Source organism: Pseudomonas sp. S35 (assembly GCF_009866765.1).
Taxonomy (GTDB): Bacteria; Pseudomonadota; Gammaproteobacteria; order Pseudomonadales; family Pseudomonadaceae; genus Aquipseudomonas.
The window spans coordinates 2,579,314-2,694,656 of the sequence record NZ_CP019431.1 but is presented as its reverse complement, the minus strand read 5'-3'; the positions used below and the strand labels follow the sequence as shown (position 1 = coordinate 2,694,656).

Here is a 115,343-nt window from a genome sequence, read left to right as displayed (position 1 = left end):
GGTTGATCTCCTGATACGGCCTGCCACTGGCGGTCGGATCGTTTTTTTCGGGGGCATCGTCATAGGTCGCCATGCCGTTGAGGGTGATCGAACGCGCGCCCTCAATGGTCAAGCGTCCGCTGGCGTCGATCGCCACGTCATTGCCTGCCAACCGGGGGGCGTTCAGTTCCAAAGTGCCGCGATTGCGTGCGTCATTGCCGACAGCCGCGCCGGTACCGTGGCGCAGGTCGATGCGCACGCCATCGGCGAGGGTCAACTGGCCGCTGCCGGAGCCCAGCACCACCATTGCGCGGTTCGGCGAGTCGATGATCTTGCCGTAGCTGTCCACCCGCAGCTTGCTGCCGTGGGCGTCGAGCACTGCGGTGCTGTCCAGGGTCAGGCCGTTTTTGCCGGCCAGGTTGATGCTGCCCACGCGTTCGCCGCTGGCGTCCACCAGGCCGGTCACGCGCAGGCTGCCGTTGTCCACCGACACGCTGACAGTGCTGGCCTTGAGCCCGTCGCCGATGGTCAGGTCGCCCTGCTTGAGCTGGAAGCTGCGCGCGCCGAACACTTCGCCTTGGTTCAAGCGCTGGTTGAGGTCGGCAAACTGCTGGTCCAGGGAGCCGCTGCTGCCCAAGCGCTGCGCCTGGATCTCCACGGTACCGGCCGGCTGCGGCAACGAGGTGCCGCCCGCATTGTAGTCACCACTGCTGCTGCCGAGGATCTTGCCTTGCAGGTCAACGATCCCGCCCGCTGCATCCGTCGCCACCGCACGCAACTTGCCGGCCTGGTTGTGCTTGGCGGACAGGTCGATGGTCGAGCCCGCCGCTTGCAGGATATTGCCACTGCGGCTGTCGAGCAGCACATCGCCGCCCCAACCGTATTGGGTCACATCGTTGAAGGTGATCCCACGACCGGCTACATCGATCAGCGCGTCGTCGGTCAACACCACGTCGCCCCGGGCATTGAGGCTGACGTTGCCGCTGGGCAACACCACCGCACTGGCCACACGGAGGCTGTCGCCTTGCAGGGACAGCTTAGCGCCCTGGCCGCTGGCGCTGCCACGGGGGCCTGCCGAAGCGCCGATATCGATCGCGCCGCCGGCCTTGATCGTGTTCACAGAGCCGGCCTCACCGGTCATCAGCGGGGTGCGAATGGTCAGGTTGCCGCCGCTGTACTGGAAGCCGCTGACCGGGTCATAGGCGCCCTGGCGCTGGTACACCGACAGGCTGCCCTTGTGGTTGGCGGTGATGCGCTCGCTGGCATTGAGGTTGACGTTGGCAAAGCCCAGGGCCAGGCGGTCGAAGCTTTTTACATTGCTCGGCTGGCCGAATTCGCCATAACCAAACTCGATGCGTTCGGCATTGATATCGAGGCGCCCGCTGCCGGTGCCTGCGCCGCCCGTCACCACCGCGCCGGGGGCGTTGGTCGCGCCCAGCCAGATCAGGTTGGCGGTGTGAATGCTCGCCACATCGCTGGCACCACCGGCGCCGTACATGGCCGGGGTGGACAGCATCAGGTTGCTCAGCAGCGACTTGCCGGTCAGCGGGTCATAGGTGTCGAGGCTGGCGCTGCCATAGAAGTTAAACCCGTCACGCGCCGACAACTGCAGGGTCTCCAGGGCCGGTGCGCCTAGTTGCGTATCGCCGCGCAGCAGGCGGTCGAGCAGCGCCTGGTTCAGGGTCAGGCCGGCGGGCAAGCGGTTGGCGGCGGCTGCGGCGGCGAGGGCATCGACGCTGCCCAGGTTGATGGTGCTCACGCCCAGGTTGAGGTGACGGGTGCCATAGCGCACCTGGTCGCCGAGTTGGAAGTTGCTGTCGGTCAGGGCCACGATGCTGCCATCGGCATACAAGCCGGTCTGGCCGGTGCAGGCGCTGCTGCAGGCGCCAATGTTGATACCACCGCTGATCACGCCAGCGGGCTGGATGGCACCGACCACGTTGAGCAACCCGTTGGACACCGCGAGCATATTGGCAACCTGGTAGATAAAACCGTCGCGCGCATCGTAGCTGGCGGTGCCCTGCCCCAAGGTATTGATCCAAGCGCCCTGCTCGACCACGATTGCGCCGGTGTTGCTCACCAGGAACACTTCGGGTGCGGCCAGCGTGGCGCCTGCACGCAGGGTCACACTGCTGTTGGCGGCATTCACACCCGATGCCAGGCCGATGAAGTTACCCGACTGGCCATACTCCACCGCTGTCAAGCCACCCACCATCAGCCTTGAGGCACCGATGGCATTGAGGGTGTCGGCTTTAAGGGTGATGCCGGAAAAGCCGGCGGTCGCCGAGGCGTCAGCGGCGACCACTTCGATACCCAGGTGGCTTGAATCCAACACCGCGACCGTACCGCCATACCCGCCTGTCGCGGCATCAAAACGGCCGATACCTTCGAACGAGAATGCATCGGCGCCCTGGCCGGGGCGCAGTGCCAGTTTCAGGGTCTTGGCGTCGACTTCCAGCAGTGGGCGCGGCACGCCCAACCTGGCCGCGTCGGCTTTGGCGAACTGGGCGTAACTGGTTTCGTTGTATTGGGAATAACGGCGCAGGGTGTCCGCCGAGGTCAGGATCAACTGGCTGGCGATGCTGTTGCGGATCCCGGTGTGGGCAATCGACAGCTGCCCGGCCGTCGACCACGAGCCATTGCGCATCAAGGTGGTCGCGGCGTCGCTGCCGAGCCCGGCCAAGCCATTGATCTCCACGCGAAAGGCGCCGGGCATCAAGGCATACGTCGACGGCATCAAGGTGTAGGTGCCCGCCGGCAACCCCGGCACACCCGCGCCAATGGTCACCTGTTGACCAACCAGCGGCGCCACGGCACCGCCCTCGGCGGCCACTGGCGCCGCGCCAGGTTGCACGCCGGGTACGATGGCGTAGATCGGGTTGGTGGACAGCCCCGGCAGCACAAACCCGCCGCTGGCGCCAAATTGCACCAGCGGGTTGTAACGCGCATCCGTGGAACCGCCGCGCCCGGAAACAAAACCGGCGCCGAGCAACTCGCCACCGCCCGACAGGTCCAGGATGGCATCGGGCTGCACCGCAACCGACTGGCCACCCAGAATGACGCCGACGCTCAAGTCGCTGTTGGCATTGGCCAGTCCGCCCTGGCCAAGGAAGGTCACGGTCTTGCCGTTGTAGGTGTAGACCTGCCCGTCCAGCGTGCCGCCATACGGCAACACCAGCCCCCTGCCACTCACCGACGTGACGCTACCCGGCAGCAATTGCACCAGGCTGCTGCCCATGCTGCCGATATCGATCAGGCCCAGGGGCGCGCGCACCACGCCGCCTTGCTTGACGGTGGCAGCGCCCAATTGCAGGCGCCCGAATGCCGAATACGGCAGGGGCGCATCCGTGCTGCCGACGCGGCCAATCGTCAATGTGCGCAACGAATCAAAGTCCAGGCCCAGATTCAGCGTCGTTGATTCGCCAAGGTAGCCAGCGATCACTCGGGCACTGACGTCCGAGCTCGGGTACACCTGCGCCGCCCGCAGGGTCATGTCGCCCTGGGTCAGTAACTGGGTGCTGACCCCGGTGATGATGTCGTTTGCGGAGGCACCGACCAGAAAGCGCAGATCGCCCTGGCTGGTCAGGTTGACCTGATCGAAGCCACGGCGCTCAAGGCTCGCCAGGCTATTGTCGGCGCTGTACAGGCTGCTGCGATTACCGAATATCACGTTGCCGCGCACTTCCACCAGGTTGCCGTCGGCATTGAACTGCGCCTCGGTTGCGCGCTGGGACGGCGCCGGCAGCACCGGCACCGGGCGCACGTACAAATCCTTGCCGGTCTCGGGCGGCGCGAGGTAGCCCGCCAGCAACAGGTGCGGCGCCTTCAGGTTGATACGGGCGTTGGCCGGGGCGTTTTCGCTGAGCCCATAGCCACGGCTGTAAAGGCGCAGGCTCTGGCCCATGTCCAGGTTCACATCGCCGTCAAAGCTCAGCAGGCCATTGCTCAACAGCGCGAGGTTATCGAAGCCGCCGGCAGTGACTTGGTCCACACCCAGTCGACCATGCCCGTACTCCAGGCTGTCGCCCGACGCGGTCGGCTGATGCACCTGGCTCACGACCACGTCACGGACCTTGAGCACCCGGTCCGTAACGCCCGCCCTCTGATAATAGGGGCTCTCCAGCACCAGGTTGAGGCTACCGCCCGCCGCGCCAACGCCACCGGCCCTGGCGACCAGGCTGCCGTCCAGGTACAGGCCATTGTTTGAGGCCAGGCTGATGCTGCCGCCGTTGCTGGCGACCGTCACTGCGCCCTGCCCTGGCACATTCAACAAGGCCTGGGTGCCGGACGCATCCAGGCGCGCACCGTCGCGCACCACCACGAACAGGTCGCTGGCCGTCGTCAGGCCGGTGTTCAGGTCCAGGGTGCCGCCAATGTTGATCGTACCGCCGTTGCGCACCACGCCGTAGGTGCGCCCGCGGTAGTCCACCGCCGTGGCCGCCCGCGCCGCCACGTCGATCAATGCCTGTTCGCCAATCCAGATCGAGCGGTCATGGCCGATGGCATTGACCGCCTCCGACGCGCCAGTGGTCACGCCGCCCAAGGTGACGCTGCCGCCCCAGGCATTGAGCGCACCGTCCAGGGTCAATTGACCGATGCTGTGCAGTTGAATGGCCTGGCCGGGGTCGACGTTGATTACCGCGCCGTGGCCCACCGTCAGGGCCGTGGTCGCCAGGTCCGCAGCACTGGCGTAGACCGTGCCGGCGGTGAGGCTCAAGCCGGCGCCACGGCGCTGGGTCAGCACGCCCTTGGTCGCGTCCTCCTGATACAGCGGCGGCGTCCATTGCTCCAGGGCCGTGGCGGGGTCGCTGCCCGTCGGCAGCGTGGACGCTTGCGCGCCCACGCGATAGGTCGGCAGGCTGACATCGACCTGGGTGCCATCGGTGACGATCAGCCCTTCGTTGCCGGTGATGTCGTAGGCCGAGAAGCCCTTGTTGAAAAAGTCGCCGCCCAGTTGCAGGGTGTCGCTGTCCACCGCACCCGCACTGTTGCCGATCTGCACCTTGCGTGCCTGCAAGGCCAGGGTGCCGCCGCCGTTCACGCCGTAGCCGCGCACCGCGCCGTCCAGGCTCAGCGCACCGAGGGCGCCCAGCGTCACACTGCCGCCCTTGCCGCCGGAGAGTTTGCCGTCTACCCCAAGGGTCGCGCCGGAGGACACATCTACCCCGCTGCCGGCCGCCAGGTTGACGTTGTTCGAACTGCGCAACGACACCTTGCCGCCGTTGACATACGCAACGCCAGTGCTGTTGGCCGAGTCGAGCAGCAGGTTGTTCCAGCGACCACGGGCATCGAGCTTGACGCCGGCGGCGACATTCACGCTCGAACCACCGGCCAGGGTCGTGTCCTCGACCGCCCCGGCCTTGAGCGGGTTGACCTGGCTGAGAATGTTGCCGGCATTGATGCTGCCACCCTGGGCCGTGAGGTTGGCATTGATATCAACCCTCGGCCCGAACAGGGTGATGTCGCCGCCGTCGGCCACGCCGAGCGCGCCATTGACGGTCACCTGCTGCCGGGCCGCGACCTTGATCGCACCCAGCGGGTTGCCACTGAGCTGCCCGCTGTCGAGCAGGATCTTGCCCTGGCGGTCCTGGGGCAACGCGGTAGCGAGGTCCAGGCCATCGGCGATTTTTTCCAGGTTGCCGTCGAGCGACACCTCGTCGGCGTTCGCCCCCAAGGCATAGCGCAACGTGCCGGTGGTCTTGTTATAGACCGGCGTGTACTGGCCAATGATCAACTGCGCGAGCTGGGCCATCGCCTTCTGGGACTGCTGGTAACCGTCGAGGTTGATGTTCGGTGCCTGGGTCTGGCGATCACCCTGGAACACCGCGCTGATCATCTGGCCTTCCAGCACCGCGCTGGCGGTGCTGACCACCAGCTTGCCGGCGTCACGCCCCACGGTATAACCGGCCTCTTTACGGCCCTGTGGAGCGATCAACGGGTTGTAGTAATACTCGGTCTGGCCCCAGCGGACGCTGGTGTCTTCATAGCCCTTGTAGATCCCTGAATAAAGAATGTCGCCCGCAGCCTTGGACAACTCGTACAACCGCCGATCCGGGCCCTTGAGCCAGGTTTGCCGGATATAGCCGCCTTGCACATCCACGGTGCCGCCCGACAGGTTGATCTGTGCACCCTGCTGGGTCACCACGTCCTTGCCGGTAAAGGTCACGGTGCCACCCTGGGCCATCCATTCACCCACCGAATGGCCCTGGGTGCCGAGATAGCCGCCGACTTCCAGCAGGCCACCGGCGGTGTACCAGCGATCGGTGGCGTAGCCGTTGGTACCGGCGGGCACAAACACCAGGTCGCGCAAATCCACCCACACGTCATTGTTGATCAGTTGCCCATTGTCGCGGTTGACCGGCGCATCCCGCTGCTCGTTGCCCTGCACATTGATCTTGATGTTGTTGGCTTCCATCGACACCTTGACGCCCACGGCGCCCGATACATCGATCATCGCACCATCGCGCACCAGGCTGCGCTGGCCGGCGCTGACCGCCACCTGGCCGCCGGTGGCGAGGGTGATCGAGCCTTTCTGGAAGTCCACGGTGGCGCCACTGACGATCTCGATGCGTGACTGGTCCGTGCGGTCGGCCACGGCGCTGAGGTGGTTGAACTGCCCCGTGACCAGGTTGGCGGGCGTGCCGTCGAGCTTGATCAGGCCGTTGTCTTTCTGGCTGTTGAGCGCGGTGCTGCCGCTGGCGTCCAACAGGATCGCGGTGGTGCTGCCCTCGCCCAGGGTGATGCTGCCCGTGGTGTCGCTGGCCGAATTGAGCAAGTGAATGGAGCCGCGGGTGTCCACCGAGGTGCTGGCCAAGGCCACGCCGTTTTGCTGCACCTGGTGCCCGGTCAGGGTGACGTCGCCGGTGGAGGCCATGATCAAGCCATTGTTGATCACCGTTCCCGCCGTGCTGCCGGCTATCAGGCTGGTGGCGACTTCATTGCCACGGGTGGTGGACCGCTCGTTGCCCGCCGTGCCCACCCCTTTGCGGATGTAAAAACTGTCGCCGGCCGCCAGGGTGGTCTGGCCCTTGGCGGTGATAAGGGTGCCGGCGTTTTCCACTTCGCTGCCGAGCAGCAAGGCATAGCCGCCCGCGTCGGTGGAGGTGGCGGCGGTGTGGGTCTGGATCAACGCGCCGCGCTGTACCTCGACCTTGCCCGCCGCGTTGGTGAAGGTCGGTTGCGTGCCATTGGTGTCGACATAGAGGCCGCGTTGGGTGAACTGTTCATCGGTAAGGGTTGCGGCGGCCGCCACCAGGTTGCGCACATTGACCTGGCTGGTGCCGCTGAAGACCACGCCATTGCGGTTCATGATCATCACCGTGCCGGCGCCCTGGATCTGGCCCTGGATCTGGCTGGGGCGTGCCTCAGGGTCATTGACGCGGTTGAGCACCGCCCAGGTCGACTGCTGCTGGAAATCCACCGTGGTGTTGCGCCCGACGTTGAAAGTCTCCCAATTGAGGATCGCCTTGTCGGCGGTCTGCTCGATACTCACCGTGGTCTTGCCACCCGCCTGGGTCTGGGTCGGCGCCTTGGCGTTGGTCCAGCCCTGGGTCAGGCTGTTGTCCACCTGCAGGCCGCCCTTGCCGAGGCCATCGGGAACCGTCGAGACCTGACCAAACGCCGCCTGCCGCCCGGCCGCCTGCGCCGCCTGTTGCGCCGCAATGGCCGCGACCGTGGTGTTCAGCGTGCTGATGGAGCGCGCCAACTGCTGGTTGACCCGCGCCTGCTGGTTCAACGTCGGCACCGACGGCACCTGCCCCGCATTGATCCGGGCCGCCGTCGTCGCCTGGCTTGCCCCTTTGGCCGCGAACCAGGCCGGGCTGAACGCCGTCGCCGCATGGGCATTGCCCGCCATCACCAACAAGGCAATGACCTGGGCCAGGGGCTTGAGGCGCAACACCGTCTGGGCGTGCGAGCCGTGGGCATTCAGCTTGAGCGTGGGTGTGCAGCGGACCATCGGGAATCTTCCTTCTTTGTAATCGCCAGGAGCAGGACAGGCTCACGTATGAGAGTTAGGCGGTTGGCGAGGGGCGGGACTGAACTTCTGTCATGCAAAGTTCATAAAGGACTGCTAACGCAAAAAAAATCAGCAACGGCACAGGCCGTTGCTGATCGGGGTTTCGGGTCGTTGAAAGCCTGGGTTACAGCGGACGACCGATGGCGTTGCAGACGCTGGTGTTACCGATGCCTTGAGCGCTGGAAGCGGTGGCGAAGGTGTCACGCACGGCTTTTTTCCAGTTGGCTGGCAGCGGAACGAAGCGGTTGTTGTTGATGGCGGTATCGTTGTTGATCAGGTTGCCGTAGTGGCGGTTGAAGAACGCACGGACCTGGGTGGTCTGGGTGGCGTCGGCGTAGCACTGGCTGAAGATCACGTTAGTGAAGCCCAGGATCGGGTAGCCGCTGGCCGGGTAAGCGAAAGTCGCCGGGCCGGTGGCGGTGGCAGCAAATACCGGTACCCAGTTGTCCTGGTTGGTCGCGTCGATGAACGTACCGTCCTCACGGGCTTCGGTAGGCGCCGGGATCAGGCCGATGGCGGTGGAAACGTTGGCAGGCGCAGGCGAAACACCGGCAACCTTGGCCACTTTGGTGGCGTCATCCAGACCGGCCAGGGTGGTCGCCGCGTAATCTGGGCTCATGTAAGTGATACGACCTTCGGCAGCGTTAAGCGCGGTCATCACGCCTTGGCTGGTGACAGCAGGCACAGCACCGGCAGGCAGCGTACCGGCGCTGACGCCCTGGACAAAACCGTAGCTGTCTTTGAAGGTCGTGGTGATGGCGAACGTTTTGGTTTCAGCGCACTTGGCATTGAGGAAGCGAGTAAACAACTCGGTGGTACCGCTCGACTCGTCACGGTAAACCACGGTGATCGGGCCAGTACGACCAGAACCGGTGATCTGATCCCAAGTGGTCAAGCGACCGGAGAACACACCGCACAGTTGGTTTACGCTCAGGTCAACTGCATTGGTGCCAGCCTTGTTGAACGGAATGGCAACCGAAGTGGCCACCGATGGCGCCTGGATCAACTTGCCCCAGGTCGGTTGCTTGTTGGTTTTGTAAGCCAGCAGCTCGGCAGCCGACAGCTTGGAATCGCTACCCGCCCAGTGCACGTTCTTATTGGTCACGCCAGCCACGAGCTTGGAGTAGTCGTTGTTCAGGAACGCTGACTTGCCGTTGCCGCTGCCCACGCCGATGTAGGCGGCAAAGCCCGTGGTGAGGACGCCGGAGGTTTGATACAGCGGCTGTGGCAGAGTCGCGCCGCCGCCGTTTACGTCAGCGAATGCAGCCTGTGCCGAGCACAGTGCAGCGAGGGTCATGGATACCGCGAGAACGTTGCGCTTAAACATGAAGAATCTCCTTTCGTCGTGTTTGTACGTTTGGGGTAGATGGCTCTTGCATGACGCCATGGCTTCGGTCCCAAGCCGTGATGCGGGGGTGGCCGGGGGTGAAAACCATGGAGAGAAAGTCGCAGTTTCCGATGACAGATGTAGGAAAAAACCTCGGGAGGAAGCACTTGATTTTAAAAAGATTCTCGGGTGTTTCGGTCATGATTCTGAGCGGTTTGGCCGCAGGTGACAGCGAGGTTTCAGCGTGGCTTTCCTCAAGGCGGCACGGGCTGTGACAAGGGGCCTGGATGTGACGGAATAAGGAACCCGAGGTTGGGGGCTGGCGATATCGGCCCGCGCCAAAATCAACTGAACAGACAAGCCCCGTTTGCTAAGGTTATGTTTTCACCAAAGTCCCCTCCCACATTTTTTACAGCATGTCGTCAGGTGACGAGTTGGTTGATCTCGATGATCGGCAACAGCACCGCCATCACAATCACCAGCACCACGGCGCCCATCACCACGATCATCAGCGGTTCGAGCAACGCGGTCATGCCCATGGCGCGCCGTTCGATATCCCGCGACAGGGTCTGCGCTGCACGCTCCAGCATCGGCGGCAAGGCGCCGGTTTTTTCGCCGCTGGCGATCAGGTGGATCAGCACCGGCGGAAAGACTTTCTCCACAGCCAGCGCCGGCGCCAGGTTGACCCCTTCGCGCACCTTGGCGGTGGCATCGTTGACGCACTGGCTCAAACGCTCATTGGACAGGGTCTGTCGCGCCGCTTCCAGTGCGCGCAACAACGGCACACCGGCACCGCCGAGAATCGCCAGGGTTGAGGCAAACCGCGCCGTGTTCAAGCCCAGCACAAAGCGCCCGATCAGCGGCAGGCGCAGCACGCGGCTGTGCCAATTCAAACGCGCCACGGGGTTGCGCAGGTACAGGCGCCAGCTCCAGAAACCACCGACGATCCCGGCGAAACACAGCCAGCCCCAGGCGCGGATAAAGTCGCTGGCATTGAGCATTGCCAGGGTCAGTCCCGGCAGGTCCTGGCGCGCCTGGGAAAACGCGCTGACCACCTGCGGCACCACATAGCTGAGCAAGAAAATCACAATGCCGATGGACACCAGCCCCACCACACCGGGGTAGATGAACGCCGTGAGGATCTTGCCGCGCAGGTTGTTGCGTTCCTCGATGTAGTCGGCCAGGCGCTCCATCACTTGGGCCAGGTCACCGGACTCCTCCCCCGCCGCGATCAGTGCGCGGTAGATCGACGGAAAGTCCCGTGGCCGTGCCGCCAACGCATCCGCCAGGCGCATGCCGCCGCGCACATCGCCACGCACGGCCGCCAGCGTTTGGGCGATGTGCTTTTTCTCCGCCTGTTCCACCGTGGCACTCAGCGCCGCCTCCAAGGGCAGGCTGGCGCCAAGCAGGCTCGCCAGTTGCCGCGTGGCCCAGGCCAAGTCGTTGTCCGACAGCTTGGGCGTGAACAGACTGCCGCCGGCGACCGCTGGCTGACCGCCTTCGATCTGCACCAGCAAGGCCGTCAAACCGCGCCCGCGCAAGTTGGCGAACGCCGCGCTCTGACTGTCGGCCTCCACATGCCCGACTTCGACTTTGCCGCTGGCATCGGCGGCTTCGTAGCGGTAGCGATTCATCAGGCGTCCCGTGTCACGCGCAGGATTTCTTCAGCGCCAGTGGCACCGCTGCGCACCCAGCGTTCGCCGTCCTCACGCATGCTCAACATCCCGGCCCGGCGCGCAGCCAGGCGCAGCTCCTGCTCGCCCGCGCCCTGGTGGATCAGGCTGCGCACCTCGTCGTCGACGCAGAACAATTCATGAATACCGGTTCGCCCGCTGTAGCCGATCTGGTTGCACTGTGAGCATCCCACCGGCCGCCAGGTGCCCGGCGCGGCCGGGTCTTCCTGTTTGCAATGGGGACACAGGCGCCGTACCAACCGCTGGGCCAACACCCCCAGCATTGACGACGCCAACAGGAACGGTTCGACCCCCATATCGATCAAGCGATTGACCGCCGACACCGCATCGTTGGTGTGCAAGGTGGCGAGCACCAAGTGCCCGGTGAGCGAAGCCTGCACGGCGATCTGTGCGGTCTCCAGGTCGCGGATTTCCCCGATCATGATGATGTCCGGGTCCTGGCGCAGAATCGCCCGCAACGCCAGGCCGAAGGTCATGTCGATCTTGGCATTGACCTGGATCTGGCTGATGCCCGGCAAGTCGTACTCCACCGGGTCTTCCACAGTGAGGATATTACTGGTGCTCGCATCCAGCCGCGCCAACGCCGCGTAGAGACTGGTGGTCTTGCCGCTGCCGGTCGGCCCGGTGACCAGCACGATGCCGTGGGGTTGGCGGATCAACGTATCGAGGCGCGCCAGCAACTGCGGCTCCATGCCCAGGGTTTCCAGTTGCAAACGCCCGGCCTGCTTGTCGAGCAGGCGCATCACCACGCGCTCGCCATGCCCGGTGGGCACCGTCGACACGCGAATATCAATCGGCCGCCCGGCCACCCGCAACGCAATGCGTCCGTCTTGGGGCAGGCGTTTTTCAGCGATATCGAGCTGCGCCATGATCTTGATCCGCGACACCAGCGCGCCGTGCAGGGCTTTGCGCGGCGACACCACATCGCGCAGCGTGCCGTCGACGCGGTAGCGCACCACGGAGTGGGTTTCGTAGGGTTCGATGTGGATATCACTGGCCTCATCGCGGGCGGCCTGGGTGAGCAAGGCGTTGATCATGCGTATCACCGGCGCGCCGTCCTGGGTGTCGAGCAAGTCGGTGATTTCGGGCATGTCCTGCATCAGACGGTCCAGGTCGACCTCGTTCTCGGCAGCACCGACCACAGCAGCGGCACTGCCCGTGTCGGCATAGGCACTGGCGAGCAGGCCGTCGAGTTCGTCGTCGCGTACCTGTTCAATGGGCGACTCGCCGAACTGGCGGCGGACTTCGCTGATGGACCAGCCGGGGGTTGAGGGGCAGACGGTGAGCAACATGCCGTCGGCGCCGGGACGCAGGAGAATGCGCTGGGATTTGGCCCAGGCGTAGGGCAGCAGGCTCATACCCCTCTCCCACAGAAATACATCGTCCACATGTGGGAGGGGGCTTGCCCCCGATAGCGGTGGGTCAGTGTGTACATCGGTGGCTGACACACCCTCATCGGGGCATAGCTATCTACACAACTCTTAAAGGCTGACACATCACTCTGTGGTGAGCGGGCTTGCCCCGCGCTGGGCTGCGCAGCAGCCCCAATAAGGTCACCGCAGAGTGCCAGAATCAGTCGAGGTGAACGTTTTAGGGGCCGCTTCGCAGCCCAGCGCGGGGCAAGCCCGCTCACCACAGAAGCCTGATTGCCATAGATTCCGTATTCACTGGAAGTTGTGTAGATACCCATGCTCATCGGGGGCAGGCCCCCTCCCACATTCAGATCTTCATTTGGATTCATGGCCGTGTACCTACCGGCACCGCCCGAATCACCGCCCTCGGCCCCGGCTGCTGCCCCCCCGGAATCGCCTTCTCCACCGAAGGCAGTTGCGGCGCCTGCACGTCCGGCATCGCCCAACTGTGCTCCGGCTGCAACCCACCTTGAGCCCGGCGCATATAGTCATAGCGATTCAACGTAATCGCCCGCCCCGCCCCACTGTCGCGAATGATGTAGGGCCGCAAGAACACCATCAGGTTGGTCTTGTTCACACTGCGTTTCTCATTGCGGAACAACGCTCCCAACCCCGGAATACTCGACAGCCACGGCACGGCGTCATTGCTCTGGCTGTAGCCGTCCTGCAGCAAACCGCCAAGCACCATGATCTGCCCGTCATCCAGCAAAATGCTGGTATCGATCGCGCGTTTGTTGGTCACCGTGCCCGCCTCCACCGACGCCCGTGAGTCCACGCTGCTGACTTCCTGGTAGATATCCAGCTTCACCGTCCCGCCCTCGGAAATCTGCGGCCGCACGTTCAACTTGAGCCCCACTTCTTCACGCTGCACCGTCTGGAACGGGTTGTTGCTGGTGCCACCCCCGCCGGTGACATAGCTGCCGGTGACAAACGGAATGGTCTGCCCGACGAAAATACTCGCCGCTTCGTTGTCCAGGGTCAGCAGGTTCGGCGTGGACAGCACGTTGGTACCGCCCTTGCTCTTGAGCGCGCGGGCCAGCACCTTGAGGTCGAGCACCTTGCCGATCCCCGGGATATCCACGGTGCCGTTGACCAGGCCGATGTTCAAGCCCTTGGGCAGTACATCAATGCTGGTCTTGCCGGTAGTCACGAGGCCGCTGCCACCGAGGTTGACCCCACCGAACGCACCGTTGCCCGCCAGGTTGCCAGCCTGCCATTGCACGCCAAACTCCGTGGCGTCGTCTTCATTCACTTCCACGATCAGGCTTTCGATCACCACCTGGGCGCGCCGCTGATCGAGCATGTCGATCACTTCACGCAGGTTGCGGTACAGCGGGTCCGGCGCGGAAATCAGCAGGGTGTTGGTGGTGGCGTCGGCCTGGATGGTCACGCCGCCGGCGCTGAACGCGGTGTCCTGGTCCTTGGCCTTGCCACCGGTAGATTGTGGGTCCTGGCCATAGCCCGATTGCACACCACTGCCCGTGGGCGTGCCGCTGCTGTTCTGCGCGTTGCTGGCCTGCGCGGTGTTCTGGCCATTGCCGCCCATGGCGCTGAGCTTGCTGCGCGCCTCATCGCTGACGCCCGAGTCGCTCTCGCCCGTCAACAAACCGCGCAGCGACTGGGCCAGCTTGCCCGCCTGGGCGTTGCGCAGGTACACCACGTGCATGTTGCTGGGGTTGCTCTGGGCGTTGTCGAGCTTGTAGATCAGGTTGCGCGCCAGCTCGGTGCGTTCAGGGCTGCCGGAGCGAATGATGATCGAGTTGGAACGCGGGTCGCCGATCACATTGATCTTCTGGGTCTGGTCGGCGCCCTGGGTGTCCAGCAGTTCGGCGACCATCGCGGCGATGTCGACCGCGATGCCGTTCTGGATCTGCACCACGTCGGTGTCAATGGCGCTGGAGGTGTCGATACCACTGATGATCTGGGCAACCCGCGCCAGGTTCTCCGCATAGTCGGTGATGACGATGCTGTTGTTGCCGGGGTAGGCGTTGATCGGGTTGTTCGGCGACACGATGGGGCGCAGCACCGGGATCAGGTTCACCGCGTTTTCGTATTGCAGGCGAAAGGTGCGGGTCTGCATGCCACTGCTGCCAGCGCTGTAGATCGGCCCGCCGAGCAACTTGGCATCGGCCTCCGGCACCACTTGGGCCACGCCACCCACATCCACCACGCTAAAGCCCTGCATGCGCAACGCGGCCAGCAGCATGTCGTAGGCCTGATGCGCGGGCACCTGGCCTTCGCTGACCAGGGTCAGGTTGCCCTTCACACGCGGGTCCACCAGAAATTGCTGGCCTGTGGCGCGCGACAGTGCGCGCACCACCGCCTGGATATCGGCGTCGACAAAGTTGAGCTGCACCGGCTGGTCGCCCAGCGGGTTGCGCGCCTTGATGGTCGCCGGGGCTTGGCCACGGACGCTGCTGGTCACCCGGTGCTGTACAGCCGGCTTGGAGAGCGGCTCGCGCTGGCGGTCCAGCACAGACTCACCGCTGCGGCGAGTGTCGGCCAATGGCTGGCCGAGTTCACTGTCCACCAGCAACGGCTTGGGCGCCTCCTGGGTGCTGCACGCACTGAGCGCCAGCAACAGCAGTGGCGCGGCCATACGAAAAGGGGGGACTGACCACTTCATGAAGCTTCCTTAGCGCCAAGCGCCTGATCCATGCGAACGGTCCCGGACACAGTGCCGGCCGAGGTGTCGACGGCGTCCGGGGCACGTTGCAAACGCGCCTCGGACACCTCCAGAGAAAACGAACGGGGATTGCCCAGCAACCAGCCCACCACCGCGTCCGCCGGAGCCTTGTCGAAGGTCAGGCGCCAACCGCCAGAGTCCAGCGCCTGCACTTGGTAATGCCCTTGCAGACCGGCGCTGTCCAAGGCCTGGCGCAGCGCGGCTTCGTCGGCCAGCCGAGGCGCTGCGACGTCCTGCAACAGCACCTGCAAGGCGGCGGCCTGGGCGCGCAGCTTGGGGGTTTCGGTTTGCCAATAGTCGATCTTCTTGAGCGCGGGCTGGACCAGTATCAGCCAGGTCAACAGGCTCGCCAGCACTAGGCCGACACCGACCAGCATGCGTTTTTCGCGCAGGGCCAGGCCGTTCCAGAACACCTGGGTCTGGTCGCGTACGCGGTGCCATTTATTCATCACTGGCTCCCGCTGTTTCGGCAACCGGCGCCGGGGCAATGCTCCAGCCGTGGTCGTCCCGTGTGGCGGCAAACCCGGCCTGGGCCAACACGGCCTGCCAGTCGCCCTCGGCGGCCGGGCTGCGGCTGTCGGCCAGCAACGCCACGTGCAAGCGTCCTTGTTCGAAGGTCAGGGTGTCGACGCTGCCCACCATGAACGGCAGGTTGCTGCCCGCCAGTTGCAGCAGGCTGGGAAAGCGCTGACCAGGATCGGCGGTGGCGCCGGTCTGGCGTGCCGTCAGTTGCTGGCGAGCCTGCTGCAACGGGTTGAGCACCACCGGCAGTTCAGGAAATGCCTGGCGTACCTGCTGGCTCATCAACGCCTTGAGCCGCAGGCCTTCATCCGCCTGGCGGGCGGCATACAGGTTGAGGCCGACCGTCCAGACACTCGCAGCCAGCGCGACACAGGCCAGCGCCCTGCCCCAGCCACCCTTGGACGCTTGGCGCAAACGCGCGTGCAAGCCCCAACTGGGCACGGCACCGGCCCAACGCTGCGCCGCGTCCACCAGCGGCACATCGAGGGCCTGCAACCCCAGCGGGTGCACCGCCGCTTGTTGCAGGCTGTCGCGCGTCAACCAATAGCCTGCGTCCAGTGCCGCAGCGCCCACGGGCAAGGCATAGGGCGCCGCATACACACCGCGCAGCTGGAGTTGCGTCTGTGCCAGGAGCTGCCCGAGGCGTTCCAGCCCGGCCTTGGGTACCCAGCCCACTTGCACGCGGCCATCGCTTTCACGCGGACCGTGAGCCACCTGCATCTGTTCCACCGGGCCGAGGATCAACGCCTGCGCCGCGCAGGCCACGGCGGCGGCGGTTTTGGCGGCCGGTAATGGCGGCAGGTCCAGGCTGGTCAGCAGGCTGTCGCGCGGGTGCAGGAAACAGTCCACCGCGTGGCGGTTCTTGCCCAGCTGGGCCAGGTTTGCATGACCGTCGGACACCACCGCACCACGCTCCAGCCAGGCAAACGCCACCTGGCTGTCCAGGCTCAGCTCGGCCAGCGGCGGCAAGGCAATGCGCAAGCGCTTCATACGCCCACCCGCGACCAGATCACTTGCGGCCGGCGGCTTTCCGGGCGGTGCAGCAGCGCATCCAGCGTCACCCGGCGCTGGTCCTGCCGCGCCTGGCCTTGCAGGCGAAACCACTCGCTGGTGATGCCCACTTGCACCGTATCCACCGCGACCTGTGGCAAGTGCAGACGGTTGACGAAATCCCCTCGGTTGATAAACCAGTGCCCGCCGTCACGCTCGGCCACCAGCGCCTGAGCCTGGGACAGGCTCAACTGTGGCACCACGGCGCTGAGCACTTCGGCGCGGGCGGTGTTGCCGTTGACCCAGGTGATGTCGGGCAGCACGCTGATGTACGTTTGCAGGCGCTGCAACAACTCGGGGTCGAGGCCTTCGATACCGCTCAAGTCCTCAAGGCTGCGCAGCATCGGGTATTTGGCGGGCGTGTCGAGTTGCTCGTAGGACGCGATCACGCGCTGGCTGATCCGCCGGCTTACCGCCGGGTCGACGCCGATCAGGCCGCACAGACGTTCAAAGCTCTGCACTTGCTCGGCATCCACCCGCTGGCGATTGACCAGATTACGCAGGTTGAACTTGCCCTGTTCGTCTTCAACCCGGCCCTCAAACGCACCGCCCTGGGCGCGTGCCCACGGCTGGTCGAGACGCGTCAGCACGTCTTTCTGGCGCGCCTCCCACAGCATCTGCCGGCTGCGTTCCAGGCCACCCTGCAACAGCCACTGGCCTTGCACACGCATCTGCTCGGCCTCCAGGCTGCGGGTGAACACGGTCTGGCGCGTCAGCATGGCACCGGCGATCACGGCCACCACGGCGGCGATCAGCAATGCGCTGATAATCGCCATGCCGCGCTGCTTCGCCGCTGGGGGCGAATACCGTTTCATGGCGCGCCTTACAACTGCCAGGAGCCGATATCGGCATTCACGCCATCGCCGTCGGGCTGGCCATCGGCGCCGAGGGAGAACACATCGACTTCACCGTTGGCGCCCGGGTTGAGGTAGTGATAAGCGTGACCCCACGGGTCGTTGGGCAGGCGGTCGAGGTAGGCGCGCCAGGTAGTGTTCTTGGCATCCGCCGGGCGCTCCACCAGCACTTTCAGGCCCTGGTTCATGTTCGGGTAGGTGCCATGATCGAGGCGGTAGAGTTTCAGCGCCTGCATCAAGCCGCCGATGTCCTGCCTGGCCGCCGTGGCCCGCGCCTGGTCCGGCCGGTCGAGCACCTTGGGCACCACCATCGCGGCCAGGATCCCGAGGATGACCACCACCACCATAATCTCGATCAGGGTGAAGCCACGCTGGCCGCGAGGGCCTGGCAATGGGGACGTTAGGCGCGCGATATCCATCTCGACATTCCTTGGGTGAGTGCATTTCGTGGCGCAGTGTTGCAAGAACACATGTCAGTCGTATTGAAAATCCTCGGGAGGTTCGGTCGCCAATCGGTCAACTCGCGGCGCTAGTCTGCGGGCCTGTTTCCGGGCTTTGAGAGCGCCATGTACGGCCATCGCAACGAGCAAGGTTTTACCCTGATTGAAGTGCTGGTGGCGCTGGCGATCATCGCCGTGGCGATGGCCGCCGCCGTGCGCGTGGCCGGGTTGATGACCCAGAGCAATGGGCTGCTGCGAGACAAGTCGATGGCGTTGCTGGCGGCACAAAGTCGCCTGGCACAGGTGCGCCTGGAGGGGCGTCTGCGCAGCGGCAAGCAGACCTTCGAGTGTGACCAGGGCCGCTTGAAGCTGCGGTGCGAGCAAACCGTCAGCGCCGATGGCCCGCTGTTTCAGGTCTCGGTGCAGGTGCTGGACGCCAGCCGCGACGCGCCGCCCCTGGCGCGCCTGGCCACCCAGGTCATGGCCGAGTGAGCCGCTGCAATGCGGGTGCATCCGGCAGCTTGTCGAGGTTGACCCGCAGCTTTTCGCCGCCGCGCTCGATCTCCACGCCGTCGCCTTCGATGGCCGTCAACCGCACGCCGGGGCTGAGGCGCTCACCCAATAGAAAGCTGCGCGGCGGGCCATCGTTGAGGCTGAGGATCGCCACCGCACCGCGCGCGCCGGCAAGCACGCCAGTGACCTTGACCTGCAACGCCGTCGGTGCATTGGAAAACCATTGCAGCGCCGGGTTATCGCTGCGCGCCGCCAGTGCCTGCGGGGTGGCCTGGGGCGTGTGGGATTCGGCCCAGGTGAGCAGCAGCGGCGTCCACACCAGCACGCCGGCCACGGCGGCCAGCAGTGCGCCGATCTGCACGCCGTGGGCCGCTGAGAAACGCAGGGAAAAAGCCATGGGAAGGACCTCCTGTTTGTCCGGTCCTTCAGCCTACAGCTCAATTCGCACGTTTTTATTTCAGTGTGCTGTGTTTGGAACCGAGCCATGAAACAACAAGGCTTCACCCTGATTGAGCTGATGGTGGTACTGGTGATCATCGGCATCGCCAGTGCCGCCATCAGCCTGAGCATCAAGCCCGACCCGTTGCACCTGCTGCGCAAGGACGCCGAGCGCCTGAGCCAACTGCTGCAAGTGGCCCAGGCCGAAGCCCGCGCCGACGGCCGCCCGATTACCTGGCGCGCCGATGCCAAGGGGTTTCGCTTCAACCGTCGCAGTGATGACGGGATGGGCATGGGGGTGTTCAAGGGCGACGCCCAATTGCGCCCACGCCTATGGGAGAGCACGCCGATGCACATCAACCTCGAACCCCGGCAAACCCTGGTACTCGATGCCGAGTGGATCAACCCACCCGTGCGCGTGGTGCTGTCCGACGGGCAACACAGCCTCAGCCTGCAACGGGACGCCGCCGGTTTGATGCGCGTGGTGAGCCCGCCATGAACCCATCGCAGAAGGGCTTCACCCTGATCGAAGTGATGGTCGCGATCATGCTGATGGCGGTGGTCAGCCTGATCGCCTGGCGCGGCCTCGACAGCGTAACCCGCGCCGATCATCACCTGCAGGCGAGCACGGAACAGACTGAGGCCATGTTGCGAGTGCTGAACCAGCTGCAACGGGATATCAGCCTCAGGGCCAGTGTGGAACTGACTGCGCCGAAAGACGACGCCGATGGGTTGGCGGGCGTTTCCGTTCGCAGCTCCGACAGTAAAGGGTTTCAGTTGGACGTGATCCGCAGCGCCCCCGTCGCGGGCGATGGGTTGCAGCGGGTGCGCTGGTGGCTCAAGGGCGACAGCCTGTACCGCGCAGCCGCGCCGGCACGTAATCGGTTTCCGTTGCCGGCGGCCAAGGATGGGGTGGTGGTGTTGACCGGGGTCAGCGATTTGCAGGTGCGGGTGTGGGAGGCAGACAAGGGCTGGCGGCAGTTGAGTGGGAATCGACAGGCGGATCCGCTGGGGTTGGAGATCCGGTTGGTCAGGCAGACGGCGCAGGGCGTGGAGCGGTATCGGCAGGTGCTGGGGCCTTTGCGGGCGGGGCGTGACTGAGAGCAAGAGCCGATGCAGACTGACATCTAGCGGGAGTATCAGTTTTTTTGTGTTCGGGCTGGTTAGGGCCTGCCGTCAGGCAGGCCGTTGTTTTACCAGCTCGGTCTGGTAAATCGGTCTCCGTAAAGAATCGCAAACTGATTCATTGCCACTTTCCAATCATGCGCCGGGTGCCCCCAGTTAGCCGTGATATTTCGTAGTCCCAGCCAGATCAGCTTCGTTGCCGCATCGTCGGTCGGGAAGTGCCCACGGGTTTTAATAATCTTTCGTAGCTGAGCGTTGATGCTTTCGATGGCATTGGTCGTATAGACCACTTTTCGGATACCCGCCGGGAATACAAAAAACGGTATAACCCGATCCCAGGCGCGACGCCATGCAGCAACTACAGTCGGATACTGCTTACCCCAAGGCCCCGCTTCAAAGGCGTTGAGCTCTTGCTCGGCCACGTCGGCATTGATCGCCTGGTAGATCGGCTTGAGGGCTTTGGCCAATGCCCGACGTTTATCCCAAGCGGCATAGTCCAAGCTGTTGCGGATCAGATGCACGATGCAGGTTTGCAGCGTCGTGGCAGGAAAAACCGCTCCCAAAGCCTCCGGTATCCCTTTAAGGCCATCCGTGACGGCGATTAGAACATCTTCTACCCCACGCGTTTTGAGGTCGTTGAAGACCTTCATCCAAAACTTGGCGCCCTCGGTGCTCTCAATCCAGATCCCCAGAATGTCACGTGTGCCATCGGGTAATACGCCCAGCGCCAGATAAATGGCCTTGTTGCGCACTAACCCCTCGTCCCGGATTTTGACCCGTAGCGCATCAAAGAAGATGACCGGGTACATAGGCTCCAGGGGGCGCTGCTGCCAAGAGCCGACTTCTTCCATTACGGCATCGGTGACTGAGCTGATGAAGTCATGGGACACGTCAGTTCCATACTGCTCAGACAGAAAAGCGCGGATCTCACGCACCGTCATACCCCGGGCGTACATGGCAATTATCTTGTCGTCGAAGCCTGTAAAACGGCGTTCGTGCTTGGGAATCAGGATCGGGGCGAAGCTACCATCGCGGTCTCTGGGGATATCCAGGCGAAGCGGCCCATCGTCGGTAAGAACCGTTTTGCCACTCTTGCCATTGCGCTGATTGGTCGACTCCTCAGGGCGCTCCGCGCCCTGAGGATAACCAAGGTGGTGACCCAGCTCGGCACCTAGCGCGCGCTCGATCAGAGCCTTCTTGAACGCCATGGACGCGTCTTGAATGGCTTCGGCGCTCATCGGGCCTTTAACAAACTGCTCGATCAGCTCTTGGGGAATCGAGGGTAACTCCCTCGCTGCTGCATGGGCGGGCTTCTTTTTGGTCGGCATAGATGCACCTCTAGCTACATGTTATGCCCGAACACAAAATTTCTGACAGTCTCCATCTAGCTGATATTTGCCATAAATTCAGCATCCACTGGAGAAGAGACCTGGCCTAACTCAACAAAACGACGCCCCCAGGCAACTCCGTACACTTGGCCCCATACGCATCCCGAATCAACAGCGCCACACCGGCCAACTGCTGCAGACTAAACCGCGCCTGTACCCGCCGCCGTCCCAGTTCTTTATTGAGCAGCACCAGCATCCCCGGCCGATAGCGGTTGATCTCATCCACCACCGTCGCCAGCGTGGCGTTATCGAACACCAGCACCTGTTCACGCCAGGCCACGACCGCCTGCGTATCCACCGTGGTCACGGCACCGACCCCGGCAGCGCCATAGCTCAGTTGCCGGCCACTGCCCAAGCTCACACTGTTGCCGCCAACGTCCACCGACAGCGACCCTTCGATACAGGTGACACACACCCTGTGATCGGTATGCCGCACATTGAAGCGCGCCTGCGCCGCACTCACCCAACCCTCCCCGGCCCAGACCTTGAGCGGCTGCGCAATATGGGCGACGACCTCAACCTCACCTTCGAGCAATTCTATCCCCTGGCCCACGCGGCTGATGCGCGTCTGCGTGTTGAGCTCCAGGCTCACGCCGTCACTCAGCAGCACTTGGCGCTGTTCGCCCACCTCGGTGCGATAGTCCGCCGTCAGCCCGGAAAAACCGCCCGGCACACCGACGCGCACCATTACCACCGCCGCCGATGCGGCAATCGCAGCACCAAGAAATGCACGACGCCCCAACTGGCGCGGCGCAGATGTTTGCTCAAGCGCGGGTGCCAATTGCTGCCACATTTCCTTGGCCTGCTCAAACGCCTGGGCATGCTCCGGGCTCTGGGCGCACCAGGCTTTGAGGGCCTTGGCATCGGCCACGGTGGCGCGGCCCGAGATCAACAAGACCAGCCAGTCGCGGGCTTCGTCGTGCAAGGGGCTGGCGGCGTTTTGCCGGGCGATGCAGAGGCTAAAAATGTTCAAGCGCACACATACTCACGGATTTTTCAGGGACTCAACACTAAGACGGTTTTCCGGCCCCGGGACCGAACCGCTGGATCACTTTTCTTTCCAGGCGCTTGGCGCAGTGGCCCAGGGCGGCCTTGATTTCCTTCTCGACCATGCGCGTGGAAATGCCGAAACGCTGGGAAATTTCCAGGTGCGGCGCTTCTTCCAGGCGCGCGGCGATAAGGATCTTGCGCCGACGTGAAGGCAGTTCGTACAGCGCCTTGACCAGAGATTGGATTTCTTTCTGGCCGCCCACCACCCGTGATGGGTCTTGGGCTTCGTCGGCGCTTTGCAGCAACGCCTCCACTTCGCTGCCGGTGAGCAAGCGGGCGTCGGCCTGGCGGCGGTCGGCGGCGATGTTCAAGGCCATGCGGTACAGGTAGGCATTGGGCTGCGCCAGGTTCGGCGGGACTTCCATGCGGTCCACGCGCAAGTAGGTTTCGTGCAGGACATCGTTGGCCAGGTCCTCAGAGCCCAGGCGCTTGCGCAAACGCACCTTGAAGTCTTCGTAGGAAGCCAGGAACAAGCTGACCATCGTACTGTGCCCGGTACTTTTCATCCGCCCGCGGCTCCCTTTTTGGCTGTGCATTCCATGCGTGTTCCTGTTGTGTCAGGCATCAAAAGTAAAGTCACCGGCTGACGCAGGGAACTCGGTGCAGGGCGTTCCACCCGTGCAGTTCCCAGGCCGCGTACCAGTGCTTCATCGCGTTGTTCGTCGCCGGTGGAGCTGACCAGCCGACTGTGCTCGATCACCCCTTCGCGGTTGACCCACACCTGCACCAGCGCACGAAAGCTGCCGGGGCGCGTGAGAGCCGACCGGCACAGGCTGGTTTCGATGGCCTGTTGCAAGGCCGTGGCGTAGCTGTTGTTGATGCGCGCCGCACTGCGGGCCGCAGCACCCCGGGCCGGGGGCGGTTGGCTGACCTCGGGCAACTGCAAGGTAAACGCATCGCTGCGTGCGTAACGTGCCATCAGGCCACTCCCTGTCAGCAACATCGCCAGAGCCTCCTGCGCCGTGAAGCGCCCGCGCACCCCGATGGAGCGCCGGCCCCGCGTCAGTTCGCGGTCCACCAGCACGGCCATTCCCGTGGCCCGGCTGAAGGCTTGCAGGGCATGTTCCAAGTCTTGCGCCGGCAGGTTCAACAGCAACAACGATCCCTCTGCCTGCGCGGCGCGCCCGCCGACCAGCAGCAACAGCAAGACCAGGGCGCATACGGCGCGCCTCCAGGCCCCCTGTTCACCCCCTGCTCTGCATCGCTGCACGGCCGACGCGCCCTAGAAAACCGTCATCCTGAGGCCCGTTTATGAATCTGATGTTACGGTGATAGCAAAAAAAACATCACGGTGACGAGAAGCCCGCTGCACTAGACTCTCAAGCCTTACCGGCCCACTCCCTCGGGCCTGCCAGGAGGCCATGATGAAGCTGCTCCCAACCCTCGCCAGCCTGTTGCTGTGCACCGCTCTGCCCGTGCTCGCCCACGCCGACAATACACCCGGCGGCTGCACCGAGGTCACGGTGGATGGGTACAAGGCGCCTGACTACGGTTGCCTCGGCCAACACATGGGCAATGACACGAACGCTGCCAAGGCGGCGAAGAAAAACCGTGAGGCGCAGACTCTTTCTATCGAGAAGCGACCGCCGAACGCAGTGGGTTTGTCCACCCCGGCCGCCACCAGCGTGCGCATGGGCAATACCTTTGGGACGTCGGTCAAGCCGCAACGGCCGTGAGCCCGGTCCAGGCACACCGCTGAAGCAAAAAATGTGGGAGGGGGCTTGCTCCCGATGGCGGTGTTCCAGTCAAAACCTCTTTGACTGATCTACCGCTCTCGGGAACAGGCCCCCTCCCACATTTGATTATTCGGTGGGTTGGGGTTTTCAGGCCGCGTGGCTTTCCTTTTTCAAGCTGTCCATATCGATCACGAAACGGTACTTCACATCGCCCTTGAGCATCCGCTCATACGCCGCGTTGATGCCCTGGATATCGATCACTTCCACATCCGAGACAATCCCGTGCCTGGCACAGAAGTCCAGCATGTCCTGGGTCTCCTGAATGCCGCCGATCAACGAACCGGCCAGGCTGCGGCGCTTGAAGATCAGGCCGAATACCGCTGGCGAGGGGTGCGGGCTGTCCGGAGCGCCGACCAGGGTCATCGTGCCGTCGCGCTTGAGCAGGTTGAGGAACATGTCCAGGTTGTGCGGTGCGGCGACGGTGTTGAGGATGAAGTCCAGGCTGTTGGCGACCTTGGCCATTTCGTCGGGGTTCTTCGATACCACCACATGGTCAGCGCCCAGGCGCAGGCCGTCTTCGCGTTTGTTGGGTGAGGTGGTGAACAGCGTGACTTCGGCGCCCATCGCGTGGGCGATCTTCACGGCCATATGGCCCAGGCCACCGAGGCCGACCACGCCGACTTTCTTGCCGGGGCCGACTTTCCAGTGATGCAGCGGCGAATAGGTGGTGATGCCCGCGCACAGCAACGGCGCCACAGCGGCCAGGTTGGCATCGTCGTGGGAGATGCGCAGCACGAACTTTTCCTTGACCACGATGCTGTCCGAGTAGCCGCCGAAGGTGTTTTCGCCGCCGAACACCGGGCCGTTGTAGGTGCCGGTAAAACCGTTCTCGCAATACTGTTCCTCACCCTCGGCGCAGGAAGGGCAGTGCTGGCAGCTGTCGACCATGCAGCCGACACCGGCCAGGTCGCCGACCTTGAATTTTTTCACGTTGGCGCCCACCGCCGTCACGCGGCCGACGATTTCATGGCCGGGTACCGACGGGTACAGGGTGTTGTTCCACTCGTTACGCGCGGTGTGCAGGTCGGAGTGGCACACGCCGCAATACAGGATGTCGATCTGTACATCGTCCGCCCCTGGCGCACGGCGCTCGAAGGTAAAGGGCTTGAGCGCATCCTTGGAGTCCCGAGCGGCGTAGCTGTAGGTCTTGGCCATTTCGTTCACCTGTGTGATCAGACTGTGGAGGTCAGTGGACCAGCATAGACGCTGAACCGTTCAACCGAGCACACCCGTACAAGCCCTTCGTCAGGTTTACGGCAATAGTGAGGCAGCGTCTTCTCGCCCCCCTCAACCAGGAGTTTTCCATGAGCACATTCGTTGCCAAAGACGGTACCCAGATCTATTTCAAGGACTGGGGCAGCGGTAAGCCCGTGCTGTTCAGTCACGGCTGGCCGCTGGATGCCGACATGTGGGAATACCAGATGGAATACCTGAGCAGCCGTGGCTACCGCACCATCGCGTTCGACCGCCGTGGTTTTGGCCGTTCTGATCAACCGTGGACCGGCAACGACTACAACACCTTCGCCGACGATATCGCCCAGTTGATCGAACACCTGGACCTTCAGGACGTGACACTGGTGGGCTTCTCCATGGGCGGCGGTGACGTGGCACGCTACATCGCCCGGCATGGCAGCGCCCGGGTTGCCGGGCTGGTGTTGCTGGGTGCGGTGACGCCGATCTTCGGCCAGAAGCCGGATTACCAACAGGGTGTGCCGCTGGACGTATTCACCGGCATCAAGGCCGGCCTGCTCAAGGACCGTGCGCAGTTCATCGCGGACTTCAACACCCCGTTCTTCGGCCTCAACAAGGGCCAGACCGTCTCCGAAGGCACGCTGACCCAGACCCTGCAAATCGCCATGCTGGCGTCCCTCAAGTCGACCGTGGACTGCGTCACCGCCTTCTCAGAAACCGACTGGCGCCCGGACATGGCCAAGATCGACGTGCCGACCCTGGTGATCCACGGTGATGGCGACCAGATCGTGCCGTTCGAAACCACCGGTAAAGTGGCGGCCGAGATGATCAAGGGCGCTGAGTTGAAGGTGTACAAGGATGCGCCCCACGGGTTCGCCGTGACCCACGCCCAGGCGTTGAACGAAGACTTGCTGGCGTTCCTCAATCGCTGAAACCGCTCTCCTTATTTGGCCGGGGTTACCCGGCCTTTTTTTATTCAGGCAAAACGCTGGCCGAGCACAAAGCGCCCCGGCCCGGCAATCAGCACGCTGGTGAAGATGATCAGCAACAACCAGCCGAACTGCCCTTCAAACACTGTCCACTGCGGATGCACCACCACCATCGCGATCAACAGCACCGCCAGGATCGGCAGGCACGCCAGGCGCACCAGCACCCCGGCAAGGATCAGCAGCGGGCACAGCACTTCGGCAAAAATCGCCAGCAGCAGCGTGACATGGGCGCCGAGGTGAAACGGGTCTTCGATCATCTGCAGTTGTTCGCTGTAGTTGAGCACCTTGGGCAAACCATGCACCCACAGCAGGAACAACGCCCCGCTGGCCCGCAGAAACAACAGCCCCAGATCCTGATGTCTTGATTCGTTCATATGCGCTCCCCGTTGGTTGACACGTTATCGACGTCGATTGTGTCCACGCAGCGGCGCGCAAGATTGCAAGCCTGTGCTGTTGTTCATAATCGCCGCCGGGGCGATAGTGGTCGCCCTGGCGCTGGAACTGGGCATGTTCCTGCTGAACCGCCGGCCGCTCGATGCGGTCCCAACCCATACGCTCATCGCTACAGGTAACTTCAAATGACGCTCCCTAACGACATGACCCTGATCGAAATCACCCGCCCCGGTGGCCCAGAGGTGCTGCAACCGCGCCAGGCGCCCGTGCCTGTGGCCGGTCCTGGCGAGATCCTGATCCGCGTGCACGCCGCAGGGGTCAACCGCCCGGACGCCCTGCAACGCGCCGGCAAGTACCCGATGAAACCCGGCATGAGCCCGATTCCAGGGCTGGAAGTGGCCGGGGAAGTCGTGGCGCTGGGTGACGGCGTGAGCGCATACGGCCTGGGCGACAAGGTCTGCGCACTGACCAACGGCGGCGGCTACGCGCAGTTTTGCGCAGTGCCCGCCAGCCAAGCCTTACCAATCCCGCAAGGCATGGACTGGATTCAGGCCGCCGCCGTGCCGGAAACCTTCTTCACCGTGTGGGCCAACCTGTTCGGCCTCGGTGATGCACACACCGGCCAGCGCGTGCTGATCCATGGCGGCACCAGCGGCATCGGCACCACCGCACTGATGCTGTGCCGCGAGTTCGGCATCCAGGCCTTCGCCACCGCAGGCAGTGCCGACAAATGCGCGGCCATTGCGACGCTGGGCGCCGAGCCGATCAATTACCGCGAGCAGGAATTTGCCGAGGTCATCGCCCAACAGACTGATGGCCAGGGTGTGGATGTGATCCTCGACATCATGGGTGGCTCGTACCTGAACAACAACCTCAAGGCCCTGGCCATGGACGGGCACCTGGTGATGCTGGGCTTTCTCGGCGGCGCCAAGGCCAATGACGTTGACCTGCTAAGCATCCTCGCCAAACGCGCGGTGATCACCGGCTCGTTGCTGCGCGCACGGACCCGCGAAGAAAAAGCCGCGATTGCCGAACAGTTGCGTGAATACATCTGGCCGGTACTGGCCGCCGGGCGCTGCCTGCCGATCATCGACCAGGTGTTTGACTACACCAACGCCGCCAAGGCCCATGCACGGATGGAAGGTGGGGACCATATTGGCAAGATTGTGTTGCGGGTCGCGTAACCGGCAGGCACTCGATATCAACTGTGGGAGGGGTAGTCGATATACCCTTCCTCACCGCCACCATACATCCCCGCCTCGCGCAGCGGATTCAACGGCCAGCCCTTGAAAATCCGCTGCGGCAGGTCCGGGTTGGCAATGAACGGCCGCCCGAACGCAATCAAATCCGCCAAGCCTGCTTCCACCAGTTTCGCGCCGCGTTCAGCGGTGTAGCGACCGGCATAGATAATGCGACCGCTGAAGCTGCTGCGCACGGCTTCACGGAAGCTGTCGGGCAGGATCGGCGCGTTGTCCCAGTCGGCTTCGGCGATGGACACATAGGCGATGCCCGACGCCTCCAACACCTTGATCGCTTCGATGTAGGTGTGGTGCGGGTCTTCTTCCACCAGGCCGATGTACACACGGTCTTCGTCGGTGCCGCTGAACAACGGCGAGAACCGCACGCCCAGGCGCTCGGGGCCGACTACGGCGCTGACTGCTTCGACGATCTCACGCAGAAAGCGCAGGCGGTTTTGCAGTGAGCCACCGTATTCATCGTTACGGGTATTGGAATGGGCCGAGATGAACTGATTGACCAGGTAACCATTGGCCGAATGGATTTCCACCCCATCGAACCCGGCATCCACGGCATTGCGCGCCGCCTGGGCGTAATGCCCGACCAGTTGCTTGACCTCGGCAGTGCTCAACGCACGCGGCACCGGGGGTTGCACCAGTTCACCGGCGCCAGGCCCGGTGGCGATGAAGGCTTTGGCTTGCAAGGCCGTCAGCGCAGAAGGCGCCACCGGCGCCGCGCCGTGTGGCTGCAAGGCGTTATGGGAGACCCGCCCCACATGCCACAGTTGGGCGAAGATCACCCCGCCGTCGGCATGCACCGCGTCGGTGACCTTGCGCCAGCCGTCGATCTGCGCCGGCGTGTAGATGCCCGGTGTCCAGGCATAACCCTGGCCACGGGGTTCAATCTGCGTGCCTTCGCTGACCATGAACCCGGCGCTGGCACGCTGGCGGTAATACTCGGCCATCAGGTCGGTGGCGATATCGCCGGGCTGAGCGCTGCGCTGGCGAGTCAGCGGGGGCAGCACGACACGGTTGGTCAGCGTGTGATGGCCCAGTTTTACCGGGGTACTTAAAACGTTGTCGGTCATGGTTTTTTCCAAATTCGAGGCGCACGAAAGCAGTGGCGACTCTATTGAGTCGCCAACGAATCGAGCGGTTGATTAAGTTAAGCGGTGAGTTTCAGCAGGGCCTTGGCCACATCGCTGGAACTGCCGGGGTTCTGCCCGGTGACCAGCAAGCCATCGACGAGCACGAAGGATGCCCAGTCGGCGCCCTTCTCATACTTGCCACCCAATTTCTTGAATTCATCTTCAATCAGGAACGGCACCACGCTGGTCAGGCCTACGGCTTCTTCTTCAGAGTTGGAGAAGCCAGTCACGCGACGGCCCTTGATCAACGGCTCACCGTTGACCGCCTTGACGTGACGCAGCGCGCCCGGTGCGTGGCAGACAAAACCAATCGGCTTGCCGGCACGCTCAAACGCTTCGATCAAGGCGATGGACACCGGCGACTCCGCCAGGTCCCACAACGGGCCATGACCGCCTGGGTAAAACACCGTGTCAAACGCGTCGACATTGACGGTGTCCAGCTTGACGGTGTTGGCCAGCGCCTGCTGCGCAACCGAATCGGTGGCAAAGCGGCGGGTCTGCTCGGTTTGCGCATCCGGCTCGTCGCTGACCGGGTCCAACGGCGGCTGGCCGCCGGCCGGGGATGCCAGCACCACGTCGGCGCCGGCGTCCTTGAATGCGTAATACGGCGCGGCAAATTCTTCGAGCCAGAAGCCGGTCTTGCGCCCGGTATCGCCAAGCTGGTCGTGAGAGGTCAGTACCATTAATACGTTCATTTTCCAGTGCCTCGATCAGTGAATGTCAGTGTGTTCAGGGTGACCCAACAGCTGTCGGGTCAGCCGCAACGCCTCATCAAACGGTGCGGATGTAAGGGTGATCTTGCTCATGACGCTGCTCCCCAGCCACAGCGCGTACAGCTGCTGGGCCAAGTCCTGGGGCGGGTATTGAAGCCGCAACGAGCCGTCTTCAACGCCGCGCTGCAGCGCCACAGCGAGTAATGCAATGGTGCGTGACGTACCGTGCTGCAGGGCCAAACGCATCGGCTCTGAAAGGTCAGACACCTCGGCACCCAGTTTGACGGCAAGGCATTTGCCCGCCTCGGTGCAGCCTGTCTGGTTGTCGATCCAGGCGTCCCAATAGCGCATCAACTTGGCATGCTGGGATAAACCTTGCTGATCGAACAGTTGCTGCATGCCGTGCACGTAGTGGTCGAAGTAGGTGTCGAGCAACACCACACCGAAACCATCCTTGGAGGTGAAGTAGTGATAGAACGACCCCTTGGGCACGTCGGCGGCTTGAAGGATTTCGTTCAGGCCCACCGCAGAAAATCCCTTGCGGCCGACAATCACTTGCGCCGTGTCCAGAATGGTCTGTCGTGCATTTTTGGTTTCGCTGTTCATGCTTCATTCCGTCCGATTAGACCAGTCGTCTAGTGCGTTGAGGGAATGTTAGGGGCCGCGCCCAACCCTCACAATGTCAGATGCGCAAGGATTACGGACATGAGCGGCGTGGGTTGCCGTTTACCCGGCACGCGCCGACAATCCACCCTCCCGCGCCCCTTGGAGAATGACGATGCACAGCGTTGCGCTGATGGTTTACCCGAACTTTCAATCCCTGAGCCTCAGCCTGGGCTCGGTGTTCGAGTGCGCGAACCTGCTGCGCGGCGAGCCGGCCTATGAGTTTCACCTGGTCTCTGAAAGCGGCGGCGCGGTGATGACCTCCCAGGGGTTTTCGGTGAACACCTCGCCGATTCGGCCCCAGGGCTATGACACGCTGATCGTCAGCGGCTACCTGGAATTCCGCCTGCCGGAGGCCAACCTGCTGGAGCTGGTCAAGGCCGCCTCGGCGCAATCACGCCGCGTGGCCTCGCTGTGCATGGGCATTTTTGTGCTGGCCGAAGCCGGCTTGCTGGAAGGCAAGCGCACCACCACCCATTGGATTCACGCCCCGGCGTTTCGCAAGAGCTACCCGGACATCCAGCTGGAGGAAGACAAACTGTTTGTGGTGGACGGCCAGGTGTGGACCGGCGCCGGCATGAGCGCCGGGGTAGACATGGCGCTGGCGATGGTGGAGACCGATTTGGGCAGCGACCTTGCCCGGCGCATTGCACGCAAACTGGTGATCGCCCAGCGCCGGGGCAGCGAGCAGTCGCAATTGTCGGCCCTGCTGGAACTGGACCCCAAGTCCGACCGCGTGCAACTGGCCCTGGCCTACGCCCGCGAGAACCTCACCCATGACCTGTCCGTGGAAGCCCTGGCCGATGTCGCCCGCTTGAGCCCGCGCCAGTTCAGTCGGGTGTTCCGCGAAGAAACCGGGCAAACCCCGGCCAAAGCCATCGAAGCCCTGCGCGTGGAAGCGGCCCGGGCGATGATGGAAACCAGTCGTCACCCGGTGGAAGTGGTGGCCCGCGAAACCGGCTTCGGTGATCGCGAGCGCATGCGCCAGGCGTTTCTAAGGGCGTTCGGGCAGCCGCCCCAGGCGATGCAGCAGGCGTTTAATGCAGGGACGCACGCGTAATCAAATAGCTCACCAACTGCGGCTCATCGTCCAGTTCCAGGGTCTGTACCGGACGCGGCAGGCTGTCCAGCACCGTGCGCCAGAACGCCTGGGACACTTCGTCCTGGTCATAGAAGCGCACCAACCAATTGGCCTCGCCGCTGCACAGCACCTGGGTGGCAATGGCGCGGCCAATGCCTTTGCGGCGGTAGCGCTTGAGGATGAACAGGTCGGCCAGCTCCAGGGCGTCGATGCCCGGCACTTCACTGTCTTCGATCAACAGGAAACCCGCGATGAAGCCATCGACCAGCAGCAGGTTGGCGCTCCAGCGCGGGTCTTGCCAGTAGCGGTTCAGGTGCTCGTCATGGATGTAGAAGCGGCCGTCGGCCTCGACATCTTCCTGCTCCCAGTCTGACGACTCGTAGGCGTAGTACTGGTAGAGGTTGCGGATCAGCTCGGCTTCTTCGGGGCCGGTCTGGATCAATTCCACGGTGGTTTCAGGCATGGGGCTCTCGGTCAAAAAACGCAGGGCGCCATTGTTCACAAATCGCCGGAACAGTCCAATACAGCGGTGAACCTTTCTACTGGCAATAGCCGCTAGCCGTGCCAAAGCGCGCAAGCTACTCGAAGCTGTGGTGGTGAGCTGGGTTTCTTCAGATACACCGGGGTGGCTGGTTTTAGGGCCGCTGCGCGCCCCAGCGCGGGGCAAGCCCGCTCACCACAAAGAAGCCCGCTCATTACAAAAAAGCCGGCTCACCCGTCTGTGGGATGCCGTTTTTAGAGGCCGGTTTGGCAGTCGCTCCAAACCTGGCGAATCAACGCCTGCATCGTCAACGCTTCGGCCCAGCGATCACTGATTTCACGCCCATCCGCACCGGTAATCGCATACGGCGGCGGGCCCAGTTCGCAGGTGAACGACAGGCTCTGCCCTGTGTCGGGGCGCGCCAGCCAGTCTTCAATACCGTAGCGCCACCAGCCGGTAAAGCGTTCGACCCAGGCCTGATGCTGAGGGAACGCCATTGAGACCTGCACCTGCTCACTGCTGGCCACGCGGCCATGAAAGCCCCAGCTGTGGCGCAGGATCGTGCGGATCTGCTCATCGTCTTCCACCGCGCCCGGCTCGGGCAATTCGCGTCCCACCACGTAGTGGGACAGGTCGGCCAGCAGCTTCAAGTCGGGCATTTGCGCCAGCAGGTCGAGGGTGAACAGCAAATCGTTGGTCAGGCGATACCGATGGGTTTCCAGCAGCACCGGAAAATCCACCTGCTCGGCCAGGCGTTGCCAGCCTTCGACCAGCCGCGCCGCGTCGGCCTGGGTGCGCGGGCGCACGTCGGCTTGCAGGGTGAGGTGGTGGCAGCCGTAGCGGCTGATCACATCCAGCGCGGCGGCCAAGTCGTCCACCGACTGCGGGAACAGTTGGCCTTCGATCTGCAAGCCCCGCGACGCGGCGGCGGCATGCAGCCGTGCGACATCGGCGGCCTTCCAGTAATGGTCGGTGATGCCGTCGAAGCCGGCTGCGGCGACTCGATCCAACTGCGCTTCGAGCGAGCCGGGCTCGGTTTGCATGGCCCATAGGGATTGAAATACCAAAAATTGGCGCATATCAGCTCCGCAGCAAGTGTTTGAGGGACAGCTCGGGGTCTGCCAGGCTGGACGGATTGAGCGCCGTGCGCGCAGTGATCAGGCGCTCACACAGCTTGATGTCCTTGGCTACGCTGTTGCCGGGCGCCCAGCCGCAGGCGCCTTGCAAATGGCCGTCGGCATCGAGGTAGAACAGCAGCAGGCCACCGGCCGGCAAGGTACGACTGATCATGTGCGGGGTCATCGCGCCCACGGTCTGCACGCCCCAGTCGTATTGATCGGACCAGAAGCCAGGGATCGCCTCGAAAGGCACTTCACGCCCCAGCATATTCAGCGCCGCATGCCGCCCCTGGGCCTCGGCGTTGCGCCAGGTTTCCTGGCGTTGGTACAGGCCATCGAGGCGAAACTCACAGACATCCCCGGCCGCATAGATGTCCGGCGCGCTGGTGCGCAGGTGCGCATCGACACGGATGCCCTGCCCTACCTCCAGCCCCGCATGGGCAGCCAATTCAAGATTGGGTTGCATACCGATGCCGACCACCACCCAATCACACGGCAGCCGTTGCCCGTCGACCAATTGCACGGCGTCGTCGTGGATGGATTGCAGTGCCACATTCAAGCGCACATCCACCCCTTGCGCGCGGTGCAGGTCCAGCAGCGCGGCGCTGATCACTGGCGCCAGCACCCGACCCGCCAGGCGCGGCCCGGCTTCCAGCACCGTGACCTGACACCCCAGGCCTCGGGCAGTGGCGGCCACTTCCAGGCCGATAAACCCGCCGCCGACAATCACCAGCCGTGTGCCGGGAACCAAGGCACTGCGCAGGGCCAGGGCCTCGTCATGGGTGCGCAGGTAAAGCACATTGGCCTGCGCCTGGGGCAAACGTCGCGCCCGCCCGCCGGTGGCCAGCAGCAGACCGGCATAGGCCAGCCATTGGCCGTCGGCGAGTTGCAGGCGATGGTGCTGCGGCTCCAACTGCGTCACCGGGTTGGCGGCGATATGCTCGATGCCCAATTCGGCCAGGCGTGCGCTGTCGCACAGGCTGCAAGCCGCCAGGTCCGCCGTACCCTGCAGCAGGCTTTTGGACAGCGGCGGGCGCTCGTAGGGCACGTGCGGCTCATCGCCGATCAAGACCAGGCGTCCGGTGTAACCCTCTTCGCGCAGGGTCAGCGCCGCACGGCCACCGGCATGGCCGGCGCCGACGATGATCAGGGGGGCGTTCATCATCACGCCGTGACAGCGAGCAGTACCCGCCCCGCTTCGACCCGCACCGGGTAGGTCTTGAGGTTGACGCACACCGGCGCGCCCATGGCCTTGCCGGTGCGGTAATCAAAGCGCCCGTTGTGCTTGGGGCACTCGATGACGTGGTCCATCACCAGGCCATCGGCGAGGTGGATTTTCTCGTGGGTGCACAGGCCCGCCGTGGCGAAAAACTCATTCTCGGCCGAGCGGTACACCGCATAGGTGTGGGGCCCGTGGTCGAAGCGCAGCACATCTTCTTCGTCTATCTCGCCCACGGCGCAGACGTCGATCCATTGATCGTTCATGGCGTCTTTCTCTTGTTATAGATGGGGTTCAGCTGGCGGCGGCTTCGGCATGCAGTGGGGCACTGGCGGCAGGTTCCGCACTCGGGCGAATCGGCCGCTGGATGAAATACGTCGGGTCGCTGCGCTGCTTCAGGATCGTCGGGATGATCTCTTTGTACGCCTCGAAAATATTCGCATACGGCGGCGGGCAGTCGTTGCGGATCTCTTCGTGCAACTGCGCAAGGGCGTGGTACGGCACCATCGGGTACATGTGGTGTTCGAGGTGGTAGTTCATGTCCATGTAGATAAAGCGCAGCACGCGGTTCATGTAGATGGTGCGGCAGTTGCTGCGGTGGTCGAGCACGTCTTCGGCCAAGCCCACGTGCTGGGTCAGGCCAAACAGGTAGCCGAGCCAGGCGCCGTAGATACTCGGCAGCCCCACCAGCATCAGCGGCAACCAGCTGTGCAGGTACAGCGCGGTGCCAATGACCAGCGCATAAATGCCCACCCATATCCGCGCAGCACGAAACACCTTGGGCCATTCGGATTCAGGAATGAAGTCTGCTTCCTGGGCGCTCATCTGGCCCGCCGCATGACGCGCTACGCCACTGAAGGTTTTCCACGCCAACGGCAGGTTGAACAGGCTCAGGAACATCATCAGGAAGCTCGGCGGACGCGGTTCGACGATTTCCGGGTCGCGGCCAACCACGATGGTGTCGGTGTGATGCCGGGCATGGCTCCAGCGCCACACATGGGGTTCGAAGATGCACATGAAGCTCGCGACCTGATACAGCGCGTCGTTCATCCAGCGCGTCTTGAACGCGGTGCCGTGGCCGGTTTCGTGCCAGCGCGGGTTGGAGGCGGTGCCGTAGAGCACGCCATAAGCGAGCAAGAACGGTACGCAGGCCCAAGAGCCCCAGAACCAGTAGCCGCCGAAGCCGGTGGCGAACAGCGCGCTCACCCAGATGGCGGTGTCGCGCAAGGCCGGGCCGTCGCGGCGCTGCATGAGTTCTTTCATGCGTTTACGGGAAATCGGCGATTGGTACCAACTGGCCGAAACCAGGCCTTTTTCGGCAGCGCGGGCGGCTTCGGGGCCGGTCAGGCTGTAGTCGCGCCGGGCGGTGTGAGCGGTGTGTTCAGGCATTGTTATTGTTCTCCGCAAGCGGGTGGTTTCTGGTGCTTTGCCAGACCAACGATAGAGAAGCGCTAAATCACCCTCAAGGCCTTGAATCCATTCCCTATCAAGCTATCATCCAGGCCCAGCGAGGCTTGATAGTTTTCTATCAAGACGTTCAAGAGGGCTGTCATGAACAACAATAAACGCCCAACCATCGCCACCGTCGCCGCCCACGCGGGCCTGAGTGTGGCCACCGTCGACCGGGTGCTGAATGCGCGTGCGCCGGTCAATCCGCAAACGGCCGAGCAGGTATTCCAGGCCGCCGAAGCCGTGGGCTATTTCGCTGCGCGGTTGATTGGCCAGCGCATTCGCGAACGCCGGCCCACCTATCGCTTCGGCATTCTGCTGCTAGGCACCGCCCAGGCGTTCTATGCGCACGTGGCGCAGTCGATCAGCGACGCCGCGCAACATCACGCCACGGCCAACCTGACTTGCCAGTTCGACTACATTGTTGATCGCACACCGAGCACCATCGTCGCGCAGATCGAGCAATTGGCCGTGCAGTGTGATGCCCTGGCGGTGGTCAGCTTCGCCCACCCCTTGATCAATGCGTGCCTGGCACAGATCCGCGAGGCCGGCGTGCCGGTGGTCGCGCTGCTGTCGGATATCCATGAACACGCCTTGGAACCTTATGTAGGCCAGGACAACCACTTGGTCGGGCGCACTATGGGCTGGCTGCTGGCGCGTACGTGTGGCGCACGCAAAGGCAGCGTCGGGATTCTATTGGGCGGCCACCGGTTCCTGGGGCACCAGGCACGGGTCGAAGGCCTGCACAGCTACTTGGCCGAACACGCGCCGGGGCTCAAGCCGCTGGAGCCGCTGATCAACCTGGACAACTGCGACATCACCGAAGAAGCCACCCTCGACCTGCTCAGCCGCCACAGCGACCTGCGCGGCCTGTGCGTGGTGGGCGGCGGTGGTGATGGCATCATCAGCGCCCTGGCGCAACTGCCCAAGCGCCCGGCGCTGTGTTGCATCTTGCAGGAGTCCACCGAGCTGTCACGCCGAGCGCTGGGCCAGGGCTTGATTGATGTGGTGATGGACTCACAGCCACGGCAAACGGCGGTGGCGCTGGTGGAGTTGTTGGTGGAGTTGCAGAGTGCCGAAGGGTTTGATCCGGTGCGGCATCGGGTGCATATCGCGCCGCAGATTGTGACGTCCGAAAATATGGGTGACTGAAGCGATTGCCCGGGACAGGCCTAGGTATCTACATAACTTCCGGTGGATGCGCAATCTATGGCAAACGCGCTGTAGTGGTGAGCGGACTTCTGTGGTGACCTGGCTTCTGTGGTGGCATGGCCTCTGTGGTAAGCGGGCTTCTGTGGTGGCCTGGCTTCTGTGGTGAGCGGGCTTGCCCCGCGCTGGGCTGCGAAGCGGGCCCATTAAGAACACCGCGTTTTTTCAGGTAAATCGCAGTGGCAGGTTTTGGGGCCGCTTCGCAGCCCAGCGCGGGGCAAGCCCGCTCACCACAGAAGCCCGCTCACCACAGAGGCCCGCTCACCACAGAAGCCAGCTCACCACAGAGTTATGTGTCAGCCTTTAAGCGCGGCGTAGATACCTATGGCCATATTTTGAATTTATACGCCGCGAAAATCCCCGGCACTCAGCCCAAACCGACTCATTTTGTTGTACAGCCCACCCCGCGATACGTTCAGTTGTTGGGCGGCCAGGCGGATGTTGCCGCCGGTGCTTTTGAGCGCGGCGATGATGGCGTGCATTTCGTGGCTGCTCAGGTCTTGGGCGGGCTGGGGCTCGTAATGGCGCAGCGTGGCTCGTGGTCGGGTTTCCAGGGGTAGGTCGGCCGCTTGGATGAGTTCGCCCGTCGCCAGGTTGGTCGCCCGTTCGATGGCGTTTTCCAGCTCGCGCACGTTGCCCGGCCAGCCGTGGGACGAGAGCAAGGCCAAGGCTTCCGGCGAGAAACCTTGCACCGATTTTCGCAACGAACGTGCGCAGCGCGTGAGGAAGTGTCGCGCCAGCAACGGGATGTCTTCGCGGCGCATGCGCAATGGCGGCACGGTCAGGTTCAGAACGTTGAGGCGGTAGTAAAGGTCTTCGCGGAACGCGCCTTCGGCCACGGCCTGGCTGAGGTTGCGGTGGGTGGCGGCAATGATGCGTACGTCCACCTGGCGTGCGCTTTTTGCGCCGACTCGCGCAATTTCACCCTCCTGCAACACCCGCAGCAAGCTGACCTGGGCGTCGAAGGACATGTCGCCGATCTCATCCAGGAAAATGGTGCCGCCATCCGCCAGTTCGAACTTGCCCGCCGAGCCACCCCGCGCCGATCCGGTGAACGCGCCTTCGACATGGCCGAACAGTTCACTCTGCACCAGATCCCGTGGAATCGCACCGCAGTTGACCGCCACGAACGGGCCGTTGCAGCGCTCGCTGGCGTTGTGAATCGCCTGGGCGAACAACTCTTTGCCGGTGCCGCTTTCCCCCAGGATCAGGGTGGTGGCGTCACTGCGACTGGCGATGCGCGCCAGGTGCAGCGCGTCCTGGATCGCCCGCGAGGTGCCCTGGAGGGTGTCAAAGGTGTAGCGCGCCTGGGTGCCAACGAGGCGCCGGGTGATTTCGCGGATGCGCCGGTTCTCGCGCAGTGAGACGATCACCCCGCCCTGCTCCAGCGGGCACACCGAGACCAGGCAGGCGAGTTGGCTGCGGTCGTGCAGGTGGAAGGTGCAATCGAGGTCACGCACCGGCTCACCCAGCGCGTCGCTCAATTCGCTGCGCCCCAGGCGCTGGAAGGGGCTGCCCACCAACTCCGGCCCCACCTGGAACAGTTGCCGGGCATAGCGGTTGAGCGCCTTGATGCAACCGCGCTCGTCCAGCACCACCAGGCCTTCGTTAAGCACTTCGAGCACGGTTTGCTGTTCTTCAAGCAGCGCTTGCAGGGCCATCTGGCGGGAAACCGCTTCGGCAGCGGCTTGTACGGTGCCAAGGGTGTGAAAGTGGAACCAGCCGGGTTCGGCGGTGAGGGTGAGCATGGCCAAGGTCTGGCCTTGGGCATTCTTGATCGGCGCGGCGGCGCAGTGCATGCGGCGCTGGCGCAGGCCAACGGCGAAATTTTCTTCAGCCAGCACGTACACCAGGCGGTCTTCGGCCAGGGCCAGGCCGGTGCAGTTGGTGCCTTGTACCGACTCCGCCAGGCGGCTGCCCACCGGGGTGATGTCCAGCCCGCAGAAATACAGGGTGGTGCCGTCGGCATCGGTGAGGTTGATATGCCCGCGTGGGTTGTAGGCCAGCAGGCCGTGCATGACTTGAGCCGCCGCCTCGATCAGCACCCGGTGCGTAACCAGGATCGTCGCCAGGTTGTGCGGCGCGACAAACCGATACTGGTTGTCGGCAGGGTCAATCCCGGCTTCGACACTGCGGCGCCACGACGCCCAGATCACGTGGCGCACGTCGGCCGGGCGTTGCACCCGCCCCGCCTGACACTCCCGCCACGCCTGTTCCAGCGCATCGACCGGGCCGTCATTCAGCGCAGCAGGCCCGAGGGCTGTCAGGTAATCAAGGTCTTGGACGCTGAAGGCCATGCTCATCATGTTTAACCATGTTCATGTTTTTGACATGTCAGTATAGACATGTCATTAAAATGAACACTTTTTGTTTATAAATTTCAGATAACTCCATAATTATCAACATGTTATAAATTGGCACAGCCTTTGCTCCTACCCCTTTGCCCATCAGGACTGTCCTGAGGCCAACAATAAGAAGGGGTCACCACATGAGTACACAGAACATCCGCCTGGGCTTGATCGGTGCTGGTCGCATGGGCAGCTTCCACGGCCTGACTGCCGCGCGGCATATTCCCGGTGCCAGCCTGGCCGCCATCGCCGACCCTACCCCAGGCCAAGCCGCACGCCTGGCGGCCGAGTTGGGCGTGGACAAGGTCTACACCGACCCGCAACAGCTGCTCGACGACCCGGACATCGACGGCGTGCTGATCGCCGCCCCTGCACGCAGCCACGCCGAACTGGTGATCAGCGCCGCCCGCGCCGGCAAAGGGATCTTCTGCGAAAAACCCATGGCCATCACCCTGGATGAAGCCGACCGCGCCATCGCTGCCGCCGCCGATGCCCGGGTGCCGTTGCAGGTCGGCTTCAACCGTCGCTTCGCCAAGAGCTTTCGCACCGCGCACCTCGACGTGCTGGCCGGCCGTATCGGCACCCCGCAACTGCTGCGCTCGCTGACCCGCGACCCGGCGCTGAACAACCCGGCCAACTCGCCGCAATGGGTGATCTTCCTCGAAACCCTGATCCACGACTTCGACACCCTGCGCTACCTCAACCCCGGTGCCGAAGCCGTAGAAGTCCACGTAATGGCCGACGCGCTGATCGCCCCGGCATACAAAAGCAAAGGGTTCCTCGACACCGCCGTGGTCACGATCCGCTTCGATAACGGTGCGATTGCCACCGCCGAAGCCAACTTCCAGGCGGTGTATGGCTACGACGTGCGCGGCGAAGTATTCGGCAGCGCCGGCATGCTGACCATGGGCGGCGTGCAGGAGTCCGACCTCACACGCTACCTGGCCCAAGGCATCCAGGCCGATACCCAGCGCCTGGACACCGACCTGCTGCGCGACGCGTACGTTGCCGAGCTCAACCACTTTGTCGACTGCCTGCGCACCGGCGCCAAACCCCTGGCCAGCGGCGAAGACGCACGTGCGGCGCTGGCAATTGCCCGCGCTTGCATCACCTCGTTCGAGCAAGGCAAGGCGGTGGCCGTATGATCCCGTTCAAGCTGGCGATCAGTGCCGAGATGGTGTTCCTCGACCTGCCCTTCGTCGAGCGCGTCAAACGCATTCACGCCCTGGGCTTCAGTGCCGAAATCTGGGATTGGACCCACAAAGACATCGACGCCCTGGTGGCCACGGGTGCTGATTTCACCTCCATGACCGGCTACATCAGCGGCACCCTCACCGACCCCGACGGCATCCGCCAGTTGCTCGACAGTGCCCGGGAATCTTTAGGCATCGCCGCACGCCTGAACTGCCCCAGTCTCAACCTGCACGGCACCGGCCTGGGTGACGGCGGCCTGCCAGTGCAGCCCGTGAGCCAGACCACCGGCCGCATGTGGCTGAGCGCCTGCAAGACCCTGGAGAAAATCGCCCGCCTGGGTGAAGACGCCGGCCGAGTGTTCCTGCTGGAAAACCTCAACACCGAAGTCGACCACCCCGGCGTTCCATTCGCCCGCGCCGAGGACACATTGGCGCTGATCGAAGCCGTGGGCAGCCCGCATGTGAAGATGAACCTGGACCTGTACCACGCACAGATCGGCGAAGGAAACCTGATCGAACTGATCCAGCGCGCAGGCTCCGCCATCGGTGAGATCCAGGTGGCCGACGTGCCCGGGCGCAAAGAGCCAGGCACCGGCGAAATCCACTACCCGGCCATCGCCAGGGCCTTGCATGGCATAGGCTACAGTGGCGTGGTCGGCCTGGAAGGCTGGGCCAGCGGCGACAGCGAGTTGGCCCTGGAGCGTTTTCGTCAAGCGTTCACCCTATAACAATAAAAGGAACACCCTCATGCATCGCTATTCATTGATCCTTGCCACGCTGTTGCTGCTGGTCAGCCCATGGTCCTTCGCCGATTACCGTATCGGCGTGAGCATTGCCCGGGTCGACGACAATTTCATGACCTACGTACGCAACGGCCTGGACAGCGCCGCCAAGCAGCACGGTGTGCAGATCCAGTTCGAAGACGCCCAGGGCGACGTGGTGCGCCAGCTCAACCAGGTCGAAGGCTTTCTCAACCAAAAGGTCGACGCGGTGATCGTGCTGCCGGTGGACACCTCCGCCACCGCCAACATGACCCGTGCAGCGGTGGCCGCCAAGACGCCGCTGGTGTACGTCAACCGCCACCCGGATGAACGCACGCTGCCCAAGGGCGTAGTCACCGTGGCCTCCAACGACATCGAGGCCGGGCAATTGCAGATGCGTTACCTGGCGGAAAAACTCGGTGGCAAGGGCACCGTGGCGATCATCATGGGCGACCTTGCGCAGAATGCCACCCACGACCGCACCGAAGGCGCCAAACAGGTGCTCAAGGACTTTCCGGGCATCAACGTGGTTGAACAGCAAAGCGCCGAATGGCAGCGCAGCAAAAGCATGGACCTGACCAGCAACTGGCTGCTGGCGGGCACCCAGTTCGATGCCATCGTTGCCAACAACGATGAAATGGCGATTGGCGCGGCCATGGCGTTGCAGCAATCGGGCAAGGCCAAGGGCGAAGTGGCGATTGTCGGTATCGACGGTTTGCCGGACGGGCTGGCGGCGGTCAAGCGCGGGATGCTGGCGGCGTCGGTGTTCCAGGACCCCAAGGCCCAGGCGACCAAGGCGGTGGAGTCGGCGATCAAGATGATCAAGGGTGAACCGATCGAGTCGGAAGTGTGGGTGCCGTTTGAACTCATCAAGCCTGAGCAGGTAGCGGTGTTCGAACAGCGCTACAAATAACCCGAAGGCAGCGAGACCAAATGTGGGAGGGGCGGTGCGACGATTCGACTTGCCCCCTCCCACACTTGGATCTCAATCAGTCCAGGTCGCTTGCGTCATGCCGCTCAGCCAACTGCTCCTGGAGCTCGCCCGACACCCGATTCACCCGCCGCCCCCGCTGCACCGCCGGCCGCGCATCAATCGCGTCCGCCCAGCGCTGCACATGCTTGTATTCGTGTACCGCCAGAAACTGCGCCGCGCCATACAAGCGGCCTTTGACCAACCCGCCATACCACGGCCAGATCGCAATGTCGGCAATGGTGTATTCATCCCCGGCAATGTACTCGCTCACCGCCAGGCGCTTGTCCAGCACGTCCAACTGACGCTTGGCTTCCATTGCGAAGCGGTTGATCGGGTATTCCATCTTGCTCGGCGCATACGCGTAGAAATGCCCGAAGCCACCGCCCAGGTAAGGCGCGCTGCCCATCTGCCAGAACAACCACGACAAACACTCCGCACGGGCCGCCGGCTCGGTGGGGAAGAACGCGCCGAACTTCTCGGCCAGGTACTGCAGGATCGCGCCGGACTCGAATACACGAATCGGCGTGGCGCCGCCGTGGTCCATCAAGGCCGGGATCTTGGAGTTCGGATTGACCCCGACAAAACCGCTGCCGAACTGGTCGCCGTCGCCGATCTTGATCAGCCACGCATCGTATTCCGCGCCGCTGTGCCCCAGTGCCAACAACTCTTCGAGCAGGATCGTGACCTTCTGCCCGTTGGGCGTGGCCAGGGAGTACAGCTGCAACGGATGCTTGCCGATGGGCAGTTGTTTGTCGTGGGTAGCACCGGCGATGGGCCGGTTGATGCTGGCGAAGGTGCCGCCGCTTTCGGTGTCCCAGGTCCAGACTTTCGGGGGTACATACTCGGTCATGCTTACGACTCCAGAAGCGTTTGCGATCAACGAAGCGTTTCAGACTAAACCAAAGACGGGTGGTGCGTCACACTCCCTACCGCAGCGTGCCGGGGCACCTGCACGCGCAGGGCGATCAACAATGCCGCCAACAGCACCAAGCAACCCGCGCCCAGAAACACCCCGTCGATGCCGGTGGCACTGAACAGCGCGCCCCCGCCCGCCGCACCCGCCGCGATTGCCGATTGCACCGAAGCGACCACCATGCCACCGGCACTTTCCGCCTGATCCGGCACCGCACGGGCCACCCAGTTGGACCACGCCACCGGCACACCGCCGAAGGCCATGCCCCACAGCACCAAGAGCACTGCCTGACCCGGCAGTGACGCGGGCAGCACCACCAGGGCCAACGCCGCGACGCCCACCACGACCGGCATCAACACCAGGGTTCCCCGGGGGTTGCGCACCAGCAACCAACCGGCCAGCAGCGTGCCGACAAAGTTCGCCACGCCAAACCCCAGCAGCATCAACGCCAGCCCTTGGGTGCCGACCCCGGTGGTGCTTTCCAGAAACGGGCGAATGTAGGTAAACAGCGCGAAGTGCCCGGTGTGCACCAACACGCAGCCGAACATACCGATGGCAATGCCGGGGCGCAGCAGTACATCAAGCACGGTGCGCAGGCGTGCGGTGCCGCTGGGTGCCAGGCGCGGCAGGGTGAACAGCTGGAACGCCAGGGTCACCACGCCGACGGCGGCCGCCGCCACAAATGCACTGCGCCAGCCGTACAGGCCACCCAGGTAGCTGCCCAACGGCACCGCGACGACGGTACCCACCGCAATGCCGCTGAAGATGATCGACAGCGCACGGGGCAGCAACGCCGCCGGTACCAGGCGCATCGCCACGGCCGCCGCCATGCTCCAGAAACCGCCGAGGGCAATGCCCAGCAGGATGCGCATCAACAACAGCACCAGCAGGCTGGACGAGAACGCCACCAGCAGGTTGGACGCAATCATCAGCGTGGAGAACCCCAGCAGCACCAGGCGCCGGTCGATGCCGCGCGTCAGGCCGGGCACCAGCAGACCGGCGAACAACGCCACTACCGCCGTGACCGTGACCGCCTGCCCGGCCAACGCTTGCGACACGCCCAGGTCCAAGGCCATCGGCGTCAGCAGGCTGGCCGGCAGGTACTCCGCGGTGAGCAGGCCGAACACGCCCATCGCCAGGGAAAACACCGCCATCCAGGCCGGCGCGGTCGGTTCTGCCCTGCCATCGACAGGGGCATGGGACACACAATCATTCATCACAAGACATCCTCAAGCATTAGCGTGACGGCCAGTCTAGGTTCCGCCTTCAGGATGATCTATGATTCAAACCCTTGAGTTCTTGACCGAAACCCCGAACATGCCAGCCGACAACGCGTTCACCCTGTCCTCCGAGCTGATCAACGAACTGCTGCGCAGCATGCGCCTGCGCGGCGTGCAGTACCGGCGCATCCAGGCCGGGCCGGTGTTCGGCATCAGCTTTGCGGCCAAGCCGGGCCATGCGTATTTCCATTTTCTGGCCGCCGGCTGCACGACCCTGCGCCTGCACGACGGCAGCCTCTTTGAGTTGTCGGCCGGCAATGCGGTGTTTATCGCCCACGGTGGCGCCCACGCGCTGTTATCCAAACCGGATCACCCCGTGCAGGACATCGCCAGCTTCGACGCCGCACCGCTGGGCGATACGGTGTGCGCGGTGAATGCCTCGCCCTTTGCTCCCTCCAGCACCCTGCTGTTCAGTGCCTGCATGGAGTTCGAACTCGACAGCATCCAGGGCCTCGGCAACTTGATGCCGGCCTTGATGCTGATCGACGCCGCAGGCCAGCGTTACCCCGGCCTGATGCCGATCCTGGCGGTGATGGAACGCGAAGTCTCCAGCGCCCGCGTCGGTTATGCCGGCATCCTTGCGCGCCTGGCCGATGTGGTGGCGGCGATGATCGTGCGCGGCTGGGTCGAGTGCGCCTGCGCCAATGCGTCGGGCCTGGCGGCCGCCTTGCGCGACACCCGCCTGGCCGGTGCCCTGCTCGCCCTGCACCAGCAACCGGGGCGCGACTGGAGCGTGGCCGAGCTGGCGGCGCACTGTCATACCTCACGCTCGGTGTTCGCGGATCGTTTCCAGGCCACCTTGGGGGTTCCCCCGTTGCGTTACGTGACCGAACTGCGCATGCGCCTCGCCAGCCAGTGGCTGACCCTGGAGCGGCTGCCCATCGAAGAAGTGGCGTACCGCCTCGGCTATACCTCCCAGGCGGCCTTCAGCCGCGCCTACAAACGCATCACCGGGCAGCCGCCGGGCGCCAGCCGCCAGGGTTTCAGGAGCCCGGCATGAGCGCCGGGCTCGACGACATCCTCGCCAACCACCTGAACGTGGTGTTCTGCGGCGTCAATCCCGGCAAGGGTTCGGCCGCCCTCGGCCTGCATTTCGCCAACCGCAGCAACCGCTTCTGGCGCACCTTGCATCTGGCCGGGTTCACTCCCCATGAAATCCTCCCCGAACACGGCCGCACGCTGTTGCACTACCACTGCGGCCTGACCACATTGGTGGAACGCCCCACGGCCAGCGCGGGCGAATTGGCACGGCATGAGTTCACACAGGCTGCGACGGGCTTCGAACAGAAGATCCGCCACTGCGCGCCGCGCTTCGTGGCGTTCCTGGGCAAGCCCGGCTACAGCGCCTTGAGCGGCCAGCGCGAGATCGCCTGGGGCTTGCAACCAAAGGTGCTGGGCGGTGCGTCAGTGTGGGTGCTGCCCAACCCCAGCGGGCGCAACCTGGCGTTCAGCCTGGAGCAGTTGGTGCAGGCGTATCAGCAATTGCGCCGGGCGACCGAGTGCCCTTAATCTCTTGGGCTTGTCACCCTGACAGCAATGGAGGCTTCATGAAACTGGTCGGCATGCTGGACTCGCCTTACGTAAGGCGCGTAGCCATTTCCCTGGACCTGTACGGGGTCGATTTCGTGCATGAACCCTTGTCCGTGTTCCGCACCTTCAACGAATTTGCGCAGATCAACCCGGTGGTCAAGGCCCCGACCCTGGTGCTGGACGATGGCACGGTGCTGATGGACTCCAGCCTGATCCTGGATTACCTCGAAGCCTTGGCGCCGGCTGACAGGAAGCTGCTGCCCCAGCAACCGGCGGCACTTGCCAAGGACTTGCACGTTCTGGGACTGGCGCTGGCAGCCTGTGAGAAGAGCGTGCAGATCGTCTATGAACACAACCTGCGCCCGGCCGAGAAACTGCATGCACCGTGGCTTGAGCGCGTAACCGGCCAATTGCTCGCGGCCTATGCGTTGCTGGACAAGCAACTGGGCGACAGCCAAGCACTGACCCAGGCGTCGATCACGGCGGCGGTGGCATGGTCGTTCAGCCAGTTCACCGTGGCGTCGGTGGTCAAGGCCGATGCGTTCCAGAACCTGCAACGGCATGCCGAGCGGCTGGAGCAGCATGCGGCATTCAAGCGTTACCCAATCGCCTAAGCACCGCAGTTCAAATGTGGGAGGCGGCTTGCCCCCGATAAGCATAGGTATCTACACAACTCTTAAAGGCTGACACATAACTCTGTGGTGAGCGGGCTTGCCCCGCTCACCACAGAAGCCTGATTGCCATAGATTCCGTATTCACTGGAAGTTGTGTAGATACCCATGCCCCGATAAGGGTGGGTCAGTTATAGAAGCACTGCCTGAACCACCGCTATCGGGGGCAAGCCTCCTCCCACATTGGCCTGGGTTGCATGAAGGATTGAGTCAGGCTCAGACCCAACCGCCATCCACAATAAAGTTTTGTGCCGAGCACATCGCCGAGGCATCCGAGGCGAGGAACAACGCCATGTTGGCGATGTGTTCCGGCATCACGCTGCCGGGCAGGCACTGGCTGCGGGCGATCAGTTCCTTGGCCGCGTCGTCCACCCACATCGCCAATTGCTTCTCGGTCATGACCCACCCCGGCACCAGCGTGTTGACGCGAATGCGGTGAGGCCCCAGTTCGCGCGCCAAGCCTCGGGTCATGCCGTGGGCGGCCGCCTTGCTGGCGGCGTATACCGGGTAGCCGGCGGAGGCCATCATCCAGCCAACCGAGCCCAGGTTGATGATCGCGCCGCCACCGGCCGCTTTCATCATCGGCACCACCGCCTTGGCCGCGAAGAAGGCGTGCTTGAGGTTGACCGAGATCAGCCGGTCGAACATTTGCGAATCGACTTCTTCCAGGGTGTGGCGCACGTCATTGGCGGCGTTGTTCACCAGCACGGTGATCGGCCCCAGCGAATGCTCGAAACGCTCGATGGCGGCCTTGTAGGCGATTTCATCGGTAATGTCGCAGCACACGAACTCCACGGTATGCCCCTTCGAACTCAACAACGCCGCCAGGCGCTCACCCTGGCTTTGCGCACGGTCCACAAAGCCGACTTTGGCGCCTTGCGCGGCAAAGGCGCGCACCATGAATTCGCCGATGCCCGAGGCACCACCCGACACCAGCACGGTTTTGCCTTCAAGGTCGGGATAAACAGCCTGTGCAGTACTCATATAACGGTTGCCTCGATCAATTAGTCTTATTTTATTTTACGAAATCGGCGTTAAAGGCTATAAATTCGCTGTCACACCGACAAAATATCGCTATTAGTAGAACTATTCCACTCAAAACAACAAAAGGAAGTTCGACCATGAAGCACCCTCGATACCTGCTTTCGGGCCTGGCCATGTCCCTGCTGGTTGCCAGCGGCGGCGCCCAGGCGGCAGGGCTGTCCAGCGAACACAAACCCTTCGGCAAGACCAACGACGGCACACCCGTCGAGCAGTACATCCTGCGCAACAGCCACGGCATGCAAGCCACCGTCATCACCTACGGCGGTGTGTTGCAGTCGCTCAAGGTGCCGGACAAACACGGCAAGGTCGACGACGTGGTGCTCGGCTTCGACGATGTGCAGGGCTACCAGGCGGGCACGGCGTTTTTCGGCGCGACCATCGGCCGCTTCGGCAACCGCCTGGCGGGCGGCGCCTTTGAACTCGACGGCAAGCGCTACCAAGTGCCGCTCAACGATGGCCCCAACTCCCTGCATGGCGGCGCCCAAGGGTTTGACAAGCAGGTGTGGAAGGCCGAGTCGGTCAAGGACAAGGGCTCGGTCGGCGTGAAGCTGAGCTACCTGTCCAAGGACGGTGAGATGGGCTTTCCCGGCAACCTGAAGACCGAAGTCACCTACCGCCTCAACGACAACAACGAACTGCACATCGACTACCAGGCCACCACCGACAAACCCACGGTGCTCAACCTGACCAACCACAGCTACTTCAACCTGGCCGGCGCGGGTAACGGCGACATCCTCAAGCAGGTCGCTACCTTGCATGCCAGCCATTACACCCCGGTGAATGCCACGTTGATCCCGACGGGCGAACTGGCGCCGGTCAAAGGCACACCGATGGACTTCCTGAAACCTACGCCGATCGGCCAGCACATCAAGGCCGATCATCCGCAGCTCAAGTTTGCCGAGCCGAAACAAGGCGGTTTTGACTTCAACTGGGCGCTGGACACCCAGGGCGACGTCAAAAAGCTTGCCGCCGAGGTGCATGACCCTGAGTCGGGCCGGCGCTTGCAGCTGTACACCAGCGAACCGGGGGTGCAGTTCTACACCAGCAACTTCCTGGATGGTTCCGTCAAGGGTAAAGGCGGCAAGACTTACCTGCACTGGAGTGGGTTTACCTTGGAGACGCAGCACTTTCCGGATGCGCCTAACCAGCCGAAGTTTGCTTCGACTCGGTTGAACCCAGGGCAAACCTACAGCCAGAACACCGTGTTCAAATTCTCCGCCGATTAAAACTGTGGGAGGGGCAAGTCGAATCGTCGCACCGTCCCTCCCACATTAGCCTTCACATGGCGAGGGATCAGCGTTGTTTCATGCGGTCGATGACCACCGCCAGCAGCAGGATCGAGCCGCGAATTACGTACTGATAAAACGTGTCGATGTTCTTCAGGTTCATCGCATTCTCAATGATCGCCAAAATCAACACCCCCGCAATCACATGCCGGATCATGCCAATCCCGCCGCTCAACGACACCCCGCCCAGCACGCATGCCGAGATCACCGTGAGTTCAAAACCCTGGCCGATCATCGGCTGGCCCGAGGTCATGCGCGAGGCGAGGATTACGCCGGCCAGTGCGCCGATCAGGCCGTGTACGGCGAAGATCAGGATCTTGGTGCGATCAACGTTCACCCCCGCCAGCAACGCCGCTTCCGGGTTGCCGCCGATGGCCATAGTGTTGCGCCCATACGTGGTGTAGTTCAGCAGCCAGCCGAAAAACACGAAGCACACAATGGTGATCAGGATCGGCACCGGCACGCCGAACAACTGGCCGTTGCCGAATACGAAGAACTGCTCTTGGGACACGCCAACCGCTTTGCCGTCGGCAAAGATGTAGGCCAGGCCGCGCACGATCTGCATGGTCGCCAAGGTGGTGATCAACGCATTGACCCGCAGCTTGGCGATGACGATGCCGTTGATCAACCCGACGATCAGGCCCATCAGCAGCGCAGCGCCGATGCCTAGCATGACGCTTTCGGTGTCGCGCATCACAATCGCCGCCACCACGCCGGCGCAGGCAATCACCGAACCTACAGACAGGTCGAAGTGCCCCGACGCCAGGCAGAACAGCATGGTGCAGGCGGCGATGCCGACGGTGGAAATCGCCAGGCCCAGGCCGCGCATGTTCAGCGGTGAGAGGAAGTTGTCGATCAGCAAGGCGCACAGCACAAAGATGCCCACCGCGGCCAACAGCATCGCCCAGTTGTCGAGCAATGCACGCAGGTCGAGGGGTTTGCGTGCGGTTGGCAACGCGTTGTTTTGAGTGGTCATGGTCGTCTCTCAGTTCGTCACGCGGCGCGGCAGGGCCAGCTGCAGCAGGTTGGATTCAGTGGCGTGTGCACGGGTTTGCTCACCGCGCAGGGCGCCTTCGCACAGCACCAGGATGCGGTCGGAAATGCCCATCACTTCCATCAAATCGCTGGACACCACAATCACCGCAATGCCGCTGGCCGCGAGGTTGTGGATGATCTGGTAAATCTCCGACTTGGCGCCGATGTCGATGCCCCGCGTCGGCTCATCCAGCAGCAAGACCTTCATCGGCATCGACAGCCAGCGGCCCAAAATAGCCTTCTGCTGATTGCCGCCGGACAGGTACATGATTTTCTGTTGTGCATCCGGGGTCTTGACTTTCATCGCCTTGATTTGCTGGTCGGCGTTGCCTGTTTCCCAGCTATCGCGCAGCAACCAACCGAACGCAGAATGGGCGCCACGGGCGCTGATATTGATGTTCTCGGCGACGCTGGAAAGCGGAATGATGCCTTCCTTCTTGCGGTCTTCCGGGCACAACAAAACACCGGCGGCGATGGCGTCACGCGGGGAGCGCAGTTGCAATGTTTCGCCGCACAACTCAAGGCTGCCGGCACTGCTGCGCTCCAAACCGCTGAGCAAGCGGAACAGCTCCGTGCGCCCTGCCCCGACCAAGCCGAACAGCCCAAGAATCTCGCCCTTGCGCACCTCGAAACTGATCGGCTCGCGCAGGCCTGGGCCCAGCAGAGCATCCACCTTGAGCGCCACCTCACCCTGCTCACGCGGGCGGTAGTCGTAGATGTCCTGAATGTCGCGACCGACCATGCACGTCACCAACTGGTCGTGACTCAAGGCGCTCATGTCGTCAAAGGTGCGCACGTAACGGCCGTCCTTGAACACCGTCACTGCGTTGCAAATGCGGAACACTTCTTCCATGCGGTGCGACACGTAGAGCACCACTTTGCCCTCATCGCGCAGGCGCGTGATGATCGCCATCAAGCGGTCGATCTCCCGCGCCGACAGGCTGCTGGTGGGCTCGTCGAAGGCAATCACATGGGCGCCACGGGACAACGCCTTGGCGATTTCCACCAGTTGGCGTTGGCCCAGGGACAGCCGGCCGAGCTTTTCTTCAGGGTCGATCTCATCCGCCAGACCCTTGAGGCAGGCCAGGGCCTGCTTACGCAGCAGCCCCCGGTTAACCACGCCAAAACGCGACGGCAGATGGCCGAGGAACAGGTTCTCGGCCACGCTCATTTCCGGCACCAGGTGCAGCTCCTGGTGGATCACCGCGACGCCACTGGCGATGCTGTCCGCCGCGCATTTGAACGCCATGGTCTGCTCGCCGATCTGCACCGTGCCGCTGCTGGGAATGTAGGCGCCGCCGAGGATTTTCAGCAGCGTCGACTTGCCCGCGCCGTTCTCGCCCATCAACGCGTGCACCTGCCCCGGCTGGGCGCTGAAGCTGATGCCGTCCAGCGCCTTGACCCCGGGAAAGGTTTTGCCGATCCCCTCGAACCGCAGGGCCGCAGCGGTCATTTCCACAGCCCGATCTTGGTCAGTTCTTCCTGGAAGTTGGCGCGGGTGATCAGGGTCACTTCATCCATCGCGGTGTACTTCGGTGGTTCGGTACCTTTGGTGACCCACTCGTACATCATCAGCGCGGTGTTGTAGCCCTCGATATGCGGGCTCGGCAGCATCGAGCCGAAGAAGCCGCTGTCGGCCTTTTTCAGTTCGCCGATGGCGTCGGTGCCGTTGATGCCGATGCCGATCACGTTGGCCGCCTTGAAGCCGGCGCTTTCCGTGGCGCGCACGCCGCCGAGCACGGTGTTGTCATTCATGCCGCCGATGATCAGGTTTTTCGCGCCGCTGGGCAGTTTGACCAGCGCCGAGTTGGTGGCATCCATGCTGCCCGGCACGTCGAGGGTTTTCAGCGCGGCGGTGAGGATGTGGTCTTTGGGGATGCCGGCTTCTTCGAGGGATTTGATCGAGCCGTCGGTGCGTTTTTTACCGGTGTCGAGTTCATTGAAGGTGTTGATCACCGCGTAGGTGTCCTTCCAATCCCAGCCACGTTTTTTCGCTTCGGCGGCCATGGCGGCGCCTTGTTTCTGGCCGACTTCAAACGCAGCCATGCCCAGGTACGGCACGTCCTCCATGAAGTTGCCCTTGGCATCGACGAAGCGGTCATCCACCGCCATGACTTTCAAGCCATTGAGCTTGGCCTTGGCCACGATGGCCGGGCCGAGTGACACGTCCGGCGGGCAGATCACAAAGCCCTTGGCGCCGTTGGCGGCCAGGCTGTCGATGGCGGAAAGGGTCTTTTCGCCATCGGGCACGGCGATCTTGATCACGGTAAAACCGTGTTCCTTACCGGCTTTTTCGGCGAAGGCCCATTCGGTCTGGAACCAGGGTTCTTCGGCCTGTTTGACCAAAAAGCCGATCTTGACTTCTTCGGCGGAGGCGATGCTGCTGAGGCTGCTTAAAGCAACGGCGGCGGCAAGGACGCGTAGAGCTTTTTTCATGAACGACACCTCTTGTTGTTGTTTTTGAGTCTTGGGGGTTAACCGGCAAAGCGATGGCAAGGTTTGCCGGGTATATCCACTTCGATGGCTAGCAGCGCACCATCCAGAGGGTGATCCAATGGGCTGGCGGCACTGGTGATGTAAAGCGTGGTGAGGTCGGGCCCACCGAATACGCAACTGGTGGGCCGGCTGACGGGCAGCTCAATGATGCGGTCCACCTCGCCATCGGGCGTCAGGCGCAGCAGGCAACTGCCGTCCCAACGGGCATTCCAGATATAGCCTTCGGCATCCATCGCCGAGCCATCCGGGCCGCCGCGTGTGTGCGGGCCGAACCAGACCTGCGCCGGTTCGAGCTGGCCATCGGGCTGGATGGCATGCCGATAGAGCGTGCCATCCATGCTGTCGCCAAAGTGCACCCGGCTGCCCTCCTCGTTCCAGAGCAAGGTGTTGGGAATGCCCAGGCCGCTCAGCAACGGCGTGACCAGCCCATCGGCGTCGATGCGAAACAGGCCACCGGAACGCCGTGTGAGCGGCAGGTCTTCGCCGTGTTCGCCGATGTTGTTCTGCATGGTGCCCAGCCACAGCCGACCCTGGGCATCGCAGCGTGCTTCATTGCCACGGTTGCCCGGTTGCGGGTCGGCCACGCACAGCAGGGTCAGGGCTTCGGTGGCCAGGTCCAGGCGGTAGACACCGCTGCTCAACGTCACCAACGCATCGCCGCTTTCACACGGGATAAACGCCGAGACATGCTCGGGCAACTGCCAGGTCTGCAACTGCCCGTCCATCAGGCGCAAGGCTTGTTTGCCGGCAATATTGACCCAGTACAGCGCCTGGGTGGGCGCATCCCAGAACGGGCCTTCGCCCAATTGCGCACGGTGTGCAGTGACGGCCTTACACGACATGAAACCTCCGGGTTCCTTACAGCGAATCGCGCGATGGGGTGCCATCCACCAGCCGCTGGATACGCAACGGGTTAGCGTTTTTCAACGCGTCGGGCAGCAGGCTATCAGGGTAATTCTGGAAGCACACCGGGCGCAGGAAACGGTCGATGGCCAAGGTGCCGACCGAGGTGCCGCGGGCATCGGACGTCGCCGGATACGGGCCGCCGTGCACCATCGAATCGCAGACTTCCACGCCGGTCGGGTAGCCGTTGAGCAGGATGCGCCCGACTTTCTGTTCCAGCAGCGGCGTGAGTTCGGCGAACTGCTGAAAGTCTGCCGGCTCGCCAATGATCGTCGCGGTGAGCTGACCGTGCAGGCCGTGCAACGCGGCGCTGAGTTGGGCCTGGTCCGCCACTTCGATAAACACCGTGGTGGGGCCGAAGACTTCTTCTTGCAGCACTTCATCGCCATCGAGCAACAGGCGCACATCGGCCTTGAACAGCTGCGGTTGCGCCTGATTGCCCGCCTGGGTGCTGCCCGCCAGGTGTTGGATGCCAGGGTGCGAGAGGAGTTTTTCCAGGCCCTTGCCATAGCTGCTCAAAGTGCCGGCGTTGAGCATGGTTTGCGCCGGTTGCTCGCCGATCAAGTGCGCCACCTGCTGGGTGAACGCGGTGAATTCCGACGAGGCAATGCCGATCACCAGGCCAGGGTTGGTGCAGAACTGGCCACAGCCTTGCACCACCGACGCGGTGAGGTCACGGGCAACGGTCTCGGCCCGAGCCTGCAGAGCCTGGGGCAACACGATCACCGGGTTGATGCTCGACATCTCGGCAAACACCGGGATCGGTTGCGGGCGCGCTGCGGCCATATCGCACAGGGCGCGGCCACCTTTGAGGGAGCCAGTGAAGCCCACGGCCTGGATCGCCGGGTGCTTGACCAGCGCCTCGCCGACGCCGCCGCCAAAGATCATATTGAACACACCGGCAGGCATCTCGGTCGCTTCAGCGGCGCGGATGATTGCATTGGCCACCTGTTCAGCCGTCGCCATATGCCCGCTGTGTGCCTTGAACACCACCGGGCAACCGGCGGCCAGCGCGGCGGCGGTGTCGCCGCCTGCGGTGGAGAATGCCAGGGGGAAATTGCTCGCGCCAAACACCGCCACCGGGCCGAGGCCGATGCGGTATTGACGCAGGTCCGGACGCGGCAATGGTTGGCGATCCGGCAGGGCTTTGTCGATGCGGGCGCCGTAGAAATCCCCACGACGCAGCACCGTGGCGAACAGGCGCATCTGGCCGCTGGTGCGCCCGCGCTCGCCCTTGATGCGCGCCGCAGGCAAGGCGGTTTCGCGGCAGACCAACTCAACGAAGTTATCACTCAGCGCATCCAACTCGTCGGCGATCGCATCCAGGAACTGTGCACGTCGTGCGGCGCTCAACGCGCGGTACGCCGGGTAAGCCTGCGCGGCGGCCTGGGCGGCGGCGTCGACTTCCTGCGCGGTGGCCTGGTAGAAAGCCTGGGGCAAGGCTTCGCCGGTGGTGGCGTCGACGCTGTGCAGCGTTACGCTGCCGTTGGCGCTGCGCTGGCCGCCGATGAAGTTGTGGCCGAGAAACTGGGTCATGTTGCGCTCCTTAAAGGGTGATGACATTGCCGGGTTCGAACACCGCATCGACGCTGCCGACACTGTTGATCAACGGCGCGCCGAACTCAGCCTGGCTGATCTCGAACACATCCCCCGGTTGGGTACGTATACCGTCGGCGAATGACAAGGTGGCGGTGCCGAAGAAGTGAATGTGCACGTCGCCCGGCTTGAGGAACTGGCTGTATTTGAAGTGGTGGTATTCGAGGTTTTCCAGGCTGTGGCACATATTGGCCTCGCCACTGAGGAATTCGTTCCGCCAGATTTCCTCGCCATTGCGCAGGATGCGGCTGGTGCCGGCCAGGTGCTGGGGCAGTTCGCCGACGCGCAACTCCGGGCCGTAGCTGCAACTGCGCAGCTTGGAATGGGCCAGGTACAGGTAGTTCTTGCGCTCCATTACATGGTCGGAGAACTCGTTGCCCACCGCGAAGCCCAGGCGATAGGGTTTGCTGTCGTGGCCGATCACGTAGAGGCCACCGATTTCCGGCTCTTCACCGGCATCTTCGGCAAATGGCGGCACCGGGAAGGCCTGGCCTGGGCGCACCACGATGCTGCCGTCGCCTTTATAGAACCACTCCGGCTGCACACCGGCCTGGCCGGCAGCGGGCTTGCCACCCTCCACGCCCCACTTGAAGATGCGCATGGTGTCGGTCAAGGCGCTGTCGTCACCGCCCTGGTGCATTTTGTCCCGCGCCGAGGCGCTGCCCAGGTGGGTCAGGCCGGTGCCGCTGATCAACATATGGGCCGGATCGGGGTGGTCCAGGGGCGGCAGGATTTTCTGTTCGGCGAGCAGCGCTGCGTAGTCATGGCTGTCGCCCAGGCCCAGGCTGTCGACCTGCTGCTGCAACTTGACGCCCGCTTCGATGGCGGCCAGCGCCAGTTCGCGCACGCTATGGGCGCTGCACACTTCACGCAGTTGGTTGCCGTCCACCACGCCGACGCGGCGCTCGCCATTATTGAGTTCGAACTGCACTAAACGCATGAAGGTTCTCCTAGATTAAGTACGTGTGGCGCCACGGGCGCTGGCGGCGAACTGGTCGGCGGGGAGCACGTGCTTGCGCTCCAACAGGCGATAGACCACGCCGGTCAGCAGCAGCCCGAAGACCATCACCCCGGACAGGAAGTACAAGCCCGAGGCGAGGTTGCCGGTGTATTCCTTGAGCGCGCCGATCACGAACGGGCCGATATAGCCGCCGAGGTTGCCCACCGAGTTGATCAACGCGATGCCCGCCGCCGCACTGGCGCCGGCGAAGAAGCGCCCCGGCAAGGTCCAGAACACCGCCGTGCACGAGAACATCGCGAATGCCGCCAGGCACAGCGCCGCCATTTGCAGCACCGGCACACTCAGCCAGGCGCTGCAGAACAGGCCGATGGCGCCCAGCACATACAGCACGGCAAGGTGGCCGTAGCGGTCATTCAAGCGGTCGGAACTGCGCGGGATAATCAGCAAACCAATAATGCCGAAGATGTACGGCACCGCCGAGATGAAGCCGGTGGTGAGGTCGCTGCCGCCGAACTGCTTGATCAGCGTCGGCAGCCACAGCCCCAGGCCGTAGATGCTCAGCGTCACCGGCAGGTAGAACAGCGCCAGCAGCAACACGCGTTTGTCCTTGAGCGCATGCAAGGGGTTGCCGTGGCGGGTCTGGCCGTAGGCTTGCAGGTCTTTGTTGAGTTCGTCGGTCAGCCAGGTTTTTTCGGCGTCGGTCATCCACTTGACCTGCTTGGGGCCATCCGGCAGGTACCGCAGCACCGGCCAGGTCAGCAGGATCGCCGGGGTGCCGATCACGATAAACAGCCACTGCCAGCCGTGCAGGCCAAGGATGCCGTCCATGCCCAGCAAGCCGCCGGACACCGGGCCGGTGATCATCATTGCGATGGGCTGCGAGAGGATAAACAACCCGAGGATCTTGCCGCGATGGCGCACCGGGAACCACTGGGTGATGTAGTACAGCACGCCTGGGAAGAAGCCGGCTTCGGCCGCACCCAGCAAAAAACGCATGACATAGAAGCTGTGCGGCCCCTGCACGAACGCCATGCCGATGGTGATCGCGCCCCAGGTGATCATGATGCGTGCGAACCAGCGCCGCGCACCGAAGCGGTCGAGCATCAGGTTACTGGGGATCTCGAACAGGAAGTAGCCGATGAAGAACAACCCCGCGCCCAAGCCATAGGCCGCATCACCGATGCCGACGTCGGCGCCCATGTGCAACTTGGCAAAGCCCACGGCGGAGCGGTCCACATAGGCAATCAGGTACAGCAGGATCAGGAAGGGAATCAGTTTCAGCGTGATGCGCCGGATAAGCCGCAATTCCTCGCTCATGGGGTCGATCTCCGATTGTTGTTCTTATAGGAATCGGGGATGCCTCTCGCGGAAAATCCGCCAGGGTCATACCTCAGTTAAGCCAGACTATATAGTAGGACTATTTGCAAAACAACTCTTCCAAAGCGAACATTTTGCGCTTATGTTTAGCCGTAGAGAGAACATATAGTCATACAATAAGAGAATCGATCATGTCTGATAAAAAGCCCGGCCTACGCTCCGCCCAGTGGTTTGGTACCGCCGACAAGAACGGCTTCATGTACCGCAGCTGGATGAAGAACCAGGGCATTGCCGACCATCAGTTCCATGGCAAGCCGATCATCGGTATCTGCAACACCTGGTCGGAGCTGACCCCGTGCAACGCGCATTTCCGCCAGATCGCCGAGCACGTCAAACGCGGCGTGATCGAGGCCGGTGGCTTCCCGGTGGAATTCCCGGTGTTCTCCAACGGCGAATCCAACCTGCGCCCCACCGCCATGCTGACGCGCAACCTGGCGAGCATGGACGTGGAGGAAGCGATTCGCGGCAACCCGATTGACGGCGTGGTGTTGCTGACCGGCTGCGACAAGACCACCCCCGCCCTGCTGATGGGGGCCGCCAGTTGCGACGTGCCGGCCATCGTGGTCACTGGCGGGCCGATGCTCAATGGCAAGCACAAGGGCCAGGACATCGGTTCGGGCACCGTGGTGTGGCAGCTCAGCGAACAAGTGAAGGCCGGCACCATCACCCTGGATGATTTCCTCGCGGCCGAGGGCGGCATGTCCCGTTCGGCGGGCACCTGCAACACGATGGGCACCGCGTCGACCATGGCGTGCATGGCCGAGGCACTCGGGACTTCGCTGCCGCACAACGCGGCGATTCCGGCGGTGGATGCGCGGCGTTACGTGCTGGCGCATATGTCGGGCATGCGTGCGGTAGAGATGGTGCGTGAAGACTTGAAACTCTCGAAGATCCTCACTAAAGAGGCCTTTGAAAACGCGATCCGGGTGAACGCGGCCATCGGCGGCTCGACCAACGCGGTGATCCACCTCAAAGCCATCGCCGGGCGCATCGGCGTCGAGCTCGATCTGGACGACTGGACCCGCATGGGCCGTGGCATGCCGACCATCGTCGACCTGCAGCCGTCGGGCCGCTTCCTGATGGAAGAGTTCTACTATGCCGGTGGCCTGCCCGCCGTACTGCGCCGTCTGGGCGAAGCCAACCTGATCCCGCACCCGAACGCGCTGACCGTCAACGGCAAATCCCTGGGCGAGAACACCAAGGACTCGCCGATCTACGGCCAGGACGAAGTGATCCGCACACTGGACAACCCGATCCGCGCCGACGGCGGCATCTGCGTGCTGCGCGGCAACCTCGCGCCATTGGGCGCGGTGCTCAAGCCGTCGGCGGCCAGTCCGGAGCTGATGCAGCATCGCGGCCGTGCAGTGGTGTTCGAGAATTTCGACATGTACAAGGCGCGCATCAACGACCCGGAGCTGGACGTGGACGCCAACTCGATCCTGGTCATGAAGAACTGCGGGCCCAAGGGTTATCCGGGCATGGCCGAAGTCGGCAACATGGGGTTGCCGGCCAAGCTGCTGGCCCAGGGTGTGACGGATATGGTGCGTATTTCCGATGCGCGCATGAGCGGCACGGCGTACGGCACCGTGGTGTTGCACGTGGCACCGGAAGCCGCTGCGGGCGGGCCGTTGGCCACGGTGAAGGAAGGTGACTGGATCGAACTGGACTGCGCCAACGGCCGTTTGCACCTGGACATCCCCGACGCAGAGCTGGCGGCGCGCATGGCTGACCTTGCGCCGCCGCAAAAGCTGATCGTCGGCGGCTACCGCCAGCTTTACATCGACCATGTGTTGCAGGCGGACCAGGGCTGCGACTTTGACTTCCTGGTGGGTTGCCGGGGGGCGGAAGTCCCCCGTCATTCCCACTAATTGGGATGCTATGATGCCGCGAATTTAAGCCAGAGCATCCCTGTCGTTATGGATCACCAGCCGCCCAAGCCGCGCAAGAGCATGCATGCCCAGATCGTTCAGGACTTGGGCATGCACATCGTTTCCGGCCGCTTCAAGCCCGAAGAAAGACTGCCCATGGAGGCCACGCTCTGCGAGGAGTACAAGGTCAGCCGCTCGGTGCTGCGCGAAGCCACGCGTGTGCTCAGCGCCAAGGGCCTGGTGTATTCCAAGCCGCGGGTGGGTGCGGTGGTGCGGCCCCGGCTGAAGTGGCACCTGCTCGACCCGGACGTGTTGTCGTGGTTGATGCAGTCCACGCCCCACAGTGAGTTCTTCAATACCCTGGCTGGTGTGCGGCGCATCCTCGAACCGGAAATCGCCGCCATGGCCGCCACCACGGCGACCGATGAAGACATCGCCATCATCGAAAAAGCCTACCAAGGCATGGAGACCGCGAAGACCCACGACGACCTGTTGCAGGCCGACCTGGACTTCCACCGCGCCATTGCCGATGCCACGCGCAACGACCTGCTCGCCTATATGTGCAACATGCTGTCGTTGCCGCTGCGCGAGTCGATCAACATCACCAACCGCCGTCCGGATATCCAAGGCCTGAGCCTGCCCCGGCACAAGGCGATCCTCACCGCGATCCAGAACCGCGATGCACTGGGTGCACGGCATGCGTCGCTGGTGCAGTTGGATGACACGCGGGTGGCGTTGGATACGGTGATGAATGTGCTCACGCCGCTCTGACTTCAAGGCGTAACACACACCCAATGTGGGAGGGGGCTTGCCCCCTCCCACATTGGGTGTGTGTCGGTCGTTATAGCGTGTAGGCGATGCCGACCTGGACTGTGCGCGGGGCGCCTGGGTAGGCGTAGATGTTGCCGAACGCGCCCTCTTCATACTCGCGGTTGAACAGGTTCTTCACGTCCAAGTTGAGCCGGACTTTCTCGTTGACCTTGTAGTAGCCGAGCAGGTCGACCACGGTGTAGGCGTCCATCGTGAACGGCGTGTTGGAGGTCTGGCCGACGCGCTCATCCACGTATTTCGCACCTGCTCCCAGCCCCAGCCCCTTGAGGCTGCCATCCTGGAATTCATACACGTTTAGCAGGCTGAAGCTGTTGCGCGGAATGTTGGCCAGGTGGGTGCCGGCGCGCAGGGTGTTGTCCTTGGTGACTTCGGCGTCCACGTAGGCGTAGCCGCCAATTACGCGCCACTCGGGGGTGAGGTTGCCAGCGACGTTCAAGTCAAAACCGCGACTGCGGACCTGGCCGGCGGCGACCCTGGAGTTGGTATCCAGCGGATCGGTAGTCAGGACATTCTTTTTGTCGATCTGGTAAACCGCAGCGTCGACGCTCAACTGGTGATCCAGCGCCTCCCACTTGATGCCCATTTCATAAGACTTGCCCTTCTCCGGCTCAAAGCCTTCACCGGTCCGAGTGGCTCCCGTATTCGGCTTGAATGAACGCGCTGCATCGGCGTACACGGCGAGGGAGTCGGTGAGGTCGTAGATCAAGCCGACACGTGGCGTCACGGCGTTATCGCTGGCCTCCCAGCTCTTGGTATTGGCGACGTACGTCTCGTACTTATGCTCAAACCGCTCGAAACGGGCGCCCGCCAGCACTTTCAAGCGCTCGGTCAGGGCGACCTGGTCCTGGACGAAGGCGGCGTAGGTCTTGAGGTTTTCTTTGTCGTTCGTCGGCGTGTTGACCAAGGCAGGACGCGGCTTGCCGTAGACCGGGTTGAAGATATCGCTGGTGTAGGCGGCGGCGGAACGCTGAATGATCGACTTGTAGTCGTAGTCCTCATACTCGATGCCGGTCAGCAAGGTGTGTTCGAAGCCGCCAGTGGAGAAACGCCCGGTGAGGTTGAGCTGGTAGTCCTTGTCGGTCCATTCCAGCTTGCGGTAGTTGAAGTTGCGGTTGAGAGTGTGGCCGTCGGCAGCCAGGCTGTTGGCCTCGATGGCATTGCCTTGGAGCGTGCCGTCCAACCACTGAAAACCACCGCTCAGGGTCCAGTCTTCGTTGAGCATGTGCTCGAAACGCAGCTGGGCCATGTTGTTGTCGTTGTGTAACTTGCCGACGTCTTTATCACCCCAGAAGGTATCGCGGGATGCGGTGCCTTTCTGCGTGGCAAAACGCGTCAGGCCACGATCCAACGGATGATTGTTACGCATGAAGTCGCCTTCAAAGATCACCTTCGTTTCATCGGTAGCTTGCCAGGTGATTACCGGCGTCACGCCGTAGCGTTCGGTTTCCACATGGTCACGAAAGGTGTCACCACCCTCGCCTACGACGTTCAGGCGATAGGCCAGGCGACCTTCGTCATCCAGCGGGCCGGAGGCATCCAAGGTGCCGCGTTTCATGCCTTGGTCATTCAACTGGCTGCCGAGGGTCACGGTGCGCTCGGCCAGCGGCTGCTTGGACACTACGTTGAAAGTGCCGCCTGGATCGCCGCGGCCGTAGAGCATGGTCGCCGGGCCGCGCAGCACTTCGAGACGTTCAATGGTGTTGGCATCCGGCATGTTCGGGTAGCCACGGTTGATCGGGAAGCCGTTGCGGTAGAACTCGCCGGTGGTAAAGCCGCGCACGGTGAAGGTGGTCAGGCCCTGGCCACCAAAGTTGTTGGCACGGCCGACGCCGCCAGCATAGTCGAGGGCATCTTGCAGGCGGGTCGCGCCGATGTCCTCGACCACATCCTTGGACACCACGCTGATGGACTGCGGGGTTTCATGAATCGAAGTGTCGGTGCGCGTCGCACTGGCTGAGCGTGTTGCATGGTAGCCCTTGACCGGTCCCTGAGCTGTTTCATAGTCCGCCGTACCCGTCACGTTGGTCGCTTGCAACTCCAGGCTGGTTTGCTCGGTGGGCGCGACGTCTGCCCAGGTGAAAGGGGAAAACGCCTGCAACACGCAGATTGAAATCAGGGTACGACGCATGGATGTTGGACCTAGTGAATGAGCCAGATGGGGCGGCAAACCTGCCAAGAATTCGCGGGGCATGCTATACCATCGCATTCTCGTTTGATATCTATTCTCATTCGTTATTTTTTACGTATCTGCTTTGTATCAAAATCAAGTTAAAGAAAAGCCACTCGATTGAGTGGCTCCCGACACTGCGTGGCTCGCCTCAGCGATACCGCTCCAACCAATGCGCATAAGGCGCCGGCAAGGTCCAGGAAGACTTGTCCACGCCCAGCTCCTTGGCTGCAAAGTACGCCCAATGCGGGTCGGCCAGGTGCGCACGGCCCACCGAGACCAAGTCCAGATGCCCCGCCTGCAACGCGCCTTCTGCCAGTTGCGGCGTACCAAACCCCCACGCCGACGTCACCGGGATACCGGCTTCGCGGCGCACGCGCTCGGCAATCGGGCCCATAAAAGCCGGGCCCCACGGGATGTTCGTGTCGGGAATGGTGAAACCGACGCTGACGCTCAGCAGGTCCAGGCCACCGGCTTTGAAATTACGTGCCAGTTCGATGGATTCGGTGAGGGTCTGCTCGTCACGGCCGTCGTATTCGATCACGCCGAAACGCGCGGTCAATGGCAGGTTTTCCGGCCAGACTTCGCGCACGGCGGCCAGGGTTTCCAGGAGGAAGCGGCTGCGGTTGTCGAAGCTGCCACCGTAGGCGTCGGTGCGCTGGTTGGAATGCTCGGAGAAGAAGCTCTGGGCCAGGTAACCGTGGGCGAAGTGCAGCTCGATCCACTCGAAACCGGCGTCACGGGCACGACGGGCGGCGTCGACGAAGTCCTGTTTAACCCGAGCGATGTCTTCCAGGGTCATGGCACGCGGTACGTTGGGCAGGTTCGCACCAAAAGCGATGGCCGAGGGCGCAATGGTTTCCCAGCTGCGGTCGTCGGCGGACGAAATATGGTCATCCCCTTCCCACGGACGGTTGGCGCTGGCTTTGCGACCCGCGTGGGCAATCTGGATGCCGGGGACCGAACCTGCGGCCTTGATGGCCTGGACCATTGGCACGAACGCCTGGGCGTGTGCATCGCTCCAGATACCCGCGCAGCCCGGTGTGATACGGCCTTCAGGCGCAACGGCAGTGGCCTCGACCACCAACAAACCAGCGCCGCCACGGGCCATGCCGGCCAGGTGCACGTGGTGCCAGTCGTTGACGATGCCGTCGTCGGCCATGTATTGGCACATCGGCGGAATGGCGATTCGGTTACGCAGGGTCACGTCTTTGAGCGTGAAGGGTTGGAACAGAGCGGACATGGGGACTCCAGCAGCAAGTGGGTGATTCGATAGTTCGATGGTAATCGAACAATGGTATTCAGCGATACCCCCCTGTTATCATCCGTCCCCATGCGAGCCTTCAAACACCCTGCCCTTCAAGACTTGACCTTAGAGCGTCTGCTGTACGCCCTGAGTGATCCGGTGCGCCTGGACATCGTCCGCTGCCTGGCCGGCGTGCCAGAGGCAACCTGTGGCGAGTTGGACGGTGGGCGCCCCAAGTCGAGCATGTCCCACCACTTCCGGGTATTGCGCGATGCCGGCCTGGTGCACACCCGCAGCGTGGGCACGACCCATCTGAACTCGTTGCGCAGAGAAGAGCTGGACAGTCGGTTTCCGGGGTTGCTCGCCAGTGTTCTCAGCCAGCACTGAGGCTGATTGCCTCACCGTCCAGGTACACGCGGTCTTTGCCGTTGTGCTTGGAGGCATACAGGTTGCGGTCGGCACATTTGAGCACCGCCGATAGATCGGCACCCGCCGAAAACCGCGCCATGCCCGCGCTGCAGGTGTAGTGGTGAGGCGGGGCCACACTGCAACGGATCGACTGCAACAGACGTAGCGCGAAATCACTGGCGACTGAAGGGTCATCGCCCACCAACAGCACACCGAACTCCTCGCCGCCGATCCTGCCGAAGCTATAGCTGCCCGGTGTGGATTTGAGGCAACCGGCCATAGCGCAGAGGATCGTGTCGCCGACATCGTGGCCGAACTGGTCGTTCTTCAACTTGAAGCTATCGATGTCCAACATCATGAAATAGCCGCTCTCGCCTGCCGCAAGCAACGCGGCGAAGCTCTCCATAAAGGCGCGTCGATTCAGGATGGAGGTCAGGTAGTCTGTTTCAGCCAGTACCCGAAACTCACTCTCGACCAACAACACCGAGCGCAGGTTTTTCAGGTAGGACACATTAAGAACGCAGCCAATCGAAACGGACGCCGCGCAAAAGATGAACAAGTAGATGTCGACGCCTTGGTAAAGGCCTACCGGAATATGGGGCCAGGTCATTAACCACACCGCGATCGCGCACACCAGAAAGTCCTGGACCGCGATAAACAGAATTGCACTGCACGCCACCAAGGTCACTGCCAGCGGCAAGGCAAACACCTGCAACTGCGGGTCGGTGCGAACGACGTAGGTAAACCCGGCCGTCAACAGCGCCATGTAGACCAACCCCAGCGCCCGCCACACGTAATAGTGAGTGACGCGTCGGTGAAGCCGATACACAACGACCAGACAGAGGGTGACAATGACGGCCTGCACGCCCAGCAGCTTAGCGTGATCAGCCATCAGCACTCCAACCCACGCAATAATCCCGATAAGCTCGGCCTGTGCGATCGCGGGCGACAATAGCCTTTGCATCCGTGGCCTGAGTTTCAAAATAGCTGGCACCCCTTCACTCCTTGCAAATAAGTAGCCTACTGACTGTCGGCCTGACTCAATTGCAGACTGAGCAAGCAAGTTGCAAACGAATACGCCATAAAGCGTCTTACCAGATGAATAAACGGTGGTAACACCTCGAGTATTGTCTTTGAGTGAATTTTGAAATAACCCCTGTCAGCGCCTTCCTGAACCAGACGAATAACGTGGGTTTTAGACACGGACAATTGCTCGGCGATTGAAAGATACGACGACGCCCTGAAACTTGCGCCCTGGTTATCCAGGGAACACGCGTCGTTATAAATCGCCAACATCAACATATGCCCAGCATCGCGTTTTACCAGCCAATAACAGTCAGGCAGCAACAGATCAATCGTCAGATTGTCAGTGAGCAGCGTCGAATAACCTTTGAAGTAACGGGCGAGGTACGCACGGTCATCCAACGCGTTCAAGTCGCGGCAAACCGCTTCATCGGCGCACATCACCGCCAGTGGTTCGACCACCGACGCGAGCATCAGCCTGATTTCCCGACAGGCCTGGGACGACGGGCTGAACACGCGCAAGCGGCTGTCATCCGGATGCCCCGCCACCTTCATGAAGCCCAACGCCCTGAACAGCAGAAATATCGATTCCAGGCTGTTTTTCGAACAGAACCTGCGCGCCACGCAAAACTCTTTCACGTGCGACAGCAATGGCACCGGTTGGGAGAAATACGTGCTCAATAACGTAAAGGACACCATCAAACGGTTGAACTTCAGTGCCGTCTTGTAGAAAAACGCTCTTTTTGAATAGGGCCCCAGTAACATTGTGTAATGATTACGCACACAGGCTTCAAATTCCACATGGCGCTCAAACGCCTGCGCCGTATGTTCCATCGCCAACTTCAACGAACTGCCACACATGAGAAAGAGCCCTGATCAAACAACTTGGATTCACTGATCTCAATGCAGTACCGGTAATGGCGTTTTGCCTTGAGCGCAATCTATCGCGATTAAGCAAAAGGACATCGTCGCTACCAAAATTGTTCCAACATCCCGAACTGGCTTAACCGTTTCAGTTCCCCAGCGAACCTTCCCCCCAACCCGGCGTCCGAGCTAAGGCACTGTTGCTTACCGCTTACCGCGAGGTTGTCGTTTGAAAGCCGCCATCATCAAAAAGTACCGCCTGATCATCAAGACCATGGGCTACGTAGGCTGGTCGCTGTTCTGGCTGTTGCTGTGGGATATCGCCGTGACGGTGGATTTCATGCTGTTTCTCAACGCCAAGGTCAACTTGCCGCTGATGCCGCTCACCTTGCTGGGTTCGGCGCTGATTGTGTTGATCAGTTTTCGCAACAGCAGCGCCTATAACCGCTGGTGGGAGGCCCGCACGCTGTGGGGCGCGATGGTCAACAACTCGCGCAGCTTTGCGCGCCAGGTGCTAACGCTGCTGGACGACCCCGGCAGCGAAGTGAACCCGGTCAAATCCACCCTGCTGCGCCGCCACGTGGCTTACGTAAATTGCCTGGCCGCGCACCTCAAGGGCGAGCCATGCCCGGATGAAGTGCGCGCATTTATCCCGACCGAGGAGTTCGCGCGCAACGGCGCCACCAATAACTTTGCCAACGACATTCTTACCGGCTCGGCGGCGATATTGGCCCGCGAATACAAGGCCGGCCACCTGGACAGCATTCGCCTGGCGCGGCTGGAGTCGACCCTGGTGGACCTGTCCAACGCCCAAGGCGGCATGGAGCGCATTGCCAACACGCCACTGCCCTACCCGTACGTGTATTTCCCGCGGCTGTTCATCTCGCTGTTCTGCCTGATCGTACCGGTGGGGCTCGTGGAATCCTTGGGCTGGTTCACCCCGCTGGCATCCACGGTGGTGGGCTTTATGCTGCTGGCCATCGAACGCATCGGCACCGATCTGCAAAGCCCGTTCCGCTCCAGCGAACACCAGATCCAGATGGAAGCCATCTGCGAAACCATCGAAAAAAACCTGCAATCGATGCGCCGCGACGCCCTGGCCGACGACCAAATCGGCTGATCACCAAACCAGCCCTAAAGTGCGTGACTCCTCGGTCGATAAACCGGGGGTACGCATGGGCCACACCCCCTCATAACAACACATGCGACGCTCTGCGCTACCCACTGCCTTGCCAAAACTATAAATACTCCGCAGGTGAAGTCATGAATATCAAGCAGAAGCTGACCTGGGCGTTCGCGGCTATCGCGTGCGTCCCCGTCATCCTGGTCGCCGTGTTGGTAGTGTTGAACCTGCGCGAGGGGGCCCAGGCCAATTTCCTCGACAGCAGCGGCCGCGAGATCCGCCAGATCGACAATGGCATGAAGCAGTTTTTCGACGGCATCAGCCAGAACGTCGACTTTATGGCCAAGGACCCGCGCGTTATCGCGGCCAAGGGTCTGAAGAGCTACGCCGGCGCCGACGCCGCACAGATTCCCCTCACGCCCACCAACAAAGAACTGCTGGATATCTTCGACCAATTCGCCAAAAGCCATCCGAGCACCGCCTACCTGTCCTTGGGCCTAAGCGATGGTGGTTACGCCAGCTGGCCGGACGACACCAAACTTAACAACTACGACCCACGCGTGCGCCCTTGGTACAAAGCCGCCATCGCCGCACCGGGCGCTACCGTGCGCACTGGCGCCTATTACTGGGCGCCGGACGACGTCGTATTGATCGGCACCGTGCACACCGTCGCCGATGCCACTGGCAACATCCTGGGCGTGGTTGGCCTGGACGTGTCGCTCAAGCAGCTCACCGAGCTGGTGCGCAACATCAAGCTGGGCGACAGCGGCTACCTGATGCTGGTGGAAGCCAACGGCAACGTGCTGGTAGACCCCAGCGATGCCAAGCATAACTTCAAGCCCCTGGCCGACCTGGGCCCCAACTACGCCGAACTGTCCAAGCGCGGCGACGGTGTGACCCAGATCGACATCGACGGCGTGGCCTACATGGCCAACGTGGTCAGTTCCAAAGACCTGGGCTGGCGCTTTATCGGCCTGATCAAACGTGACGAAGTGATGGCCGGCGCCACCAGCCTCACCTGGCTGATCGCAGCAATTGCCGCCGCGCTGGCGGTGGTCTTTGCGATTGTCGGGGCCAGTTTCGCCAGCGTCATCGTGCGTCCGATCCGTGGCGTGGCCGAGGGCCTGCAAGAAATCGCCGAAGGCGAAGGCGACCTCACGCGCCAACTCAAGGTACAGGGCAAGGACGAAACCGCCACCCTCGCGGGCTGGTTCAACCAGTTCCTGAGCATGATTGCGCAGTTGGTGCAGCGCATCGGCAACGCCTCCTCCGACCTGCAAACCGCCGCCGCCGACACCAGTGAAGTGGCCAACAATATGAACCAGGCCGCCGGTCGCCAGCGTGAAGCGGTGGAGCTGGTGAGCACTGCGTTCAACGAAATGGTCGCCACTGCCAACGAAGTCGCACGCTCGTGCAGCGCCGCAGCCACCAGTGCCGACGAAGGCTACCGCGACGTGCACGACGGCCAGCACCACATCGGCGAAGCCACCGGCAGTGTGCTCAAGCTCAGCGAAGACCTGCAGAAGTCGACCCAGACCATGCAACTGCTGGAGCAGGACAGCCAGAACATCAACACCATCCTCGACACCATCCGCTCGATTGCCGAGCAGACCAACCTGCTGGCACTCAACGCCGCGATTGAAGCCGCACGTGCCGGTGACCAGGGCCGCGGCTTCGCCGTGGTAGCCGACGAAGTCCGCGCCCTGGCGCGCCGTACGGCGGATTCCACCGGTGAAATCGACAGCCTGCTGGGCAACCTCGCCCGCCGCACCCAGGAAGTCACGCAGCAGATGCAAGGTAGCCTGCTGGTGTCCCACACCAGCGTGGAACGCATCCAGCAGGCCCGCGACAGCTTCGACAAGATCCGTGGTTCGGTGGACTCGATCCGCGACCAGAACACCCAGATCGCCACGGCCGCCGAGGAGCAGCACCAAGTGGCCGAAGAGATCAACCGCCACATCGCGCAGATCCATGCCGATGCACAACTGGTCGAAGGCTTCGCCCACTCGGCGCAGACTGGGTCAGGTCGTTTGACGGATATTTCCGGTCAGCTCAAGGGGTTGGTGGGCCGGTTCAAGTTCTAAGCAGCTTCAACGTCGAGGCAGAATGCAGGATCGAGTTTGCTCGCGCCCACATTCTGCCTCGACGTACGCCTCCCGCCAAAATCAGCAAAGCGACCTACACTCCCCCCCACACACGCGACATTTAGCCTCAGCCCATCATCGCAGCACCTGTAATAGTCTATTGCAGGACTCTAATGTACTAACCAGTTACTTATCTTGCTAAAATCGCGTCTTTGCCCTCTCACATTCGAGTCCTTTCGACATGAAACGAGCATCGCGCGCCACTGGCGCCTCTAGATTCTTACTGCTGGGCCTGGGCGTTATCATCGCCCTGCTCGGCCTCGCCCTCGCCGTCGGCGGCGCCAAATTGGTCAGCCTGGGCGGTTCCTGGTACTTCCTGATCGGCGGCGTGGCGATGGCGCTTGCCGGGCTGTTGATTGCCCGCAGCAAACCGGCCGGCGCGTGGTTGTTTGCCGCGTTCCTGGTCGGCACAGCCATTTGGGCCGTGGCGGATGTGGGCCTGGTGTTCTGGCCGCTGTTCTCGCGCGTGTTCATGTTTGCAGCCATCGGCATGGTCGTGGCGCTGGTGTATCCGCTGCTGGTCGGCAAGCCTGCACGCGGTGCCTATGGCGTCGCTGCCGTGTTGGCGGTCGGCGTGGCGGTGGCAGCGGGCAATATGTTTGTCGCCCACCCAAGCGTCGCCCCGACCGGTGCCGGCCCAGGCGTCACGCCCGTGGCTGCGGCCGATGCGCAGAAAGATTGGGCGCACTACGGCAACACCGAAGGCGGCAGCCGTTTTGCGGCGCTGGACCAGATCAACCGCGACACCGTCAACACGCTCAAAGTCGCCTGGACCTACCACACCGGTGACGTGGCGATCAGCGACGGCAACGGCGCCGAAGATCAACTGACGCCCCTGCAGATCGGCAACAAAGTGTTCATCTGCACGCCGCACAACAACCTGATCGCCCTTGACGCCGACACCGGCAAAGAGCTGTGGAAGAACGAAGTCAACGCCAAATCGGCGGTGTGGCAGCGTTGCCGTGGCATGGCGTACTTCGATGCCAGCGCGCCGATTGCCCAACCGACCCAGCCCAACAGCTCGCCGATCATTGCGGCCACGGTTGCGCCCGGTGCGCAGTGCCAGCGTCGCCTGCTGACCAACACCATTGATGCACGCCTGATCGCGGTCGATGCCGACACCGGTAAATTCTGCGAAGACTTCGGCACCCACGGCCAAGTGGATTTGAAAGCCGGCCTGGGCAATGTGCCAGACAGCTACTACCAGCTCTCCTCCGCCCCATTGATCGCCGGCACCACCGTTGTCGTCGGCGGCCGTGTCGCGGATAACGTGCAGACCGACATGCCAGGCGGCGTGATCCGTGGTTTTGACGTGATCAGCGGCCAAATGCGCTGGGCCTTCGACCCGGGCAACCCGCAAGACAAACAGGCCCCGACTGGCGACAGCACCTATGTGCGCAGCACGCCGAACAGCTGGGCGCCGATGTCCTACGACCCGCGGATGAACACGATTTTCCTGCCGATGGGCAGCTCGTCCACCGACATCTACGGCGTAGAGCGCACCCAGCTCAACCACAAATACGGCGCCTCGGTACTGGCCCTGGATGCCTCCAGCGGTGCTGAAAAGTGGGTCTACCAGACCGTCCACAACGACCTGTGGGACTTCGACCTGCCGATGCAGCCGAGCCTGATCGACTTCACCCCACCGGGCAGTGACAAGGCTGTACCCGCGGTGGTGATCGGCACCAAGGCCGGGCAGATCTATGTGCTCGACCGCGCCACCGGCCAACCACTGACTGACGTAAAAGAAGTCCCGGTCAAGGCGGCCAACATCCCCAACGAGCCGTACTCGCCGACCCAGCCTAAATCGGTGGGCATGCCGCAGATCGGCGCACAGACCCTGACTGAATCGGACATGTGGGGCGCCACCCCGTACGATCAGTTGCTGTGCCGCATCGACTTCAAAGGCATGCGCTACGACGGCCTGTATACCGCGCCGGGCACCGATAAATCCCTGAGCTTCCCCGGCTCCCTGGGCGGCATGAACTGGGGCAGTATTTCCACCGACCCGGTGCACGGCTTTATCTTCGTCAACGACATGCGCCTGGGCCTGTGGATCCAGATGGTGCCGGCGCAGAAAAATGCCCAAACCTCGTCCGGTGGCGAAGCGCTGAACACCGGCATGGGCGCCGTGCCGCTCAAAGGCACACCGTATGCGGTGAACAAAAACCGCTTCCTGTCGGTGGCCGGCATTCCGTGCCAGGCGCCGCCATTCGGCACCCTGACCGCTATCGACATGAAGACTCAGAAGGTCGCCTGGCAAGTACCCGTCGGCACCGTTGAAGACACCGGCCCGCTGGGCATCCGCATGCACCTGCCGATCAAGATCGGCCTGCCGACCCTCGGCGGCACGCTGTCGACCCAGGGCGGCCTGATCTTTATCGCCGGCACCCAGGACTTCTACCTGCGCGCCTTCAACAGCGGCAACGGTGATGAAGTCTGGAAAGCCCGCCTGCCCGTCGGCAGCCAAGGTGGCCCGATGACCTATGTGTCGCCAAAAACCGGCAAGCAGTACGTGGTCATCACCGCCGGCGGTGCACGCCAGTCCACTGACCGTGGCGACTATGTGATCGCCTACGCCCTGCCATAACCCCTCCAGGCGCGGTGCACCCTGCACCGCGCCTTCTGCTTTGGAAAACCCCGCATGACCCCCTCTTCTCATCTTTCCCTTGGGCGCCTGTTGCTGGGCGTGGCCTTGAGCGCCGCCCTGCCCGCTCAAGCCGATGACACCACCCTGACCGGCGACTGGGGCGGCCTGCGCCGCGAGCTGGAAGACAGCGGCGTACGCTTGACCGGCGACTACAGCGGCGAAACCGCCTACAACGCCCAGGGCGGCCAGCACCGTTCGGCACGCTACTCACAAAACCTCAAGCTGGGTGTGCAGTTCAACCTGGGCAAGCTCTACGGCTTCACCCACGGCGACCGCATCCAGGTCACCGTCAATGACCGTCGCGGCAACAGCGCGTCCGAAGACCTGGTGGGCAACCGCCTGCCGATCCAGGAAAACTACGGCGGGCTCTACACCCGCCTTACCGAGCTGAGCTACGAGCGCACGCTGTTCACCCCGGCGCTCAACGTCAAGCTCGGCTACATGGCCATGGGCAATGACCTCGGCGGCCTCGACAGCGGCATTTTGTGCAACTTCATGAACGCGGGTTTCTGCGGGCACCCGCTGAACATGTCCGGCGGCAGCGGCTGGACCAATTACCCCAACGCACGACTGGGCGCACGGGTCAAATACGACCTCTCGCCCGCCTGGCAACTGCGGGTGGCCGCGTTCAATGTCGACCCCGACAGCAACGGCGACTCCAGCCGCGCCTGGAAACTGAGCCCCAAGCACACCACCGGCACCGTGGTGCCGATCGAACTGGTGTACAAACACGCAGGCACCCTGCCGGGCGAGTACAAGCTGGGCTATTACTACGACAGCTCCGACGTCAAACGCATCGGCAGCGATGAGAAGGTCAGCGGTCGCGGCGGCCACTACCTGCTGATCGACCAGGCGGTGTGGGCATCCGACTCATCCGCCGGCCGCGTGTTGCACGCCTTCGGCCAATACTCCGCCGCCAGTGAAGCCGCGTCGCCGTTCAGCAAGTGGTATGGCGCGGGCGTGGTGCTGTACAAACCGTTTGAAGGCCGACCGCGCGACACCCTCGCCTTGGGCTATGGCCGCGCCGTACCGAACCCGCGCAGCCGTGACGTACAGGAACTGGCGGCGTTCAATGCAGGCGCCACCTACCCGAACCTCGACAACGCCGAACAACTGATCGAACTCAGTTACGGCTACCAGGCCACGCCCTGGCTGACCCTGCGCCCGGATGTGCAATACATCATCGAGCCGGGGGCGTTTTCGGGGGACGACATCGATAACGCACTGGTCCTGGGCCTACAGGTAAAAGCCGTGTTCTGAACCGGTTCAGGCGTCGGTGGGCGGCAACGCCCTGTTCGCCTGTTCGAGCGCAGCAATGCGCTCGACTTTTGCCCCGGAGCGCTCCGCTTCGAATTCCGACTCCAGAAACACTTTGACGATGCCCTTGGCCACCTCCGGCCCGATCACCCGCGCACCGATGGACAGGATCTGCGCATCGTTGCTCTTGCGCGCCCGCTCTGCCGAATAGGTATCGTGAGCCTGGGCCGCCCGCACGCCCTTGATCTTGTTGGCTGAAATCGCCATGCCGATGCCCGTGCCGCAAATCAACACGCCCAAACGCTGCTCACCCGCGCCCACCGCCGTCGCCACGGCCACCGCGATGTCGGGATACAACACCGGGCTGGACGAATAGCAGCCAAAATCCTGCGTGCGATAACCCAGGGCTTCGATGTAAGCCTTGAGCAATTCCTTGAGTTCAAAGCCGGCCTCGTCGCAACCGATGGCCACTGAAAACATTGCGTGTGCACCCATAACTGTCTCTCCGTCGCCGCCAATCCGATCATATGATCACCATGTGAAAATATGCACAATCATTAGCGGGCGATAGGCCCTCCGCTGTCAAGACCTATTTAAACGACAATCAAGCAAAAATCCGCAAAACCTTCACAGGGTCATGCCCCGAACCATTGACAAGTGGGCGCCCAGCGGTTTAAACATATGATCACTATCCGATCATATGATCAGGTGGCACTAATAAGAAAATCAGCAAGAGGACACACCGATGGCCACGCCATTACTGCTCCAGGCTGAACATGTTTCCAAGGCCTATGCGGGGGTCCCGGCCCTGCGCGATGGGCGCCTCTCCCTGCGCGCTGGCAGCGTGCACGCCCTGTGCGGCGGCAACGGCGCCGGCAAATCGACCTTCCTCAGTATCTTGATGGGCATCACCCAGCGTGACGGCGGCAGCATTCTGCTCAACGGCCGGCCGGTGCAGTTCCACCGTCCCAGTGAAGCCCTGGCGGCCGGTGTGGCGATGATCACCCAGGAGCTGGAACCTATCCCCTACATGACCGTGGCCGAGAATATCTGGCTGGGCCGCGAACCCCGGCGCGCCGGTTGTATCGTCGACAGCAAGGCACTCAACCAACGCACCCGCGAGCTGCTGCAGAGCCTGGAGTTCGAGGTCGACGCCACCAGCCCGATGCACCGCCTGAGCGTGGCGCAGATCCAGTTGGTGGAAATCGCCAAGGCGTTCAGCCATGACTGCCAAGTGATGATCATGGACGAGCCCACCTCGGCCATCGGCGAACGCGAAGCCGAAACCCTGTTCAAGGCCATCCGCCGCCTCACCGCCCGTGGCGCGGGGATCATCTATGTGTCGCACCGCCTCAGTGAACTGGCGCAGATCGCCGATGACTACAGCATCTTTCGCGACGGCGCCTTTGTGGAAAGCGGACGCATGGCTGATATCGACCGTGCGCACCTGGTGCGCGGCATCGTTGGCCAGGAGCTGCAACGCATCGACCACAAGGTCGGCCGCGAATGCACCGCCCACACCTGCCTGGACGTCAGCGGCCTAAGCCGCGATGGCGAGTTCCAGGACATCAGCCTGCAACTGCGCCAGGGCGAGATCCTTGGCATCTACGGGCTGATGGGCTCGGGGCGCAGCGAATTCCTCAACTGCCTGTACGGCCTCACGTTGCCGGATGCCGGCAGCGCCACGCTGCGCGGCCAGCCACTGCCCACCGGCACCCCGGCCGCGACGATTCGCGCCGGTATGTCGCTGGTCACCGAAGACCGTAAAGACAGCGGCCTGGTGCTTAGCGCGAGCATCCTGGCGAACATCGCACTCTCGGCGTACAAACAGCTGTCGAGCTGGTCGGTGATCAATACCCGCAAGGAAAACGCCCTGGCCCAACGCCTGGTCAAGCGCCTGCAGATCAAGGTCTCGTCCCTGGATTTGCCGGTGGAATCCATGAGCGGCGGCAACCAGCAAAAGGTGGTGCTTGCCAAATGCCTGTCGACCCAGCCGATCTGCCTGCTCTGCGACGAGCCGACGCGTGGCATCGATGAGGGCGCCAAACAAGAGATCTACCACCTGCTCGATGAGTTTGTGCGCGCTGGCGGCGCGGCCATCGTGGTCTCGTCCGAAGCGCCGGAGCTGCTGCACCTGAGTGACCGCATCGCGGTGTTCAAAGGCGGCCGGCTGGTGACCGTCAGCACCGACACCGCCCTTTCCCAGGAAGCCTTGTTGAGTCTTGCCTCATGAATAGCAAAGTCATTGCCGCCCCCGTCATCGCCCCGTCGCGCAGCCGCCTGCGCCTGTCCCTCGACCGCTTCGGCCTGCCGCTGGTGTTTGTGCTGCTGTGTGTGGTGATGGCGTTTTCCAGCGAGTACTTCATGACCTGGCGCAATTGGATGGACATCCTGCGCCAGACTTCCATCAACGGGATCCTGGCCGTAGGCATGACCTACGTGATTCTGACCAAGGGCATCGACCTGTCAGTGGGTTCGATCCTGGCGTTTGCCGGGCTGTGCAGCGCACTGGTCGCCACCCAGGGCTACGGCCTGCTGGCGGCGGTCAGCGCCGGGATGTTTGCCGGGGCGATGCTTGGCGTGGTCAACGGCTTCATGGTCGCCAACCTGTCGATCCCGCCCTTCGTCGCCACCCTCGGCATGCTCAGCGTGGCCAGGGGCATGACGTTTATCCTCAACGATGGCAGCCCGGTCACCGACCTGCCCGACACCTTCCTGGCGATGGGCATCGGCAAGCTCGGGCCTATTGGCATCCCGATCATCATCTTTGCGGTGGTCGCGCTGATCTTCTGGATGGTGCTGCGCTACACCACCTATGGCCGCTATGTGTACGCGGTGGGCGGCAATGAAAAAAGCGCGCGCACCTCCGGCATCGGCGTACGCAAGGTGACGTTCTCGGTGTATGTGATCTCCGGCCTGCTGGCGGGGCTGGCCGGCGTGGTGCTGGCTGCGCGCACCACCTCGGCCCTGCCCCAGGCGGGGGTGTCTTATGAACTGGACGCGATTGCCGCGGTGGTGATCGGCGGCACCAGCCTCTCCGGTGGCACCGGCAGCATTGTCGGCACGCTATTCGGCGCCCTGCTGATCGGTGTGATCAACAACGGCTTGAACCTGCTCGGGGTGTCTTCGTATTACCAACAAGTGGCCAAGGGGTTGATCATCGTGCTGGCGGTGTTGATCGATGTCTGGCGCAAGAAAAAACGCTAAGTGGAGTGCATGCAATGTCCAATTTCTGGAACCAGGCGTTCGACCTCAGCGGCCGTTGCGCCGTGATCACCGGCGGCGCCGCCGGCATCGGCCTGGCCTGCGCCAGCCTGCTGGTGGAACGCGGCGCCAAAGTGGCGTTACTGGACCGCGACCCTGCAGTGGTGGACGTGGCTGCCGGCCTTGGCGCCGGCAACATCGGGCTGGTCGCCGACCTGCGCCGGCTCGACTCGGTGCAGGCGGCGGTCGACCAGGCCCACGCCGGGCTCGGGCGCATCGACTACCTGGTCAACAGCGCGGGCGTGGCCGTGCTCGACAAGGCGCTGCAGGTGAGTGAAGACGCCTGGGACACCACCCTGGATATCAACCTCAAGGCCAGTTTCTTCGTGGCCCAGGCCTGTGCCCGCTACATGATCGAGCAAGGCGGTGGGCGCATCGCCAACCTCGCCTCCCAGGCCGCCGTGATCGGGCTGGACCGGCATGTGGCCTACTGCGCGAGCAAAGCTGCGGTGGTCGGCATGACCAAGGTGCTGGCGATGGAATGGGCACCCCACGGCATCAACGTCAACGCCGTTTCACCGACCATCGTCGAAACCGCCCTGGGCAAGAAAGCCTGGGCCGGCGAGCTGGGGGAGCGGGCCAAATTGCAGATTCCGGTGGGGCGTTTCGCCCAGTCCGAGGAAATCGCCGGGCTGGTGCTCTACTTGGTCAGCGACGCGGCCAAGATGATCACCGGCGAAAACGTGGTGATCGACGGCGGCTACAGCATTCAGTAACCAGGCTTCTAATAAGAACAAAAGGAAGACGGCATGAATCGAGTCATTAACGATCCGGACCTGGTGGTTGAGGACATGCTCGCGGGCATCCTCCTGGCGCACCCGGAACTGGTACAGCACGAGAGCAATCCACGGGTCATTCGCAAGGGCAAACCCTCACCGGCCGGCCAGGTGGGCATCGTCACCGGCGGCGGCTCCGGGCATGAGCCGGCATTCCTTGGCTACGTCGGTCCAGGCCTGGTGGACGCCGTGGCCGTCGGTGAGGTTTTCTCCTCGCCCACCGCCAAGAGCTTCTTCGATGCGTTCCGCGCCGCCGACCAGGGCGCGGGCGTAGCGTGCCTGTACGGCAACTACGCCGGCGACAATATGAACGTGAAGCTGGCAATGAAAATGGCCGCCAGCAAAGACATGAGCATCCGCACCGTGGTGGCCAACGATGACGTTGCCTCCGCGCCACTGGCCGATATCGCCAAGCGGCGCGGCGTGGCCGGGGAGATCTTCATGTGGAAGATCGGGGGTGCGGCCGCCGCCCAGGGTTACGACCTCGACGGCGTGATCCGCGTGGTACAGAAGGCCGTGGACCAATGCCGCTCCATCGGCGTGGGCCTGACGCCCTGCACCATCGCGGCAGTGGGCAAGCCGAACTTCCAGATCGCCGACGGCCTGATGGAATTGGGCATCGGCCATCATGGCGAGCCGGGCATCGAAGTGGTGCCGGTGGAATCCGCTGCCGCCATGGCCGAACGCATGCTCGCGCCGATCCTGGCCGACCGTGATTTCACCAAGGACCAGAGCGTGGCAGTGCTGGTCTCGGGCCTGGGCGCCACACCGGTGATGGAGCTGTACATTTTTTACGCCGAGGTCGCGCAGCGACTGCGCGCCAAGGGCCTGCAAATCCACCGCTGCTACGTGGGCAATTACTTCACGTCCCTGGAAATGATGGGCGTGACCCTCACCGTGCTCGGGCTGGATGCCGAGCTGAGCACCTTGATCGACCAACCTTGCCGGTCCATCGGCATGACCCAGTCGGAGTGACGCATGAGCGAACATTTCCCCAGCAATAGCGGCAGTGCCATCGTCACCCAACTGGTGTCGATCATCGTCGCCAACCGCGAGTACCTCAGCGAGGTGGACGGCGCCATCGGCGACGGCGACCACGGCATCAACATGGCCAAGGGGTTTTCCCGCTGTGGCAAGACCCTGCAAGGCCGCGAGCTGTCCCTGGCCGAGGCCCTCGACGAACTGACCCTGGCGCTGATGGAAGGCATCGGCGGCTCTATGGGCCCACTGTACGGCAGCCTGTTTATCGGCATGGCCGACGAAGTGCGCGGCCGCGACGACATCGATGCAGCGACGTTCGCCCGGCTGCTGCGCGGTGGGCTGACCTCACTGCAAGACATCACCGAAGCGGGCGTGGGCGACAAGTGCATGATGGACACGCTGATCCCGGCCGTTGAGGCGTTCGAGCAGGCCCAGGCCAGCGGAGCATCGTTTGCCCAGGCCTTGGGCCGACTGAAAAGCGCAGCGTCCCAGGGCCGCGATTCCACCCGCGACCTGGTGGCGAAAATCGGTCGCGCCAGCCGCCTCGGTGAGCGCTCCCTGGGGGTCCTGGATGCCGGTGCGGTGTCGTGCTGCCTGATCCTCACCAACCTCGCCGAGTCCGTCGAGGCCCAGTTGCAAACTTAACGACGCGTGGCGTCATCCAGGGCGAGGATCGTGTAGGCATTCGACACGGTCGTCGCCAGCGTGTTGATCACCCCGGAGCGCAACGCGCCCAGGGTGGCGGCGGCCTTGGTGTTTTCGCTGGCGATCGCCACCACGTCCGGAATGCGCACCAGCTCCTGCACCGTCAGGCCGATCACCCGGCCTTGCAAGGTGTTGACCGCCGGCTGACCGTGGATGTCGATAAAGTCGTAGCCCATCATGTCGCCCACCGTGCCGGACACCCGCGCCTGGGCAATTTCCTGGGGCGAGAACCACCCCATGCGCACCATGTTGCTGTTCTCGCTCATGTCACCGATCCCGATCAAGGCGATATCGGCGCGGCGCGCGCGGTCCAGGGTCGAGCGCACGGTGTCGTTGTTGATCAGCACACTGCGCAGTTCGGGGTTGGCCACCAGGGCCGGGGCGTAGAGGGTTTCGCTCTCGGCGCCAAAGCGCAGGGCCAGGCGCCGGCAGATATGGTCGGGGTTCATGTATTCGCCGGCCTTGAGCGAGCCGCCGATGGCGCACACAAAGGTACAATTGCGCGTCACCGGCAGGAACACATTCTCGGCTACCGCGCCCACATTGCGGCCCATGCCTACGGCGATGATCATGCCGTCGCCGAGGGTTTTGTTCAGGTAGTTGGCCACCAGGCTCGCGACCGCCGAGCGTTGGGTGTCGGGGTCGCTGTGGTCTACCGCAATCAACGCACGATCGAGCTGGAAACGCTCGACCAACGCCTGCTCCAGCTCGGTGTTCAAGGCCGGATGCTGCAGTACCCGCACCTCCACCACCCCTTCATCACGGGCGCGCTTGAGCAGCCGGCTGACCTTGACCCGGGACAGGTCGAAGCGCTTGGCGATGGCTTCCTGGGTGATGTTGTCGAGGTAATAAAGCATGGCCACTTCAGTCATCAGGTCGATGTCGCTGGCGGCACGCTGGGCACTGTCGGTCATGTGAGCTTCCATTTTCGCCACAAAAAACCATTCTCCCTAGTCTGTGCGGTGCAAGTCCAGCGGGGAATGCGCTAAGTGCCCTGCTGATACTCGCGCGGTGTACAGCCAAACTCGCGGCGGAACACGGTGTGCAGGTACTGCGCCGATTTGAAGCCGCACTGTTGCGCAATCTCGGCAATCGCCGAATCGCCGTGCTCCAGCCCCTTGGCCGCCGCGGCAAGTTTGAACCGCAAAATCTCATCGTGCACGCTGCACCCGCGGGCCTTGCGAAAATGCGACTCCAACGATGACCGCGATACGCCGACGTAAGCCGCGACCTGGGCGGTCTTGATGCCCTGGCAGGCGTATTGGCGGATAAACAGTAGCGCCTGCATCACATACGGGTTGCCCAAGGGCTGATGCAGGCTGGAGGCCTGGACGTTAATGGCCTCCGGCGGCACCAGGATTTGCACCCCGGCGCAGGGCTTGCCGTGCAGCATCTGGTGCAACAGCGCGGCGGCCGTACGGCCCATGGTTTCGGTGCCCTGGATCACCGAGCTCAAGGGGACGCGTGTGAGGGTGCGGGTCAGAGGGTCGTTGTCGATGCCAATCAACGCCACTTGCTCCGGCACGGCAATACCGGCGGTGAGGCACGCTTGCAGCAACTGCCGGGCGCGGGCATCGGTGACGGCGATGATGCCGATGGGTTTGGGCAGGCTGTGCAACCAGGCGATCTGCTGCTCCACCGCGCTGTCCCACAGCGGCGCGCTGGTGCCCAGGCCACGGTACACCTCCACGTGCAAACCATCGCGCTGCATCAAGCGGCGAAAAGCTTTTTCGCGCTCCTGGGCCCAGCGGTTGGCCTGGGCTTCGGGCAGGCTGAAACAGGCAAAACGCGCCAACCCGGCCTCGATCAGGTGCTCGTAGGCCAGCTTCATCAACCCATAATTGTCAGTGGCCACATAGGGAATGCCCTTCGGATAGGCGCGCCCATCCTCATAGGAACCGCCCACTGCCACCACCGGCAGCTTGCTGCCAGCCAACGCCTCGCCGATCAGCGGGTCGTCGAAGTCGGCAATGATGCCGTCACCGTGCCAACGCTCGATGCCTTTGAGGCGGCACAGAAAATCCTCTTCCAGAAACAAGTCCCACGAAGCTCGGGTGCTGCTCAGGTAATTGCCGATGCCGCTGATGATGCCACGGTCGTAGATTTTGCTGCCGTTGAATAGCAGGGCAATGCGGTGCACGGGCGGTAGGGTTTTCATTGTTTTTATCCTGAGGCCGGTCGCGACAGACTAGCCCTCGCTGCACAAAATCGCACTACGCCTTGGTGATTTTCATAATCAGCAGGCCCGATGCCGTTGCTAGTATCGAGACACCGCCAAGAACAATAAGGAAAACGCCATGCCGTACTTCCCCGGTGTCGAGAAGGTTCGCTTCGAAGGCCCCAGCAGCGACTCCCCCCTCGCCTTTCGCCATTACGACGCCAATAAAATCATCCTCGGCAAACCGATGCGCGAGCACCTGCGCATGGCGGCCTGTTATTGGCATACCTTCGTATGGCCGGGTGCGGATATGTTCGGCGTGGGCACCTTCAAGCGGCCGTGGCAGCGCAGCGGCGATCCGATGGAACTGGCCATCGGCAAGGCGGATGCCGCCTTTGAGTTTTTCGCCAAGCTGGGCATCGACTACTACAGCTTTCACGACACCGATGTGGCCCCCGAGGGCAGTTCGCTCAAGGAATACCGCGCGCACTTCGCGCAAATGGTCGATCACCTGGAGCGCCACCAGGAACAGACCGGCATCAAGCTGTTATGGGGCACCGCCAATTGCTTCAGCAACCCGCGCTTTGCCGCCGGTGCCGCGAGCAACCCGGACCCGGAAGTGTTCGCCTACGCCGCCGCCCAGGTGTTCAGTGCAATGAACGCCACCCTGCGACTCAAGGGTTCCAATTATGTGCTGTGGGGCGGTCGTGAAGGCTATGAAACCCTGCTCAACACCGACCTCAAGCGCGAACGCGAACAGCTCGGGCGCTTTATGCGCATGGTGGTGGAGCACAAGCACAAGATCGGCTTTACGGGCGACCTGCTGATCGAGCCCAAGCCCCAGGAGCCAACCAAGCACCAATACGATTACGACAGCGCCACGGTGTTCGGCTTCCTGCACGAGTACGGCCTGGAACAAGAGATCAAGGTGAATATCGAGGCCAACCACGCGACGCTGGCCGGGCACAGCTTCCATCACGAGATTGCCACCGCCGTGTCCCTCGGCATCTTCGGCAGCATCGACGCCAACCGTGGCGACCCGCAAAACGGCTGGGACACCGACCAGTTCCCCAACAGCGTCGAGGAGATGACCCTGGCCACCTATGAAATTCTCAAGGCTGGCGGGTTCAAGAACGGCGGCTATAACTTTGATTCCAAGGTACGGCGCCAGAGCCTGGATGACGTGGACTTGTTCCATGGGCATGTGGCGGCGATGGATGTACTGGCGCTGGCGCTGGAGCGTGCGGCGGCGATGGTGCAGAACGACCGGTTGCAGCAGTTCAAGGACCAGCGTTATGCCGGCTGGCAACAGCCGCTGGGCCAGGCGGTGCTGGCCGGTGAGTTCAGCCTGGCGTCGCTGGCCGAGCACGCGTTTACCCAGGAGCTGAACCCGCAGGCGGTGAGTGGGCGGCAGGAGATGCTTGAAGGCGTTGTAAACCGGTTTATCTACACCTGACCGATGTTGTGCACTTTCGGTTGTGGCTGCAGTTGGGGTTGTGGTTGTGGTGAGCGGGCTTGCCCCGCGCTGGGGCGCGAAGCGGCCCCAAACCAGACGACACAATTTTACCTGACTCACCGCGGTGCCTGACTTCAGGGCCGCTTCGCAGCCCAGCGCGGGGCAAGCCCGCTCACCACAACAGCAACAACAGCAACAACAGCAACAACAGCAACAACAGCAACAACAGCAACAACAGCAACAACAGCAACAACAGTGTTCGGCTAGAGTCTTCCAACAACAATAAAAGGACGCACCAACATGAAGTCATTCAAACGCACCCTGCTCGCCACGGCCCTGGCCTTGCTCGCCCTGCCGGTCATGGCCGACCCCGCCCACCCGAAAATCGGTTTTTCCATCGACGACCTGCGCCTTGAACGCTGGTCCCGCGACCGAGACTACTTTGTCGCCGCCGCGCAAAAGCTCGACGCCAAAGTCTTCGTGCAATCGGCCGATGCCAACGAGCAAAAGCAGATTTCGCAGATTGAAAACTTGATCTCCCGTGGCGTCGATGTGATCGTCATCGTGCCGTTCAACGCCACCGTGCTGACCAACGCGGTAGCCGAAGCCAAGAAAGCCGGGATCAAGGTGGTGTCCTATGACCGCCTGATTCTCAACGCGGACATCGACGCCTACATCTCCTTCGATAACGAAAAAGTCGGCGAAATGCAGGCCAGCGGTGTGCTGCAAGCCGCGCCCAAGGGCAACTATTTCCTGCTCGGCGGCGCCCCCACCGACAACAACGCCAAGGTACTGCGCGAAGGCCAGATGAAGGTGCTGCAACCGGCCATCGACAAGGGCGATATCAAGGTGGTCGGCCAGCAGTGGGTCAAGGAATGGAACCCCACCGAAGCCCTGAGCATCGTCGAAAACGCCCTGACGCGGAACAACAACCAGATCGACGCCATCGTCGCCTCCAACGACGCCACTGCCGGTGGCGCGATCCAGGCCCTGGCCGCGCAGAAACTGGCGGGCAAGGTGCCGATCTCCGGGCAGGATGCCGACCTCGCCGCCATCAAGCGGGTGATCGACGGCACCCAGACCATGACCGTGTACAAGCCGCTCAAGCTGATCGCCACCGAAGCCGCCAAGCTCTCGGTGCAACTGGCACGCAGCGAGAAGCCCACCTACAGCTCGCAGTACGACAATGGCAGCAAGAAAGTCGACACCATCCTGCTCACCCCGACCCCGTTGACCAAGGCCAATATCGATCTGTTGGAGAAGGACGGGTTCTATACCAAAGAGCAGATTGCCGGGCAGTGACCGTCATGGGCGACTACCTGCTGCAAATGAAGGGCATCGTCAAAACCTTTGGCGGTGTCAACGCGCTGAACGGCATCGACATCACCGTGCGGCCGGGGGAATGTGTCGGCCTGTGCGGTGAGAACGGCGCCGGTAAATCGACCTTGATGAAGGTGCTGTCAGCGGTCTACCCCTATGGCACCTGGGAGGGCGAAATCCTCTGGGACGGGCAACCGCTCAAGGCCCAGTCCATCAGCGAAACCGAGGCCGCCGGCATCGTGATCATTCACCAGGAACTGACCCTGGTGCCCGACCTGTCGGTGGCCGAGAATATCTTCATGGGCCACGAGCTGACCCTGCCCGGCGGACGCATGAACTACCCGGCGATGCTCCACCGCGCCGAAGCGTTGATGCGTGAACTCAAGGTGCCGGACATGAACGTCGCGCTGCCGGTGTCGCAATACGGCGGCGGCTACCAGCAACTGGTGGAAATCGCCAAGGCGCTCAATAAAAAAGCGCGCCTGCTGATTCTCGACGAGCCCTCCTCGGCCCTGACCCGCTCGGAAATCGAGGTGCTGCTCGACATCATCCAGGGGCTCAAGGCCAAGGGTGTGGCCTGCGTGTACATCTCCCACAAGCTCGATGAAGTGGCGGCGGTGTGCGACACCATTGCGGTGATCCGCGACGGCAAGCACATCGCGACCACAGCCATGGCCGACATGGACATCCCGCGCATCATCACGCAAATGGTCGGCCGAGAAATGAGCAACCTCTACCCCACCGAGCCCCATGACATCGGCGAGGTGATCTTCGAGGCTCGCAACGTCACCTGCTATGACGTCGACAACCCCAAGCGCAAGCGCGTCGACGATATTTCCTTCGTGCTCAAGCGTGGTGAAATCCTCGGCATCGCCGGGCTGGTGGGCGCCGGGCGTACAGAGTTGGTGTCGGCATTGTTCGGCGCCTACCCCGGCCGCTACAGCGCCGAGGTGTGGCTGGACGGCCAACTGATCGACACGCGCACGCCGCTCAAATCGATCCGCGCCGGGCTGTGCATGGTGCCCGAGGACCGCAAGCGCCAAGGCATCATTCCCGACCTGGGAGTAGGCCAGAACATCACCCTGGCGATCCTCGACACTTATGCGCACATGACCCGCATCGACGCCGAAGCCGAGCTGGGCAGCATCGACCAGCAGATCGCACGCATGCACCTCAAGACCTCCAGCCCGTTCTTGCCGATCACCAGCCTGTCCGGGGGCAATCAACAAAAGGCCGTGCTGGCGAAAATGCTCATGGCCAAGCCCAAGGTGCTGATCCTCGACGAGCCCACGCGCGGGGTGGACGTGGGCGCCAAGTACGAGATCTACAAACTGATGGGCGCGCTGGCGGCCGAAGGTGTGGCGATCATCATGGTGTCTTCGGAACTGGCCGAAGTGCTCGGCGTGTCCAACCGCGTGCTGGTGATCGGCGACGGCCAACTGCGTGGCGATTTCATCAACGAAGGGCTCACCCAGGAACAGGTGCTCGCCGCCGCGCTCAGCCACAACAACAATAATGATCGGAAGACCGCGTAGATGAATCAGCTCAAACAGCTGTTTACCCGCTACAAAATGCTCGCCCTGGTGATCGCCGTGGCGGTGATCTGGCTGTTTTTCAGCTGGCAGACCGAGGGCGGTTTTCTTACCCCGCGCAACCTGTCGAACCTGCTGCGCCAGATGGCGATCACCGGGATTCTGGCCTGCGGCATGGTGCTGGTGATTATCAGCGGCGAGATCGATTTGTCGGTGGGCTCGTTGCTGGGGTTGCTGGGCGGGTTGGCGGCGATCCTGGATGTGGTCTATCACATCCCACTGCTGGCCAATCTCAGCCTGGTGGCGCTGTGCGGGCTGATGATCGGGTTGGCCAACGGCTACATGACAGCTTATCTGCGCATTCCCTCGTTTATCGTCGGGTTGGGCGGCATGCTGGCGTTTCGCGGGATTCTGCTGGGCATCACCGGCGGCACCACCATTGCGCCGGTGTCGCCATCGTTGGTGTACGTGGGCCAGGGGTATTTGCCGCACACAGTGGGCATTGGCCTTGGGGTTCTGCTGTTTGCGCTGACGCTGTTTTTGACCTGGAAACAACGGCGCAACCGTGCGCTGCACGGGCTGGCCGCGCATTCCCTGATGCGTGATGTGTTACGCGTCGGGGTGATCGGCGCGGTACTCGCCGGGTTCGTCACCACCCTCAACAGCTACGACGGCATTCCCGTGCCGGTGCTGCTGTTGCTGGTGCTGCTCGGTGTGTTCAGCTACGTCACCAGCCAGACCGTGTTCGGCCGTCGCGTCTACGCGGTGGGCAGCAACATGGAAGCCACGCGCCTGTCGGGCATCAATGTGCAGGCGGTGAAATTGTGGATCTTCGGCATCATGGGCGTGATGTGCGCACTGGCCGGCCTGGTCAACACCGCGCGCCTCGCTGCGGGCTCACCGTCGGCGGGCAATATGGGCGAACTGGATGCCATCGCTGCGTGCTTTATTGGTGGCACGTCGATGCGCGGTGGTTCGGGCACGGTGTATGGCGCATTGCTCGGGGCGTTGGTGATTACCAGCCTGGATAACGGCATGTCGATGCTGGATGTGGACAGTTACTGGCAGATGATCGTCAAGGGCAGCATTCTGGTGCTGGCGGTGTGGGTGGACGTGAGTACGCGAGCGGGGCGGCGCTGAACACCAGCCAGTGGGAGGGGCTTGCCCCCCTCCCACATTGGATTGGTTTACACCTGATAAATCAGGCTGGCTTTTGCACTGCGGTCACTGGCTCAACACCACATCCCGCATCGCCGGAATGTAGCCGTAGTCATAAGCCTCCTGCACAAACGAACGATCACCCTTCAACACGATCCTGACCGTCGGTGCCTCGGTGCCGCCGATGCGATAGTCATCGCCGGTGGTGGGCACGCTGTCGATAAACGACGTCACCAGGCCGTTGGGCATCACGCAGTGAGAGTACGTCTGGAACGGCTGCGAAGGCGGGTTGCCAAGTACCAGCCCCGACGCATTCATCAGCGTATAGGGGCCGAACAGATGATCACTGACGAACCCATAGACGCCATCCGGCCCCGTCACGCCATCCGCATAGGTGAACTTGTGGCTGATGGTAAACAGGTAGTACTTGTTGTCCTGGAACACATAGTGCGGCCGTTCGGTCTGGTCGTTCACGCCAACGGCCGTGACCAAGGGCGGCAGGATTTCCCACTCGTCACCGTTGAGGTCCTTGGCCACGGCAATGCCGATGCACCCCACCTGATAACGCGCACCCCCCACATCTTCATGCCCTGGCGGCACCAGACCTATTTCATTCGGGCCCACGTCGTGAGTCCCGCGCTCCCCGGCCACATTGCCTTCGAACACCATGTACAACTTGCCATCGACGGGATCGATAAAGGGGCTGGGATCGCGAAAGTTCCAGGTCGCATTCTGCGCTTCGGTTTGGTAGTAGGTGCCGTCGGCATCGAACAAAGACTTGACCTGATCAAAGCCCTGGAGCGTGACACCGGTGTCCGACGTGACAACCTGGCCCCTGACTTTGGCAATCGTGGCACCCGGCGTGACGCAGGTGTAGTACAGGTCGATGTCACCGTTGTTATTCAACAGAATCGGCGTGCCCGCCCATTCACGGGTGGTCGGCGAAACCCCTTCGGCCATGACACGGCCGCCGAAGATCCAGTCTTTGCCGGTGCGCGAATACCAGTAGCAGATACGCGCATGACCATGGCGGTCTTCCCAATCGCGCTTGATGTCGTAACGGCCATCGGCATTGATAAATTGTGGATCATGGGGGCGACGGTCGGCGGTCAAGGTGAAGATCACCGACCAGCCATTCACCGATACCACCGTGCCATCCAGTTCACGCAATGGCATGGTGTCCCAAATAAAGACCGTGTCACTCATGACAGGAAAGTCAGGACTCACTAACGGCTGTGTCGTCGTCGGGTCATTCTCATTAACTTTCAGCGCATCGGCCCGTGTCCAGCGAGTGGGTGTGTGATTCGCATGTTTCATGATGATGTCCTTTTGCTAACGCTTAAGTGACAAGCGAAGATTAAATAGCACCTGGCAGCCAGCAACTTAATACTGACTGAAAGAGCAAGGGATAGTTGACCCCGCAAGTGCACACCAAGGTTTAACATGGGCACTTGCTTATAGCAACATTAAGAATTATTCATATTACAAAGGCCATCACTGTATTTATATCCTTGATATAAATACAGTGGCACTTGCAATAAATGACAGCTCAGTAGAAAGCTAGCTACTCAACTACCGAATACCAGCGTCCCAGCCTGGGCGCCGGCATTCTTCTGTGTGAAGTCCTTGGCTTGCGCCGCCGTCTTCAAGGTATAGGCGTAGTTGGAAGTTGCCGTCCATTGTGCTTTGGGTGACTTCTGGTTGGTGATCGGCGGCACACTGTTTGTATCAGTGAACGTCCCGGTACCTTTGTCATCCAACATGCCTTTATTTTGGCTGCCTTCGCCAAAATAGTTGCTTTCAGAGAGGATATTGGCGTTCTGTGCGAGGGTAAAACCGAGATGGAAGTTATTGACGTAGTTGTTATACACATGGAAATAACCGTAACGCATCAAGCCGGGCGCGCGTACTTCCATGTTGTCGAAGCGGTTATGGCACAACGTCAGGCGCGGATAACCGTTGAACTCTGCCTTATTATCATCCGCCGGATGCCCGAAAATCAGCCCGTACTTGTGGCTGCCAAAGAAGCAGTTGCTGATGGTGGCATAATCGGCTTTTTCACCGATATACAGCAGCTTGTCTTCACTGCCGTCAGTGGTGGACCAGGCGTGCCCAACAAAAGAGCAATGATCGATCCAATACTTGCTGCCATAGTTCAAGTACACCTGAATATCGTCATTGGCCTTAATGCTCGCCGAATGTTTGAAGATAATATTCTGCAGAATAATGTTCTGCGACTGCGCGGTTGCACGCAGGTGAATATTCTCCAAAGTACGGTTCTGGAATGAACCAATCAGGGTCTTGTTGGCACCCATGTTGACTTTGGTCAAGCTCGACGCCGAGATATTGCTGTTGATCACCAACACCCGTGGAGTGGTGTCGCCAATGTTGGCCTTGAGTTGATCCAGCGTGGTGATACTGACCACTTGGCCAGACCAGCCGCCGGTGACTTTTGCCGCAAGGGCGAAACCGGTCAGGCCGGCGAGTTTGCTTTCTGGATAAGACATGAGTTCCCTCTCTCGATAAAAACGGCTCGGTTTGACGAGCCTGTGCATTAAGTTAATCCGTTAACTTGCACACAGTGTTGGGCGTGGCTGATGTGGCCATCCTGGGTTGGTCAGCGCTTAAACACTGTGTTTATATACAGTATTCGTCATTCACCTAACCGTCAACCCTTATGCGGACAAAAAAAATGTGGGAGGGGGCAAGCCCCGTCCCACATAGGTTCTGCTGTGTTCGTTTATCCGTTACTTGGACACCGGCATCGCAAACTCAGCGCCCTGCTCGATGCTCTCCGACCAGCGCTGCATGATCGACTTCTGCTTGGTGTAAAAGCGCACACCCTCAGTGCCATACGCATGCATGTCGCCAAACAGGCTCTTTTTCCAGCCACCAAACCCGTGCCACGCCATCGGCACCGGGATCGGTACGTTGATGCCGACCATGCCCACTTGGATGCGCCGTGCAAATTCGCGGGCGATGTTGCCGTCGCGGGTGAAGCAGCTGACGCCGTTGCCGAACTCGTGGTCGTTGACCAGCTTGATCGCCTCGCCAAAGTCGTTCACCCGCACACAGGCCAGGACCGGGCCGAAGATTTCTTCGCGGTAGATGCTCATGTCTTGGGTCACATGGTCGAACAGCGTCGCGCCGAGCCAGAAGCCATTTTCCAGACCCGCTTCGGTGGGCACATAGTCACGCCCGTCCAGCAGCAGTTGCGCGCCGGACTGTACGCCTTGTTCGATGTAGCCGCTGATGCGCTCCAGCGCGGCGCGGGACACAATCGGGCCCATCTCGGCCTTGAGGTCACGGCCGTCGGTGATGCGCAGTTGCTTGGCACGTTCGGTCAAGGCTGCGATGACTTTGTCACCCGCATCGCCAACCAGCACAGCAACCGAGATCGCCATGCAGCGCTCGCCAGCACTGCCGTAGGCAGCCCCCATCAGCGCGTCGACGGTTTTCTCGATGTCAGCGTCAGGCATCACCACCATGTGGTTTTTCGCGCCGCCCAGGCCCTGCACACGCTTGCCGTGGCGCGCACCGGTTTCGTAGATGTATTGGGCAATCGGCGTGGAGCCGACGAAGCTCACAGCCTTGACGTCCGGGTGTTCGATCAGCGCGTCCACTGACTCCTTGTCGCCCTGCACCACGTTGAACACGCCTTTGGGCAGGCCGGCTTCACGCAGCAACTCGGCCATGAACAGCGAGGCGCTTGGGTCGGTAGGGCTTGGCTTAAGGATGAAGGTGTTACCCGCCGCGATGGCGATCGGGTACATCCACATCGGCACCATCACCGGGAAGTTGAACGGGGTGACGCCGGCCACGACGCCCAACGGTTGGCGCAGGGTCCAGTTGTCCATGCCTCGGGAGACCTGGTCGGAGTGTTCGCCCTTGAGCAGGTTGGGGATGCCGCACGCGAACTCAAGAATATCGATACCACGGTCCACTTCGCCCTGCGCGTCGGTGAAGACCTTGCCGTGCTCAGCGACGATGATGCGTGCCAGGTCGTCCTTGCGCTCACGCAGCAGGTGCAGGTACTGGAACAGCACGCGGGCGCGGCGGATCGGCGGGGTGTCGGCCCAGCCGTCGAAGGCGGCTTGGGCAGCGGCAACGGCTTCGGACACGGTCTGGCGGCTGGCCAGCGCAACACGCCCGGTTTTTTCGCCGGTGGCCGGGTTGTAGACGTCCTGATAGCGATCATCGCGGCTTACGCGCTGGTCGTTGATGTAGTGCTCGATTGTAGTTGTCATGGCAGTCGATCCAGGTGGGTAGCGTTGCAACACACGATAGGCTTTCGCTTTGTTCCAAACCAGAGCAGAATCCTGAACTTATTGTCCACACACACGAACAATACACCTATGGAAAAATCCGAGATCGAAGGGCTGTGGACCCATATCCACTGGCTCTCAGTGCTGGAAGAACAAGGCACCTACACCGCGGCGGCTGCGCGCTTGGGGGTGAGCAAATCGGCAGTGAGCCAGCGCATCTGCGACCTGGAGAAGGCCACCGGCACGCAATTGGTCACACGTACCACGCGCAGTGTGCGGCTGACCGATGCGGGGCTGTCACTGACACGCGAAGTGCGCAGCGCCTACGCGCAGATCGCCCGCAGCTTCTCATCAGTGCGCGACTCTGTCGGGGAGATTCGCGGGCTGGTGCGCCTTACCGCTCCCGTGGCATTTGCCCGACAGCAGTTGGTGCCGCATCTGTCGGAATTTTTGCAGCGGTACCCGCAGGTACGTATCCAGCTGGATGTGTCCGATGCGCTGAGCTCCCTGGCCGCCGAGGGTTACGACCTGGCCGTGCGCCACGGCTTCCAGGTGCCGGAAACCCACGTCGCCTGGAAACTCTGCGACACCGGCTCGGTACTGGTCGCCACCCAGGATTACCTGCAGCGCCACGGCGAACCCCACGAACCCGGCGATCTGTCCACGCACAACTGCCTGTTCTACCCACGGGGCACCGACCAGCCCGCCTGGACCTTCGAGCGCGGCAGTAAAAGCATCGAACGCCTGACCGTGCCCATCGCCGGCAGCTTCGCCACCAATAACAGCGAGGCGTTGCGCGATTCGGCGCTTAATCACCTGGGCATCGCCCTCCTCCCCGACTTCAGCGCCCATGCCGCGCTGGCCAGTGGCAAGCTGGTGCAGGTGCTGAAGGACTGGACGCTCAAGGGCGCGTTTGCCAATGAGATCTACCTGATTCGGCCGTACTCGCCCCATGTGCCGAAGTCGGTGAATGCGTTGGTCAGCTATTTGAAAGAGAAGCTGTCGGATGGGTTTCGCTTCGCGGGTTGAGGTTTATCGCTTGATCGGCAGGACTAAAAGTCCATAATGGACAAAATAGTTCAGTCGCGGAGATTTCCATGCCCAGCACACCTCAAGTGATCAACCACGCCCAGGCTCGCCAAATGCTCGCCCAAGTCGATGTGGTGCAGGTCCTGCGCAAGCTGTTTCGCGACCTGGCCGCCGGGCATGCGGTGCAGCCGCCGCAACAGCTGGTGGCGTTCCCGCAGGGTGCTGGCGATTTCATCAACTACTTGGGGGTGCTGGCCGAGGACGGCGTGTATGGCATGAAGACCTCGCCCTACATCGTGCGTGAGCAAGGCCCGTTGGTCACCGCCTGGACGCTATTGATGTCGATGCAAACCGGTGAGCCACTGTTGTTGTGCGATGCCGCCGAACTGACCACCGCACGCACGGCCGCGACCACGGCCTTGGCGGTGGATGCGTTGGCGCCACAGGCGGCGCGGCGGCTGGCGATTATCGGCAGCGGCAAGGTGGCGCAGGCGCATCTGCATTACGTGAAAAATCTGCGGGACTGGCAAAGCATCAGCTTCTTTTCGCCAAGCCTGGTCGGTAAAACCTGCGAGTTGCAACGCCTGGACTCACGCGTGAGCATCGCGTCGACATGCGCTGGCGCCGTGGAGGACGCCGACGTGATCCTGCTGTGCACCTCATCGGCCGGCCCGGTGATCGACCCGGCGCGCTTGAGCAAGCCGGCGCTGATCACCTCCATCAGCACCAACGCCCCACGCGCCCACGAAGTACCCCCCCAGAGCCTGAATGACATGGACGTGTTCTGCGATTATCGCCAGACCACCCCAGGTTCGGCCGGTGAAATGCTGATCGCCGCCGAACAACACGGCTGGAACCCGAGCGCCGTCGTGGGCGACCTGCCCGAACTGCTCAGTGAAAAGCTGCAGCGCCCTTCCTACAACCGCCATGTGTTTTTCCGCTCCATCGGCCTGGGCCTGGAAGACATCGCACTGGCCAACGCACTCTGGAGACAGCTATGAGCCACGCAGATTTCATCATCATCGGCGGCGGCATTGCCGGCGCGTCCACGGGTTTCTGGTTGTCGCCCCACGGCAAGGTGCTGGTATTGGAGCGTGAAACCCACCCGGCGTATCACTCCACCGGTCGCTCGGCGGCGCTCTATACCGCTGCGTATGGCACGCCTCAGGTACGCGCGCTGACCCTGGCCAGTCGTGAGTTTTTCGACCATCCGCCCGCCGGTTTCTGCGAACACCCGCTGCTCACGCCACGCGGTGAAATGACCGTGGACTTCGTCGGCGACCCGGCCGAATTGACCGCGCAATACCTCAGCGCCAAGGCCACCGTGGCGCAAGTGGAACAACTGAGTGCGGACGAGGCATGTGCGAAACTGCCGATCTTGCGCCGCGAAAAAGTCCACGGCGCGATCTATGACCCCACCGCCAGCGACATCGACACCGATGCCCTGCACCAGGGCTACTTGCGCGGTATCCGCCGCAACGGCGGCGAAGTGCGCACCGACAGCCACGTGCTAAGCCTGAGCCGGGATGCGGACGGCGTGTGGCATGTGCAAACCCAACACGAAACCCTCACCAGCCCGATCCTCATCAACGCCGCCGGCGCCTGGGCCGACCATATCGGCGGGCTGGCCGGCGCTGCGGCCATTGGCCTGCAACCCAAGCGCCGCTCGGCCTTTATCTTCGCCGGCCCTGAAGGCCTGGACAGCCACGCCTGGCCGATGCTGGTAGCCCTCGACGAAGCCTTTTACATGAAACCCGATGCCGGCATGTTCCTCGGCTCACCGGCCAACGCCGACCCGGTCGAACCCCAGGATATCCAGCCCGAAGAGCTGGACATCGCCATGGGCATCTACCAGATCGAAGAGGCCACCACCCTGACCATCCGCCGCCCCACGCGCACCTGGGCCGGCCTGCGCAGCTTTGTGCATGACGGCGATTTGCTCTCGGGCTTCGACCCGCAGGTACCGGGGCTGTTCTGGGTGGCGGCGCAAGGCGGTTATGGCATCCAGACCTCGCCGGCCATGGGCCAGGCCAGTGCGGCCCTGGTGCGCGGCGTGCCGTTGCCAGAGGCGCTGACCCGGTTCGGCCTGGACGCTGGTATGCTCTCCCCCGCCCGCCTGGAGCCCCATTGATGACCACTGCCGAACCCGATAAAGCCTTACAGAACTTTCGTGCGATTGCCGATGCAATCGCCACGTTGTTTTTCCCCCACGCCGAAGCGGTGCTGCATGACCTGCGCACGCAAAAAGTCGACTACATCGCCAATAACCTGTCGAAACGTGCCATTGGCGACGACTCGGCGCTGGAAGACATGCTCAGCGATGACGTGAGCGAGGTGAATATCGGCCCCTACGAAAAGCTCAACTGGGATGGTCAGAAAATTCGCAGCCTGAGCACCGTGCTACGCGACACCAAAGGTCGGCCCCTGGCGGTGCTGTGCATCAACCTGAATATTTCACTGTTCGAAAACGCCAAAGCGGCGCTGGACCTGTTCCTATCGCCGAGCAAGCTGATCCCGCAACCGGACGCGCTGTTTCGCGATGACTGGCAGGAGCGCATCAACACCTTCCTGCATGCCTGGATGCGTGAACGCCAGTTGAGCCTGAACCTGCTGACGCGCGACCACAAACGCGAACTGGTGCTGGCCCTGCACGCCGAAGGCGCATTCAAGGGCAAGAGCGCCTCGAACTATGTGGCCAATGTGCTGGGCATGGGGCGGGCGACGGTCTACAAGCATTTGAAGGAACTGAAGGGCTGAACCCTCAGTCAGGGTTGGGTTTAGTGGCGAGCGGGGCTTGCCCCGCTCGCCACAACAGCAGCTGCGTCGCATCAATCGCCGTAGATATCGGCCTTGAAGTATTGCTGCGAAATCTTCTGGTATTCGCCACTGGCGCGGATGCCGTCAATGGCCGTATTCAACTCGCTGACCAGCGCCTCGTTGCCCTTGCGCACCGCAATCCCCGCGCCCTCGCCCACGTATTTGGGGTCTTTGAGCTCCGGCCCGACAAAGGCGTAGCCCTTGCCCCGTGGCATCTGCAGGAAGTCGTTCAAGGGAATGGTGTCGGCAAAGATCGCGTCCAGGCGCCCGGCCGCCAGGTCCATGTAGATTTCTTCGTTATTGCTGTAGCGCTTGACGTTGATGCCCTTGGGTTCAAACACCTCGGTGGCTTAGCGATCGGTGGTGGTGGCGCGCTGCACGCCAATGCTCTTGCCCTTGAGGCTGGCGTACTGGTCGTCAACCACCGCGCCGTCCTTCATCACCAGGCGCGAGGAGGTGAAATAATACTTGTGGGTGAAATCCACTGATTTCTTGCGGTCTTCGTTGATAGTCATGGACGACAGGGCCATGTCGATTTTCTTCACCTTGAGGGAAGGAATCAGCCCGTCGAACTCACCTTCGACCCACACGCACTTGACCTTCATCTGCGCGCACAACGCATTACCGATGTCGTAGTCGAAGCCGACGATCGTGCCTTCCTGGGTCTTGGACGCGAACGGTGGGTAGGCCGCCTCGATGCCGATGCGCAGGGTTTTCTCGGCGGCCAGCGCATGGCCGGAAGCGATCAGGGCCAGGGCGGTGATAAGCAAGCGTTTCTTCATGGGTGATCTCGCAAGTTGTTGTTGGTTTGGCAAGAGAGAAGAAAAATGCAGCGGGAACTTTTGTACTTATAATTCCATACTGGACTTTTGTGTATTGATCGTCAATCCACCCTCGACCACCCATGACTTTTTTGCACAACGCACCGGTGTTTTTGGGCGTTCATCTCCAGATTTATGCGTGCCTATACTCGGTCCAGCCTGCCGGTTCAGCCGCAGGCCGTCCCTACAACAATAATCAAGGACACCGACCATGACGCACCCCTTCCTGGCCGCCCGGGATTTCCTGCTCGCCCATCGCACCGACTACGCCACCGCCGCCCGCGACTTCCGCTGGCCGCAGTTGGATGCGTTCAACTGGGCCCTGGACTACTTCGATGTGATGGCCGAGGGCAATTCGGCCAACGCGCTGTGGATCGTCGAAGAAGACGGCAGCGAGCAGCGCTACAGCTTCCAGCAGTTGGCTGAGCGCTCCAACCAGGTGGCCAACCATCTGCGTGCCCTTGGTGTACGGCGTGGCGAACGGGTGTTGCTTATGCTCGGCAACGATGTGGCGCTGTGGGAAACCATGCTGGCCGCATTCAAGCTTGGCGCGGTGGTGATCCCGGCCACCGCCCTGCTGAACGCCGATGATCTGCGCGACCGCATCGAGCGCGGCCAGGTGCGTCATCTGGTGGTCGGTGAGGCGCATGTCGGCAAGTTCGACGGCTTGGGCGATGGCTGCACTCGCATCTGCGTGGGCACGGCGCCCGCTGGCTGGGTCGCGCACAATGCCGCGCTTGAATACCCCGAGCAGTTCGACGCCGCGGGCCGCACCCTGGCCACCGACCCGATGCTGCTGTATTTCACTTCTGGCACCACTTCCAAACCCAAGATGGTGCTGCACAGCCACCAGAGCTACCCGGTCGGGCACCTGTCGACGATGTACTGGATCGGCCTGCAACCGGGCGATCTGCACCTGAACATCTCGTCTCCAGGCTGGGCCAAGCACGCCTGGAGCTGCCTGTTCGCGCCGTGGAATGCCGGCGCGTGCATCTTTATCCACAACGTCGCGCGGTTCAGCGCACCGGCCTTGCTGACGGCGCTGGAGCAATACCGCGTGACCAGCCTGTGCGCGCCGCCCACGGTGTGGCGCATGCTGATCCAGGAAGACTTGGCCAGTCACAAGACGCGCCTGAACCTGCGTGAATTGGTCGGCGCGGGCGAACCGCTGAACCCGGAGATCATCGAGCAGATCCAGCAGGCCTGGGGCTTGCCGCTGCGTGATGGCTTCGGTCAATCGGAGACCACAGCCCTGGTCGGCAACACCCCTGGCCAGTTGCTCAAGCCGGGCTCTATGGGCCGCCCGCTACCGGGCTATCGCGTCGCGCTGCTCGACCCCGACGGCGTGCCTGCCACCGAGGGCGAAGTCGCGCTGCCCCTGGATATTCGCCCACTCGGTTTAATGATGGGCTACGAAGACAGCCCGGAAAAAACCGCCGAAGTGATGCGCGACGGTTACTACCGCACCGGCGATACCGCGCAGATCGACAGCGACGGCTACATCACCTTCGTCGGCCGCGCCGATGATGTGTTCAAGGCCTCCGACTACCGCATCAGCCCGTTCGAACTGGAAAGTGCGCTGATCGAACACCCGGCCGTGATGGAAGTCGCCGTAGTGCCCAGCCCCGACCCGCTGCGCCTGGCGGTGCCCAAAGCCTTCCTGATCCTGGCCCACGACGCCCCCGGCAGTGCCGAGTTGGCCAGGCATATCCTGGCCTTCGCCCGCGAACACCTGGCGCCGTACAAGCGCGTGCGGCGCATCGAGTTTGTCAGTGAACTGCCCAAGACCATTTCCGGCAAGATTCGCCGGGTGGAATTGCGGCAGATGGAAGTGCTGCGTCGCCAAGGGGAGACGCGGGGTGAACAGGAGCATTTCGAGGAGGATTTTTCCTGAGCCGATACCCGGTATTGAGCGGGCTGTCAGCGGTACCAGACGTTCCAGATAATTATGCTGGCAAACCATATGAAGCCGAAATTGATCGGCCACAACGCCCAGCGCTTGAGGGATAAGGGGATGGCGGCCAGTTCGGCTTCGGTCACATCCCCTCGCTTGATATGGGTCTTGGGCATTGCCAACAATTGACTGATCAAGAGCATGCGATAAAACCGGTCGATATGCGTATTTCGGCCCCAAAACCGCTTGTTATCGCAGACCACTTTGTTCTCGCTGAAGTAGCTTTCCAACGCTTCGAGCTTTGTGTATTCGACGTAGAAAGACAGTCCCGAACCAATCAGCGCCCCTGCAAATATAAAGATCGTAAAGACGAGATAAAAATCCATGATTAGGCGCCTTCTGGTTGAAAGATCAAATCACCGTCGATCTCTAGGATTTGGCCGCCAAGAAACGAACCGCGAGCGCCAGCTACATCGCCCCCTACATACCCTCCCGCAGCACCGCCAATAACAGCACAAGCCAGCTCACCGTTTCCTTTAGCGGCAACACCCAAAAGGAGCGTACAAGCGCGACGGGCTAAATGTGAACCGAACTTCCCACCCCAATAAGCGCCCGCCACGCCGCCCACCAATTTCCCCGACTCCACATATTTCGCCCGCCGACACTGCATCTCCCGCCCGTCCACACACGCCTCCTTGATCTCCAAACCTGCAACGCCCACATCCAGCGCCAACCCCACATACGTCCCCTTCCCCAACCACTTCGACGTCTGCGCAATCGCCCGCATCCGCTGCGCATACCCGGCGATCTCGCCCTTGCGCAAATAGCTTTTGGTTGAAATCCCGAGCACCGTCTTCAACGCCTGATTGCCCCGCAACCCCGTGCCAAATCGTGCAGCGCCCTGCAACTGCGTTTCCAGCAGCCCAAACAGCACCTGGCGCTGGCGAAAAAACACTTGCCGGTCCAGGCCGCCGTCCCGCAAACGCTGATGCAATCGCTCGATCTCCTCTAGGGTATGCACCACTTCGTCCAGATGCCGCGACCACGCCGATGTGGCGCTGCCTATCCCCAACGAGCTGTAACCCAGAAGGCTCTGCAGCAAGTCATAGTCATTGACCACCCGGGTTCCGGCAGCACTCTCCAGTTCCCGGCGAATCGCCTCAGCCTGACGCACCAACCAGGCTTCCTCCATCGAACAGGTGACGCTGTAAGCATCGGGAATAACGACCAACTGCCCAGGCGTCACCAGCCCATGGCGCAGATGATGATTCAACACGTCGAAATGGGCCGAACGTTCCCGGCTAATGCCGCCGCCCATCAAGCGGGATTTCAGGCTGTGATAGTCCGTCGTGCGGTCGTTGATGTAGCCCTGCGCCATGCCCTACATCCCTGGATGCAATGAAGATGGCGTCGAAATATAAGCAAGCGAATGCTCCCCGGACACAAGCACAGGGGGTCTGAATTACATTTGGGAAGTTGCCTACATTGCAGGAAGGAGTCACCTACAGAAATGCCGCACTTGGACCTTAGCGGACAACTGCCCCATCATTCGGGCAGTGCCGCCAAGCTGCTTTGCGACCGCGCAAAACCGGTCACGCGCAAGCAGTGAACGCGGTGCCGCTTACAGGTCGTAACGCAACGCCATGCCAAAGGTGCGCGGCGCGCCGGCATCGATGATTTCGTCATCGCGGTTGTTGGTGACGTAGCGCTTGTCGAAGGCGTTTTTCACGAAACCCGACACAGCCACGTTCTTGGTGACTTTGAATTCGCTGCTGAAGTTAGCCAGCACGTAGTTGTCGCTCCTACGCTCGCCGCTGACCTTGCCCGCCGCATCGAATTCGTACGCGGAAGGCGCACTGCTCTGGTATGTCACGTCAGTGTTGAAGGTCAGGCGTTCGTTGAAGCGATAGATGCCGCCCACCGAGGCCTTGTACTTGGGCGAGTAGTAGAATGCTTCGCCGCTGCGGTCCTGGCCGTTGCCGACGGTGAAGTCCTTGTACTTGCCATCGGTGATCGCGCCACCGAGCGTCAGCGTCAGTTGCTCGCTGAGGTCTTTCTCGATGAACACTTCCAGGCCCTTGATATCACTGCGACCGGCGTTGTACACGTTGATGACGTTGCTGTTGGCTTGCCGCACGCTGACCTGCTGGTCTTTCCAGTCGGTGTAATACAGGTTCGCTCGGGCGCGCAGGGTGTCTTCAAGAAATGAACCGCGGTACGACAGCTCATAGTTGGTGGTGTATTCCGGGTCATACGACTCGTGACCGCTGCCGGAGCGCACGTTCACGCCACCGCCGCGATAACCTTTCTGCACCATGAAGCCCAGGTACTGGCCGGTGGCGAGTTCGTAGTTGATGCCCAGTTTTGGCAGCACGGCCGCGAACGACTTTTTGACCTTGGCAGCATCGGACAGGTCGTCCTGCTTGATGTCGGTGTCGTTGGTTTCGTGGTCGTAGCGCAGGCCGGTAACCAGGGTCCAGCGCGGGGCAAAGGTCCAGTCGACCTCACCGAACAGCGCCTTGTTTTCGATGACCGTGTCGCCTTTGACCGTGACCGCCAGTACGTTATCGAACAGCAGTCGGTCGTGGAAATTGTTGGTGTTGTGGCCGTAGTAGGCGCCGACGAAACTTTTCACGGTGTCCGAGCTGTAGTTCAGGCGCAGCTCCTGGCCGAACAGGTTGCCATCCTGTTGGCGCCGGATGACTTCATTGGCGTCGGCGGTCTGGTCGAAGTCCAGGCGGTTGGTGTAATTGGACCGGGTGTTGGTGGTCAGGCTGGTCAGCGACCATTGGTCATCGAGGCGGTAGTCGAGCTTGGCGCTGACGGTGTCCTGGTTGAGGTTGTCGAATGCCTGGGTATCGGAGGACACCTTGTAGTAGCGGACTTTGTCCGGCGTGCGGATGACCGAGTTGTCACCCTGGCGGTGCTCGCTGTGGGCGTAGGTCAGCAACACGTCAAGGTCGTCGTTGGGCAGGATCAACAGCTTGCCGCGGGCGTTGCTCGTGCGGTGCGGGTTGGCATCCTTGCCGAGGGCGATGTTGTCTATGTAACCATCGCCATCTTGATAGTCCAAGGCGATACGCCCTGCGATCTTGTCATCGACAAGGCTGCCGCCGCCGGCCACCGCTGCGCCTTTTTCACCGTAGTTGCCCACGTTGGTTTGCGCCGAAAAAGTCGGCTGGAACGTCGGGTTACGAGTCTGGATCACCACCGCGCCAGCCAGGGAGTTGCGCCCCTGAGTGGTGGATTGCGGGCCGAGGAAGACTTCGACCTGTTCCACATCCCACAAGCCGGTGGGGCTCAGGGTCAGGGTGCGGTTGGGCTGCACCGCGCCATCGACATACACTGAAACGGCGCCGTTGAGGGTGGCCGGGCCCTGGTCATCGAAACCCGACACCGGCACGCCGCGAATGCCCCAGTTCTCGTTGCCGGCCTGGCTATACACACCCGGCGTACGCGCGAACACATCGACCAGGCTGTGATCGGCTTTGTCCCGCAATTGTTGCTCGGTCACGACCACGACGCTCGATTGGGTCTGCTCAAGGGAGCGGTTGATTTTTTCGCCGCTGACCGTGATCGGCGCGATTTCCATCGTGTCGGGCTCGGCAGCCCATGCCCCTGAAGCCAGGCATACCGACCCGACCGCCAACGCAATTGTGTGCTTTTTGAAATTCACGCCCTGCTCCCCTGCCACCCATCATTATTGTTTTTTGCGGCGGGCTGAAGGCAGCCAAACGCCAGCGGGGCGGAGTCTAAGGGATAAAAAATCCAAAGTGAACATAATTGATAAGCGATCTCATTTGAGACAGCTACGCATTCACGTATCAGCTTGAATACATTAGCGTAACGCTGGCCGCCCGCTAAAAGGCGGCCCCAACGCCCTTTGCGCCGACCTTAGAAATCCACCGTGGCCGACAACTGCAACGTACGCGGATAACCCGGCGAAAACGCGCCATACGAGGCCACGCCCGACCAATACTCACGATCAAACACGTTCTGCAGCGTGGCGCGGAACGTGGTCGGCCGCCCTTCTATCTTCGTTGCATAACGCGCGCCTGCATCAATGCGCGTCCAGGAATCCAGTGCCTGGGTATTGGCCTGGTTGACGTATTGGCTGTCGGTATAGATCGCCCCGCCGGTGAGGGTAAAGCCTTGCAGCCACGGGGTGTCGTACTCGGCCCACAGGTTGGCCTGGATATCCGGCACGCCCACGGGTTTGTTGCCCCGGTTGGCGGCCGTGGCGGACTTTGTCAACTCGCCATCGAGAAAGGTCACGCCGCCCATCAGGCGGGTACCCGGCGCCACTTCGCCGTAAACACTCAGCTCGACGCCACGGTTGCGCTGTTCGGCCTGCACCGAATACACACCGTTGGCCGCCAACTCACCGCTGGGCTTTTCGATCTGGAACAACGCCACGGTGGTCATGAAGGTGCCGTGTTCGTACTTCACGCCCAGTTCGTGTTGCTTGGATTCATACGGCGCAAAGGTTTCGCCGGCGTTGCTCGCCGTGCCGGGCGCGATATCGCCCTTGCTCAGGCCCTCGACATAGTTGTAATAGAGCGACACGTCATCCCACGGCTTGACCACCACACCCACCAACGGCGTGGTGGCGTTGTCTTTGTAGCGGGAAGTGACCGCGCCGGTGGCGTTGTAGTTGCGCGACTCAATGGCTTGGCGTCGCACGCCCAGGGTCAGTTGGATACGGTCATCCAGAACGCCCAGGGTGTCGGTCAGGGCTACGCCAGACAGCTGCGATTCGGAAATGCGCAGCACCTTAGGCGTATTGATGGTTTGCTCGGGGCGGTCCACCGGGTGGTAGATATTGGAGCGAATGATCGTGCCGTTGTTGATGCCCCTGGACAGCTCGTCCTGGTAACGGGTCGCCATCAACGTGGTGGTGTGGGTCACCGGGCCGGTGGCGAACAGTGCGCGCAGGCCCACATCGGCCGTGGAGCGGTCGACATTGAACTTGTAATAGCCCGGGGTGTTTTCGGTGTCACCGGCGTCGTTGACGATACGCGGCACCTGGTCGGACATGCGCTTCACATCCGACCGGCCACCACCGGCATGGGCGAACACGGTGAGCGAGTCGTTCAGGTCATATTCGCCGCCGAGTAACACCGACTGCTCCTTGGTGTCTGACCAGCCCCACTTCTGCGGCAGGCTGGTGCGACCGTTCGGTGCGGAGGGCACGTCCACACCCGGCTCGATGGTGAACGGCCGCGAAGCGCCCTCCCAGCTTTCTTTCTGGCTGATGTAGTCGAGGTTCAGACGCAGCCGCTCGCCGCGATAATCCAGGGCAATAGCGCCGATGCCAACGTCGCGGTGCTGGTCGTCGACGGCCGTGTCGCCACCTTGAAGGCTGCCGTTGAAGCGCACGCCAAACTGATTTTCCTCACCGAAACGCCGGCTGATATCGAGGTGGCCGCCCACTTGGGTGTCGGAGGCGTAGCTGCCGGTAAAGCGCGTCAGGTCTTGATCCAGCGGGCGCTTGGGCACGATGTTGATCACCCCGCCGACGCCGCTGTTGGGCGAGATGCCGTACATCAACGCACCCGGCCCCTTGAGCACTTCGACGCGTTCGGCGTACTCGGTAAACGCCCGGTAGTTGGGCGCCACGCCATACACGCCGTCATAGGCCAGCTCGCCCAGATTGCCCTCGCCAATGGCAAAGCCGCGCACGAAAAACGAGTCGACAATCCCGCCGGTTTGCCCGGTCGAGCGCACCGATGGGTCGCGTTCCAAGGCATCGGCCACGGTCACGGTTTGCAGGTCGGCGAGGGTCTTGGCGGTGTAGCTGGTGACGCTGAACGGCGTGTCCATCACGTCCTTGTTGCCCAACATGCCCAGGCGCGCACCCCGCGCCACCTGGCCACCGGCGAGCACCGCGGGCAAGTCGGTGGGGCCGCTGTAGCGGGCGTTGACGTTGGTCGCATCAAGGGTCAGGCTTTGCGCGCTGTCGTCGCTCGACTCGGCGCTGGCGGCCCAAGCGTTGCCGCTGGCAGCAGCGACAATCAAGGCAGTACGGATGGCGAGGGTTAACCGGCTGGCAACAAGCATGGCGTCAGGGTCCTTTCATCGAGAGAGCTGGGGAATTACTCCTGATGCCAGCCGACGCGCAAAAAAGTATCAACCCCACCGCGCATTTTTTTGAACACTGAGATTGAAGCATGCCACCGACCCGCGTCCTGATTGCCCTGCTGTTCGCGATCCAGCTTGTGTCCATGGGCGCGATGGAAATGAGCGGCCCGTTTTGGCCCGTCCACCTGCGCGGGTTGACCACCTCCGACGGCCTGTTCAGCTTCGCCAGCGTTGCGGTGTACGTGGGCCCGATGCTTGGCATCCTGCTGACCAGCGCATTCTGGGGCCGCATCGGCGATCGTTATGGCCACAAGCTGATGATGATCCGTGCACTGGCAGGACTGACCCTGACCCAGTTGGGATTGGCGCTGTTCAGCGACCTCTGGGCAATCCTGGCCCTGCGCTTTTTGCAGGGTGCATTTGCCGGCTATATCGCCCCGGCCCAGGCCTATGGCGTGAGCATCGAGGTACCGGCGCGGCGGGCGCGGCTGTTTGCGATCCTGCAGATCTCCACCAATGTGGGCTCGCTGTTGGGCGCGGTGGTCGGCGGCTTGATCCTCGACCACGCGACGTTTTTCTGGATCAACCTCAGCGCCGCTGTGCTGTGCGCGGTGTGCACGCTGGTCGCGGCGATAACCCTGCCCGATGTACCGCCGGTGAAAAAAACCGCGACCGCAGCACAAGGCGGCGCCTGGCAGGTGTCTGCCCTGCTGCCACTGTTGTTCGTGATGGGCATTCTGCTGTTGGCGCGGTTGCTGCCGCAGACCTCATTCGCGCTGTATGTGAGCGCAACGTTCTGCGCCAGCAACGCCTTGGTCGGTCTGTGCTACGGCCTGCTGGCCCTGGGCTTTATCCTGTCGGCGACCGCATGGGCACGCCACTTCGAAGGTCGCACCCCAACCGACACCTTGCGCCGCCTCACCTGGGTGATACTCGGTTGCATCGCGCTGACCGCCGTAGCAGGGCTCACCCGTAACCCACTGGTGTTCGTACTCACCTATTTCCTGTGGGGCGTGCTGCTGGGCGCGACCACGCCGGTGCTGATGGCCTTGATCTCGAAAACGGCCGACAGTGCGCAACAGGGTCACGTACTGGGCATCGCCCAGGGCACCGCGCAATTTGCCTCGATCGCCGGCATCTCGGCCGGCGGCCTGCTCAGCCAGGTGTATGGCTTGGCGTACACCTACCTGTTTGTGTGCATGGCCTACGCCGCCGCGCTGATTGCGATTCTCGCGTTGCGCTACCGCAGGGTTTCCCCTTAGCATTGGGAATACTTCTCAATTGCACGGTTGCGCGCCATGAGCGAAAGCCTCCCCGCCGATAACACTCACCACCTGCGCGCGATCGAAGCCCTATACAACGGCCATCACGGCTGGCTGTACGCCACGCTCAAACGCAAACTCGGCAACGCTATGGATGCAGCGGATCTGGCCCAGGACACCTTCACCCGGATCCTGGCCTCCCAGGTCACGGTGATCGACCAGCCACGCGCCTACCTGAGCTGCGTGGCCAAGGGCATCCTGGTCAATTGGTACCAGCGCAAGGCCCTGGAGCGTGCATACCTCGACGCCCTCGCCAACGTACCGCTTCACGAGGTGCCGTCGCCAGAGGCGCACTTCATGGTGTTGGAGACCCTGCACGAAATCGACGCGATGCTCGACGCGCTGCCGCCGCTGGTGAAGCGGGCGTTCCTGCTGTCGCAGCTCAACGGCCTCAAGTACCAGGACATCGCCGAGCAATTGGGCGTGTCGCTGATCACCGTCAAACGCTACATGAAACAGGCGTTCGTGCAGTGCCTGCTGCTGGTCGAATAGATGCCCGGCCTGCGCACAGCCCCGCCGCTGCCCACGGAGGTTCTCGAAGAAGCCGCCGAGTGGCTGATGCGCCTGAGCGAGAGCGAACTGAGCGACAGCGAGCGCGCCGAGTGGGAACGCTGGAAAGTCAGCAGCCCCGAGCGTGATCGCGCCTGGGCACGGGCGCAATTGCTGCAAAGCAAGCTCGGTGGCCTGCCGCCGTCCCTGGCGATGTCGGCACTGGATCGCCCCAGCCACCCGGAACGCCGCGCCGCCCTGGGCAAGCTCGCGCTGTTGCTGGCGTTGATGCCGGTGGGCTGGGGCAGCTGGAAACTGGCGCAAACCCAGCAATGGACCGCCGACTTGCGCACCCGCGTAGGCGAGCGCCGCGAGCTGACCCTGGCCGATGGCTCACGCATCACCCTCAACACCGACACCGCCATCGACGTGCTGTTCGACAGCCAGCAACGCCTGGTGCACCTGCGCGAGGGCGAAATCCTGGTGCAGACGGCGCAGGACGCGTCCCGCCCGTTCCTGGTCAGCACGCGCCAGGGCCGCATGCAGGCCCTGGGCACACGCTTTACCGTGCGCGAACTGAGCTCGCGCACCCACCTGGCCGTGCTCGACGGCGCCGTCCAAGTGGTGCTGGCCGACAACCGCCAGAACGCGCCGCTGATCGTCAATGCCGGGCAACGCACGGACTTCTCCGCGCAGCACTTTGGCGCACTGAACCCCGCTGACCGCAACGTCGGCGCCTGGGCCCAAGGCATGCTGATGGCCGATAACATGCGCCTGGCGGATTTCGTCGCCGAGCTCACGCGCTATCGCCACGGTTTTGTGCGCTACGACCCGGCCATTGCCAACCTGCGCATTTCCGGCGCGTTTCCCATCAGCGACACCCAGCGCACCTTGAACATGCTGGTGCAGACCTACCCAGTGCTCGCCAGCGCTCATTTGAACGGGTATTGGGTCACCCTCTCGCCGGCCTGAGCAGGCGCGAAAAATAAACTGCGCGGCGGCTGATACTTTTTCCGATCTCGGCTGGCAAACACACAGAACCCCTTTTACCTCCCGTCCATAGGGCCGCCCTCCATGCTTGTGATTCGCAGCGCGCTGTTCAGCCTGGCAATGGCCAGTGCCGCCCTCGCGGCCGAGCCAGCGCAACTGGATACGCTGGCAGTGCGCGCCTACCACATTGCACCCGGCCCACTCGGCGCCACGCTGTCGAGTTTTGCCGTGGAAGCCGACATTGCCCTGTCATTCCTCCCGGCCCTTACCGCAGGCCTGACCACTCCAGGCCTGTCCGGCACGTATTCGACCCAGGAGGCGGTTACGCGCCTGTTGGCCGGCAGTGGCCTGGAGATGGTGCTGCGCAACGATGGCAGCTACACCCTGGTGCTGCGTCGGGTCACGCTGTCGGACACCACGGTCAGTGCCGCCGAGCAACCCGCCAGCAGCCTGCCGCCGCTGTACTCCGGCGGCCAGGTGGCCACGGGCGGGCGCCTGGGGATGCTGGGCAACACCGACGTGATGGATGCGCCGTTCAGTGTCAGCACCTACAGCGCAGCGCTGATCAAGGACCAACAGGCGACCACCGTCGGCGATGTGTTGGAGCGCGACTCCTCGGTGCGCTCCACCGGGCAGACCGGCGGCATTGTCGACTCGTTTTTCATCCGTGGGTTTCCGGTCGGCGAAGGCAACCTTGGCGAACTGGCGTTCGACGGGGTGTACGGCGTGGCGTCCAACTACCGCGTGTTCACCGAGTACGCCGAGCGTATCGAAGTGGTCAAGGGCCCCGGCGCGCTGCTCTACGGCATGTCACCCAACAGTGCCGTGGGCGGGGTGATCAACGTGGTGCCCAAGCGTTCCCTGGACGAAGACTTGACCCGCTACACCGTCAGCTATGCCCAGGATGCCCACTTCGGCAATCACCTGGACATCAGCCGGCGGTTTGGCGAAGAGCGGCGCTTCGGGGTACGCCTCAATGGCAGCGTACAGGGCGGCGACACGGTCATCGACGCGCAGTCCCGCGAGGTCAGCCTGGGCGCCCTGTCCCTGGACTATCAGGGCGAGCGCCTGCGCAGCAGCCTGGACCTGATTGCCCAGCAAGAGGCATTTGACGCCGCGTCACGGCCGTTCCTGATCGCCTCCGGCGTGGCCATTGCGTCTGCCGCCAACGGCCGTACCAACGTGAGCCAGGCCTGGGGCTGGTCCCGGACGCGGGATAAATCCGCGCTGCTCAGTGGCGAGTACGACCTCAGCGATTCACTCACCGTGTTCGCCCACGCCGGCGGCGGCAAGTCGGCCGTGGCACGTCTGTCCGACCAGACCCCGACCATCGTCAACAGCGCCGGCGATACCTCGTCGGTCCCCGGTTATTACCGCTTCAACGTGCAGCGCTACACGGTCGACGCCGGTGCGCGGCTGCGCTTTGACACCGGGCCGATCAGCCACAGCAGCGCCGTGCAGGTCTCGCGGTATCGCGATGAATTGTCACGCGGGATCATTTCCGGCGCTGCTGTGTTGTCGAACATCGACCACCCCGTCGATCGCCCCAAGCCGTCGATTGCCAAGCCCGCCGCCCCCAAAGTATCGGCCAGCGAATTGTCCGGCGTGGCCATCGCCGACACCCTGTCGGTGCTCGACGAGCGCGTCCAGGTCACCGTGGGCCTGCGCCAACAGCGCATCCGGTCCAACAACTACAACCGCGCCGGTGCCGTGACCACGGCCTACGACGACACCCAGAGCACCCCGCTGTTCGGCGCGGTGCTCAAGCCATGGGAGCATGTGGCGCTCTACTACAACTACCTCGAAGGCCTGAGCAAGGGAGACGTGGCGCCGTCCAATGCCGCTAACGCTGGCGAGGTGTTTGCGCCCTACGTTTCAAAACAGCACGAGGTCGGAGTCAAGCTCGACTACGGCACCTTCATGGCGACCCTCGCGCTGTTCCAGATCCAGAAGCCGAGCGGCGAACTGGCCTCAGGCACGTTCTCCGTACAAGGCGAACAACGCAACCGTGGCCTGGAGCTGAGTGTGTTTGGCGAAGTCGCCCAGGGCACGCGCCTGCTCGGTGGCGTGACCCTGCTGGAGGCGGCGCTGACCAAGACCGCCATTGCCGCCAACCAGGGCAATACCCCAGTGGGCGTGCCCAAGGTGCAAGCCAACCTCTGGGCCGAATGGGACACCCCGTGGGTTGAAGGCCTGACGCTGACCAGCGGCGCGATCTATACCGCCAGCCAATACGTCAACCAGGCCAACACCCAGCAGCTCGATCCCTGGATCCGCTTCGACATCGGCGCCCGCTACAGTACGCGCATCGCCGAGCGGCCGACCACATTGCGCGCCACGGTGCAGAACCTGTTCGACCGCGAATACTGGTCGGGCGTCGCCTCCTACGGCGCGTTTTCCCAAGGTTCACCGCGCACCCTCCTCCTCTCGGCCACGGTCGATTTCTGACACCTGCAAGGGCTTAACTCATGGTTTCGATTATTCGACGCGGTCACGTCCTGGCAGCGCTGCTGTTCACCGGCTGGCTGGGGGTGTGCCTGCCGGCATGGGCGGCACTCACCACCGTCACCGATCTGCTCGGGCGCCAGGTCCAGGTGAACCTGCCGGTGCAGCGGGTGATTCTCGGCGAAGGCCGCCAGTTGTACCTGCTGGCCGCACTGGACACGCAAAACCCTATCGAACGCATCGTCGGTTGGCGCAAGGACCTGATCCAGTCCGACCCGGACACCTACAACGCCTACCTGCGCCAATTCCCCGCCATTGCCAACATCCCCACCTTCGGCGGCTTCGAAGACGGCACCTTCGACATCGAGCAAGCCATCTCCCAGCGCCCCGACGTGATCATCCTCAACATCGAGGCGCAACACGCCACAGAGGATGCACGCTATATCGAGAAGCTCGACGCCCTGGGCATCCCGGTGGTGTACGTGGACTTTCGCAACCAGCCGATGACCCACACCGAGCCGACCATGCGCCTGTTCGGCCAGTTGTTCGGCAAGGAGCAACGCGCCGAGGATTTCATTGCGTTTCGCAACCAGCAGATCCGTCGTGTGACTGACGTGATTGCAGCGCAACAACCGGCGCGTCCGGCCGTGTTCATCGAGCGGATCGGCGGCTATACCGACGATTGCTGCCTGAGTTTCGGCAATGAAAACTTCGGTCTGTTCGTGGAGATGGCCGGCGGCAACAACATTGCCAAGGGCGTCATCCCCACGACCTTCGGCCAGTTGAACCCCGAACAGGTGATCGTGGCCAACCCCGACCAGGTCGTCGTCACCAGCGCCAACTGGGAGGCTTTCGCCCCAGGCGGGCATTGGGTCGGTGTCGGCCCCGGTGCCGACATGGCGCAAGCCCGGCACAAGCTCGCGTGGTACACCCAGCGCCCGGCCTATGCGGGGATCAAAGCCCAAGAGACTCAGGCTTTTCACGCCATCTGGCACCAGTTCTACAACAGCCCGTATCAGTTCGTGGCGATCCAGCAATTGGCCAAGTGGTTTCACCCCAGCCTGTTTGCCGACCTGGACCCAGAGGCCGGGTTTCGTGAACTGCATGAGCGGTTTTTACCGGTGCCCTATGAACCGGGTTACTTCGTGAGCCTGAAGCCATGAGCCTCCTCACCTACCGCAGCCTGGTGGCACGCAAGCGCCTGGTCCTCAGCGCCCTGGCCATGCTGTTGCTGTGCAGCGTGCTGCTCGACCTGGCCCTGGGCCCGGCGCGCTACAGCCTCAGCGAAGTGCTCGGCGCCTTGTTTTCGCCGGACAGCGCCGCGCCGCAAGTGCGCGTGGTGATGTGGGACATCCGCCTGCCCGTGGCGCTGATGGCGGTTGCCGTCGGCGCGGCGCTCTCCCTGGCCGGCGCGCAAATGCAGACCATCCTCAACAACCCGCTGGCCAGCCCCTTCACCCTGGGTATTTCCGCCGCTGCCAGTTTCGGCGCGGCTATGGGCCTGGCATTTGGCGTGGCGTTGTTTCCGTTGGCAGCGCAGTACATGGTGCCGGTCAACGCGTTCATCATGGCCATGCTCTCGGCGCTGCTGATTCACTTCCTGAGCCTGCGCCGGGGCGTCACCGCCGAAACCATCGTGCTGCTCGGCATCGCCCTGGTGTTCACCTTCAACGCGCTGCTGGCGCTGGTGCAGTTCTTTGCCACCGAGCAAGCCGTGGCGGCAGTGGTGTTCTGGACCATGGGCAGCCTGACCAAAGCCACCTGGCCCAAACTGGGGGTGATCTGCCTGATCATCCTGATCACCGCGCCGATTTTCGCCCGCCGCGCCTGGGCCATGACCGCCCTGCGCCTGGGCGATGACAAGGCAGCGAGCTTCGGCATCAACGTGCGCCGCCTGCGTTTCCAGACGTTGATCATGGTCAGCCTGCTCGCCGCGTTCCCGGTAGCGTTTGTCGGCACCATCGGTTTTATCGGGCTGGTGGGCCCGCACATTGCGCGGATGTTGATTGGTGAAGACCAGCGCTTCTTCCTGCCCGCCTCGCTGCTCACCGGCGCATTGATTTTGTCGGCCAGTTCGGTGGTCAGCAAAACCCTGATTCCGGGGGCGATTTTTCCCATCGGTGTGGTCACGTCATTGATTGGCGTGCCGTTCTTCATCTCCCTGATCCTGAGCGGGAAGAAAAACTCATGGTGACCCTGCAACTGGAAAACCTGGGCGCTCGTTACGGCCAGCGCACCATCATCAGCGGCGTGACCACGGCCGCCTTTACCGGTGGCCAGGTGGTCGCAGTGGTCGGCCCTAACGCGGCGGGCAAATCCACCCTGTTCAAACGCATCGCCGGGCTGATCGACGGGCCGGGCCAAGTGGTTTTGCACGGTTCGGAAAAAGGCGCCCAGGCCATCAGCTACATGCCCCAAGGCCTGAACGGCAGCGCACGGTTGACGGTTTACGAATCGGTGCTGCTGGCGCGCAAGCAACTGTCACCAGGTTGGGCGGTGCACGATGCCGAACTCAAGTTAGTCGATGACATGCTCGACGCCCTCGGCATCACCGCCCTGGCCTTTCGCAACCTCGGTGAACTCAGCGGCGGGCAACAACAATTGGTGTCCATCGCCCAGACATTGGTGCGCGAACCCGATGTGCTGCTGATGGACGAACCCACCAGCGCCCTCGACATGCATCGCCAGGTGCAGGTGCTGAACTTCATGCGCAGCCTGGCCCGCCAGCGCGAGGTCATTGTGTTTATCGCCCTGCACGACCTCAACCAGGCGCTACGCTTTGCCGATCAAGTGCTGGTGATCGCCGACGGCACCGCGCAGGGCAGCGGGCCGAGCCATGCAGTGATCAATGAAGGGATGCTGCGGGCGGTGTACCAGGTTGAGGCGCGTATCGAGCGTTGCAGCCGCGGGCAGCCGCATATTTTGATCGATGGCATTGTGTGAATAAAAAAGCTCGGTGGCCCACGGTGAGGGTGTGTCGCCGTTGGGTTTCACCGCTGTCAGCCACCCAATCCTGTTGAATCCTTGCCTGATCCTCTGAACATCACCGGTATCGGATAGATACCCCTTGCATCGTGGTCTAGAGTTCGACGATGGGCGACTTCTGGTCGCACCACGCCTATAAGAAATCAGCACCACCAACCGATGATCAGCAGGTGAGCCTCCATGGAATTACGTATTAACCAAAAGGCCTATCAGGTCGACGCCGAAGCCGACACGCCCTTGCTGTGGGTGATCCGCGACAATCTGGGCCTGACCGGCACCAAATACGGCTGCGGCCTGGCCCAGTGCGGCGCCTGTTCGGTGCTGGTGGACGGTAATGTGGTGCGTTCGTGCGTCACGCCGGTGGCCGGGGTGGTGGGTCGCGAGATCACTACCATCGAGGCCATCGAAGCCGATGACGTGGGCAAGCGCGTGGTCAGTGCCTGGGTCGAGCATCAAGTGGCGCAATGCGGTTATTGCCAGTCCGGGCAAGTGATGGCGGCCACCGCGCTGCTCAAGCACACGCCTGCGCCCACCAAGGAGCAGATCGACGCAGCGATGGTCAACCTGTGCCGCTGCGGCACCTACAACGCCATCCATACCGCCATGTATGACCTGGCCGCCGGGAAGGAGACTGCCTGATGAATACGCCAGCATTCATTCCGGGCGAGCCCATCAACCTGTCGCGTCGGCGCTTCCTGGCCAGTACGGCTGTAGGTGCGCTGGTCATCGGTTTCGGCCTTCCGCTCGGCTCGGGCCGGGTGCAAGCGGCTACCGGCGCCGCAGCCGAACGAGGCACCCAGGTGCCGGCATTCCTGGAGATCCGCCCGGACGGTACGGTGCGCCTGCTCAGCCCCTTTATGGAAGGCGGCCAAGGCACCCACACCGCTATGGCGCAGATTGTCGGTGAAGAACTCGACGCTGACCCGGCCACGTTCATCGTCGAAGCCGCCCCGCCCGGCGACGCATATGTCGTGATGGACAACGGCATGCGCATCACCGGTGGCAGCATGTCAGTGCGCATGAGCTACCCGACCATGCGCCGCCTGGGCGCTCTCGCCCGCGCCATGTTGCTGCAGGCCGGTGCCGAGCAGCTCGGTGTGCCAGTGGGTGAGCTGACCACCCAACCGGGCCGCGTGGTTCACGCTGCGTCCGGCCGTTCCCTGGGCTACGGCGAGTTGGCCGGTCGCGCCCTGGACATGCCGGTACCCGATGCCGCGAGCATCACCCTGCGTGACCCGAGCCAGTTCCGCTGGATCGGCAAACCGGTCAAACGCGTGGACGCCTACGACAAGTCCACCGGCAAGGCGCTGTACAGCATCGACCTGACAGTCGACGACATGCTCCACGCCGCCGTGCAGCACGCGCCGCGCCTGGGCATGACCGTGGGCAGCCTGCGCAACCAGGCGCAGGTCGAAACCATGCCGGGCGTGCACTCGGTGCATCAACTGCCGGGCGCAGTGGCGGTCGTCGCCGAACGCTGGTGGCACGCCAAGCGCGCAGTGGAAGCCATCCAGGTCGACTGGCTGGAACCGACTGCCGACTCCAAAGTCCGCGCCATGCCCGCAGATTTCTCCAGCGACGGCTTTCGCGACTTTCTCGCCGCCCAGCAAGGCCCGGCCCGTGACGATGAGAATGAAGGTGATGTGGCCGGCGCATTGAAAAACGCCAAGGCCCAGGTCGAAGCCACGTACCACAACCAGTACGTCAACCACGCCCAGCTGGAGCCGCCTTCGGCCCTGGCGCGGTTCAATCCTGACGGCTCCCTGGATATCTGGCTGCCCAACCAGGCGCCGGACATGTTCCGTGCCGACATCGCCAAGCGCACCGGCCTGGCGCCCGAGCAGATCAACCTGCACTCGCCATTGCTGGGCGGGTTTTTCGGCCGGCACTTCCTGTATGACTCGGCCAGCCCTTACCCCCAGGCCATTGCGCTGGCCAAGGCGGTGGGCCGCCCGGTCAAGCTGATCTGGAGCCGCGAAGAAGAGTTCCTGCGCGATGTGCTGCGCCCGGTGGCGGTGGTCAAGTTTCGCGCCGCGCTGGACGCCGACGGCCTGCCCGTCGCCATCGAAGCGGTCAGCGCCACCGAGGGTCCCAGCGAAGCCATCGCCGGCAAACAGGGCGAAAAACTCGACCCCACGGCCCTCGAGGGCCTGACGGGCAAGAGCTACGCCATCCCCAACAAACGCATCGCGCAGATCTACGTCAAAGGCCCGGCCATGCTTGGTTACTGGCGTTCGGTGGGCAATTCGCTCAACGACTTCTTCTACGAAGCGTTCCTCGACGAGCTGGCGGACCAAGGCAAACGCGACCCCTATGAGTTGCGCCTGCATTTGCTGCGTGACAACCCACGGCTGACAACCTTGCTCAAGGCCGTGGGCGAATTGTCCGGTGGGTGGAAGCGTGGTCCCTACATCGCCGAAGACGGCACACGACGGGCGCGCGGCGTGGCGATGGCCTCGCCGTTCGGTTCCCACGCGGCGGTGATCGCCGAGGTGTCGATTGAACACGGCCAGGTGAAGGTGCACCACATCTGGGAAGCCATCGACCCCGGCAGCATCGTCAACCCGGCGATTGTCGAAGCGCAGGTCAACGGGGCGGTCGCCCTGGGACTGTCGCAAACCTTGCTGGAGGAAGCGGTGTACGTGGACGGCAAGCCACGGGCGCGCAACTACGACCTTTACCCGATCCTGCCGCCGTCCCGCATGGCCCAGGTGCATGTAAAGATCGTCGAGAGTGGTGAAAAGATGGGCGGCATCGGTGAGCCTCCGCTCCCCGCTGTGGCGCCGGCCGTGGTCAACGCGGTGGCGCAATTGACTGGCCAGCGCGTGCGCAGCCTGCCATTAAGCCGACACACCTTCAGCTAAGCGAGCGAGACCGCCCATGAACAACCGTCGATTCGCAAGAACCGTAGGCTGGCTCGCGCTGCCCTGCGTCGTCGCCGCCGGCCTGCTGGCCTGGTACGTCACCCGTCAACCCGCGACACCGTTTGAAGCGCCACCGGCAGCCAGTGCCGACCCGACCCTGGTCAGTCGCGGCGAGTACGTCGCCCGCCTCAGCGACTGCGTGGCCTGCCACAGCCTGCCCGGCAAGGCACCGTTTGCCGGCGGCCTGGAAATGGCCACGCCGCTGGGGGCGATTCACGCCACCAACATCACCCCGGACCGCACCCACGGGATCGGCACTTACAGCCTCGCCGACTTCGATCGAGCGGTACGCCACGGCGTGGCCCCAGGCGGCCGACGGTTGTACCCGGCCATGCCCTACCCCTCGTATGCCAAGCTCAGCGACGACGACATACAGGCGCTGTACGCGTTTTTCATGAACGGCGTGCAACCGGCCAACCAGCCGAATATCCCCAGCGATATTCCCTGGCCGCTGAATCTGCGTTGGCCCATCGCCCTGTGGAACGGCGTGTTCGCTCCGACAGTCAGCTACGCCGCCAACCCCAACCAGGACGCGCTGTGGAATCGCGGCGCGTATATCGTCCAAGGCCCTGGCCACTGCGGCAGTTGTCACACACCACGGGGCCTGGCCTTCAACGAAAAGGCCCTGGATGATTCCGGCAAGCCCTTCCTCGCCGGCGCCCTGCTCGATGGCTGGTACGCACCGAGCCTGCGCCAGGACCCCAACAGCGGTTTGGGCCGCTGGAGCGAGCCAGAGATCGTGCAGTTCCTCAAGACCGGCCGCAACCAACACGCGGTGGTCTACGGCTCGATGACCGAAGCGTTCAACAACTCCACGCAGTTCATGGCCGACGACGACCTGGCGGCCATCGCCCGCTACCTCA

At 62.7% G+C, this 115,343-nt stretch carries 96 protein-coding genes and 2 pseudogenes (2 of these 98 only partly in view); 47 read left to right on the top strand and 51 right to left on the bottom strand.

From position 1 onward, the window contains the following. From PspS35_RS12225 to gspG, 9 genes are all read right to left on the bottom strand, one after another. Nucleotides 1–7,936, bottom strand: the 5' portion of a protein-coding gene (locus PspS35_RS12225; RefSeq protein ID WP_159934771.1) for a filamentous hemagglutinin family protein. The gene continues 4,577 nt to the left of window position 1, outside the view; 7,936 of the gene's 12,513 nt are visible here — the first part of the coding sequence; its start codon is at nucleotides 7,934–7,936; the stop codon falls past the left edge of the window. Between the two features lie 184 nt (nucleotides 7,937–8,120). Further along, nucleotides 8,121–9,323: a substrate-binding domain-containing protein gene (locus tag PspS35_RS12220; RefSeq protein WP_159934769.1), complete on the bottom strand. Its 1,203-nt coding sequence runs from the start codon at nucleotides 9,321–9,323 to the stop codon at nucleotides 8,121–8,123. A gap of 422 nt (nucleotides 9,324–9,745) precedes the next feature. Further along, nucleotides 9,746–10,957, bottom strand: a complete 1,212-nt coding sequence (gene gspF, locus PspS35_RS12215; RefSeq protein ID WP_159934767.1) for a type II secretion system inner membrane protein GspF — start codon at nucleotides 10,955–10,957, stop codon at nucleotides 9,746–9,748. Further along, nucleotides 10,957–12,375: a type II secretion system ATPase GspE gene (gspE, locus tag PspS35_RS12210; protein WP_159934765.1), complete on the bottom strand. Its 1,419-nt coding sequence runs from the start codon at nucleotides 12,373–12,375 to the stop codon at nucleotides 10,957–10,959. Before gspE ends, gspF begins: the two co-directional genes overlap by 1 nt. A gap of 379 nt (nucleotides 12,376–12,754) precedes the next feature. Continuing rightward, nucleotides 12,755–15,055 (bottom strand): type II secretion system secretin GspD, encoded by a 2,301-nt coding sequence (gspD, locus tag PspS35_RS12205; protein WP_159934763.1) that lies wholly within the window; start codon nucleotides 15,053–15,055, stop codon nucleotides 12,755–12,757. Beyond that, nucleotides 15,052–15,564 carry a type II secretion system protein GspM gene (gspM, locus tag PspS35_RS12200; protein WP_159934761.1) on the bottom strand — a complete coding sequence of 171 codons (513 nt, stop codon included), beginning with the start codon at nucleotides 15,562–15,564 and terminating at the stop codon, nucleotides 15,052–15,054. Before gspM ends, gspD begins: the two co-directional genes overlap by 4 nt. Continuing rightward, the gene (gene gspL, locus PspS35_RS12195; RefSeq protein ID WP_159934759.1) at nucleotides 15,557–16,627 is read right to left on the bottom strand and encodes a type II secretion system protein GspL; all 1,071 of its coding nucleotides are present in this window, start codon (nucleotides 16,625–16,627) and stop codon (nucleotides 15,557–15,559) included. The genes gspM and gspL overlap by 8 nt, the downstream gene beginning before the upstream one ends. After that, nucleotides 16,624–17,502: a type II secretion system minor pseudopilin GspK gene (gene gspK / locus PspS35_RS12190; protein ID WP_159934757.1), complete on the bottom strand. Its 879-nt coding sequence runs from the start codon at nucleotides 17,500–17,502 to the stop codon at nucleotides 16,624–16,626. Before gspK ends, gspL begins: the two co-directional genes overlap by 4 nt. A gap of 8 nt (nucleotides 17,503–17,510) precedes the next feature. Then, nucleotides 17,511–17,960 carry a type II secretion system major pseudopilin GspG gene (gene gspG, locus PspS35_RS12185; protein WP_159934755.1) on the bottom strand — a complete coding sequence of 150 codons (450 nt, stop codon included), beginning with the start codon at nucleotides 17,958–17,960 and terminating at the stop codon, nucleotides 17,511–17,513. Between the two features lie 147 nt (nucleotides 17,961–18,107). Between gspG and gspI the strand changes: the two genes are divergently transcribed. Beyond that, entirely contained in the window at nucleotides 18,108–18,473 is a 366-nt protein-coding gene (gene gspI / locus PspS35_RS12180) for a type II secretion system minor pseudopilin GspI (protein WP_159934753.1), read from the top strand. Here gspI and PspS35_RS12175 read toward each other — a convergent pair. Continuing rightward, complete coding sequence (locus PspS35_RS12175; RefSeq protein ID WP_159934751.1) at nucleotides 18,460–18,891, bottom strand: type II secretion system protein N; 432 nt, start codon at nucleotides 18,889–18,891, stop codon at nucleotides 18,460–18,462. The two genes, gspI and PspS35_RS12175, sit on opposite strands and share 14 nt — an antisense overlap. Before the next feature lie 87 nt (nucleotides 18,892–18,978). Here PspS35_RS12175 and gspH point away from each other — a divergent pair, with 87 nt between their 5' ends. Next, entirely contained in the window at nucleotides 18,979–19,431 is a 453-nt protein-coding gene (gene gspH / locus PspS35_RS12170) for a type II secretion system minor pseudopilin GspH (protein ID WP_159934749.1), read from the top strand. Beyond that, nucleotides 19,428–20,033: a prepilin-type N-terminal cleavage/methylation domain-containing protein gene (locus PspS35_RS12165; RefSeq protein WP_159934747.1), complete on the top strand. Its 606-nt coding sequence runs from the start codon at nucleotides 19,428–19,430 to the stop codon at nucleotides 20,031–20,033. Before gspH ends, PspS35_RS12165 begins: the two co-directional genes overlap by 4 nt. 92 nt (nucleotides 20,034–20,125) lie before the next feature. On the opposite strand, the gene PspS35_RS12160 is transcribed toward PspS35_RS12165, so the two are convergent. The 4 genes from PspS35_RS12160 to PspS35_RS12145 all read right to left on the bottom strand — a co-directional run bounded on the left by PspS35_RS12160 (nucleotide 20,126) and on the right by PspS35_RS12145 (nucleotide 23,642). After that, nucleotides 20,126–21,385, bottom strand: coding sequence for an IS256-like element ISPsy17 family transposase (locus tag PspS35_RS12160; protein ID WP_159934745.1), 1,260 nt, complete (start codon nucleotides 21,383–21,385; stop codon nucleotides 20,126–20,128). A 106-nt stretch (nucleotides 21,386–21,491) separates the two neighbouring features. After that, nucleotides 21,492–22,418, bottom strand: a complete 927-nt coding sequence (locus tag PspS35_RS12155) for a DUF4880 domain-containing protein (RefSeq protein ID WP_159934743.1) — start codon at nucleotides 22,416–22,418, stop codon at nucleotides 21,492–21,494. 37 nt (nucleotides 22,419–22,455) lie between these two features. Next, complete coding sequence (locus PspS35_RS12150; RefSeq protein WP_159934741.1) at nucleotides 22,456–23,001, bottom strand: RNA polymerase sigma factor; 546 nt, start codon at nucleotides 22,999–23,001, stop codon at nucleotides 22,456–22,458. Further along, a complete protein-coding gene (locus PspS35_RS12145; RefSeq protein ID WP_159934739.1) occupies nucleotides 22,998–23,642 on the bottom strand; it encodes a secretin and TonB N-terminal domain-containing protein in 645 nt (214 codons plus the stop codon). The genes PspS35_RS12150 and PspS35_RS12145 overlap by 4 nt, the downstream gene beginning before the upstream one ends. Before the next feature lie 217 nt (nucleotides 23,643–23,859). Here PspS35_RS12145 and PspS35_RS12140 point away from each other — a divergent pair, with 217 nt between their 5' ends. Beyond that, nucleotides 23,860–24,171, top strand: coding sequence for a hypothetical protein (locus PspS35_RS12140; RefSeq protein ID WP_159934737.1), 312 nt, complete (start codon nucleotides 23,860–23,862; stop codon nucleotides 24,169–24,171). A gap of 147 nt (nucleotides 24,172–24,318) precedes the next feature. Here the strand turns inward: PspS35_RS12140 and PspS35_RS12135 are convergent, their stop codons facing one another. Next, nucleotides 24,319–25,386: an NAD(P)-dependent alcohol dehydrogenase gene (locus PspS35_RS12135; protein ID WP_159934735.1), complete on the bottom strand. Its 1,068-nt coding sequence runs from the start codon at nucleotides 25,384–25,386 to the stop codon at nucleotides 24,319–24,321. Nucleotides 25,387–25,535: 149 nt separating this feature from the next. Here PspS35_RS12135 and PspS35_RS12130 point away from each other — a divergent pair, with 149 nt between their 5' ends. Continuing rightward, nucleotides 25,536–26,354, top strand: a complete 819-nt coding sequence (locus tag PspS35_RS12130) for an alpha/beta hydrolase (protein WP_159934733.1) — start codon at nucleotides 25,536–25,538, stop codon at nucleotides 26,352–26,354. Between the two features lie 44 nt (nucleotides 26,355–26,398). Here the strand turns inward: PspS35_RS12130 and PspS35_RS12125 are convergent, their stop codons facing one another. Further along, nucleotides 26,399–26,785, bottom strand: a complete 387-nt coding sequence (locus tag PspS35_RS12125; RefSeq protein WP_159934731.1) for a DoxX family protein — start codon at nucleotides 26,783–26,785, stop codon at nucleotides 26,399–26,401. 73 nt (nucleotides 26,786–26,858) lie between these two features. Here PspS35_RS12125 and PspS35_RS30525 point away from each other — a divergent pair, with 73 nt between their 5' ends. Next, nucleotides 26,859–26,993: a hypothetical protein gene (locus tag PspS35_RS30525; RefSeq protein WP_275113845.1), complete on the top strand. Its 135-nt coding sequence runs from the start codon at nucleotides 26,859–26,861 to the stop codon at nucleotides 26,991–26,993. Then, a complete protein-coding gene (locus PspS35_RS12115; RefSeq protein ID WP_159934729.1) occupies nucleotides 26,990–27,988 on the top strand; it encodes an NAD(P)H-quinone oxidoreductase in 999 nt (332 codons plus the stop codon). Before PspS35_RS30525 ends, PspS35_RS12115 begins: the two co-directional genes overlap by 4 nt. 17 nt (nucleotides 27,989–28,005) lie before the next feature. Here PspS35_RS12115 and PspS35_RS12110 read toward each other — a convergent pair whose 3' ends face one another. The 3 genes and pseudogenes from PspS35_RS12110 to PspS35_RS12100 form a co-directional block, all read right to left on the bottom strand. Next, a complete protein-coding gene (locus PspS35_RS12110) occupies nucleotides 28,006–29,127 on the bottom strand; it encodes an alkene reductase (protein WP_159934727.1) in 1,122 nt (373 codons plus the stop codon). Nucleotides 29,128–29,204: 77 nt separating this feature from the next. Further along, nucleotides 29,205–29,882 carry a type 1 glutamine amidotransferase domain-containing protein gene (locus PspS35_RS12105; RefSeq protein WP_159934725.1) on the bottom strand — a complete coding sequence of 226 codons (678 nt, stop codon included), beginning with the start codon at nucleotides 29,880–29,882 and terminating at the stop codon, nucleotides 29,205–29,207. Next, a pseudogene (locus PspS35_RS12100) lies at nucleotides 29,879–30,506 on the bottom strand (TetR/AcrR family transcriptional regulator). The gene PspS35_RS12105 and the pseudogene PspS35_RS12100 overlap by 4 nt, the downstream one beginning before the upstream one ends. A gap of 172 nt (nucleotides 30,507–30,678) precedes the next feature. Here PspS35_RS12100 and PspS35_RS12095 point away from each other — a divergent pair. Beyond that, a complete protein-coding gene (locus tag PspS35_RS12095) occupies nucleotides 30,679–31,623 on the top strand; it encodes a GlxA family transcriptional regulator (protein ID WP_159934721.1) in 945 nt (314 codons plus the stop codon). Here the strand turns inward: PspS35_RS12095 and PspS35_RS12090 are convergent. The 5 genes from PspS35_RS12090 to PspS35_RS12070 form a co-directional block, all read right to left on the bottom strand. Next, the gene (locus tag PspS35_RS12090; RefSeq protein WP_159934719.1) at nucleotides 31,601–32,107 is read right to left on the bottom strand and encodes a GNAT family N-acetyltransferase; all 507 of its coding nucleotides are present in this window, start codon (nucleotides 32,105–32,107) and stop codon (nucleotides 31,601–31,603) included. The genes PspS35_RS12095 and PspS35_RS12090 overlap by 23 nt on opposite strands. Nucleotides 32,108–32,379: 272 nt before the next feature. After that, on the bottom strand, nucleotides 32,380–33,204 hold the full coding sequence (locus PspS35_RS12085; RefSeq protein ID WP_159934717.1) for a sugar phosphate isomerase/epimerase: 825 nt from the start codon (nucleotides 33,202–33,204) through the stop codon (nucleotides 32,380–32,382). Nucleotide 33,205: 1 nt separating this feature from the next. Continuing rightward, a complete protein-coding gene (locus PspS35_RS12080; RefSeq protein WP_159934715.1) occupies nucleotides 33,206–34,405 on the bottom strand; it encodes an FAD-dependent oxidoreductase in 1,200 nt (399 codons plus the stop codon). Nucleotides 34,406–34,407: 2 nt separating this feature from the next. Continuing rightward, nucleotides 34,408–34,728 (bottom strand): MocE family 2Fe-2S type ferredoxin, encoded by a 321-nt coding sequence (locus tag PspS35_RS12075; RefSeq protein ID WP_046036525.1) that lies wholly within the window; start codon nucleotides 34,726–34,728, stop codon nucleotides 34,408–34,410. Nucleotides 34,729–34,756: 28 nt separating this feature from the next. Beyond that, nucleotides 34,757–35,851: a fatty acid desaturase family protein gene (locus PspS35_RS12070; protein WP_159934713.1), complete on the bottom strand. Its 1,095-nt coding sequence runs from the start codon at nucleotides 35,849–35,851 to the stop codon at nucleotides 34,757–34,759. Nucleotides 35,852–36,013: 162 nt separating this feature from the next. Here PspS35_RS12070 and PspS35_RS12065 point away from each other — a divergent pair, with 162 nt between their 5' ends. After that, nucleotides 36,014–37,063 (top strand): LacI family DNA-binding transcriptional regulator, encoded by a 1,050-nt coding sequence (locus tag PspS35_RS12065; protein WP_159934711.1) that lies wholly within the window; start codon nucleotides 36,014–36,016, stop codon nucleotides 37,061–37,063. Nucleotides 37,064–37,461: 398 nt separating this feature from the next. Here PspS35_RS12065 and PspS35_RS12060 read toward each other — a convergent pair whose 3' ends face one another. Then, nucleotides 37,462–39,423: a sigma 54-interacting transcriptional regulator gene (locus PspS35_RS12060; RefSeq protein WP_159934709.1), complete on the bottom strand. Its 1,962-nt coding sequence runs from the start codon at nucleotides 39,421–39,423 to the stop codon at nucleotides 37,462–37,464. Between the two features lie 185 nt (nucleotides 39,424–39,608). Here PspS35_RS12060 and PspS35_RS12055 point away from each other — a divergent pair, with 185 nt between their 5' ends. The 3 genes from PspS35_RS12055 to PspS35_RS12045 are packed head-to-tail and all read left to right on the top strand — an operon-like array spanning nucleotide 39,609 to nucleotide 42,335. Beyond that, the gene (locus PspS35_RS12055; protein WP_159934707.1) at nucleotides 39,609–40,613 is read left to right on the top strand and encodes a Gfo/Idh/MocA family oxidoreductase; all 1,005 of its coding nucleotides are present in this window, start codon (nucleotides 39,609–39,611) and stop codon (nucleotides 40,611–40,613) included. Further along, nucleotides 40,610–41,389 carry a TIM barrel protein gene (locus PspS35_RS12050; protein WP_159934705.1) on the top strand — a complete coding sequence of 260 codons (780 nt, stop codon included), beginning with the start codon at nucleotides 40,610–40,612 and terminating at the stop codon, nucleotides 41,387–41,389. Before PspS35_RS12055 ends, PspS35_RS12050 begins: the two co-directional genes overlap by 4 nt. 19 nt (nucleotides 41,390–41,408) lie before the next feature. Next, a complete protein-coding gene (locus PspS35_RS12045) occupies nucleotides 41,409–42,335 on the top strand; it encodes a sugar ABC transporter substrate-binding protein (RefSeq protein ID WP_159934703.1) in 927 nt (308 codons plus the stop codon). Nucleotides 42,336–42,411: 76 nt separating this feature from the next. Here PspS35_RS12045 and yghU read toward each other — a convergent pair whose 3' ends face one another. Both yghU and PspS35_RS12035 read right to left on the bottom strand, forming a co-directional pair. Further along, nucleotides 42,412–43,245 (bottom strand): glutathione-dependent disulfide-bond oxidoreductase, encoded by an 834-nt coding sequence (gene yghU, locus PspS35_RS12040; RefSeq protein ID WP_159934701.1) that lies wholly within the window; start codon nucleotides 43,243–43,245, stop codon nucleotides 42,412–42,414. Between the two features lie 44 nt (nucleotides 43,246–43,289). Next, complete coding sequence (locus tag PspS35_RS12035) at nucleotides 43,290–44,525, bottom strand: MFS transporter (protein ID WP_159934699.1); 1,236 nt, start codon at nucleotides 44,523–44,525, stop codon at nucleotides 43,290–43,292. A gap of 100 nt (nucleotides 44,526–44,625) precedes the next feature. On the opposite strand from PspS35_RS12035, the gene PspS35_RS12030 reads away from it, so the two are divergent. The 3 genes from PspS35_RS12030 to PspS35_RS12020 are packed head-to-tail and all read left to right on the top strand — an operon-like array spanning nucleotide 44,626 to nucleotide 46,732. Next, complete coding sequence (locus PspS35_RS12030; RefSeq protein ID WP_159938034.1) at nucleotides 44,626–45,588, top strand: AraC family transcriptional regulator; 963 nt, start codon at nucleotides 44,626–44,628, stop codon at nucleotides 45,586–45,588. Beyond that, nucleotides 45,585–46,097 (top strand): G/U mismatch-specific DNA glycosylase, encoded by a 513-nt coding sequence (mug, locus tag PspS35_RS12025; protein ID WP_159934697.1) that lies wholly within the window; start codon nucleotides 45,585–45,587, stop codon nucleotides 46,095–46,097. The genes PspS35_RS12030 and mug overlap by 4 nt, the downstream gene beginning before the upstream one ends. Before the next feature lie 38 nt (nucleotides 46,098–46,135). Continuing rightward, the gene (locus tag PspS35_RS12020; RefSeq protein WP_159934695.1) at nucleotides 46,136–46,732 is read left to right on the top strand and encodes a glutathione S-transferase; all 597 of its coding nucleotides are present in this window, start codon (nucleotides 46,136–46,138) and stop codon (nucleotides 46,730–46,732) included. A gap of 273 nt (nucleotides 46,733–47,005) precedes the next feature. On the opposite strand, the gene PspS35_RS12015 is transcribed toward PspS35_RS12020, so the two are convergent. Further along, on the bottom strand, nucleotides 47,006–47,773 hold the full coding sequence (locus PspS35_RS12015) for an SDR family oxidoreductase (RefSeq protein WP_159934693.1): 768 nt from the start codon (nucleotides 47,771–47,773) through the stop codon (nucleotides 47,006–47,008). Between the two features lie 137 nt (nucleotides 47,774–47,910). Here PspS35_RS12015 and PspS35_RS12010 point away from each other — a divergent pair, with 137 nt between their 5' ends. Continuing rightward, nucleotides 47,911–49,059 (top strand): aldose epimerase family protein, encoded by a 1,149-nt coding sequence (locus tag PspS35_RS12010; RefSeq protein WP_159934691.1) that lies wholly within the window; start codon nucleotides 47,911–47,913, stop codon nucleotides 49,057–49,059. Nucleotides 49,060–49,126: 67 nt separating this feature from the next. Here PspS35_RS12010 and araH read toward each other — a convergent pair whose 3' ends face one another. From araH to PspS35_RS11975, 7 genes are read right to left on the bottom strand one after another with little or no spacing between them, the layout of a single operon-like run. After that, nucleotides 49,127–50,095 (bottom strand): L-arabinose ABC transporter permease AraH, encoded by a 969-nt coding sequence (gene araH, locus PspS35_RS12005; protein WP_159934689.1) that lies wholly within the window; start codon nucleotides 50,093–50,095, stop codon nucleotides 49,127–49,129. 9 nt (nucleotides 50,096–50,104) lie between these two features. Then, nucleotides 50,105–51,607, bottom strand: a complete 1,503-nt coding sequence (gene araG / locus PspS35_RS12000) for an L-arabinose ABC transporter ATP-binding protein AraG (RefSeq protein ID WP_159934687.1) — start codon at nucleotides 51,605–51,607, stop codon at nucleotides 50,105–50,107. After that, nucleotides 51,604–52,590 (bottom strand): substrate-binding domain-containing protein, encoded by a 987-nt coding sequence (locus PspS35_RS11995; protein ID WP_159934685.1) that lies wholly within the window; start codon nucleotides 52,588–52,590, stop codon nucleotides 51,604–51,606. The genes araG and PspS35_RS11995 overlap by 4 nt, the downstream gene beginning before the upstream one ends. 38 nt (nucleotides 52,591–52,628) lie before the next feature. Beyond that, nucleotides 52,629–53,492 carry an SMP-30/gluconolactonase/LRE family protein gene (locus tag PspS35_RS11990; protein ID WP_159934683.1) on the bottom strand — a complete coding sequence of 288 codons (864 nt, stop codon included), beginning with the start codon at nucleotides 53,490–53,492 and terminating at the stop codon, nucleotides 52,629–52,631. Nucleotides 53,493–53,508: 16 nt separating this feature from the next. Beyond that, nucleotides 53,509–55,089, bottom strand: a complete 1,581-nt coding sequence (locus PspS35_RS11985; protein ID WP_159934681.1) for an aldehyde dehydrogenase (NADP(+)) — start codon at nucleotides 55,087–55,089, stop codon at nucleotides 53,509–53,511. Nucleotides 55,090–55,099: 10 nt separating this feature from the next. Beyond that, nucleotides 55,100–56,089, bottom strand: coding sequence for an AraD1 family protein (gene araD1 / locus PspS35_RS11980; protein WP_159934679.1), 990 nt, complete (start codon nucleotides 56,087–56,089; stop codon nucleotides 55,100–55,102). Nucleotides 56,090–56,104: 15 nt separating this feature from the next. After that, a complete protein-coding gene (locus tag PspS35_RS11975; protein ID WP_159934677.1) occupies nucleotides 56,105–57,427 on the bottom strand; it encodes an MFS transporter in 1,323 nt (440 codons plus the stop codon). Between the two features lie 191 nt (nucleotides 57,428–57,618). Between PspS35_RS11975 and PspS35_RS11970 the strand changes: the two genes are divergently transcribed. Together PspS35_RS11970 and PspS35_RS11965 are read left to right on the top strand one after the other, a co-directional pair. Next, nucleotides 57,619–59,355 (top strand): IlvD/Edd family dehydratase, encoded by a 1,737-nt coding sequence (locus tag PspS35_RS11970; protein WP_159934675.1) that lies wholly within the window; start codon nucleotides 57,619–57,621, stop codon nucleotides 59,353–59,355. Nucleotides 59,356–59,403: 48 nt separating this feature from the next. Continuing rightward, complete coding sequence (locus PspS35_RS11965) at nucleotides 59,404–60,126, top strand: FadR/GntR family transcriptional regulator (RefSeq protein ID WP_159934673.1); 723 nt, start codon at nucleotides 59,404–59,406, stop codon at nucleotides 60,124–60,126. Nucleotides 60,127–60,196: 70 nt separating this feature from the next. On the opposite strand, the gene PspS35_RS11960 is transcribed toward PspS35_RS11965, so the two are convergent. Then, nucleotides 60,197–62,314, bottom strand: a complete 2,118-nt coding sequence (locus PspS35_RS11960) for a TonB-dependent siderophore receptor (protein ID WP_159934671.1) — start codon at nucleotides 62,312–62,314, stop codon at nucleotides 60,197–60,199. Between the two features lie 190 nt (nucleotides 62,315–62,504). Further along, nucleotides 62,505–63,596 (bottom strand): NADH:flavin oxidoreductase/NADH oxidase, encoded by a 1,092-nt coding sequence (locus PspS35_RS11955; RefSeq protein WP_159934669.1) that lies wholly within the window; start codon nucleotides 63,594–63,596, stop codon nucleotides 62,505–62,507. 90 nt (nucleotides 63,597–63,686) lie between these two features. Between PspS35_RS11955 and PspS35_RS11950 the strand changes: the two genes are divergently transcribed. Further along, the gene (locus tag PspS35_RS11950; RefSeq protein WP_159934667.1) at nucleotides 63,687–63,986 is read left to right on the top strand and encodes a helix-turn-helix domain-containing protein; all 300 of its coding nucleotides are present in this window, start codon (nucleotides 63,687–63,689) and stop codon (nucleotides 63,984–63,986) included. Here PspS35_RS11950 and PspS35_RS11945 read toward each other — a convergent pair. Beyond that, nucleotides 63,973–65,001, bottom strand: coding sequence for a GGDEF domain-containing protein (locus PspS35_RS11945; RefSeq protein ID WP_174244804.1), 1,029 nt, complete (start codon nucleotides 64,999–65,001; stop codon nucleotides 63,973–63,975). The genes PspS35_RS11950 and PspS35_RS11945 overlap by 14 nt on opposite strands. 26 nt (nucleotides 65,002–65,027) lie before the next feature. Beyond that, nucleotides 65,028–65,864 (bottom strand): hypothetical protein, encoded by an 837-nt coding sequence (locus PspS35_RS11940; protein WP_159934665.1) that lies wholly within the window; start codon nucleotides 65,862–65,864, stop codon nucleotides 65,028–65,030. A gap of 259 nt (nucleotides 65,865–66,123) precedes the next feature. Here PspS35_RS11940 and PspS35_RS11935 point away from each other — a divergent pair, with 259 nt between their 5' ends. The 4 genes from PspS35_RS11935 to PspS35_RS11920 all read left to right on the top strand — a co-directional run bounded on the left by PspS35_RS11935 (nucleotide 66,124) and on the right by PspS35_RS11920 (nucleotide 73,071). Beyond that, the gene (locus PspS35_RS11935; RefSeq protein WP_159934663.1) at nucleotides 66,124–67,014 is read left to right on the top strand and encodes a bestrophin family ion channel; all 891 of its coding nucleotides are present in this window, start codon (nucleotides 66,124–66,126) and stop codon (nucleotides 67,012–67,014) included. Between the two features lie 143 nt (nucleotides 67,015–67,157). Further along, nucleotides 67,158–69,101 carry a methyl-accepting chemotaxis protein gene (locus PspS35_RS11930; RefSeq protein WP_159934661.1) on the top strand — a complete coding sequence of 648 codons (1,944 nt, stop codon included), beginning with the start codon at nucleotides 67,158–67,160 and terminating at the stop codon, nucleotides 69,099–69,101. Nucleotides 69,102–69,342: 241 nt separating this feature from the next. Continuing rightward, on the top strand, nucleotides 69,343–71,751 hold the full coding sequence (locus tag PspS35_RS11925; RefSeq protein WP_159934659.1) for a glucose/quinate/shikimate family membrane-bound PQQ-dependent dehydrogenase: 2,409 nt from the start codon (nucleotides 69,343–69,345) through the stop codon (nucleotides 71,749–71,751). Nucleotides 71,752–71,805: 54 nt separating this feature from the next. Beyond that, nucleotides 71,806–73,071 carry a carbohydrate porin gene (locus PspS35_RS11920; protein WP_159934657.1) on the top strand — a complete coding sequence of 422 codons (1,266 nt, stop codon included), beginning with the start codon at nucleotides 71,806–71,808 and terminating at the stop codon, nucleotides 73,069–73,071. Between the two features lie 6 nt (nucleotides 73,072–73,077). Here the strand turns inward: PspS35_RS11920 and rpiB are convergent, their stop codons facing one another. Next, nucleotides 73,078–73,563 (bottom strand): ribose 5-phosphate isomerase B, encoded by a 486-nt coding sequence (rpiB, locus tag PspS35_RS11915; protein WP_202982128.1) that lies wholly within the window; start codon nucleotides 73,561–73,563, stop codon nucleotides 73,078–73,080. 250 nt (nucleotides 73,564–73,813) lie between these two features. Here rpiB and PspS35_RS11910 point away from each other — a divergent pair, with 250 nt between their 5' ends. Genes PspS35_RS11910 through dhaL form a run of 5 tightly spaced genes read left to right on the top strand, consistent with a single transcriptional unit; the run spans nucleotide 73,814 to nucleotide 78,734 of the window. Then, nucleotides 73,814–75,301, top strand: coding sequence for a sugar ABC transporter ATP-binding protein (locus PspS35_RS11910; protein WP_159934655.1), 1,488 nt, complete (start codon nucleotides 73,814–73,816; stop codon nucleotides 75,299–75,301). Beyond that, nucleotides 75,298–76,275, top strand: a complete 978-nt coding sequence (locus PspS35_RS11905) for an ABC transporter permease (RefSeq protein WP_159934653.1) — start codon at nucleotides 75,298–75,300, stop codon at nucleotides 76,273–76,275. Before PspS35_RS11910 ends, PspS35_RS11905 begins: the two co-directional genes overlap by 4 nt. Before the next feature lie 14 nt (nucleotides 76,276–76,289). Further along, nucleotides 76,290–77,048 carry an SDR family oxidoreductase gene (locus PspS35_RS11900; protein ID WP_159934651.1) on the top strand — a complete coding sequence of 253 codons (759 nt, stop codon included), beginning with the start codon at nucleotides 76,290–76,292 and terminating at the stop codon, nucleotides 77,046–77,048. A 33-nt stretch (nucleotides 77,049–77,081) separates the two neighbouring features. Next, a complete protein-coding gene (locus PspS35_RS11895; protein ID WP_159934649.1) occupies nucleotides 77,082–78,083 on the top strand; it encodes a dihydroxyacetone kinase subunit DhaK in 1,002 nt (333 codons plus the stop codon). 3 nt (nucleotides 78,084–78,086) lie between these two features. After that, nucleotides 78,087–78,734, top strand: a complete 648-nt coding sequence (gene dhaL, locus PspS35_RS11890; RefSeq protein ID WP_159934647.1) for a dihydroxyacetone kinase subunit DhaL — start codon at nucleotides 78,087–78,089, stop codon at nucleotides 78,732–78,734. Here the strand turns inward: dhaL and PspS35_RS11885 are convergent. After that, on the bottom strand, nucleotides 78,731–79,708 hold the full coding sequence (locus PspS35_RS11885; protein WP_159934645.1) for a sugar-binding transcriptional regulator: 978 nt from the start codon (nucleotides 79,706–79,708) through the stop codon (nucleotides 78,731–78,733). The two genes, dhaL and PspS35_RS11885, sit on opposite strands and share 4 nt — an antisense overlap. 71 nt (nucleotides 79,709–79,779) lie before the next feature. Next, complete coding sequence (locus PspS35_RS11880) at nucleotides 79,780–80,952, bottom strand: XylR family transcriptional regulator (protein WP_159934643.1); 1,173 nt, start codon at nucleotides 80,950–80,952, stop codon at nucleotides 79,780–79,782. Nucleotides 80,953–81,091: 139 nt separating this feature from the next. Between PspS35_RS11880 and xylA the strand changes: the two genes are divergently transcribed. Further along, nucleotides 81,092–82,408, top strand: a complete 1,317-nt coding sequence (gene xylA, locus PspS35_RS11875; protein WP_159934641.1) for a xylose isomerase — start codon at nucleotides 81,092–81,094, stop codon at nucleotides 82,406–82,408. Nucleotides 82,409–82,580: 172 nt separating this feature from the next. Here xylA and PspS35_RS30040 read toward each other — a convergent pair whose 3' ends face one another. Next, nucleotides 82,581–82,718, bottom strand: a complete 138-nt coding sequence (locus PspS35_RS30040; protein WP_174244803.1) for a hypothetical protein — start codon at nucleotides 82,716–82,718, stop codon at nucleotides 82,581–82,583. Between PspS35_RS30040 and xylF the strand changes: the two genes are divergently transcribed. From xylF to PspS35_RS11860, 3 genes are read left to right on the top strand one after another with little or no spacing between them, the layout of a single operon-like run. After that, on the top strand, nucleotides 82,709–83,710 hold the full coding sequence (gene xylF, locus PspS35_RS11870; protein ID WP_159934639.1) for a D-xylose ABC transporter substrate-binding protein: 1,002 nt from the start codon (nucleotides 82,709–82,711) through the stop codon (nucleotides 83,708–83,710). The genes PspS35_RS30040 and xylF overlap by 10 nt on opposite strands. A 5-nt stretch (nucleotides 83,711–83,715) precedes the next feature. Then, nucleotides 83,716–85,263 (top strand): D-xylose ABC transporter ATP-binding protein, encoded by a 1,548-nt coding sequence (xylG, locus tag PspS35_RS11865; protein ID WP_174244802.1) that lies wholly within the window; start codon nucleotides 83,716–83,718, stop codon nucleotides 85,261–85,263. Then, the gene (locus PspS35_RS11860; RefSeq protein ID WP_159934635.1) at nucleotides 85,264–86,400 is read left to right on the top strand and encodes a sugar ABC transporter permease; all 1,137 of its coding nucleotides are present in this window, start codon (nucleotides 85,264–85,266) and stop codon (nucleotides 86,398–86,400) included. It abuts the gene before it with no gap. 84 nt (nucleotides 86,401–86,484) lie between these two features. On the opposite strand, the gene PspS35_RS11855 is transcribed toward PspS35_RS11860, so the two are convergent. The 3 genes from PspS35_RS11855 to PspS35_RS11845 form a co-directional block, all read right to left on the bottom strand. Beyond that, nucleotides 86,485–87,735, bottom strand: coding sequence for a glycoside hydrolase family 68 protein (locus PspS35_RS11855; RefSeq protein WP_159934633.1), 1,251 nt, complete (start codon nucleotides 87,733–87,735; stop codon nucleotides 86,485–86,487). A 251-nt stretch (nucleotides 87,736–87,986) separates the two neighbouring features. Further along, complete coding sequence (locus PspS35_RS11850) at nucleotides 87,987–88,925, bottom strand: pectate lyase (RefSeq protein WP_159934631.1); 939 nt, start codon at nucleotides 88,923–88,925, stop codon at nucleotides 87,987–87,989. A 240-nt stretch (nucleotides 88,926–89,165) separates the two neighbouring features. Continuing rightward, nucleotides 89,166–90,665, bottom strand: coding sequence for a CoA-acylating methylmalonate-semialdehyde dehydrogenase (locus PspS35_RS11845; protein WP_159934629.1), 1,500 nt, complete (start codon nucleotides 90,663–90,665; stop codon nucleotides 89,166–89,168). Nucleotides 90,666–90,773: 108 nt separating this feature from the next. Between PspS35_RS11845 and PspS35_RS11840 the strand changes: the two genes are divergently transcribed. The 4 genes from PspS35_RS11840 to PspS35_RS11825 all read left to right on the top strand — a co-directional run bounded on the left by PspS35_RS11840 (nucleotide 90,774) and on the right by PspS35_RS11825 (nucleotide 94,469). Beyond that, entirely contained in the window at nucleotides 90,774–91,712 is a 939-nt protein-coding gene (locus tag PspS35_RS11840; RefSeq protein WP_159934627.1) for a LysR family transcriptional regulator, read from the top strand. 68 nt (nucleotides 91,713–91,780) lie between these two features. Continuing rightward, nucleotides 91,781–92,713: an ornithine cyclodeaminase family protein gene (locus tag PspS35_RS11835; RefSeq protein WP_159934625.1), complete on the top strand. Its 933-nt coding sequence runs from the start codon at nucleotides 91,781–91,783 to the stop codon at nucleotides 92,711–92,713. Next, complete coding sequence (locus PspS35_RS11830) at nucleotides 92,710–93,843, top strand: FAD-binding oxidoreductase (RefSeq protein WP_159934623.1); 1,134 nt, start codon at nucleotides 92,710–92,712, stop codon at nucleotides 93,841–93,843. The genes PspS35_RS11835 and PspS35_RS11830 overlap by 4 nt, the downstream gene beginning before the upstream one ends. Continuing rightward, nucleotides 93,843–94,469: a PAS domain-containing protein gene (locus PspS35_RS11825; protein ID WP_159934621.1), complete on the top strand. Its 627-nt coding sequence runs from the start codon at nucleotides 93,843–93,845 to the stop codon at nucleotides 94,467–94,469. Before PspS35_RS11830 ends, PspS35_RS11825 begins: the two co-directional genes overlap by 1 nt. A 71-nt stretch (nucleotides 94,470–94,540) precedes the next feature. On the opposite strand, the pseudogene PspS35_RS11820 reads toward PspS35_RS11825, so the two are convergent. Beyond that, nucleotides 94,541–95,311, bottom strand: a pseudogene (locus PspS35_RS11820) (lysine/arginine/ornithine ABC transporter substrate-binding protein). Nucleotides 95,312–95,561: 250 nt separating this feature from the next. Here PspS35_RS11820 and PspS35_RS11815 point away from each other — a divergent pair. Then, a complete protein-coding gene (locus PspS35_RS11815; protein WP_159934619.1) occupies nucleotides 95,562–97,244 on the top strand; it encodes an AMP-binding protein in 1,683 nt (560 codons plus the stop codon). 26 nt (nucleotides 97,245–97,270) lie between these two features. Here PspS35_RS11815 and PspS35_RS11810 read toward each other — a convergent pair whose 3' ends face one another. From PspS35_RS11810 to PspS35_RS11795, 4 genes are all read right to left on the bottom strand, one after another. Next, complete coding sequence (locus PspS35_RS11810; RefSeq protein ID WP_159934617.1) at nucleotides 97,271–97,630, bottom strand: hypothetical protein; 360 nt, start codon at nucleotides 97,628–97,630, stop codon at nucleotides 97,271–97,273. Nucleotides 97,631–97,632: 2 nt separating this feature from the next. Further along, nucleotides 97,633–98,622 carry a hypothetical protein gene (locus PspS35_RS11805; RefSeq protein WP_159934615.1) on the bottom strand — a complete coding sequence of 330 codons (990 nt, stop codon included), beginning with the start codon at nucleotides 98,620–98,622 and terminating at the stop codon, nucleotides 97,633–97,635. 243 nt (nucleotides 98,623–98,865) lie between these two features. Then, nucleotides 98,866–100,920: a TonB-dependent receptor gene (locus PspS35_RS11800; protein WP_159934613.1), complete on the bottom strand. Its 2,055-nt coding sequence runs from the start codon at nucleotides 100,918–100,920 to the stop codon at nucleotides 98,866–98,868. A gap of 218 nt (nucleotides 100,921–101,138) precedes the next feature. Continuing rightward, nucleotides 101,139–103,304, bottom strand: a complete 2,166-nt coding sequence (locus PspS35_RS11795) for a TonB-dependent siderophore receptor (RefSeq protein ID WP_159934611.1) — start codon at nucleotides 103,302–103,304, stop codon at nucleotides 101,139–101,141. Between the two features lie 110 nt (nucleotides 103,305–103,414). Between PspS35_RS11795 and PspS35_RS11790 the strand changes: the two genes are divergently transcribed. From PspS35_RS11790 to PspS35_RS11745, 10 genes are all read left to right on the top strand, one after another. Beyond that, the gene (locus PspS35_RS11790; protein ID WP_159934609.1) at nucleotides 103,415–104,587 is read left to right on the top strand and encodes an MFS transporter; all 1,173 of its coding nucleotides are present in this window, start codon (nucleotides 103,415–103,417) and stop codon (nucleotides 104,585–104,587) included. A gap of 36 nt (nucleotides 104,588–104,623) precedes the next feature. Continuing rightward, nucleotides 104,624–105,139 carry a sigma-70 family RNA polymerase sigma factor gene (locus tag PspS35_RS11785; RefSeq protein ID WP_159934607.1) on the top strand — a complete coding sequence of 172 codons (516 nt, stop codon included), beginning with the start codon at nucleotides 104,624–104,626 and terminating at the stop codon, nucleotides 105,137–105,139. After that, the gene (locus PspS35_RS11780) at nucleotides 105,140–106,108 is read left to right on the top strand and encodes a FecR domain-containing protein (RefSeq protein ID WP_159934605.1); all 969 of its coding nucleotides are present in this window, start codon (nucleotides 105,140–105,142) and stop codon (nucleotides 106,106–106,108) included. Nucleotides 106,109–106,210: 102 nt separating this feature from the next. Next, entirely contained in the window at nucleotides 106,211–108,574 is a 2,364-nt protein-coding gene (locus tag PspS35_RS11775; RefSeq protein WP_159934603.1) for a TonB-dependent receptor, read from the top strand. Nucleotides 108,575–108,594: 20 nt separating this feature from the next. Further along, nucleotides 108,595–109,734: an ABC transporter substrate-binding protein gene (locus PspS35_RS11770; protein WP_159934601.1), complete on the top strand. Its 1,140-nt coding sequence runs from the start codon at nucleotides 108,595–108,597 to the stop codon at nucleotides 109,732–109,734. After that, the gene (locus tag PspS35_RS11765; protein WP_159934599.1) at nucleotides 109,731–110,765 is read left to right on the top strand and encodes an iron ABC transporter permease; all 1,035 of its coding nucleotides are present in this window, start codon (nucleotides 109,731–109,733) and stop codon (nucleotides 110,763–110,765) included. Before PspS35_RS11770 ends, PspS35_RS11765 begins: the two co-directional genes overlap by 4 nt. Continuing rightward, entirely contained in the window at nucleotides 110,759–111,514 is a 756-nt protein-coding gene (locus PspS35_RS11760) for an ABC transporter ATP-binding protein (RefSeq protein ID WP_159934597.1), read from the top strand. Before PspS35_RS11765 ends, PspS35_RS11760 begins: the two co-directional genes overlap by 7 nt. A gap of 222 nt (nucleotides 111,515–111,736) precedes the next feature. Further along, the gene (locus tag PspS35_RS11755; RefSeq protein ID WP_159934595.1) at nucleotides 111,737–112,195 is read left to right on the top strand and encodes a (2Fe-2S)-binding protein; all 459 of its coding nucleotides are present in this window, start codon (nucleotides 111,737–111,739) and stop codon (nucleotides 112,193–112,195) included. Beyond that, nucleotides 112,195–114,420 carry a molybdopterin cofactor-binding domain-containing protein gene (locus tag PspS35_RS11750; RefSeq protein WP_159934593.1) on the top strand — a complete coding sequence of 742 codons (2,226 nt, stop codon included), beginning with the start codon at nucleotides 112,195–112,197 and terminating at the stop codon, nucleotides 114,418–114,420. The genes PspS35_RS11755 and PspS35_RS11750 overlap by 1 nt, the downstream gene beginning before the upstream one ends. A 16-nt stretch (nucleotides 114,421–114,436) precedes the next feature. Next, nucleotides 114,437–115,343, top strand: the 5' portion of a protein-coding gene (locus PspS35_RS11745) for a cytochrome c (protein WP_159934591.1). Its footprint extends 434 nt past the window's final position; 907 of the gene's 1,341 nt are visible here — the first part of the coding sequence; it begins with the start codon at nucleotides 114,437–114,439; the stop codon falls past the right edge of the window.

Coding starts and splice junctions, on each gene's coding strand:
- dhaL (WP_159934647.1), top strand. CDS start 78,087: ATGAGCGAACATTTCCCCAGCAATAGCGGCAGTGCCATCGTCACCCAA.
- PspS35_RS12140 (WP_159934737.1), top strand. CDS start 23,860: ATGAAGCTGCTCCCAACCCTCGCCAGCCTGTTGCTGTGCACCGCTCTG.
- xylF (WP_159934639.1), top strand. CDS start 82,709: ATGAAGTCATTCAAACGCACCCTGCTCGCCACGGCCCTGGCCTTGCTC.
- PspS35_RS11825 (WP_159934621.1), top strand. CDS start 93,843: ATGACCACTGCCGAACCCGATAAAGCCTTACAGAACTTTCGTGCGATT.
- PspS35_RS12165 (WP_159934747.1), top strand. CDS start 19,428: ATGAACCCATCGCAGAAGGGCTTCACCCTGATCGAAGTGATGGTCGCG.
- PspS35_RS11985 (WP_159934681.1), bottom strand. CDS start 55,089: ATGACCCAGTTTCTCGGCCACAACTTCATCGGCGGCCAGCGCAGCGCC.
- PspS35_RS12085 (WP_159934717.1), bottom strand. CDS start 33,204: ATGCGCCAATTTTTGGTATTTCAATCCCTATGGGCCATGCAAACCGAG.
- PspS35_RS11885 (WP_159934645.1), bottom strand. CDS start 79,708: ATGACCGACAGTGCCCAGCGTGCCGCCAGCGACATCGACCTGATGACT.
- PspS35_RS12150 (WP_159934741.1), bottom strand. CDS start 23,001: ATGAAAAGTACCGGGCACAGTACGATGGTCAGCTTGTTCCTGGCTTCC.
- PspS35_RS12135 (WP_159934735.1), bottom strand. CDS start 25,386: ATGGCCAAGACCTACAGCTACGCCGCTCGGGACTCCAAGGATGCGCTC.
- PspS35_RS11755 (WP_159934595.1), top strand. CDS start 111,737: ATGGAATTACGTATTAACCAAAAGGCCTATCAGGTCGACGCCGAAGCC.
- PspS35_RS12095 (WP_159934721.1), top strand. CDS start 30,679: ATGCACAGCGTTGCGCTGATGGTTTACCCGAACTTTCAATCCCTGAGC.
- PspS35_RS12130 (WP_159934733.1), top strand. CDS start 25,536: ATGAGCACATTCGTTGCCAAAGACGGTACCCAGATCTATTTCAAGGAC.
- PspS35_RS11975 (WP_159934677.1), bottom strand. CDS start 57,427: ATGAGCGAGGAATTGCGGCTTATCCGGCGCATCACGCTGAAACTGATT.
- PspS35_RS11765 (WP_159934599.1), top strand. CDS start 109,731: ATGAGCCTCCTCACCTACCGCAGCCTGGTGGCACGCAAGCGCCTGGTC.
- PspS35_RS12220 (WP_159934769.1), bottom strand. CDS start 9,323: ATGTTTAAGCGCAACGTTCTCGCGGTATCCATGACCCTCGCTGCACTG.
- PspS35_RS11760 (WP_159934597.1), top strand. CDS start 110,759: ATGGTGACCCTGCAACTGGAAAACCTGGGCGCTCGTTACGGCCAGCGC.
- PspS35_RS12065 (WP_159934711.1), top strand. CDS start 36,014: ATGAACAACAATAAACGCCCAACCATCGCCACCGTCGCCGCCCACGCG.
- gspM (WP_159934761.1), bottom strand. CDS start 15,564: ATGAATAAATGGCACCGCGTACGCGACCAGACCCAGGTGTTCTGGAAC.
- PspS35_RS12010 (WP_159934691.1), top strand. CDS start 47,911: ATGAAGCACCCTCGATACCTGCTTTCGGGCCTGGCCATGTCCCTGCTG.
- araH (WP_159934689.1), bottom strand. CDS start 50,095: ATGACCACTCAAAACAACGCGTTGCCAACCGCACGCAAACCCCTCGAC.
- PspS35_RS11990 (WP_159934683.1), bottom strand. CDS start 53,492: ATGTCGTGTAAGGCCGTCACTGCACACCGTGCGCAATTGGGCGAAGGC.
- gspH (WP_159934749.1), top strand. CDS start 18,979: ATGAAACAACAAGGCTTCACCCTGATTGAGCTGATGGTGGTACTGGTG.
- araG (WP_159934687.1), bottom strand. CDS start 51,607: ATGACCGCTGCGGCCCTGCGGTTCGAGGGGATCGGCAAAACCTTTCCC.
- PspS35_RS11780 (WP_159934605.1), top strand. CDS start 105,140: ATGCCCGGCCTGCGCACAGCCCCGCCGCTGCCCACGGAGGTTCTCGAA.
- PspS35_RS30040 (WP_174244803.1), bottom strand. CDS start 82,718: ATGACTTCATGTTGGTGCGTCCTTTTATTGTTGTTGGAAGACTCTAGC.
- gspF (WP_159934767.1), bottom strand. CDS start 10,957: ATGAATCGCTACCGCTACGAAGCCGCCGATGCCAGCGGCAAAGTCGAA.
- gspI (WP_159934753.1), top strand. CDS start 18,108: ATGTACGGCCATCGCAACGAGCAAGGTTTTACCCTGATTGAAGTGCTG.
- PspS35_RS11905 (WP_159934653.1), top strand. CDS start 75,298: ATGAATAGCAAAGTCATTGCCGCCCCCGTCATCGCCCCGTCGCGCAGC.
- PspS35_RS11770 (WP_159934601.1), top strand. CDS start 108,595: ATGGTTTCGATTATTCGACGCGGTCACGTCCTGGCAGCGCTGCTGTTC.
- PspS35_RS11815 (WP_159934619.1), top strand. CDS start 95,562: ATGACGCACCCCTTCCTGGCCGCCCGGGATTTCCTGCTCGCCCATCGC.
- PspS35_RS11970 (WP_159934675.1), top strand. CDS start 57,619: ATGTCTGATAAAAAGCCCGGCCTACGCTCCGCCCAGTGGTTTGGTACC.
- PspS35_RS11795 (WP_159934611.1), bottom strand. CDS start 103,304: ATGCTTGTTGCCAGCCGGTTAACCCTCGCCATCCGTACTGCCTTGATT.
- xylA (WP_159934641.1), top strand. CDS start 81,092: ATGCCGTACTTCCCCGGTGTCGAGAAGGTTCGCTTCGAAGGCCCCAGC.
- gspG (WP_159934755.1), bottom strand. CDS start 17,960: ATGGATATCGCGCGCCTAACGTCCCCATTGCCAGGCCCTCGCGGCCAG.
- PspS35_RS11940 (WP_159934665.1), bottom strand. CDS start 65,864: ATGGAACATACGGCGCAGGCGTTTGAGCGCCATGTGGAATTTGAAGCC.
- PspS35_RS11835 (WP_159934625.1), top strand. CDS start 91,781: ATGCCCAGCACACCTCAAGTGATCAACCACGCCCAGGCTCGCCAAATG.
- PspS35_RS11845 (WP_159934629.1), bottom strand. CDS start 90,665: ATGACAACTACAATCGAGCACTACATCAACGACCAGCGCGTAAGCCGC.
- PspS35_RS12115 (WP_159934729.1), top strand. CDS start 26,990: ATGACGCTCCCTAACGACATGACCCTGATCGAAATCACCCGCCCCGGT.
- PspS35_RS12035 (WP_159934699.1), bottom strand. CDS start 44,525: ATGAATGATTGTGTGTCCCATGCCCCTGTCGATGGCAGGGCAGAACCG.
- PspS35_RS11830 (WP_159934623.1), top strand. CDS start 92,710: ATGAGCCACGCAGATTTCATCATCATCGGCGGCGGCATTGCCGGCGCG.
- PspS35_RS12175 (WP_159934751.1), bottom strand. CDS start 18,891: ATGGCTTTTTCCCTGCGTTTCTCAGCGGCCCACGGCGTGCAGATCGGC.
- gspL (WP_159934759.1), bottom strand. CDS start 16,627: ATGAAGCGCTTGCGCATTGCCTTGCCGCCGCTGGCCGAGCTGAGCCTG.
- PspS35_RS12070 (WP_159934713.1), bottom strand. CDS start 35,851: ATGCCTGAACACACCGCTCACACCGCCCGGCGCGACTACAGCCTGACC.
- PspS35_RS12080 (WP_159934715.1), bottom strand. CDS start 34,405: ATGAACGCCCCCCTGATCATCGTCGGCGCCGGCCATGCCGGTGGCCGT.
- PspS35_RS11955 (WP_159934669.1), bottom strand. CDS start 63,596: ATGTCCGCTCTGTTCCAACCCTTCACGCTCAAAGACGTGACCCTGCGT.
- PspS35_RS11950 (WP_159934667.1), top strand. CDS start 63,687: ATGCGAGCCTTCAAACACCCTGCCCTTCAAGACTTGACCTTAGAGCGT.
- PspS35_RS12045 (WP_159934703.1), top strand. CDS start 41,409: ATGCATCGCTATTCATTGATCCTTGCCACGCTGTTGCTGCTGGTCAGC.
- gspD (WP_159934763.1), bottom strand. CDS start 15,055: ATGAAGTGGTCAGTCCCCCCTTTTCGTATGGCCGCGCCACTGCTGTTG.
- PspS35_RS12105 (WP_159934725.1), bottom strand. CDS start 29,882: ATGAACGTATTAATGGTACTGACCTCTCACGACCAGCTTGGCGATACC.
- PspS35_RS12075 (WP_046036525.1), bottom strand. CDS start 34,728: ATGAACGATCAATGGATCGACGTCTGCGCCGTGGGCGAGATAGACGAA.
- PspS35_RS11860 (WP_159934635.1), top strand. CDS start 85,264: ATGAATCAGCTCAAACAGCTGTTTACCCGCTACAAAATGCTCGCCCTG.
- gspK (WP_159934757.1), bottom strand. CDS start 17,502: ATGAAACGGTATTCGCCCCCAGCGGCGAAGCAGCGCGGCATGGCGATT.
- mug (WP_159934697.1), top strand. CDS start 45,585: ATGAGCGCCGGGCTCGACGACATCCTCGCCAACCACCTGAACGTGGTG.
- PspS35_RS11810 (WP_159934617.1), bottom strand. CDS start 97,630: ATGGATTTTTATCTCGTCTTTACGATCTTTATATTTGCAGGGGCGCTG.
- PspS35_RS12160 (WP_159934745.1), bottom strand. CDS start 21,385: ATGCCGACCAAAAAGAAGCCCGCCCATGCAGCAGCGAGGGAGTTACCC.
- PspS35_RS11855 (WP_159934633.1), bottom strand. CDS start 87,735: ATGAAACATGCGAATCACACACCCACTCGCTGGACACGGGCCGATGCG.
- PspS35_RS11995 (WP_159934685.1), bottom strand. CDS start 52,590: ATGAAAAAAGCTCTACGCGTCCTTGCCGCCGCCGTTGCTTTAAGCAGC.
- PspS35_RS11930 (WP_159934661.1), top strand. CDS start 67,158: ATGAATATCAAGCAGAAGCTGACCTGGGCGTTCGCGGCTATCGCGTGC.
- PspS35_RS11965 (WP_159934673.1), top strand. CDS start 59,404: ATGGATCACCAGCCGCCCAAGCCGCGCAAGAGCATGCATGCCCAGATC.
- PspS35_RS12055 (WP_159934707.1), top strand. CDS start 39,609: ATGAGTACACAGAACATCCGCCTGGGCTTGATCGGTGCTGGTCGCATG.
- PspS35_RS12015 (WP_159934693.1), bottom strand. CDS start 47,773: ATGAGTACTGCACAGGCTGTTTATCCCGACCTTGAAGGCAAAACCGTG.
- PspS35_RS11775 (WP_159934603.1), top strand. CDS start 106,211: ATGCTTGTGATTCGCAGCGCGCTGTTCAGCCTGGCAATGGCCAGTGCC.
- PspS35_RS12060 (WP_159934709.1), bottom strand. CDS start 39,423: ATGAGCATGGCCTTCAGCGTCCAAGACCTTGATTACCTGACAGCCCTC.
- araD1 (WP_159934679.1), bottom strand. CDS start 56,089: ATGCGTTTAGTGCAGTTCGAACTCAATAATGGCGAGCGCCGCGTCGGC.
- PspS35_RS12050 (WP_159934705.1), top strand. CDS start 40,610: ATGATCCCGTTCAAGCTGGCGATCAGTGCCGAGATGGTGTTCCTCGAC.
- PspS35_RS11750 (WP_159934593.1), top strand. CDS start 112,195: ATGAATACGCCAGCATTCATTCCGGGCGAGCCCATCAACCTGTCGCGT.
- PspS35_RS12090 (WP_159934719.1), bottom strand. CDS start 32,107: ATGCCTGAAACCACCGTGGAATTGATCCAGACCGGCCCCGAAGAAGCC.
- PspS35_RS11785 (WP_159934607.1), top strand. CDS start 104,624: ATGAGCGAAAGCCTCCCCGCCGATAACACTCACCACCTGCGCGCGATC.
- PspS35_RS11960 (WP_159934671.1), bottom strand. CDS start 62,314: ATGCGTCGTACCCTGATTTCAATCTGCGTGTTGCAGGCGTTTTCCCCT.
- PspS35_RS11895 (WP_159934649.1), top strand. CDS start 77,082: ATGAATCGAGTCATTAACGATCCGGACCTGGTGGTTGAGGACATGCTC.
- PspS35_RS11840 (WP_159934627.1), top strand. CDS start 90,774: ATGGAAAAATCCGAGATCGAAGGGCTGTGGACCCATATCCACTGGCTC.
- PspS35_RS11790 (WP_159934609.1), top strand. CDS start 103,415: ATGCCACCGACCCGCGTCCTGATTGCCCTGCTGTTCGCGATCCAGCTT.
- rpiB (WP_202982128.1), bottom strand. CDS start 73,563: ATGGGTGCACACGCAATGTTTTCAGTGGCCATCGGTTGCGACGAGGCC.
- PspS35_RS11880 (WP_159934643.1), bottom strand. CDS start 80,952: ATGAAAACCCTACCGCCCGTGCACCGCATTGCCCTGCTATTCAACGGC.
- PspS35_RS12125 (WP_159934731.1), bottom strand. CDS start 26,785: ATGAACGAATCAAGACATCAGGATCTGGGGCTGTTGTTTCTGCGGGCC.
- PspS35_RS12110 (WP_159934727.1), bottom strand. CDS start 29,127: ATGACCGACAACGTTTTAAGTACCCCGGTAAAACTGGGCCATCACACG.
- PspS35_RS11900 (WP_159934651.1), top strand. CDS start 76,290: ATGTCCAATTTCTGGAACCAGGCGTTCGACCTCAGCGGCCGTTGCGCC.
- yghU (WP_159934701.1), bottom strand. CDS start 43,245: ATGACCGAGTATGTACCCCCGAAAGTCTGGACCTGGGACACCGAAAGC.
- PspS35_RS12020 (WP_159934695.1), top strand. CDS start 46,136: ATGAAACTGGTCGGCATGCTGGACTCGCCTTACGTAAGGCGCGTAGCC.
- PspS35_RS11920 (WP_159934657.1), top strand. CDS start 71,806: ATGACCCCCTCTTCTCATCTTTCCCTTGGGCGCCTGTTGCTGGGCGTG.
- xylG (WP_174244802.1), top strand. CDS start 83,716: ATGGGCGACTACCTGCTGCAAATGAAGGGCATCGTCAAAACCTTTGGC.
- PspS35_RS11850 (WP_159934631.1), bottom strand. CDS start 88,925: ATGTCTTATCCAGAAAGCAAACTCGCCGGCCTGACCGGTTTCGCCCTT.
- PspS35_RS11925 (WP_159934659.1), top strand. CDS start 69,343: ATGAAACGAGCATCGCGCGCCACTGGCGCCTCTAGATTCTTACTGCTG.
- PspS35_RS12030 (WP_159938034.1), top strand. CDS start 44,626: ATGCCAGCCGACAACGCGTTCACCCTGTCCTCCGAGCTGATCAACGAA.
- gspE (WP_159934765.1), bottom strand. CDS start 12,375: ATGAGCCTGCTGCCCTACGCCTGGGCCAAATCCCAGCGCATTCTCCTG.
- PspS35_RS11805 (WP_159934615.1), bottom strand. CDS start 98,622: ATGGCGCAGGGCTACATCAACGACCGCACGACGGACTATCACAGCCTG.
- PspS35_RS11910 (WP_159934655.1), top strand. CDS start 73,814: ATGGCCACGCCATTACTGCTCCAGGCTGAACATGTTTCCAAGGCCTAT.